Source organism: Bradyrhizobium sp. MOS001 (genome assembly GCF_004634465.1).
Taxonomy (GTDB): domain Bacteria; phylum Pseudomonadota; class Alphaproteobacteria; order Rhizobiales; family Xanthobacteraceae; genus Bradyrhizobium; species Bradyrhizobium barranii.
This window is the reverse complement of sequence record NZ_SPVJ01000025.1, coordinates 1-111,257: the sequence shown is the minus strand read 5'-3', so window position 1 is coordinate 111,257 and position 111,257 is coordinate 1. Positions and strand designations below refer to the sequence as shown.

90 protein-coding genes and 6 pseudogenes are annotated in these 111,257 nt (G+C 62.2%); 55 read left to right on the top strand and 41 right to left on the bottom strand.

Going from position 1 to position 111,257, the window contains the following annotated elements; genetic code table 11:
* Positions 1-131, top strand: a pseudogene (locus CT676_RS45385) (ABC transporter substrate-binding protein); the annotation flags it as partial.
* Between the two features lie 831 nt (positions 132-962).
* Here the strand turns inward: CT676_RS45385 and CT676_RS26560 are convergent.
* On the bottom strand, positions 963-1,211 hold the full coding sequence (locus CT676_RS26560; RefSeq protein WP_135215672.1) for a PilZ domain-containing protein: 249 nt from the start codon (positions 1,209-1,211) through the stop codon (positions 963-965).
* Between the two features lie 920 nt (positions 1,212-2,131).
* Here CT676_RS26560 and CT676_RS44325 point away from each other — a divergent pair.
* Positions 2,132-2,287, top strand: a complete 156-nt coding sequence (locus tag CT676_RS44325; RefSeq protein WP_167768172.1) for a hypothetical protein — start codon at positions 2,132-2,134, stop codon at positions 2,285-2,287.
* 832 nt (positions 2,288-3,119) lie between these two features.
* Positions 3,120-3,317 (top strand): hypothetical protein, encoded by a 198-nt coding sequence (locus tag CT676_RS26550; protein WP_135215670.1) that lies wholly within the window; start codon positions 3,120-3,122, stop codon positions 3,315-3,317.
* A 376-nt stretch (positions 3,318-3,693) separates the two neighbouring features.
* Here the strand turns inward: CT676_RS26550 and CT676_RS26540 are convergent, their stop codons facing one another.
* The 5 genes and pseudogenes from CT676_RS26540 to CT676_RS26520 form a co-directional block, all read right to left on the bottom strand.
* On the bottom strand, positions 3,694-4,098 hold the full coding sequence (locus CT676_RS26540; protein WP_135215669.1) for a hypothetical protein: 405 nt from the start codon (positions 4,096-4,098) through the stop codon (positions 3,694-3,696).
* A 107-nt stretch (positions 4,099-4,205) separates the two neighbouring features.
* Entirely contained in the window at positions 4,206-4,457 is a 252-nt protein-coding gene (locus tag CT676_RS44320) for a hypothetical protein (RefSeq protein WP_167768171.1), read from the bottom strand.
* 306 nt (positions 4,458-4,763) lie between these two features.
* Complete coding sequence (locus CT676_RS26530; RefSeq protein ID WP_167768170.1) at positions 4,764-5,159, bottom strand: hypothetical protein; 396 nt, start codon at positions 5,157-5,159, stop codon at positions 4,764-4,766.
* A 45-nt stretch (positions 5,160-5,204) separates the two neighbouring features.
* A pseudogene (locus tag CT676_RS45370) lies at positions 5,205-5,424 on the bottom strand (hypothetical protein).
* 904 nt (positions 5,425-6,328) lie between these two features.
* Positions 6,329-7,312 carry an AAA family ATPase gene (locus CT676_RS26520; protein WP_167768169.1) on the bottom strand — a complete coding sequence of 328 codons (984 nt, stop codon included), beginning with the start codon at positions 7,310-7,312 and terminating at the stop codon, positions 6,329-6,331.
* Here CT676_RS26520 and CT676_RS26515 point away from each other — a divergent pair.
* Together CT676_RS26515 and CT676_RS26510 are read left to right on the top strand one after the other, a co-directional pair.
* Positions 7,302-7,808 carry a hypothetical protein gene (locus CT676_RS26515; RefSeq protein ID WP_167768168.1) on the top strand — a complete coding sequence of 169 codons (507 nt, stop codon included), beginning with the start codon at positions 7,302-7,304 and terminating at the stop codon, positions 7,806-7,808. The genes CT676_RS26520 and CT676_RS26515 overlap by 11 nt on opposite strands.
* Positions 7,809-8,309: 501 nt before the next feature.
* Positions 8,310-8,543: a hypothetical protein gene (locus CT676_RS26510; RefSeq protein WP_135215666.1), complete on the top strand. Its 234-nt coding sequence runs from the start codon at positions 8,310-8,312 to the stop codon at positions 8,541-8,543.
* Between the two features lie 206 nt (positions 8,544-8,749).
* Here CT676_RS26510 and CT676_RS26505 read toward each other — a convergent pair whose 3' ends face one another.
* The 4 genes from CT676_RS26505 to CT676_RS26490 form a co-directional block, all read right to left on the bottom strand.
* Entirely contained in the window at positions 8,750-9,625 is an 876-nt protein-coding gene (locus tag CT676_RS26505) for a metallophosphoesterase (RefSeq protein ID WP_135215665.1), read from the bottom strand.
* On the bottom strand, positions 9,622-10,062 hold the full coding sequence (locus CT676_RS26500; protein WP_135215664.1) for a hypothetical protein: 441 nt from the start codon (positions 10,060-10,062) through the stop codon (positions 9,622-9,624). Before CT676_RS26500 ends, CT676_RS26505 begins: the two co-directional genes overlap by 4 nt.
* 4 nt (positions 10,063-10,066) lie before the next feature.
* The gene (locus CT676_RS26495; RefSeq protein WP_135215663.1) at positions 10,067-10,561 is read right to left on the bottom strand and encodes a hypothetical protein; all 495 of its coding nucleotides are present in this window, start codon (positions 10,559-10,561) and stop codon (positions 10,067-10,069) included.
* Between the two features lie 168 nt (positions 10,562-10,729).
* Positions 10,730-11,509 carry a site-specific integrase gene (locus CT676_RS26490; protein WP_135215662.1) on the bottom strand — a complete coding sequence of 260 codons (780 nt, stop codon included), beginning with the start codon at positions 11,507-11,509 and terminating at the stop codon, positions 10,730-10,732.
* 1,049 nt (positions 11,510-12,558) lie between these two features.
* Between CT676_RS26490 and CT676_RS26485 the strand changes: the two genes are divergently transcribed.
* On the top strand, positions 12,559-12,972 hold the full coding sequence (locus tag CT676_RS26485; protein WP_135215661.1) for a hypothetical protein: 414 nt from the start codon (positions 12,559-12,561) through the stop codon (positions 12,970-12,972).
* A gap of 146 nt (positions 12,973-13,118) precedes the next feature.
* On the opposite strand, the gene CT676_RS26480 is transcribed toward CT676_RS26485, so the two are convergent.
* Both CT676_RS26480 and CT676_RS26475 read right to left on the bottom strand, forming a co-directional pair.
* Positions 13,119-13,298 carry a hypothetical protein gene (locus tag CT676_RS26480; RefSeq protein WP_135215660.1) on the bottom strand — a complete coding sequence of 60 codons (180 nt, stop codon included), beginning with the start codon at positions 13,296-13,298 and terminating at the stop codon, positions 13,119-13,121.
* Positions 13,299-13,467: 169 nt separating this feature from the next.
* A complete protein-coding gene (locus CT676_RS26475; protein WP_167768167.1) occupies positions 13,468-15,264 on the bottom strand; it encodes an NAD(P)/FAD-dependent oxidoreductase in 1,797 nt (598 codons plus the stop codon).
* 281 nt (positions 15,265-15,545) lie between these two features.
* On the opposite strand from CT676_RS26475, the gene CT676_RS44315 reads away from it, so the two are divergent.
* Entirely contained in the window at positions 15,546-15,923 is a 378-nt protein-coding gene (locus tag CT676_RS44315; protein ID WP_167768166.1) for a hypothetical protein, read from the top strand.
* 828 nt (positions 15,924-16,751) lie between these two features.
* Positions 16,752-16,967: a hypothetical protein gene (locus CT676_RS26465; RefSeq protein WP_135215658.1), complete on the top strand. Its 216-nt coding sequence runs from the start codon at positions 16,752-16,754 to the stop codon at positions 16,965-16,967.
* Between the two features lie 1,447 nt (positions 16,968-18,414).
* Here the strand turns inward: CT676_RS26465 and CT676_RS26455 are convergent.
* Entirely contained in the window at positions 18,415-18,837 is a 423-nt protein-coding gene (locus tag CT676_RS26455; protein ID WP_080586612.1) for a hypothetical protein, read from the bottom strand.
* A gap of 782 nt (positions 18,838-19,619) precedes the next feature.
* On the opposite strand from CT676_RS26455, the gene CT676_RS26450 reads away from it, so the two are divergent.
* The 20 genes from CT676_RS26450 to CT676_RS26315 all read left to right on the top strand — a co-directional run bounded on the left by CT676_RS26450 (position 19,620) and on the right by CT676_RS26315 (position 51,398).
* Positions 19,620-22,190, top strand: coding sequence for an ATP-binding protein (locus tag CT676_RS26450; protein ID WP_135215657.1), 2,571 nt, complete (start codon positions 19,620-19,622; stop codon positions 22,188-22,190).
* Positions 22,191-22,905: 715 nt separating this feature from the next.
* Positions 22,906-31,908 carry a peroxidase family protein gene (locus tag CT676_RS44310; RefSeq protein WP_167768165.1) on the top strand — a complete coding sequence of 3,001 codons (9,003 nt, stop codon included), beginning with the start codon at positions 22,906-22,908 and terminating at the stop codon, positions 31,906-31,908.
* A gap of 84 nt (positions 31,909-31,992) precedes the next feature.
* On the top strand, positions 31,993-33,750 hold the full coding sequence (locus tag CT676_RS26400) for a type I secretion system permease/ATPase (RefSeq protein WP_135215656.1): 1,758 nt from the start codon (positions 31,993-31,995) through the stop codon (positions 33,748-33,750).
* Positions 33,747-36,305, top strand: coding sequence for a cadherin-like domain-containing protein (locus CT676_RS26395; RefSeq protein WP_135215655.1), 2,559 nt, complete (start codon positions 33,747-33,749; stop codon positions 36,303-36,305). The genes CT676_RS26400 and CT676_RS26395 overlap by 4 nt, the downstream gene beginning before the upstream one ends.
* Before the next feature lie 9 nt (positions 36,306-36,314).
* Positions 36,315-37,670, top strand: coding sequence for an HlyD family type I secretion periplasmic adaptor subunit (locus CT676_RS26390; RefSeq protein ID WP_135215654.1), 1,356 nt, complete (start codon positions 36,315-36,317; stop codon positions 37,668-37,670).
* Between the two features lie 308 nt (positions 37,671-37,978).
* Positions 37,979-38,641 (top strand): response regulator transcription factor, encoded by a 663-nt coding sequence (locus tag CT676_RS26385; RefSeq protein WP_028150089.1) that lies wholly within the window; start codon positions 37,979-37,981, stop codon positions 38,639-38,641.
* 845 nt (positions 38,642-39,486) lie between these two features.
* Positions 39,487-40,833, top strand: coding sequence for an extracellular solute-binding protein (locus CT676_RS26380; RefSeq protein WP_063981213.1), 1,347 nt, complete (start codon positions 39,487-39,489; stop codon positions 40,831-40,833).
* 103 nt (positions 40,834-40,936) lie between these two features.
* Complete coding sequence (locus CT676_RS26375) at positions 40,937-41,896, top strand: sugar ABC transporter permease (RefSeq protein WP_014492573.1); 960 nt, start codon at positions 40,937-40,939, stop codon at positions 41,894-41,896.
* Positions 41,893-42,846: a carbohydrate ABC transporter permease gene (locus CT676_RS26370; protein WP_135215678.1), complete on the top strand. Its 954-nt coding sequence runs from the start codon at positions 41,893-41,895 to the stop codon at positions 42,844-42,846. The genes CT676_RS26375 and CT676_RS26370 overlap by 4 nt, the downstream gene beginning before the upstream one ends.
* Positions 42,843-43,055, top strand: coding sequence for a hypothetical protein (locus CT676_RS26365; RefSeq protein ID WP_135215653.1), 213 nt, complete (start codon positions 42,843-42,845; stop codon positions 43,053-43,055). Before CT676_RS26370 ends, CT676_RS26365 begins: the two co-directional genes overlap by 4 nt.
* A 6-nt stretch (positions 43,056-43,061) precedes the next feature.
* On the top strand, positions 43,062-44,159 hold the full coding sequence (locus CT676_RS26360) for an ABC transporter ATP-binding protein (RefSeq protein WP_063981215.1): 1,098 nt from the start codon (positions 43,062-43,064) through the stop codon (positions 44,157-44,159).
* Complete coding sequence (locus tag CT676_RS26355; protein ID WP_063981216.1) at positions 44,152-45,159, top strand: ABC transporter ATP-binding protein; 1,008 nt, start codon at positions 44,152-44,154, stop codon at positions 45,157-45,159. The genes CT676_RS26360 and CT676_RS26355 overlap by 8 nt, the downstream gene beginning before the upstream one ends.
* Entirely contained in the window at positions 45,156-45,770 is a 615-nt protein-coding gene (gene dhaL, locus CT676_RS26350) for a dihydroxyacetone kinase subunit DhaL (RefSeq protein ID WP_135215652.1), read from the top strand. The genes CT676_RS26355 and dhaL overlap by 4 nt, the downstream gene beginning before the upstream one ends.
* Complete coding sequence (dhaM, locus tag CT676_RS26345; protein WP_135215651.1) at positions 45,767-46,168, top strand: dihydroxyacetone kinase phosphoryl donor subunit DhaM; 402 nt, start codon at positions 45,767-45,769, stop codon at positions 46,166-46,168. The genes dhaL and dhaM overlap by 4 nt, the downstream gene beginning before the upstream one ends.
* On the top strand, positions 46,161-46,475 hold the full coding sequence (locus tag CT676_RS26340) for an HPr family phosphocarrier protein (protein ID WP_028150081.1): 315 nt from the start codon (positions 46,161-46,163) through the stop codon (positions 46,473-46,475). Before dhaM ends, CT676_RS26340 begins: the two co-directional genes overlap by 8 nt.
* Positions 46,476-46,480: 5 nt before the next feature.
* Entirely contained in the window at positions 46,481-48,079 is a 1,599-nt protein-coding gene (ptsP, locus tag CT676_RS26335; RefSeq protein WP_135215650.1) for a phosphoenolpyruvate--protein phosphotransferase, read from the top strand.
* Positions 48,076-48,501: a hypothetical protein gene (locus tag CT676_RS26330; protein ID WP_135215649.1), complete on the top strand. Its 426-nt coding sequence runs from the start codon at positions 48,076-48,078 to the stop codon at positions 48,499-48,501. The genes ptsP and CT676_RS26330 overlap by 4 nt, the downstream gene beginning before the upstream one ends.
* A 39-nt stretch (positions 48,502-48,540) precedes the next feature.
* A complete protein-coding gene (gene dhaK, locus CT676_RS26325; protein ID WP_135215648.1) occupies positions 48,541-49,530 on the top strand; it encodes a dihydroxyacetone kinase subunit DhaK in 990 nt (329 codons plus the stop codon).
* Positions 49,531-50,322: 792 nt separating this feature from the next.
* A complete protein-coding gene (locus tag CT676_RS26320; protein WP_028150077.1) occupies positions 50,323-50,853 on the top strand; it encodes a DUF1269 domain-containing protein in 531 nt (176 codons plus the stop codon).
* A gap of 356 nt (positions 50,854-51,209) precedes the next feature.
* Complete coding sequence (locus CT676_RS26315) at positions 51,210-51,398, top strand: hypothetical protein (protein ID WP_223153873.1); 189 nt, start codon at positions 51,210-51,212, stop codon at positions 51,396-51,398.
* A gap of 592 nt (positions 51,399-51,990) precedes the next feature.
* Here CT676_RS26315 and CT676_RS26310 read toward each other — a convergent pair.
* Positions 51,991-52,182 (bottom strand): hypothetical protein, encoded by a 192-nt coding sequence (locus CT676_RS26310; RefSeq protein WP_028150075.1) that lies wholly within the window; start codon positions 52,180-52,182, stop codon positions 51,991-51,993.
* An 839-nt stretch (positions 52,183-53,021) separates the two neighbouring features.
* Here CT676_RS26310 and CT676_RS26305 point away from each other — a divergent pair.
* Together CT676_RS26305 and CT676_RS26300 are read left to right on the top strand one after the other, a co-directional pair.
* Positions 53,022-53,273: a hypothetical protein gene (locus CT676_RS26305; protein WP_135215647.1), complete on the top strand. Its 252-nt coding sequence runs from the start codon at positions 53,022-53,024 to the stop codon at positions 53,271-53,273.
* 1 nt (position 53,274) lies between these two features.
* Positions 53,275-53,487, top strand: coding sequence for a hypothetical protein (locus CT676_RS26300; protein ID WP_135215646.1), 213 nt, complete (start codon positions 53,275-53,277; stop codon positions 53,485-53,487).
* A 1,744-nt stretch (positions 53,488-55,231) separates the two neighbouring features.
* Here CT676_RS26300 and CT676_RS26295 read toward each other — a convergent pair.
* Both CT676_RS26295 and CT676_RS46290 read right to left on the bottom strand, forming a co-directional pair.
* Positions 55,232-56,863 carry a tetratricopeptide repeat protein gene (locus CT676_RS26295; protein WP_167768164.1) on the bottom strand — a complete coding sequence of 544 codons (1,632 nt, stop codon included), beginning with the start codon at positions 56,861-56,863 and terminating at the stop codon, positions 55,232-55,234.
* A gap of 45 nt (positions 56,864-56,908) precedes the next feature.
* A complete protein-coding gene (locus CT676_RS46290) occupies positions 56,909-57,928 on the bottom strand; it encodes a hypothetical protein (RefSeq protein WP_167768163.1) in 1,020 nt (339 codons plus the stop codon).
* Here CT676_RS46290 and CT676_RS26285 point away from each other — a divergent pair.
* Positions 57,920-58,759 carry a DUF1194 domain-containing protein gene (locus tag CT676_RS26285; RefSeq protein WP_135215643.1) on the top strand — a complete coding sequence of 280 codons (840 nt, stop codon included), beginning with the start codon at positions 57,920-57,922 and terminating at the stop codon, positions 58,757-58,759. The two genes, CT676_RS46290 and CT676_RS26285, sit on opposite strands and share 9 nt — an antisense overlap.
* Positions 58,760-59,187: 428 nt before the next feature.
* The gene (locus CT676_RS44300) at positions 59,188-59,364 is read left to right on the top strand and encodes a hypothetical protein (protein WP_167768162.1); all 177 of its coding nucleotides are present in this window, start codon (positions 59,188-59,190) and stop codon (positions 59,362-59,364) included.
* Positions 59,365-59,454: 90 nt separating this feature from the next.
* Here CT676_RS44300 and CT676_RS26280 read toward each other — a convergent pair whose 3' ends face one another.
* From CT676_RS26280 to CT676_RS26240, 9 genes and pseudogenes are all read right to left on the bottom strand, one after another.
* Positions 59,455-60,168 carry a class II aldolase/adducin family protein gene (locus tag CT676_RS26280; RefSeq protein ID WP_063981226.1) on the bottom strand — a complete coding sequence of 238 codons (714 nt, stop codon included), beginning with the start codon at positions 60,166-60,168 and terminating at the stop codon, positions 59,455-59,457.
* A complete protein-coding gene (locus CT676_RS26275) occupies positions 60,165-61,580 on the bottom strand; it encodes an FGGY-family carbohydrate kinase (protein ID WP_135215642.1) in 1,416 nt (471 codons plus the stop codon). The genes CT676_RS26280 and CT676_RS26275 overlap by 4 nt, the downstream gene beginning before the upstream one ends.
* Before the next feature lie 6 nt (positions 61,581-61,586).
* Positions 61,587-62,519 (bottom strand): ABC transporter permease, encoded by a 933-nt coding sequence (locus CT676_RS26270; protein ID WP_244623270.1) that lies wholly within the window; start codon positions 62,517-62,519, stop codon positions 61,587-61,589.
* Positions 62,520-62,583: 64 nt separating this feature from the next.
* Positions 62,584-63,594 (bottom strand): ABC transporter permease, encoded by a 1,011-nt coding sequence (locus tag CT676_RS26265; RefSeq protein WP_135215677.1) that lies wholly within the window; start codon positions 63,592-63,594, stop codon positions 62,584-62,586.
* Positions 63,587-65,071, bottom strand: coding sequence for a sugar ABC transporter ATP-binding protein (locus CT676_RS26260; RefSeq protein WP_135215641.1), 1,485 nt, complete (start codon positions 65,069-65,071; stop codon positions 63,587-63,589). Before CT676_RS26260 ends, CT676_RS26265 begins: the two co-directional genes overlap by 8 nt.
* A gap of 112 nt (positions 65,072-65,183) precedes the next feature.
* A complete protein-coding gene (locus tag CT676_RS26255) occupies positions 65,184-66,185 on the bottom strand; it encodes an autoinducer 2 ABC transporter substrate-binding protein (protein WP_028150067.1) in 1,002 nt (333 codons plus the stop codon).
* A gap of 286 nt (positions 66,186-66,471) precedes the next feature.
* Positions 66,472-67,072: pseudogene (locus tag CT676_RS26250) on the bottom strand (transposase); the annotation flags it as partial.
* 137 nt (positions 67,073-67,209) lie between these two features.
* On the bottom strand, positions 67,210-67,632 hold the full coding sequence (locus CT676_RS26245) for an SseB family protein (RefSeq protein ID WP_135215640.1): 423 nt from the start codon (positions 67,630-67,632) through the stop codon (positions 67,210-67,212).
* A 98-nt stretch (positions 67,633-67,730) separates the two neighbouring features.
* Positions 67,731-69,611, bottom strand: a complete 1,881-nt coding sequence (locus tag CT676_RS26240) for a sigma-54-dependent Fis family transcriptional regulator (RefSeq protein ID WP_244623269.1) — start codon at positions 69,609-69,611, stop codon at positions 67,731-67,733.
* Positions 69,612-69,944: 333 nt separating this feature from the next.
* Between CT676_RS26240 and CT676_RS26235 the strand changes: the two genes are divergently transcribed.
* From CT676_RS26235 to CT676_RS26190, 10 genes and pseudogenes are all read left to right on the top strand, one after another.
* Positions 69,945-70,988, top strand: a complete 1,044-nt coding sequence (locus tag CT676_RS26235; RefSeq protein ID WP_135215639.1) for an NAD(P)-dependent alcohol dehydrogenase — start codon at positions 69,945-69,947, stop codon at positions 70,986-70,988.
* A 57-nt stretch (positions 70,989-71,045) separates the two neighbouring features.
* On the top strand, positions 71,046-71,417 hold the full coding sequence (locus CT676_RS26230) for a hypothetical protein (protein ID WP_244623268.1): 372 nt from the start codon (positions 71,046-71,048) through the stop codon (positions 71,415-71,417).
* A gap of 20 nt (positions 71,418-71,437) precedes the next feature.
* A complete protein-coding gene (locus CT676_RS26225; RefSeq protein ID WP_063629851.1) occupies positions 71,438-71,683 on the top strand; it encodes a hypothetical protein in 246 nt (81 codons plus the stop codon).
* Between the two features lie 150 nt (positions 71,684-71,833).
* Positions 71,834-73,504: an aromatic/alkene/methane monooxygenase hydroxylase/oxygenase subunit alpha gene (locus CT676_RS26220; RefSeq protein ID WP_135215638.1), complete on the top strand. Its 1,671-nt coding sequence runs from the start codon at positions 71,834-71,836 to the stop codon at positions 73,502-73,504.
* 105 nt (positions 73,505-73,609) lie between these two features.
* On the top strand, positions 73,610-74,650 hold the full coding sequence (locus tag CT676_RS26215; protein WP_135215637.1) for a 2Fe-2S iron-sulfur cluster-binding protein: 1,041 nt from the start codon (positions 73,610-73,612) through the stop codon (positions 74,648-74,650).
* 49 nt (positions 74,651-74,699) lie between these two features.
* Positions 74,700-75,803: an aromatic/alkene monooxygenase hydroxylase subunit beta gene (locus tag CT676_RS26210; RefSeq protein ID WP_135215636.1), complete on the top strand. Its 1,104-nt coding sequence runs from the start codon at positions 74,700-74,702 to the stop codon at positions 75,801-75,803.
* Positions 75,804-75,849: 46 nt separating this feature from the next.
* On the top strand, positions 75,850-76,206 hold the full coding sequence (locus tag CT676_RS26205; protein WP_028150059.1) for an MmoB/DmpM family protein: 357 nt from the start codon (positions 75,850-75,852) through the stop codon (positions 76,204-76,206).
* A gap of 111 nt (positions 76,207-76,317) precedes the next feature.
* A pseudogene (locus CT676_RS26200) lies at positions 76,318-77,360 on the top strand (amidohydrolase family protein).
* On the top strand, positions 77,360-78,154 hold the full coding sequence (locus CT676_RS26195) for an iron-sulfur cluster assembly protein (protein ID WP_135215635.1): 795 nt from the start codon (positions 77,360-77,362) through the stop codon (positions 78,152-78,154). The pseudogene CT676_RS26200 and the gene CT676_RS26195 overlap by 1 nt, the downstream one beginning before the upstream one ends.
* Before the next feature lie 78 nt (positions 78,155-78,232).
* A complete protein-coding gene (locus CT676_RS26190) occupies positions 78,233-79,861 on the top strand; it encodes a molecular chaperone GroEL (RefSeq protein ID WP_135215634.1) in 1,629 nt (542 codons plus the stop codon).
* Positions 79,862-79,955: 94 nt separating this feature from the next.
* Here the strand turns inward: CT676_RS26190 and CT676_RS45360 are convergent, their stop codons facing one another.
* Both CT676_RS45360 and CT676_RS45355 read right to left on the bottom strand, forming a co-directional pair.
* Complete coding sequence (locus tag CT676_RS45360) at positions 79,956-80,057, bottom strand: helix-turn-helix domain-containing protein (protein WP_244623272.1); 102 nt, start codon at positions 80,055-80,057, stop codon at positions 79,956-79,958.
* A gap of 324 nt (positions 80,058-80,381) precedes the next feature.
* Positions 80,382-81,625 (bottom strand): annotated as a pseudogene (locus tag CT676_RS45355) (sigma 54-interacting transcriptional regulator); the annotation flags it as partial.
* Between the two features lie 694 nt (positions 81,626-82,319).
* Here CT676_RS45355 and CT676_RS44295 point away from each other — a divergent pair.
* Positions 82,320-82,466, top strand: coding sequence for a hypothetical protein (locus tag CT676_RS44295; RefSeq protein WP_167768157.1), 147 nt, complete (start codon positions 82,320-82,322; stop codon positions 82,464-82,466).
* Positions 82,467-82,582: 116 nt separating this feature from the next.
* On the opposite strand, the gene CT676_RS26180 is transcribed toward CT676_RS44295, so the two are convergent.
* The 7 genes from CT676_RS26180 to soxC form a co-directional block, all read right to left on the bottom strand.
* Positions 82,583-83,566 (bottom strand): HlyD family efflux transporter periplasmic adaptor subunit, encoded by a 984-nt coding sequence (locus tag CT676_RS26180; RefSeq protein ID WP_135215633.1) that lies wholly within the window; start codon positions 83,564-83,566, stop codon positions 82,583-82,585.
* Positions 83,553-85,883, bottom strand: coding sequence for an ABC transporter permease (locus tag CT676_RS26175; protein WP_135215632.1), 2,331 nt, complete (start codon positions 85,881-85,883; stop codon positions 83,553-83,555). The genes CT676_RS26180 and CT676_RS26175 overlap by 14 nt, the downstream gene beginning before the upstream one ends.
* Entirely contained in the window at positions 85,880-86,941 is a 1,062-nt protein-coding gene (locus CT676_RS26170) for an efflux RND transporter periplasmic adaptor subunit (protein WP_135215631.1), read from the bottom strand. The genes CT676_RS26175 and CT676_RS26170 overlap by 4 nt, the downstream gene beginning before the upstream one ends.
* Positions 86,942-87,112: 171 nt before the next feature.
* Positions 87,113-87,430: a hypothetical protein gene (locus CT676_RS26165; protein WP_135215630.1), complete on the bottom strand. Its 318-nt coding sequence runs from the start codon at positions 87,428-87,430 to the stop codon at positions 87,113-87,115.
* 32 nt (positions 87,431-87,462) lie between these two features.
* Positions 87,463-87,930, bottom strand: a complete 468-nt coding sequence (locus CT676_RS26160; RefSeq protein ID WP_135215629.1) for a DUF302 domain-containing protein — start codon at positions 87,928-87,930, stop codon at positions 87,463-87,465.
* Between the two features lie 9 nt (positions 87,931-87,939).
* On the bottom strand, positions 87,940-88,488 hold the full coding sequence (locus CT676_RS26155; protein ID WP_135215628.1) for a cytochrome c: 549 nt from the start codon (positions 88,486-88,488) through the stop codon (positions 87,940-87,942).
* The gene (gene soxC / locus CT676_RS26150; protein ID WP_135215627.1) at positions 88,475-89,746 is read right to left on the bottom strand and encodes a sulfite dehydrogenase; all 1,272 of its coding nucleotides are present in this window, start codon (positions 89,744-89,746) and stop codon (positions 88,475-88,477) included. The genes CT676_RS26155 and soxC overlap by 14 nt, the downstream gene beginning before the upstream one ends.
* 221 nt (positions 89,747-89,967) lie before the next feature.
* Between soxC and CT676_RS26145 the strand changes: the two genes are divergently transcribed.
* A complete protein-coding gene (locus tag CT676_RS26145) occupies positions 89,968-90,945 on the top strand; it encodes an AraC family transcriptional regulator (RefSeq protein ID WP_167768161.1) in 978 nt (325 codons plus the stop codon).
* On the opposite strand, the gene CT676_RS26140 is transcribed toward CT676_RS26145, so the two are convergent.
* On the bottom strand, positions 90,908-92,695 hold the full coding sequence (locus tag CT676_RS26140; protein WP_167768160.1) for a peptide ABC transporter substrate-binding protein: 1,788 nt from the start codon (positions 92,693-92,695) through the stop codon (positions 90,908-90,910). The two genes, CT676_RS26145 and CT676_RS26140, sit on opposite strands and share 38 nt — an antisense overlap.
* A 424-nt stretch (positions 92,696-93,119) precedes the next feature.
* Positions 93,120-93,698 (bottom strand): TetR family transcriptional regulator, encoded by a 579-nt coding sequence (locus CT676_RS26135; protein ID WP_135215625.1) that lies wholly within the window; start codon positions 93,696-93,698, stop codon positions 93,120-93,122.
* A 141-nt stretch (positions 93,699-93,839) separates the two neighbouring features.
* Between CT676_RS26135 and CT676_RS26130 the strand changes: the two genes are divergently transcribed.
* Complete coding sequence (locus CT676_RS26130) at positions 93,840-95,285, top strand: MATE family efflux transporter (RefSeq protein ID WP_135215624.1); 1,446 nt, start codon at positions 93,840-93,842, stop codon at positions 95,283-95,285.
* On the opposite strand, the gene CT676_RS26125 is transcribed toward CT676_RS26130, so the two are convergent.
* Positions 95,259-95,537 carry a hypothetical protein gene (locus tag CT676_RS26125; RefSeq protein WP_135215623.1) on the bottom strand — a complete coding sequence of 93 codons (279 nt, stop codon included), beginning with the start codon at positions 95,535-95,537 and terminating at the stop codon, positions 95,259-95,261. The two genes, CT676_RS26130 and CT676_RS26125, sit on opposite strands and share 27 nt — an antisense overlap.
* A 170-nt stretch (positions 95,538-95,707) precedes the next feature.
* Here CT676_RS26125 and CT676_RS26120 point away from each other — a divergent pair, with 170 nt between their 5' ends.
* The 10 genes from CT676_RS26120 (at position 95,708) to CT676_RS26075 (ending at position 107,206) form a co-directional block, all read left to right on the top strand.
* Positions 95,708-96,490, top strand: a complete 783-nt coding sequence (locus CT676_RS26120) for a MetQ/NlpA family ABC transporter substrate-binding protein (RefSeq protein WP_193560910.1) — start codon at positions 95,708-95,710, stop codon at positions 96,488-96,490.
* A gap of 122 nt (positions 96,491-96,612) precedes the next feature.
* Entirely contained in the window at positions 96,613-97,647 is a 1,035-nt protein-coding gene (locus CT676_RS26115; RefSeq protein ID WP_135215622.1) for a putative FMN-dependent luciferase-like monooxygenase, read from the top strand.
* Positions 97,648-97,684: 37 nt separating this feature from the next.
* Positions 97,685-98,308 (top strand): CMD domain protein, encoded by a 624-nt coding sequence (locus tag CT676_RS26110; protein WP_167768159.1) that lies wholly within the window; start codon positions 97,685-97,687, stop codon positions 98,306-98,308.
* A gap of 12 nt (positions 98,309-98,320) precedes the next feature.
* Positions 98,321-98,905 (top strand): alkylhydroperoxidase domain protein, encoded by a 585-nt coding sequence (locus CT676_RS26105; RefSeq protein ID WP_135215620.1) that lies wholly within the window; start codon positions 98,321-98,323, stop codon positions 98,903-98,905.
* Between the two features lie 55 nt (positions 98,906-98,960).
* Complete coding sequence (locus CT676_RS26100; RefSeq protein WP_063981251.1) at positions 98,961-100,118, top strand: ABC transporter substrate-binding protein; 1,158 nt, start codon at positions 98,961-98,963, stop codon at positions 100,116-100,118.
* Positions 100,119-100,174: 56 nt separating this feature from the next.
* A complete protein-coding gene (locus CT676_RS26095) occupies positions 100,175-101,998 on the top strand; it encodes an ABC transporter permease (RefSeq protein WP_135215619.1) in 1,824 nt (607 codons plus the stop codon).
* Positions 101,998-102,846, top strand: a complete 849-nt coding sequence (locus tag CT676_RS26090; RefSeq protein ID WP_167768158.1) for an ABC transporter ATP-binding protein — start codon at positions 101,998-102,000, stop codon at positions 102,844-102,846. The genes CT676_RS26095 and CT676_RS26090 overlap by 1 nt, the downstream gene beginning before the upstream one ends.
* On the top strand, positions 102,843-103,583 hold the full coding sequence (locus CT676_RS26085; RefSeq protein ID WP_063981254.1) for an ABC transporter ATP-binding protein: 741 nt from the start codon (positions 102,843-102,845) through the stop codon (positions 103,581-103,583). Before CT676_RS26090 ends, CT676_RS26085 begins: the two co-directional genes overlap by 4 nt.
* Positions 103,584-103,836: 253 nt before the next feature.
* Positions 103,837-104,910, top strand: coding sequence for a HoxN/HupN/NixA family nickel/cobalt transporter (locus tag CT676_RS26080; RefSeq protein ID WP_135215617.1), 1,074 nt, complete (start codon positions 103,837-103,839; stop codon positions 104,908-104,910).
* Positions 104,891-107,206, top strand: a complete 2,316-nt coding sequence (locus CT676_RS26075) for a TonB-dependent receptor (RefSeq protein WP_135215616.1) — start codon at positions 104,891-104,893, stop codon at positions 107,204-107,206. The genes CT676_RS26080 and CT676_RS26075 overlap by 20 nt, the downstream gene beginning before the upstream one ends.
* Before the next feature lie 6 nt (positions 107,207-107,212).
* Here CT676_RS26075 and CT676_RS26070 read toward each other — a convergent pair whose 3' ends face one another.
* From CT676_RS26070 to CT676_RS26055, 4 genes and pseudogenes are all read right to left on the bottom strand, one after another.
* The gene (locus CT676_RS26070; RefSeq protein WP_135215615.1) at positions 107,213-108,724 is read right to left on the bottom strand and encodes an ATP-binding protein; all 1,512 of its coding nucleotides are present in this window, start codon (positions 108,722-108,724) and stop codon (positions 107,213-107,215) included.
* 105 nt (positions 108,725-108,829) lie between these two features.
* A complete protein-coding gene (locus CT676_RS26065; protein WP_063981257.1) occupies positions 108,830-109,648 on the bottom strand; it encodes a YkgJ family cysteine cluster protein in 819 nt (272 codons plus the stop codon).
* A 242-nt stretch (positions 109,649-109,890) separates the two neighbouring features.
* Entirely contained in the window at positions 109,891-110,913 is a 1,023-nt protein-coding gene (locus CT676_RS26060) for a hypothetical protein (protein ID WP_244623271.1), read from the bottom strand.
* Between the two features lie 229 nt (positions 110,914-111,142).
* Positions 111,143-111,257, bottom strand: a pseudogene (locus CT676_RS26055) (IS110 family transposase); the annotation flags it as partial.

Genomic DNA, 111,257 nt, shown 5'->3' with positions numbered 1-111,257 from the left:
ACTACCTCAAAGCGGTCAAGGCGGCAGGCACGCTGGATGGTCCGACCGTCGCCGCCAGGATGCGCGATATGCCAGTGAACGATTTCATGACGAAAAACGGCCGAATCCGCGAGGACGGCCGGCTGGTTAACTTTTAAGGGAAGGATTAAGTGCTTGTTGAGCGTAATGTCGAAGGACAGAAAAATCGCAGCGTTAGCTGCAGCAACGCTGTTGTTGTCCAGCCTCTCGCTTTGCGGGTGCGCAACTTCAACTGCTGGCTCTTCACCGATGGACGCGCGGGCTGAGGCACCGGCGCGCCCGAAAGCGAGTGGCAGCTATCCGGCCGTAGAAGACGTGCCGCCGAGGCGGGGGCCTGCCATGACGGCCGACCAGCAATTGAAGCTCCAGAAAGAACTGACCGCGGCGCGAGATCGTCAGGCGTCTAGGACCAAAGGCCAGGCTGCAGGCCCTGAACTCGTGAAACCCTGACACTGCACGCAGGCCCGCGCCATCTCGGCCCGATTGAACCTTTCCGGTGACTGCCTAGACCTAGGTCTAGGATTATCATCCTCAGCGTTCATTTAACCTTTGCAGAGGAGGGGCAAATGAGTTCGCAACAGCAGCACTGAATCACGAAACTAGCCGACACGCTCCTCGGAATTCTCAAGAGGGACATAGCCAGTCTGAGGCGGCAACATAGCCAAGTGGAAAGATTGCGCGACCGGGTGAAACGAGCCGAGCTATCTGTCCAAAATTCGCGGCGCCGCGTGGAAGCCGTAGCCGCAGGATCGCAAGTTCGGCTTGCCGTCTGAGACGGTGAATACGAGGCCCGGCGGTGCACGCCGGCGGCCTTTCAAAGTGGCGCGAGAATTTGCCAGATGACCAGCAGCACCACGATCACAAGCGTGCCCGACCTAAACATCTTCTCGCAACGATTGATCGAGCGTTTAAACGGCGGCTAGCGTTCTGCAATCGCCTCCACGTCAATTCGTAAACTCAACACCGATACGACTGCCTGAACGCCAGATTATACGGCAATTTCTTTCAACACGATCCTTCGCAATCATGAGCTTGAAACGGTCTCTCATATTATGCCCCGCTGATAAGGGCAGCTCGATTGCTGCTCCGTGGTCGGTGAGGTCGACGACGCGGCAACAGATGCTCGATCCGTCGCCGAAGATGTAGGCGACTTCGTTTGTTTCGATGCGCTGTTGTCTGCGACGTTCCTGCACTGTTTCCTTCTGGATTTAGTCCTTCCTAGACGGCCCACCCGTTCTTGCCTTGGGACGCCGACGCCTTCTTGACCTTCGGCTTAGCGTCAGTGGAGATGCAGACTATCACTGCGCCGAGCAGCAAGACTTCGCGGTGTGCCCAACGAAAAACCCGCCAGCCGCGTGGGGCTGACGGGTTTCCGATTGCCCATGCGTACCGCGGTAGTCGTCACCGATCCGCGAGGGCAAATCGTATAGCCATAACGGTTGACATTAGGTTACCCGCTCACGAACTTAACGGCGTCGTGCGGGCCATAGAGCCGCTGGGATAGCCTCGGAGGCCTTCATGTTTCACGCTGCTTATCAATCGTGCCATTGCAAAGTGCGGGCACGGCCGGCCACGGAGCACACGTGCGGCCTTGCGTTGGGGGCGCCCACCAGCGGTCAGCCCGGCGACGCTCTAGGCGCACTTCGGGTGGTTGTTGAGGTGAAGCAAAGCGCGCCGGGCGACTGTCGTAAGTTCGCCTAATGTGCAATGCCCTTCTTCGGCCGCTTGGATCAGTTGCTCCGCGATGTACTTCCGGCTCTCGTGATCGCCGCCGTTCGGGAGCTCGACGCACACTTGTTCTAACACGACGTCCATGCTCGCCGCACCCGGGAGCTGAGTTCGCCCATCGATTGATTTCCTCGAAAGAAGAAGCACACCAGCTTGCCGCTTGCGATGCAAAGCTCAACATCAAAGCTCTCTGAAGGTTAAGAGCTAGCTGGTGACTGAAGGAAGAGCCGTTGAGCAGCGATTGCGCTACCCCTTTCGCGAGCACAAAAGTGCACACAGCGCGCGCGTCGCATCGGCGATTGCTGCGAACCTATAGGAACGTTGCCCGCTCTCCTGCGATTGAATTGCAGCCCGTCAATGATGACGCGGCCAAAGGAGGCTTCGCATGAACCAGAACAATCAGAACCAAGGCGGCCAGCAGAACCAGCAAGGCGATAAGGGTGGCCAGCAGGGCCAGAACCCCAACCAAAAACCGGGCCAGCAGACACAGCACCCCGGCGAACAGAAGCCTGGGCAAGGCGGACAGCAGGGCAATCGCTAAACTTCACAAGGCCCCGGGCATAGCCCCGGGGCCTCTTCATTGAAGGCCTCGGACATACCCAAGCAAGGGCTTAGATGAACGCGGGCATTCGCGCGCATGTTTCGATTATTACAGGATCCTCAGCAGTGAAACCTACGCCAAAGAGCGAGAGGAATTCCGCCTCTTGCTCAGGCGACCACGGACGCGTCGATGTGCGATCGTTCGTGATTTGCGATGGCCGCAACACCTAAATGCGCGGCGGCGCTGGCGGCCGCGGTGGGTCGGGAAAGCGAGCTGGCCGCTCTAAGCGCGACGGGACCGGCAAGCGACTGGGCTCAGGCGCGCGATTACCGCGCGTCATCCACGCTGCCAGACGAGCGTAGCTTCGCCTAAGAGCCGGAACTAACCAAGCCGCCGATGCGTTCTCTACATCTATGCTCGAAGATTGACTTTTGAGCCATTTAAAAGATTGCCGACTTTTCCCAACCGCGTAACAGATCGTCAATAGAGCGATGCAAACCTATCGCGATCATGGAAACAGACCGCTCGCTTGAGACAATTTTGCAAGACCTCCGCCGTCAGGAAAAGCCAGTGATCTTCAACCAGTATCACCGCCAATTTCTCAATCTTCTGCGGGATGCGATTGGATCGCCTGCACGAAGCTGCCCCGACACCCGCAGAACGACCCTTACCCTTCTGCGAAATGGATGGATCGAGCGGCGCTCAACAAAGATGGCGTCGAATACCGCATAACTGAACTAGGCTTGGCCGAATTGAGCCAGCCACGATAATTGCCATGTCGCACATCGGGGAACGACGGACGTGTCGACTGCTATGCAACTGATCTGGCCACGTGAGGGCGCAAGATGAACGTGCCCTGACGGATTTGCTGGCGCATCGCCGAAAGTTGCTCGCTCAGCTGCAAGCCGTGTCTGGCATCAACCCACAAAACACGGTCAAAGCGATCCAAGAAGAGCTGGCGTTGATCGAAGCCGGCCTAGAAGAGCTTAAACTTCCGCCCGGTTCGCTGCCTGAGAACGAGTGGAGCTAGCGATGCGCGTAAACAAGATCAATTGGGACAAAATCGGCCGGGTGACGGTGCCGGGTCGATACAAGTGTTTCTTCGGATATCTCACCGTCACGCCTGACGAACCTCAATGTGTGGGCACGGTATCCGGACGCGACGTTTACTTTGATCACGCAAACGGAGTATGAGCAGTCAGTTGGGGACCTGGGCGCGTTCGACATCGGCAATCCTGAACGGTATGACGGCACGCCGTCGTCGCCTGCGGCACAGCCTCGATGGGCGCCGTCTCCAAGAGGATAGCGATCGGCGCTACCTCGCGGGTCGTAAACGGAACTCGTAACGGTCAAGAACCCGAAGCATTTGACGCCGTCCATCGCGAGCTGCGACTGCGCGGCCCTCTCTATCCAGATCGTTTCGCCACTTCGGCGACGATTAAATCCCGCTCCTGTAAATAAGCCTTCTGGGTCTCGATCAGGGTGTCTAGGACGGAAAGCGCGAGAGCGAGATCACGTCCCTCGCGCTTGAGCTTGGCGATGACCTTCTCTTGCTGACTGATGTGTTGTTCGCCCTCGCGAAGTCGGCGTTCGGCGACGATCAAACGCTCGCGCAGGCGCGAAAGCGGCCGCTCCTGCCTCCGCTCCGGCTCAAAGCGGGCGAGACGGCGTGGACCACACCAAACCTCGACAGGGTCGTTCGCCACCGCGGCAGAGCCCAGCTGTAGAGCCTCTTCGGCGCTATTGCAGTCGATCTCTTGCGCGTTCAGTGTGCTACCGCAGTCGTCGAGCGTGGAGAGATAGCAGCGCATCGAAGTTTAGCAGCTGTTGTTCAGTCAGGAATTCCGACGCAGGCCTAGACGTTCCTTCTTGAGCACTCACCGGCCCGACCTTTTGGTGCGGCCTCTCAGTTCCCGAATTAACTTCCAGCGGGGATATCAAGCTTAATTTGAAGCTTTGATTGCGGCGACGCACCGGAGGGGTAGCTTTGCGCACCGGACATTGCCCCGTCCGGGTTCACCATGGCGAGGTGGTCGCGCCAAGATACTCGGCGCGGCGACTTCGTTTTGCCGTCGATAGCGCGAGCTTCGTTGTGACGAATGAACCGGACGATGATCCGCTTGACCTCATTGAGATGCGACGACAGATCACGGCTTTGCGCTCGCAGCATTCCGACAATCTCCCGGTCACTGCGATCTTGAACCGTTTCCTTGTTAAAACTGCTTTTCTCTCAGAGCCAAAAGATGCAGCGCACGTGCAACATCTGCGGTCTGAATTCACTCGGACGCTGCGAAGCGTTGAAGCAACCGTCTCGCGGGGCCGATCCGTAAAGCCCAAGTTATATAACGCATAGGCCCTTGCACTCGCCGACGCTGCGCCGATGCTGGATGCAGTCGCGAAGCCGTTCTCGTTTCGCGTATCGAGGCCTTCACGGCGAGGGGCCGTCGCCACAAGCGGCGGCCCGCCCATGAGCGGCCTAGTAAGCACGCCGCACTACTCGGGGCAGAGACGGCTGTCTCGGAGAACACCTGTGGGCAAGCGTGAGCACTGCGGCTTCGTCGGTTTCCAGCGCGATCTTCTGGGTGAGCATCACATCGCCGGCCGCCAGAGCACGTTCGGGAACGAAGCACCAGCCGGTCGCGGGCTGCCCAGATGCGTCGACCTCTACAACATTGCTCACGGTACCATAATGAACTCGATATCGTTTGCCGGTGTGAGAACCTGTGACTTCGCAATAGTTCTTGGCATCGAATTGCGCGCGCTGCTCGGGAGATAACCAATCCCGCAGAAGACGCCGCGCACGGGCTTCCGGGCCATTTTGCTCAATGAAGATCAAATAGAGCGAACGCAGAACGCAACCGCGTACTATCAACGCCTCTTCGTCTGAACAAAAACATTTTGCCGTGCCGCGAACAGTCTAACCGCCGACCAGGCGGGGGTAGAACAGCGTCTCATCGGCAGCGGATCAAACTTCCCTGCAATCTTGAGATCGCCGGCCGCCGTCCGAGTGGCGGCGGTAAATCCCTGGTCGGTCAATTTTTGAACCGGCGTTCAGCCTCGGCGAGCCCCTTAGGGTCGTCTTGCTCAAAAAAGTGCCTGCGGTCGCCTGTGTGGTCCATTACGATCTGGGCAGCCATAGAATGAACTCCGCAGTTCGTAGCCCCTGACGAGCAAGAAGCTTTCGGACCGAGTTACGTTCCTAAATTCCGGACGCCGGCGCAGCGCACGAAGCTGATCGCGAAGCGGAAGGCGGCTTATGAAGCGGTGCATGGTCCAGCGAAGGCCATCGGCGCCCGCGCGGCCAATAGGACGAGAGGCGGGGCGACGCATCCGCCGACTTGGCGGCTGCGTCCTTCAGCCGACACTGCCGCCAAGACGGGCAAGCCCGAGCGGACGATCCAGCGCGACGCGACCCGCGCCAAGGCGCTAGGCCTCGATCTCGATCGTGTTTCAAGACGTCGCGTACCAACCGTCAGGAAATGGAACGAGCGGCCAGTGCGTGTATGGAAAGACTCACACAAGAAAGCCACTACGATGGTTGCACTAGCACGGTGCGCGATTGTCACCGCTATGGCGCTCGGGGGTGAGGGGGCTCTTCGGGCAAATCTTTGATTTTAAAAAAGAAATGGCGGGAATCCTTCCCTCTCCGGCACCTGACAATCAGCGCCGATTGATGCCCGGTAACATCGCCCAAGCGATAAGGCTGAAATTGCGCGGTTTTGAGGGATTGAGCTTCGCGTTACGGTAACAAACCCTAGCAATTTCAACGATTCTGACCAGACTACGAATCTGAGGACGCTGCGTTCTGAAAAACGGCAAGAGGTCGGCGAGTTCGGTCGATACTGAACTCGAAGTGAGTGATACTCACGGAAACTCGGCATTCATATTGTTTAAGTAACGCGGCCCCGGCGAAAATCCTGCACGGAACTGAGCTGCAGTGTCTCCGCGAAAAAATGGGAGATGCCCGATCTCCTCGTATGCGATTTGATACAAAGCAGCCATCCATACGTAATTTGATCCGGTCGTAAGGCATTTGAGACGTTAGTGCCTTGTTGCTGTGACTTCACGGGTCTCGATAGTGGCGACGACGATCTTTTGCAGTGCGCGGATTGAGAAGCGCTGGCGCTGCCACGCTCCCCCCATCGCTGCTAGTTCGTCCGGTGCAAACCCCGCTACGAAGCCTGCTTCACCGCTCTCACACGCCAGTTCGCGTGCGACGTTTGACGCAAGCGCTGGTAGATGTGCCAGTGTCGCCTCTGGTACGCGTACGATACGGAAGCGGTCTTTGAGCGGCGCTGGCAAGTTATCGACGCTGTTCGCTGTGGCGGTGTAGGAGATCCAGCTCAGATCCACGGGAGCATCGAGACCGACGTCGCGGTGACGGGCGGCGGTTTCGCGATCCAGGAACACCAGAACCGCATCCCAAAGTCGGCTCATGTGTGGAGAGGAGCCGGCCTTTTCGATCTCCTCGATCACTACAGCAGGGTTCGCGGTCAAGCAGGCCGACACAGCACGCATCGGTGCGCTTGGTATGCTGTTCGACCATGCTTTTGGCGAACCCGCGAACTGACCATCGGTGGCGCCGGAGCCATCATAGCGATAGACGCTGATTGCGAGCAGTTCGAACAGGCGCCGAGCCAGGCGAGACTTTCCGCTACCAGGCGGTCCAACGAGTAGGACGGGGCGGATACGAACCGGTTCGCCCTCGCGAAGGTCGCGCAGGACGAGTTCGACAGCGCTGGCGGCATGCGGGAATTCGGATAACAGGGCCGCTCGCACGGCGGCGAGGTCCTTGGTAACCTTGAGCGGCAACTTGGCGCCGACGAGCGCCCTGTATTCGATACGCAGCGAGCCGGTGAGCTTGGTTGCCGTCCTAGCGGGATAGACCACGAAGCTTGGGGGCGGGGGACCGACGTCAACTATTGACAGCGGGATCGAATCTTCCGACTCCTCAATTGGAGCACATTCCGCACGGTCTTCCTGCAACGCGTGCAGTAAATCAGAGGTCTTTCTGGTGTTCGGCATGCAAAAATGTACACCAGAAATTACCGGACGGGTCAATGGTCTGGAGGCGGGCATGGTTAAGCGAGTGCGAGTACGAACAAGCGACGTTAAATACGCTCCCCGCGCCAAGGTCGGTCGCCCCCTTGCGAGCGAGGGTGACGTCCGATCTGACCGCCTGGCGCAGCGTGTTCATCCTGATTTGATTGAGGTTTACGACCAGCGAGCCCGCGAATACGGATTGACCCGGTCGCAGCTGATTGAGCGGGTGCTAATCGACCATGCGAACCAGATCGAGGGAGCGCAGCTCGACAATATCGGCCGGTGGCTCTCCGGCGAAGCATGGGGCGCCCACAAATACATGCGGAAAAACTTGATTCATCCGGTCAGTGGTCTACCGCTCGCGATCGCTTCACGAAAAGAAGCGGAGCACAAGGCGATGCAGGATAAAGCACCGGCGGAGGACGTCGGCCCGAAATCTACGGACAACTCAGCAGCCAAGCGGACCAAACGAAAGTAAGATGATGGTTCTCGCCGCTTTGCAGCGGCCTAAGAGGGAGCGGGGTGCTGATCACACGATTTGGGAGCCCGTAACAGAACGGCAGTAAGCGCTGACTTACTGCCGTTTGAGACTGTCGGGAGCGCAATGTAGGACAACGGTAGAACACCGGTAGAACACATTGCGATCGGTAATCGCCCAAATAATTGAACCACTTAGCAGTCGTCAAAAATGGCCTGCTGAGGTTGACTGCGGCAAGAGAAGAGGTCGCTCTGGCGTCAGTCGAGCATATTGATCTCGGGCTCTTCGAAGTTGCTGTGGACGATGCGGGCAGCGGTGCGGCCTTCACTGACAAGCAAACTTTCCAGCGCCAAGGCGGGGTGATCGTCGATCAGAGATGGTGCGGAGTTATTTCTGCGATTTCCCTATTTGTGGCTTGCAGGGGCAGGTGGGACGATAGGGATGTGAAAAACCACGATGAGACTAATGCTTACGTCCTCTTGCACAGAACGGGATTAGTAAATGAAGAATGATCCTGAGAAGTCCCCCGAGACGGCCATTGCGGCGGCCCTGCTCAATGCGTTCGTGATGCAGTTCGAGCCCGGTGTCATCCCTGCACGAGAGGTTCAGAACATGATCTTTGTAATGATGTCGTCGCTCATCCGCGACGGCTACAGCGGCGAGGACATCATGATTGTGCTGCGTCGGCTTCGCAAGCAGCTCAGCAAGGAGGGCACTGCGACCGCCGCGCATTAGCTACTGCGGTCGCTCAGATCGCCTAAGCTATGCTGGAGCCCAAAGGCGACGTGTGACTTGTGATCGTAATGTGACGTAACTGTGTGATCGGCTCTCGATACTTACGATTGCCGGTCACACGAATGCGGCCGTAAGGGCCCGGACATCCGCTCAAGAGGAGCGGCTGTCGATTTGGCTGCCGGCGTTTGACGTCTAATGTTCTGTGCCTACGCTCTGTATGTCGCTGCCGGTCGCGGCTCGAGTTCGATCACCAGCGTGGGATCAAAATCCGGATTTTCGCGCTTGTTGGGACCAAGCGCATATCCGCGCGGGTTCGCGATGACCCGCGTGATACCGATCGTGTAGTCGCGGTTCTGGTGAATGTGACCATGCAACCAGAGGGCCGGAGCATCTTCGCCCATCATCAGATGCTCCAGCGACGATGCATAAAGCCAATCGTGGGAATGGCTTCCAGGCGGGAGGCTCTGGCGCGAAGGGGCCATGTGCGTCACCGCGACCGTCTCGCCGTCGAACGGCGTTGCCAGCACACGCTCGAAATATGCGCGGCTCTCCCGGTGAAGCGCCAGAGACTGTGAGGGCGTGAAGCGATTCTTCGAACCGGAGCCTCCAAAGCGGATCTCTCTGTAGTCATTGTGATAGTCACGTTCCCAGTACCGGCCTTGGTCGGTCCAGCCTTTCTGTGACTGGCTCATGGCATCGCGCGGTGACCAGCCGACTGGCAGCACCGAAAAATCCGTCCACATGGTCGCTCCGATGAAGCGCGTGTCGTCGATCACAACCGTATCGTTCTGAAGCATCGTAATGCCGAGGTTCTCGGCCATCTTACGGCCTCGCGTCATCTGATCTTCGTAGAATGTGTTCTCTTCACCGCTGCCAGTCGGACCGCGGTAGAAGCAATGGTTGCCCGGGACGTACAGGATCGGAGCGCCAGCGAACTTCTCCGCTACCCACTCGAGCCCGCCCGTCATTGGATTATTCACGTCGCCAATCATCACTGTGACGTCGCAATCAGCTTGCGGGACATCATCCCAGCGGTTGAATTCGTCGTCGATGTGCGTGTCGGAGAGGACGCGGATCTTCACGAGATCGCCTCCGCAGCAATCATCTGATCGCGCTTCGGGCGAACGAAGCGATCAGTGCGCTCACTCGCGGAACTGTCAGTTTCGGTCATTTTGAGTCCTCTGTGACGCCCCGAAGCGGCAATTAAGCATCTGTTAATATCTAAATTGTACACCAGAAAAGATATTAATGTAACCCCAAAAAGAAAGTAGCTGGAATGAGCAGATATGAGACCGATATCAATGCCTACGTTGGCGTTACGGCGGCTTCTGCGATGGTTGGCGCCGCGGCGGTATTCGCGGCAACGAGTGGCTCGATCAACCGCGCCATCATGATTGCGCGAACCAATGCGGTTCGTCGGCTCATCGCCGACCGCATTCGCAGGACTCGCGCAAGCCACCGGCAGCTCGAGCGAGACTTGGCGTTCGCAAAGTGCGATGCTGCCCTTGCTCGCTGGCACTTGGCTAAGCTCGCGAGAAAGCTGCCGCGGGACCTCCGGAGGTGAGATTCCGGTCACTCCCTGGCACGTGCGGTTCGGCACGGCTTTCGAGAACTGGCACGCCCGCGACGGGGATCGCGAGATGCAGATGGCCGTAAATGCCGTCAAATCCGCTTGTGACGAGCTTATCCAGTTCGTTATGGGACAGGCTGACTAACCAGTCGCTGACTATCGGCCTGATGTTCGGAAGTGGTGGCTGGATGTTGGCGATCGCCGCATCGGCCGCCCAGGCCATCGCCAGATTGGCCTCGACATCGCGCGCATGGAACGCATCGTGCGAGTTGGCAAACGGATTATCAGCGCCCACGTCGTGGCCGCTCTCATATTCGTCGTCGAGTATCCCCACAGGCTCGGAGAGCGCGGGGAAGAGCGCGTGCAGGAGACCGCGCAGCGGCAGCATGACAATGTCGAACACCATTTGGACGGCTCGGGCAAGACCAGCGAGAATTGAACGCAACATGACTTCCAGCTCCTGTTGGCATGTTGCAAAACGCAAACATGCTTCGAAGGCCAGTACGGCATGGGATTCTGAAAGTGGCAAACGAGGAAGATCGCGAAAGGTCGTCGTGCTCGCGGCTGATTGGCAAAGCCGCTGCTTTTGAGGTCGGCGTCACGTCCGACGCGGCGATCAAGTGGGAGTGAGAAGCTGCGACTTGAATCGCTTCGATGGATCGTACCGACGAGAAATCGAACGGACTTTAGCCAAGCGGGCCTGATTAATAACCCATCGCCGGCGCGCTCGCCTGGCGCCGTGCCGCTTCTTGCAATAGCGGTCCGACGCCGTACGGTCCGTGGCATGGTTCACCAGAACGGCAATTTCCTTCCGTGACAGACCGGAAGCCTTCATCGAGGCGATCGCAAAGTGTCGCAGCGTGTAGGTGCACACCCGCTTGATGCCGAGCAGCCGACAGGCGGTCTGAAGCCGCGCATTCAGATTAGCCTGGAGACCTTTGCGGCTGCCGTAGATTTGCTCGAACTTACGAATATTGGAGATCCATTCGTCGATTTCGGGGAACCAGCGCGCGCCGTATGGCGACAGGTCGGCCTGGCAGGTTTCGGTGAGGCCGCGACCATTTGTATGCTTTTCCGCGTCGGCAACGAGCAGCATACCCTGGCGCTGAACGTTAAGCATTTCTCCGGGGCGCCAGCCCAGGCGACTGGCCAAAACCAGATACCCCGCGCACCACCTCGCGAATTCGTCGTCCGACGATCGGAAGTAAGCGACAATGGCGCGCAGTTCTTGAACTGGCAGATGCTTACGCGACTTGATCGATGGTGTTTTTGCGGGCTGGGGGCGATCATTCTCAAGCGCATCGAGCAGCACGCCTTCGCAACTTCCCGGCGGGAAGCTGTCGAATTCCAGCAGGCCATCCAGCTCCTGCGCCAGCGCAACTGCATAGCGGCGCACCGTGCTGTCGGCCCAACGGCAGTGTTGCCGCAAGAACCACCGGACCGCGCCGAGCAGTGGAGACGTAGCCGGAGGGCCAGGGTTTTCCCTTCTGAACTGGTTGACCAGTCGCCAAGCTTGCGAGCTGTATGCTCGCTGGGTCTCTGGCGAGATGGAAGTTTCCGGAAACATTTTAGGTCGCCTTAGCCATGTGAGTTGATATCTCGACTCACGTTTGACCATGCGCGTCGGCAAATCCCAAAAAGCCGTTGCAGATCGCGTCGGAGGGTAGCGGTAGGACAACGGTAGGACACATTGCGATCGCTAAAAGGACATATGTTTCAATGGACTACGAGGCTGCCGAAACGGATGTTTCGAGCGCATTGGGCGATAGGCCAAACCAGCCGGCAAAGTGGGGGCTGACAAGTTGCACATCGTTGATGTGCTCCGCACTTCGATGTCGGCCGGGCGTGATTGTCGTCTGCAGTTCGATCCTGATGGGGCGCAATGGCCCAGCTTGTTGGGCAAGCTTGGTTTGTGGTCCAGGGAAGTTTGAGGCGTCCCTTGCGCAATATCCAACAACTCATGTGAGTGTCGGCGCGGCCGTGATCCAGTGAGGTCCGAGGCGAGTCTTACGCCTATCTGCGTGTGCCGTCGGAACGCGGGTCAATCGCGACAAAACCTTAGAGATATGGATGGTCTGTGACACCTCACGGCAGCGACCGCCGCCTGAACTCTCAGCTTAGTTAAATCTGAAAGTCGAGGCGGCCCTCTATTGGTTTGCCGACATCACCGGCGTCGGTCGCGGACCGACCACCACCACCACCACCACCGGCCGCGGCCGGTGGTGGTCGGTGAAGCATGTAGTCAGCGCCGACGTTGGCGCGATCTGTGCCGCAAAACACTCGAAAAGGCGCTATCTGGCGATATCGGCAGGTTGAAAACAGCGTTCTACTTCCGTTTGACGAGATTTATGGGGAGAGCAAACCGGGCTCAATTGCCTTCGAAAAAAACGCAACGCTACGATACGGCCTTGATGCAGTGTGCATCATAAGAATGGAGCAATTGAAATGAAGAAGCTTAGAGTAGACGGCGTTGACGTTGACGTGGAGGCCATACAAGCGGAGCTTGATGCTATCAACCGCGGAGCCACCTCCTTCACCATCACGGACCCCGCGAAGTTGACGAATTTCGCGCGCCTCGCAGAAAAAATGTTGACCTCCTATGATATTGCCAAGAGCGATCGCCCCGGCGCCAAGCTTGTCCTCCGTCCTTCTGGTCCCGCTGCGAACAGCTACAAGTACGCTGTCATCACGACGGAAGTGACGCTCACCCGAACCCGCGCCGGCTGGTATATGACCGATGTGAAGCGCGCCAAGGTCTATCCGAAGAGCCGCCAGCGCCTGGACATCACGATCACGGATCGCGCTGCAAATAACATGGTTAAGCGCTCGCTCGCCATGTTCGGCCGTGTGGCGGCCTAGTCCGCCCGCAAACCAAACACCTCTGATAAAACTCAATGCCCCCCGCGCAGTGCATCGTTGCTGCCGCGGGGACTAGCGTTGGAAAACATTTTCTCTGCTTCCAGGGCTGTAGCCGGGGCTCGCGTCGGATAGAGTAACGGGACGGACTACGAGGGAAATAGTCCGCCGGCATTGTGAAATGCATCTAACAGCGCTTTTGACCATAGCTCCATCGCCTTCAGTTTCTCGGGGATGCGCTGCGCTTGGAAATACCATCGCTTGCCCGTGTCGCCGACGCGGTCCAAGATATCTTTGTGATCTCCAGCAATCTCGTGCGCGATGATCAACGAGGCGGCAGCTTCGATGACACCCGGAGAGTGCGAAAGCGCTTGGCCTAACCATTGCCGAGCCCTTTCTGCTGCGCGCTGACAAGGCGGCCATTGCGCTAGCGAGTGTGGAGACCCGGAAATGGCACGGGGCTCGCAATCCGCGAGCCCCGCTGTGCGCTCGGCAATTTCAGGCCTTGTGATGGACAGTCTGCAGGCCGTAGACCGGCGTCGGGATGCTCTCGTAGCGAGCCTTCAACTGCAGGGAAAGGAATTGCGAGTAATGTCGCGACTGATGCAGATTGCCGCCGTGGAACCATAGGCCGTCCTGCTGCGTCGGCTTCCACATGTTGCGCTGCTCACCTTCCCATGGGCCGGGGTCCTTTGTCGTATTCGAGCCGAGGCCCCAGACCTTGCCGACTTTGTCGGCCATTTCCGGACTCACGAGATCGGCGACAAAGCCGTTCATCGAGCTATAGCCGGTGGCATAGACGATTACGTCCGCTGGCAATTCCTTGCCGTTGTCGAGCCTGACGCCGTTGGGCGTGATTTCCTCGACCTGTCCAGCGCACAGCTTGATTTTTCCGTCAATGATAAGCTGTGAGGCGCCGACGTCGATGTAATAGCCCGAGCCGCGGCGCAGATATTTCATGAATAGCCCGGAATCGTCGTCACCGAAGTCGAGCCTGAAGCCGGCCTTCTCCAGCCCGGCATAGAAAGCGGCGTCGTCCTGACGGATCTTGTCGTAGACCGGCTTTTGAAACTGATTCAATATCCGGTAGGGCAGTGAAGCGAAGATCAGATCGGCCTTTGCCGTCGTCATTCCGCCGCGGACGGCGCGTTCGGAATAAAGATCGCCGATACTCTCCATCAGCGAATCCGAGCGCACAATGTGCGTCGTTGAGCGCTGTACCATCGTTACGTCGACGCCGGCCTCGTATAGCGCAGCGCAGATGTCATGGGCCGAATTGTTCGAGCCGATCACCACCACCTTCTTGCCTTTGTAGCCGCCGGAGCCGGGATGGCGTGAGGAATGGTGTTGCTCGCCCTTGAACGTTTCCATGCCTTTGATTTTCGGCATGTTCGGCTTGGCCGACATGCCGGTCGCGAACACAAGCTGTCTGGGCCGCAGACTAATCTCTTTGCCATCGCGTTCGACGATGACGGTCCATTCCTTCCTGGTGTCGTCCCAACTGGCGCGTTTGGCCGTGGTGTTCGACCAGTAGTTCAGCTCCATGACCTTGGTGTACATTTCCAGCCAATCGCCGATTTTGTCCTTGGGCGAGAACACAGGCCAGTTCTTGGGGAAATCGATGTAGGGCAAGTGATCGTACCAGACGGGGTCGTGCAGGCAGAGCGACTTGTAGCGGTTGCGCCAGGAATCGCCGGCGCGTGCGTTCTTTTCGGCGATGATCGTCGGCACACCGAGTTGGCGCAGCCGGGCCCCGAGCGCAATGCCTCCCTGTCCGCCGCCGATGACAAGCACGTAGGGCTGGGTCTTGAAGCCAAGTTGCTCGACTTCCTCGTCACGCAGTTCCTTCCAGGTCTTGGCGCCGGGATTGACGCCATGCCTGGCGCCGAGCGGTCGGCTGAAGCCAGCCTTTTCCTCATGGGCCTTCAGTTCGGCCATGGTTGTCAAGAGCGTCCAGATCTGACCGTTCTGCAGGCGGATGAGTCCATATCCGCGCGCGACCTCGGTCTCGAACGTGATGCAAGATTCGGTCACGCCGCCGGCCTCGGTTGGCGTTTCACCCTCGGCGATTTTCCAGTTGCGCGGCTTCACATGCGCGAGGCAATGCGCGAGCATGTCGCGGACCTGATCGCGGCCTTCCATGGTCTTGATGTTCCAGGTGAAGGTAACGAGGTCGCGCCAGTAGCATTCCGGAGCGAACATTCCTACGGCGGCGTCGAGATCGCCCGCCGCAAGCGCGGCTTCAAACTTGTCGAGGAAAACCTGGACGCGCGCGCTAAGCGTGGTGTCGAGCATCACTTCCTCCCGGATGTCGTTTGCAATTGTTCTGCGCAGGCCGCACGACCTTACTCCAACCATCGCGGGAATCCAGACTCGCGCGGCAGGGTTCCCGGTCGGCTTCAGCGCCTCTCAGCGCTCGCCTGCAACAACGGCGCTTTGCCCACCGACGATCGGGCAGACTAAGAACTCCATTTGCTGCGGTGCATGCGTCCGGAATTTGGCCCGCAGGCTCCTGTAACGGAGGGGCAGAGCATACCGATTCGCGCTAAGCTGCGGCATGATCCGGGAGATCAACGATGCGATTGTCTAGCCTTGCCACTCTGGCGCTTGTCGCGGGAGCTTCCAGCCCAACTTATGTTTCTATCGTCCTGGCGGCTTCGGAATGTTCCAGATCAATGGAATTGGCGGATTGGGGCGAGAACTCGACCGGCGACATCAGCGTCGCGTCTGGGGACAGTTGCATCTTCCCGATCACGTTGCGCGGCACGGCGAGTAGCTCGGAAATCTCGCAAAAGCCAGCACACGGCAAACTGAAGAAGCTCAACGTTGCGACTTACGAGTACAGGACGAGGGCCAGATACAAAGGAAGTGACACCTTTGCCATCAAAGCAACGGGCAAGGGGCCGAAGGCTTCTGGCACATCGGTCATCACAGTGCACGCGACGATCAAGTAGGCGGGTCGAGCATTGGCGTGACGCCGAGTTGATGCGCGTCGCGTGGGGGCAGGGAGCAATAAGCGTGCCTCAACCCGTCCGAGACGCTCCCAGAACAGCACCCGGTGGCGGATCGTGATCAGGGCCTGGTTGAGAACGTAAGCCAACAGCATCGGCGGAGGTGATTTGAAGGCAGGATCCGGATTGGCCTCAATGCGATTGCGGTCTCGCGCGGGGATGCTCCATCCGCAACTCCGCGAGCTGCTTAAGCGGGTTGGGCCCAGACGCAAACTTGGTTTTGCCGGTATTGCAGCTAAGCTGCTCTCCGCTATGCCCAAAAAGACCCAGCCTCGGAGAGTTGGTTTTCGTTTAGCCAGAGGAGTGCCTGACGAAGACTCAATGGGACCACTCGCTCCCTACCAAGAGGCGGTGGGGTTCCATCTGTTAGATAGAGCAAAAAGCCATCTTTGCTTCGGAAAAGTGCTTCTTTTGCCTCACAACATTCAAGGGACTCTACGTCAAGAGTAGGCAAGCTGCGCTGGACGATCAGCTCCATGTTTTGCAGCATGGCGCTCACGACGCAGACTTCCTCTTAGCAGCCATCAAGTTGACGGCGTGCTGATGGGCAAATTGAACACGGTCCGATTTTCTTCGATCAAAAGCCATGCGCGGCAAAAAAATAGAAGTATGAAATATCTGATGTAGAGCGTGTGCCCCAATGATTAACAAGAGTTAGCGATTCTCGCTTTGTCGCTCGACTAATCGCTAGCGAAAATTGGCGAACCTCAGTGAGACAGTGCGCAAAAAGTAGGAGCTATCGCATCCTCTGGCGGAGCAAGGAGGCGAACGATGCGAACAGTCATTGCCATTGTTGTAACGGTGTGGGCGTCCTCGCCTGTGCTCGCCCTGACGCAGGGGGAGATTGAGGCCAAGCTACGTGCCGCGGGCTATTCGCAGATTCAGGAGGTCCCGAGCGGCAAGATCAAGACCTACCGAGCAATCAAGGAGGGTACGGAGCGGTCGCTCATCGTCGACAGCACCGGCCACATCAAGGAGCTTCGGTAGCGCTCTCGCTGGGTGGCCAGTGTTCGGTCAGGGACGCTGCCGAATACTCGCGCTAGGCGGCCCGCCTACCGTTTGTATCGGTTCACCTGCCGCACGGTCCAGCGGCGGGTGCGGCCTAGCGAGGCCTACCGTTCCGGGAGGTGCGTCGTTGCTGGCCGTACGAGTATCGAGGCGCTCTGACGTGATTGCCGTTCCAATGGCGATGGCCAGTGCGATAGCAGATAGGACTAAAGCTGCTCGATTCGGGTCCATCATTAGACCTCCGCGAAACGGCTCCATAGTGCCGGGATAACGCCGATCTGGTGATTTGGTTCTTAGGTTCGCCCACAAAGGTATCCGAACAACACTCGCGCAATTACGTGTTGGTCGGATAGCGAGGCACAACGATAACGATTGATCAAAAGTCGGAAGCGATTTTGTGGCTCGAAGAGCCGATCAATCAGGCGTAACTGCCTGCAATGACTCAGAGACAAGCATCCGCAAGTATTCGCTTGAAGACCCTTTAGGACGCAGCGGAATGCGCGCTGAGCAACGCGCTTCCCATTGCCGCCACTGGCCTGGGCGCTTGGCGCGCCGCGGCGCTGCGTGCGCCAAGCAATAGCGCGTGGCTGCGGCTCCTCCGCGCCTATGGAAATCGACGAAAACCTGATCCGCCGCGACCTGACGCCGGCGCAACGGGCGAAGCTGATCTCCAAGCGAAAGGCGGCTTGACGGCTCTATAGACAGTTGTGCCAAGGACACGGCGGCAAAATCCGGCAAGTCCGAGCGGTCGATTGAGCGCGACGTAACCCGCGCCAAAGCGCTAGGCTCCAACCTTGATCGTGTCGCCGGGAGGTCGCTGGACAAGAGGCGCTTAACTGGACGCGCGGGCGTGCTGCAGACCACAGTAGCGCTTGTTCCAGATTTAACCTTCCGCGACGACATCAAGCTTAATCCGCGTCTTCGATTGCGCCCGAGCTGCGGAGCGCTAACCTCTCTGCACCGGACATTGCCCCGTCCGGGTTCACCATGGCGAGGTCGTCGCGCCAAGATATTCGGCGCGGCGGCTTTGTTTATCTACCGCAACGGTATGAGCTTCATTTGGCGAATAAGCCCGACGATGACCGGTTCGATCTCGTTGAGATACGACGACAGATCACGAACTTGCGCTCGCAACACTCTGACAATCTTCTCGTCACATCGCGATTGAACCGCTTCTCGTGAAGATTGCATTTTTATCTGAGCCGAAGGATACGGCACACGTGCAGCAGCTGCGGTCCGAATTCGCGCGGACTCTGCAAAGTATTGAAACGATCGTCACCCGGAAGCCATCTGCGAAGCGATCTGGTGTCGTTAAGCGGCCCAAGTGATACTAACGCAGGTGCGCTCTTGCACTCGCCGGGTCCGGGGCCGATGGTCGATGTAGTCGCGAAGTCGTCCTCGTTTCGCGATCCAAGATTCAGCCGACTTAAGCCGATCGTTTGCGATGGTTCTTGCGGTGTTTGCCTTGGGGGCGCCCGTGCGATCGCTCCAGTACTTTCGGCAGAGAAGCCGCCGCTGGAGGAGCTATTGGCGAGGCTTGCTCGACCTCAACCGGCTCGGCTGGGTCGGGGGGCCGTATGGCCGGCGTTGCACCCAAGGCAGCCTCCTCGAGTTTGGCAAGGAAGTCGCGTCCTTGGTTCGTGATAGTCCATGCGCCGCGTTCACGAGTGATGAGTCCTTGGCTGAACGCATCAAGATCCGGCGCAAGTTCAGCGAGACGCTTCATACGCAACGTCCATTCAGGGCCGCTCGTATAGAAAACCGCGAGATGCAGCTTGATAAGCTCAAGGTTTCCCCGGCCGTCTGGCTGCCCTGCCAAAATCTTCAATATGGAAAGCTGAAAACTCACGCGCGCCACTCGAACGCAACGACTCAATCCTTACAATCTATCGGTTCTGGCCAACGGCTCATAGATCGGCCGTCAAGCTTCTCGCGGAGATGCTTGCTCGGTAAGCCTAACCGCCAAGGTTAATCGTGCCTGGAGGGTCAAAGACAGACTTCGACAAGATAAAGGCGCTTGTAACGGAACCGATCCAGGCGGCTCCTTCCGTTACCGAAACACATCCGCCGATTCGTTAGGCCATAACTCCATCACCGCCAGCCTTTCCAGGATGGTTGGGCCATGAAGTACCGGCGCTTGCCGGTATCGCTGGCGCGGTCCAGATCGGATCTGTGATCGCCTGGCATTTCATGAGCGACGATGAGCAAGGCCGTGCTTTAAGCAAAGTAGGTTTGGTCCAAATTACCGACGCAATACTCCGACGCCGTGGCGCGATCGCGCCCGACGCATTCGAACCGTCGCTCCACAGGTCGAAGTTACATCCGAGTTGCCGTTGGTCTTGGCAGATAGATGCGCGATGCCCGCTCAAAAACAGTACCAAGATTGTCGATTTTGGCTGTACCACCGCGCGATGTCATGGCGCTCGCGAGTGGGGCGGGATTGCAGGGGCGAACATGCAACATGTGTCATTTGAATGCGGGTGCGGATGAAGCTCGCGCCGCCGCGCATGTTCAACGAGCGGTCACTCGTGGTTCTCACGATCGTGATTGGAATGACGAACGCCTATAAGCGTATCCCCATTGGGATTGAAATGCACAGCAAGCTCCGGGACGATTTGAATACGGCAGAGAATGACCATCTTGTCGCGCCTGTTGGCGCTTGTCGCAGTCGCGTTATTGCCCGCTATCTCGATTCAGGCGTACAACGAAGTTAACCTTCGACGCGCGCGCCAAGTGGACGTACAGAATCAGGCGCTCGGTCTCGCTAAGCTCGCCGCCGAACAGCAGCAACAGATCGTTCAGGGCATTCGGCAGGTCCTGATTGCGCTGTCCGAACTCCCTGCGATAAAGGCGAAAGATAGCAAGGGGTGCAATGCGGCGATGGCGGGGATGAGGTCCCGGTTTCCGGCTTTCCTCACTTTCGTCGCTACCGATCTGAGTGGCCAGCCCTTCTGCGATACGAACACGGATCGCAAGCCGGTGAATGTCTCCGGGCGTCCCTACTTTGCGGATGCGTTGAAGACGGGCGCGTTTACGGTGGGACAATTCTCGATCGGTCTGTCCGTCGATCGGAAACTCATTCAGTTTGCTCTGCCTTTCTACGGAGATAATGGTCAGCCAGGGGGCGTCATCATTGCGCCTCTCGGCCTGGACTGGTTAGCGGACTACATCGCGCGCGCGGGTGTTCCGGCGGGAGACGCGCTGGCCATCACCGATCGCAACGGCACCTTCCTTGCCCGCTACCCGGACAATGACCGATTTGTCGGTAAGAAATTGGTTCGCGCTGGTGATGGGAGGCAGTATGGCGACGGTCTCGCAGCCGACCTGGTTGATGTCGACGGCGTCGAGAGGATCGTGGGTTTCTCGGCTCTCGGGCCCGATTCTGGGGGACTTCGCGTCAGCTTCGGTCTCGACAAGGCGAACGCCTTTGCCGAGATCCAGAGCCGGACCCGACATGACATCTTCCTCATCGCCCTCAGCGCCATGATGGTGCTGGGCCTGACGCTGCTTGGCGCCCGGCAATTCATCCATCGGCCGCTCGGACTATTGGTTGACGCCGCGAACCGATGGCGCCTCGGCGACTATGCTCGCCGTGTGAACATTGGCGGCAGTTCTGAAATCGCGGGTGTAGCCGGCGCCTTCAACACCATGGCCGATGCGCTGGATCGCCGCGAGCAGGAATTGTCCGATGCAAAAGAGAAGGCCGAGGACGCCGCGGCCCGGCTTACGATGCTCTTCGAAAGCACAACCGACAGCGTCGTGATTGTCGACCACGATTGGCGGATCAGCTTCTTCAACCAGAGGGCCTGGTCTCAGATCGCTCAGGGGCGTGATCTGATTGGAATGCACCTGCAGGCGTCGCTTCTGGATGCCCCCGATACGGGAATCGTCGAGCAGCTTCGGGAAGTCATGTCGGACCGCCGTCCGGTTTCGTTCGAAGCGCACTGTCCTCGTCGTGCCGCTTGGTATGCGATCAACGCGTTTCCTTCTGGCGAAGGGATCGCGATCTTCTTTCGAGACGTCACCGAGCAAAAGCATGCCGTGGAGGCGCGCCAGCGCATCGAGGAGCAGCTTCATCAGAGTCAGAAGATGGAGTCCGTCGGACAGCTCACGGGCGGTGTTGCCCATGACTTCAACAACCTGCTTGCCGTCGTTTCGGGAAACCTTGATCTCATCGAGCGCGCGGCAAATGACGGCAAGATCCGGCGCTTCGCCGCGACTGCGCGGCGCGCCGCCGACCGGGGGGCGAAGCTCACCGCACAGCTCCTCGCTTTCTCTCGACGGCAAAAGCTCAACCCTAAACTGATCAATGCCAGCGAGCTGATCTCCAACTTCCAGGGGCTCGTCCGTCAGGCGGTCGGCGCAGAATGCGAGGTCAGGCTGAAGATCGACGAGCGATTGTGGCTCTGTCAGGTGGATCCATCCCTGCTGGAGACTGCCCTTCTCAATCTAGCGCTGAACGGTCGCGATGCGATGCCGGGCGGCGGAGTGCTCGAGATCGAGGCGCGGAACGTCGTTCTGGACGGGGAAGCCGTCGCTGAATGTCCGGCCGGATCATATGTGAGGCTGTCCGTCTCGGATACGGGGCAGGGGATGTCTCCCGAGGTACGAGACCGGATTTTCGAGCCCTTCTTCACTACCAAGGAAGTTGGCAAGGGCACTGGCCTCGGTCTCAGCATGGTGTATGGCTTCGTCCGGCAATCCGGTGGCTATATTTCAGTCGAAAGTGCCCCTAACGCCGGCACCACGATCTCACTGTACCTGCCGAGAGCCAATCAGGAGGCTCGCGACGAGGTGGAAGCCGAACAGACCCGGGCTATGCCGGGAGGCTCCGAGCGAATTCTTTTGGTCGAGGACAATGAAGATCTGTTGGAAGTCGTGTCTGCAATGCTGACGAGCTTTGGCTATCGGATTCGCCTTGCTCACAACGGTACCGAAGCCATCCGGATTCTCGACAGCGATCAGGGGTTCGATCTTCTGTTCAGCGATGTCGTCATGCCGAATGGTCCCAATGGCGTCGAGTTTGCTCGCGAAGCAAAGCGGCGGATCAGCAGGATCAAGATACTACTTACGTCGGGCTACGTGGGAGACGTGCTCGCGCGTCACGGGGCGACAGACGAGTTCCCTATTATTCACAAGCCCTTTGGCGTGTCCGAACTCGCTCAACGTCTGCATTCTCTCCTTCAGAAAGAAGATAGTTAGGCAGGCACGAAGCCAGAAGGCATCGCGCCGTCCATAGCGACAATGCGTAATCGTCTCTAGAGCCGCGGGTGGCGATACATGCGAGCAAAGCCTTCAGTGTAACGAAAGTAGAGCTTCCAGCGCGGTGACCTATTGGCGGTTTGAGGGGCTGAGGACGCTCGTGGGGCGGCCAAGCGTCATCGCGTTCAGGAGCCGGAAATTCCCATATACATCGATGCCATGTTGGCGGATCAGCACTGATCTGCGGGTTAGAGCCGATGTTAGGATCAGCGAACTTCCGGGTCCTCACGATTGACACGACGCGAAGAAGTCGTCGGCCTGGAGCGCTCTTGACGCTTGCGATGCGGTGCTCCGGCAGTCCTCGGCCCAGCATTGCATGTTCCGCACGCCATGATGCCCGATCGATGCGACGGCTTCTCCGATCGGGCGCGGCCAAGTCTCCCGAAAACATCCGGAAAACACTGCTTCACCCGCCGCGCCGAGGCGCTGGCGAAGCGAGGATGGTCGTCCGCCGATCGGACCAAGGTCCTACGACCATGGTCGGCCGAAGCGCCAGACCTCGGTCCCACGAGGTCGTTGGACCTTGTACCCTGTCCCGTTGTTCACAGAAAAATCTAACCTGAGCCCATAGGAGCCATCCGACGCGGACGGCTCGCAAAAATTTCAACAGCTCGGCCGCCGCGGCGGACCGTGCGCCACAACAGGTGAGGCCGCCATGGTTGCATACATCAGGAGCGATCTGGATTTCATTCTCGCGCAGATCAAGGTCGCGGAGAAGCACGCCGCCTATATCGTCAATCCGCTCGACCCGAACGCCGCGCCGCTCTACGGAGCCGGTCTGGCCGGCCAGGTCGGCTCCGTCCCATCCTACAACCTCAGCATCGGCCTTCGTACCGTCGACGGACAGAACAACAACCTGCTGCCCGGCCAGGAGAAGTGGGGCGCCGCGGACATGCCGTTCCCCGAACTGCTGGATCCGACCTTCAGGCCCGCGGAAAACGTACCGGGCAATTTCCTGCCGCCGGGCGCGCCCGCCGTGCCGACGTCTTACGCGCCGTCCAACAACCCGGGTTCGATGGTGTTCGATTCGAGCCTGCGCACCATCTCTAACCTGATCGTCGATCAGACGCTCGCCAACCCGGCGGCGATCATGAAGGGCCTGCAGTCCGGCGGGATCGTCGAGGCCACGTTGGCTAACGTCGCCCTCGTGCAAGATATCTACAACGCCTTCAAACCCGCGCTCGACGCCGAGTATCAGGCCCGCGTGGTGATGCAGAACGCCAAGGCGGCGGCGAACCAGCTGAGCGACGGCGACGAGTCCACCGTTCCCGGCGCGGCCGAACAGGCGGCGATCGACGCCTTCGCGGCGGCCACGGCGGCGCACAACAACGTGCTCAACGATCTGGCGGTGGCGCGCGCGGTCCGCGATGCGGGCCTCGAGCCGTTCGGGATCACAATGGACGGCGACAACGTCCAGGTCGTCAACGTCTCTCCGGACGTCGGCCTGTCGGCCCCGTTCAACTCCTGGTTCACTCTGTTCGGCCAGTTCTTCGATCACGGTCTGGATCTCGTCAACAAGGGCGGCAGCGGCACCGTGTTCGTTCCGCTCCAGCCGGACGATCCGCTGTACGTGCCGGGTAGCCCGACCAACTTCATGGTCCTGACCCGCGCCACCGTCAGCCCGGGCGCCGACGGCGTCATGGGGACGGCCGACGACGTGCGTCCCGTCAACACCACGACGCCGTTTGTCGACCAGAACCAGACCTATACGTCGCATGCCTCCCACCAGGTTTTCCTGCGCCAGTATGCGCTCGACGCCAACGGCGTCCCGCACGCTACCGGCAAGCTGATCGAGGGCGGCGGAGACCAGCCGGGCGGCATGGCCACCTGGGGCGAGGTCAAGGAACAGGCCAGGATGCTCGGCATCCTCCTGACCGACCAGGACGTCGGCGCGGTGCCGCTGCTTCGCACCGACCCGTACGGCAACTTCATTCCGAATGCCGCGGGCTTCGCCCAGGTGATCACCGGCGTCGGCGCCGACGGCATTCCGAACACTGCGGACGACATCGTCATCTCCGGCACCTCGACGGTGCCGGTCAGCGTCGCCACCGCGATCCGTATCAACGCCGCCTTCCTTGCCGATATCGCGCACGATGCCGTGCCGAACGGCATCGCCGACGGCGACATTGAAATCGGGCTGCTCAACCCCGGCAACAACCCGGCGGTCTACGACAACGAACTGCTGGACGCCCACTTCATCGCCGGCGACGGCCGCGCCAACGAGAACATCGGCCTGACCGCGGTCCACCACATCTTCCACTCCGAGCACAACCGGCTGGTCGAGCACACCAAAGAGATCGTCCTGGCCTCGAACGACCTGGCCTTCCTCAACGAATGGCTGGCCGTCGACCTCGCCGCACTGCCGACGACGCCCTCTCAGATCGCCGCCCTCGTCTGGGATGGCGAACGCCTGTTCCAGGCCGCCAAGTTCGGCACCGAGATGCAATACCAACATCTCGTCTTCGAGGACTTCGCCCGCAAGGTGCAGCCCAACATCGACTTCTTCGTCGTGCCGGACGGATACCACGCCGACATCAATCCGAGCATTGTCGCCGAATTCGCGCACGTGGTCTACCGCTTCGGCCACTCAATGCTGACCGAGACGATCGACCGGCTCGACCCGACCTTCACTAACGACCAGATCGGGCTCATCGAGGCCTTCCTCAACCCGATCGAATTCGACTCGGGCCACACCGTCGCGGACAGCGTCGCCGCCGGCAACATCATCCGCGGCATGACGCGGCAGGTCGGCAACGAGATCGATGAGTTCGTCACGAGCGCGCTGCGCAACAATCTGCTCGGGTTGCCGCTCGATCTGGCTACCATCAACCTTGCGCGAGGACGCGATGCAGGCGTGCCGTCATTGAACGTTGCGCGCCGCGACTTCTTCGAGGCCAGCAGCCACGCCGAAGAGCTGCGGCCCTACGCGAGCTGGGTCGACTTCGCGAGCCACCTCAAAAACGAGGCTTCGATCATCAACTTCGTCGCCGCCTATGGAACGCACACGCTGATCACCGGTGAGACGACGGTCGAAGGCAAGCGCGACGCGGCCATGGCGCTGATCTTCGGCACCAGCTTCGGCGACGTCGTCGTTCCGACCGACCCGGCCGAGCTCGCGGCATTCAATGCCGACCGCATAGCCTTCCTCAACGCGACCGGCATCTACGCCGGCGGCTCGCTGGGCGGCCTCGAGAACGTCGATCTCTGGATCGGCGGTCTCGCCGAGAAGGTCATGCCGTTCGGCGGCATGCTGGGCTCCACCTTCAACTTCGTGTTCGAGGTTCAGCTCGAAAAGCTGCAGGACGGCGACCGCTTCTACTACCTGCAGCGGCTCGACGGGCTGCATCTGTTGTCCGAGATGGAGAACAACACCTTCGCCAAGGTAATCGGCCTCAATGCCGACGCCGGCCATCTGCCTTCGGACGTGTTCTCCACGCCCGGCCTCATCCTCGAAGTCGACCAGACCCGGCAGTGGAATCCGGGGCTCGATTCGGCCGATCCGACCGGTGGCACGATCCTGACCCCGCTGGTCCTGCGCGACAACCCGGCGACCGATGGAGCCGAAGCGAACTACCTGCGCTATACCGGCGCCGACCACGTCCTGTTGGGCGGTACCGACCAGGCCGACACGCTGATCGCCAGCGAGGGTGACGATACCCTCTATGGCGACGCCGGCAACGACCGCATGGAGGGCGGCGCCGGCAACGACCAGTACATCGGCGGCGACGGTGACGACATCATCACCGACCAGTTCGGCGACGACATCATGCGCACCGGCCGCGGCCACGACGCGGTCAACGCCGGCCAGGGCGTCGACCTGATCGTCGCCGACGAGGGCAATGACTTCATCGTGCTCGGCGCCGACAGTCTCGATGAGGCCTTCGGCGGGGTCGGCAACGACTTCGTTCTCGGCAGCAAGACCACCGAGCAGACGCTTGGCGGCGAAGGTGACGACTGGATCGAGATCGGCGCCTGGACCGGCGCGGTCGGCGACAATTTCGACGACCAGTTCCAGCTCGATGCCGTCAAGGGCCACGACGTGTTCCACGGGGACGGCGGCTTCGACGAATTCATTGGCGAAGGCGGCGACGATATCTGGTTCGGCAGCCTTGGTCGCGGCAAGTTCGACGGCATGTCCGGCTACGACTGGACGACCTACGCCAACATGAATCTGGCGGTCGACGTCGACCTCAACCGGGTGATCCTGCCCGGTCTGCCGGTGCTTCCGGGCAACGCGGCGCTCGACAGTTTCACCCAGGTCGAAGGCGCGTCCGGATCGGCCCACAATGACGTCATCCGCGGTTCCGACGTCACCGCCGACCTCGTGCCGACCGAAGGCTTCCGCGGCAGTGCCCTGGATGCCGAGGGCATCGCCCTCATCACGGGCCTGCAGGCGCTTCTCGCCGGCGCGGGACCGGCCTCGTTCGATGCCAACGGCAGCTTCGTCGGCGGCAACATCCTGCTCGGCGGTGCCGGCAGCGACCTCATCGAAGGCCGCGGCGGCGACGATATCCTCGACGGCGACCGATGGCTGCGGGTGCGCATCGCGGTGATGTCCGACTTCGACGAGAACGGCCCGGTCGGCAACACCGTGCTCGAGTTCCACGACAGCATGACGACTCTGGTCCAGAAAGTGTTCTCGGGTCAGATCAATCCTGGCCAGCTCAAGATCGTCCGCGACATCGTCTCCGACGGCGCGGCGGCATCGGACATCGACACCGCAGTCTACTCCGACGTCCGCGCCAACTATTCGTTCTCGGCGCGCGCCGACGGCACCCTCGTGGTCTCCAACACCGGCGGCCTCGATCCGCTCGATGGCACCGACCTGCTGCGCAACATGGAGAGGTTGCAGTTTTCCGACGGCACTCTCGGTATCGTCGTAGGCACCCCGTTCAGCGACAATGGCCTCGCCCCGCAGGGCCCGCCGTCCGACAACCGTCCCGTGCTGAACGGTTCGGCGACCGACGACATCATCGTCGGCCTTGCCGGAGCCGACGTGCTCAACGGTCTCGGCGGCAACGACATCCTGGTCGGCGGTCCGGGTTCTGCGACGGGAACGATTGCCGACAACTTCAATTCGGGCGGCTATTCCGGCAACGATGGTAATGCTGCAAACTTCGCCGGAAACTGGACGGAAAACGACAACAACAGCGCCACGAGCGGCGACATCGAAATCGATGGCAATCGCCTTCGTTTCAACGAGACCGTCGATGGCGGCGAAACCATCGAACGCTCGATGAACCTGGCGGGGGCTACGGCCGCAACGCTGTCCTTCAGCTACGAGGATGACAATCTCGGCGTGGGCCAGAGTGTCATCGTCGAGGCCCGCAACAGCGGCAGCGGCACCTGGGAGGTTCTCGGCACGCTCGGCAGCACCACCGCGACAGGCAACGGCAATTTCAGCGCGACGCTGACCGCCGCCCAGATCGGCGCGAACTCGGGAATCCGCTTCCGGACAACCGGCGACGGCAACAACTGGGACAACGGTGACAATTTCTACGTCGATAACCTGACGATCACGATCGTCAGAGCCGGCATCAACGGCGGCGTTGACACCCTCAACGGCGGTCTCGGCAACGACACCTACGCGTTCGGGCTCGGCGACGGCAACGACCTCATCAACGAAGCTGTCAATGCCGCCAGCGGCGGCACCGCCGACCGCATCTCGATCCAGGCTCCGAACGCGGTCGACGCGTCCGGTCAGCCCATCATCGACCCGGTGACCCTGCTTCCGGTACCGACGATCACCGCGTTGGACGCCTTCGACAGCAGCACCGCGACCCAGACCGGCGACCTGGTCATCAATTACAGCCTACCGACCGGGCCTACGGGCTCCGTCGCCCAGTCCATCACGGTGGCAGGCCACTTCACCGGCAACAACGCGCAGACCGGCGTCGAACGCATCAACTTCAACGGCGCGACTTTCGCCGGCTATGCGCTCGGCGCGGAGGATTACTTCATCAGCCGCTCCGATCCGGCCGACCGGGCAGGCGGCGACGTCGACATGTCGCTGAATGCGGTGACCAACACTCAGGCCAACTTCGTGGTGGGCGAGCAGGGCGTCGACGACGAGATCACTGGCGGCGGCCTCAACGACCTGATCTTCGGCGGCACCGGCAACGACGACCTCGTCGGCGGGCTCGGCGACGACCTCCTGGTCGGCGGTGCGGGCAACGACGATCTCGACGCCCGGCTGAACCTCGCTGGTGACGACTTCGAAGGCGCCGTCGGCGCCGACACGATGGTCGGCGGTGCGGGCAACGACACCTACGGCATCGACGATCTGCTCGATGTCGCGATCGAGGCCCAGGACGAGGGCACCGACACCGTCGAGACCTTCCTGGCCGAGCTTTCCATCGCGAACATGGCCAACGTCGAGAACCTCACCTACCGCGGCGTCGACGCCGACCAGTTCATCGGCACCGGCAACGCCGGCAACAACGTCATCACCGGCGGCGATCTGGCCGACACGCTGAGCGGTCTGGCGGGCAACGACACCCTGAACGGCGGTCTGGGCAACGATACGCTCGACGGCGGCGACGGCAACGATACCCTCAACGGCGGCGACGACGTCGACACGCTGACAGGTGGGCTCGGGGCCGACACCCTCAACGGCGGAGCCGGGGCCGACGTCATGGCCGGCGGCGCCGACAACGACATCTACGTCGTCGACGATGCCGCCGACGTGGTGACCGAACTTGCGGCCGGCGGCACCGACACGGTGCAGTCCTCGGTCTCATACACAGTCGGGGCCGAAGTCGAGAACCTGACGCTGACCGGAGGCGACGCCATCAACGGCAATGGCAACGCGCAGGCCAACACCATCGCCGGCAACGGCGCCAACAACCAGATCTTCGGCGGTGGCGGCAACGACACCATCGATGCCGGCAACGGTACCGACCTGGTCGACGGCGGTACTGGCGACGATACGCTGAGCGGAGGCACCGGCGGCGATACCGACACCATTATCGGCGGCGCCGGCAGCGACACCATCGACGTCAGCGATGGCAACGACGTGGTGGTCTACAACGCCGCCGGGTTCGGTGCCGATACCATCACCGGCTTCGACTCGACCGCGGCCGGGGGCCAGGACCTGATCAACCTCAGCGCCCTCGGCATCACGGCCGCCAACCTGGCGACGCGTGTTGTCGAGACCCAGGTGGGCGCCAATACCGTGCTCACGGTCAGGGATGCGTCCCTGGCGACGATCGGCACCATCCAGGTCAACAACACGACGACGGCCGCGATCGACGCGTCCGACTACGTCCTTGCGCAGGCCGCGCCGGCGCCGTTCGGCACGGCGAGCGCCAACGCCGACGTCATCACCGGCAACGGCGGTGCCAACCTCATCGACGGCCTCGGCGGCAACGATACGCTGAGCGGCGGCGGTGGCGACGATGTCATCCTCGGCGGCGAGGGCGCGGATACCCTCAACGGCGACGACGGCAACGACACGTTGACCGGTGGCACCGGCAGCAACAACGGCGCTTACGTCGACAGCTTCGGAGCCGCGTCGTATTCGAACAGCAACGGCACGCTCGCGTTCACGGGAAACTGGACTGAAGGCGGCGGCGAGACGACCAGCCCGACAGCAGGCGACATCTCGATCACCGGCGGCCGCCTTCAGTTCAATCAGGGCGTCGATGGCGGCGAGACGATCGAGCGCGCCGTCAACCTCGCCGGCGCGACCGCGGCGACGGTGTCGTTCACCTACGAGGACGACAATCTCAACGGCGGCCAGACCGTCATCGTCGAGGCACGGAATGTCAACACCAACGCCTGGGAGGTCTTGACCGGCGGAACGCTGGGAGGCGGTGCCAACGGCACCTTCAACTTCAGCGCCGCCCTGACGCCCGCCCAGATCGGCTCGAACTCGGCCATCCGCTTCCGGACTACCGGCGACGGCAACAACTGGGACAATGGCGACAACTTCTACGTCGACAATTTCACGGTCAACGTCACCGCGCCGGGCCTCAACGCCGGGGCAGACACGGTCAACGGCGGTGCGGGAGACGACACCATTGTCTGGAACGCCAATGCGACGGCGGTCCCGACCGATGGCCGCGACATCGTCAATGGCGGCACCGAAGGCACCGCGGGCGACACCTTCGTCATCAATGGCAACACCTCCAGCGAGGCCTACACGATCTATACGTTGGCCGCCTGGGATGCCGTTGCCGGCAACGACATCGCGAGCTTCGGCGGGCGTACGCCGGAAATCGTCGTCACAAGAGGCGGTTCGGCCTTCGCCAACGTGATCGCGGAACTGAGCGAGATCGAGGAGATCCGCATCAACGGCATCGAACCGACTGGAGCGACGGGCGGCGCGGGAGCAGGCGATACGTTCACGGTCGTCGGCGACTTCACCGCGACCAGCCTGCGCCTCAACACCATCACGATCGATAGCGACGAGGGCGACGACACGATCGACATTTCGGCCCTCACCTCGGCCCATCGCATCGTGTTCAAGTCCAACGGCGGCAACGACACCATCATCGGCGCCCTCCAGGCCGAGGACGTGATCGAGCTTCCGGAAGGGGCGGATCCGGCGACCTACCACCTGGTCGAGAACCAGGACGGCACCAAGACCATCTCGAACGGAACCCATTCGGTCACCTTCTCGGGCATGGTGCCGCCCCAGTTCGAACCCAATGAGCCGGACGAGGACGACGAGGAAGAAACCGAAACGCCGAACGAGGATGACGAGGCGCCAACGGCGGGCGGTGACGACGAAGAAGAGACCGAGACCGCAACCGACGGCGTGGTCCGGAACGGCACGGCGCAGTCCGATACGCTGGTCGGCACACCCGGCGACGACAGCATCGTCGCCTTCGCAGGAGACGACATCGCCGTCGGCCATGCTGGCGCCGATGCGATCTCGGCCGGCGAGGGGGCCGACTTCGTCAACGGCGGTGCTGGCCGGGACGTGATCTTCGCTGGCGCGGGCGACGACCACGTGTTCGCCGGAGCCGACGCGGACATCGTCTACGGCGATGCCGGGGCGGACCGCATCTTCGGCGATCAGGGCGACGACCTGATCAACGCCGGTGCGGGCGACGACACCGTGTTCGGCGGGGCCGGCAACGACCTGATCGTGGCCGAGATTGGCGATGGCAACGACGCCTATTTCGGCGACGAAGGCGCCGGTGGGTCGGGCACCGACACGCTCGACATGTCAGCGGCGAGCACGGCCGTCACCGTCAACCTGGGTTCCGGCCCGCTCGCGAACGGCAGCGCCTCGAGCTCGCAGACCGGCAACGACACGCTGTGGGGCATCGAGAATGTCACCACCGGCTCCGGCAACGACGTCATCGTCGCCGGCACCGCCGCCAACGTGATGAAAGGAGGGCTCGGCGACGACACCTTCCGCTTCAGCTCGGTGGAAGCGGCCAAGGGCGACACCATCGTCGGCTTCGAGCCGGGAGACCGCATCGACCTCAGCGGCATCGACGCGAACTACGCCGTCGACGGCAACCAGAGCTTCACACTGGTTTCCGATGCCGCGTTCACCGCGGCCGGGCAGCTCGCGGTGAGCTACGAGACTCACAACGGTCAGGAATTCACCGTCATCCAGGGCAACGTCGACGGCAACGCCGCCGCCGACTTCAAGATCGAGATCGCGGGCCACCAGAACCTCGGCTCCAACGTCACGCTCTAGCCTCACGACCCTATGCCGGAACGGGAGACCATCTTTCCGTTCCGGCCAGATCTCCGTTCCTCGCACCTGAGGGCATCCAAACAAATGGCTAAACCGAAAGAGCTCACACCCGCGAAGCGCCGGCGCCTGGCCGAGCTGACAAGGGGCTTCCGCAGCATCGTCCTGTTTCTGTTCGTGGTCTCCGGCATGATCAACGTGCTGGCGCTCACCGGCTCCGTCTACATGATGCAGATCTACGACCGCGCGCTGACCAGCGGCAGCATCCCCACCCTGGTGATGCTCTCGGTGCTCGCGATCGGGCTCTATCTATTCCAGGGTGCCTTCGACGTCGTCCGCTCCCAGGTGCTGGTGCGGGTTGGCGCCCGGATCGACCGCAAGATCGCGCCGCTGGCGCATCGCGTCGCCATCGACATGCCGCGTTTCGGCTTCTCCACCTCCGAAGCGCTGGAGCGCGGGCGGGACGTCGACACCGTCCGTGGCTTCCTCGGCAGCCAGGGCCCCTCGGCGTTGTTCGACCTGCCCTGGATGCCGATCTATCTGGCCTTCATCTACTTCCTTCATCCGATGCTCGGCGCGTTGACCTTCGCGGGCGCGCTCGTCCTCGTCGTGCTCACCGTGGTCAGCGAAGTCATGACCCGCCGTCTCATCGTGTCCACGCGCAAGGCGGCGACGGAACGCAACGGCATCGCCGACTGCAACGCGCGCAACGCCGAGGTGCTCAAGGCGATGGGCTTCGCAGGCCGCGCCGTCGTCCGCTTCAACGAGGCCAATGCCGAGCATCTCGATCTGCAGACGAGGGCCAACGACATCACCGGCGGATTCGCCGCGGTTTCGCGTGTGCTACGCATGGTGCTGCAGTCGGCCCTGTTGGGGCTCGGCGCCTACCTCACCATCAAAGGTGAGCTTTCGGCTGGCGCCATCATCGCGGTCTCGGTCGCCTCGGCGCGCGCGCTGGCCCCCGTCGATCTCGCGATCGGCAACTGGAAGGCCTTCATCGCCGCGCGGATGGCCTACCAACGGCTGCGCGACACCGTCATCGCGCTCGCCTCCGCCGACGAGCCGATGCGGCTACCCGACCCGACCGCCCGCCTCTCCGTCGAGAAGATCACCGTGGCGGTCCCCGGGACCGGACAGGTGGTGCTGAGCGAAGTCGCCTTCGAGCTCGAGGCCGGCCAGGCGCTCGGCATCATCGGCCCCAGCGCCGGCGGCAAGACCACGCTGGTGCGCGCGCTGACCGGCATCTGGCCGGCGCTGCGCGGCAGCGTGCGGCTCGACGGCGCCGACCTGACCCAGTGGCGCGAGGACGACCTCGGCAGGCACATCGGCTATCTCCCCCAGGAGGTCGCGCTGATGGACACCACCATGGAGGAGAACATCTGTCGCCTCGAGCGCCAGCCCGACTCCCGCAAGGTGATCGAGGCTGCCAAGGCGGCCGGCGTCCACGAGATGATCGTCAGGCTGCCGGAGGGCTATCGCACCAGGTTGGGGCCGCAGGGCTGCGCGCTTTCCGCAGGTCAACGCCAGCGCATCGCGCTGGCGCGCGCGCTTTACGGCAATCCCTTCATGGTGGTGATGGACGAGCCCAACTCCAATCTCGACGGCGAGGGTGAGGCGGCGCTCACCGCGGCGATCGAGGGCATCCGCGCTCGCGGCGGCATCGCCATCGTGATCGCGCACCGCCCGAGCGCGCTGGTGGCGGTCGATCTCGTCGCCATCGTCCAGGCCGGCCGCATGGTCGCCTTCGGCAAGAAGCAGGACATCATGACTCCTGTCCTGCAGCCTTCCGCGCCAACCCCGGCCGGCACGATTCCCGTAGAAGCCCAAATGCGGAGGCCTGCATGATCAACGTCCAGGCCACCCGCAAGTCCACCGTCGAGACTGCCCCCGGCCGCGAGGACTACGAAGAGAAGCAGGATCGCAGCCGCCGCTTCGTGCCGCTGATCTTCTTGCTCATCGTCGGATCCTGCACAGCCTACCTCAAGAGCTTCCTGCCAATGAAGCTGGGGGCCAGCGAGGACCATGAAAAGGTCCGCGGCTCGGGCGAGGAGGAGAACCTGAAGGAGGACGCGCTCGCGGCGGCCGAGGAACCCGCGGAGGAGCAGCCTGAGCCGCCCCGGTCGTCGGGCTGGACCGAGGAGGGCAGGATCGTCGCGCACGCCGAGGAGGAGCGCGCCGTAGGCGGCGGTGCGACCGATTTCAGCGCCCGGGCGCGCACCGACAAGCCCGAGCTGAACAACAAGGGGTCCGGCGCGAGTCCGAAGGTCGCCAACGACAACCACCGGCCTCGCCAGGAGGACCCCGCGGCTGGCGGTGGCGGTGGTGGAGGAGGTGGCGGCGGAGGAGGTGGCGGCGGCGACAGACCGCGCGACCCGCCGGCGCCGGATCACCGCAACCGCGCGCCCCGCGTCTCGGGCGCGGTGCATCTTCCTGACGTGGTGGCCTGCCATGGGCTGGCGATATCGATGGCGGCGCTGCTGGCCGGCGCCACAGATGCGGACGGCGACAATCTGACCGTGGTCGGCATCTTCTCCTCCTCCGGCTCTCTGGTCCGCACCGAGGACGGCTGGGAATTCGACCGCGCACCGAGCATGCTCGGCGAGGTCAAGCTGACCTACGCGATCAGCGACGGCTCCCACATCGTCATGCAGACAGCCTACTTCAATGTGGTTGAGGCGCCGCCCATCGTCGGGACCGAGAGCGACGACATCCTGCTCGGCACCCAGTGCGCCGAAACCATCGCGGGACTCGGCGGAGACGACAACATCGACGCCAGAGGCGGCAACGACCGGATCTCGGGTGGGGCCGGCGACGACCACATTTTGGCGGGCGCGGGCCACGACGTGGTCTATGCGGGCGACGGCAACGACACCGTGTTCGCGGGCACGGGCAACGACGTGGTGTTCGGCGGCACCGGCGACGACCGTCTGTGGGGCGACGAAGGCGACGACACCCTGCTGGGTGAGGAGGGAGACGACCACCTCGACGGCGGCGCGGGCCGCGACATTTTGCTGGCGGGAGCCGGCGACGACACCCTTGAGGGCGGCGACGGCCACGACCATCTCGACGGCGGCGAGGGCGCCGACCGGATGTCCGGCGGGAGCGGCAACGACATCATCGCCGACGGTGGCGGAAACGACGTCGTCACCGGCGGCGCGGGCAACGATATCGTAATGGCGGCCGCCGATGCCGCGGACGACGGCTTCGCTGGCGGCGCCGGCGTAGACACGCTGGACTATTCGTCGGCTACGCGTTCGATCGGGGTGGATCTGGGCTCGGGTACCGCCTCCGGCGCCGACATCGGCAACGACGCGATCGCGGAGTTCGAGATCGTTATCGGCGGCGCGGGCGACGATACCCTCACGGCCGCTGGATCGGCTTCGGCCTCGATCGACGGCGGCGGCGGAAACGACGTCGTGGCCGGGGGCGCCGGCGACGACACGCTGACCGGCGGGACCGGCAACGACACGATCTCGGACGGCGGCGGATCTGACACGGTCGCCGGAGAGGCCGGAAACGATCTGGTTCTCGCTGTGGCCGATGCCGCGGACGACAGCCTCGACGGCGGAGCCGGGACCGACACCCTCGACTATTCCTCGGCCGTCAAGAAGATCGCCGTGAATCTCGCCTCGGGCCGAGCCTTCGGTGAGGACATCGGAGAGGACGCGATCGCAGAGTTCGAGATTGTCGTCGGCGGCGCGGGCGACGACGTCCTGACGGGGAGTGCGGGAGCCGACACTCTCGCCGGCGGGGCCGGCAACGACATCATCGCCGACGGCGGCGGAGCCGACAAGGTGGACGGCGGCAGCGGCGACGACGTCGTGCTGGCGTCGGCCGACGGCACCGACGACGCCTATGATGGCAATTCGGGTCAGGACACCCTCGACTATTCGGCGACCACCGTCACCGTCACCATCGATCTGCGCAGCGGCACCGCCATGGGACGTGAGATCGGCAAGGACCTGATCGATGGCTTCGAGGTGATCATCGCGGGCTCCGGTGACGACGTGATCATCGTCGGCGGCGGCGCGGTGGTCCTGACCGGCGGCGCCGGCGATGACTGCTTTCAGTTCCAGCGCGGTGATGACGGCGCTCAGCAGCAGGACGTGGTCAAGAAGATCACCGACTTCACAATCGGCGACAAGATCGTGGCCGCGACCTATCAGATTACGATCAAGGAAGGCTGCGACGCCGAGGAGCAAGTCGCTGACCTGTTTGAACAGATCTACCTCGACGAGAACCACGGCGGCCACAATCGCCAAGTGCGCTTCCGCTTCGAGGAACTCGCCGAGGGCAAGTACACCGCCATCGACGTCGATTACGGCAACGACGACGCAGACGGCATGACGATCGAAGTCGCCGGTCACCACCATCTGCAATTCTCGTCGATTCATTCCTGAGGTGAAGCCATGAAGCATGTCGCTGCATCTGAATTCGCCCGCTTGGAGCCTCCGGCTATCGACGCGCCCCGCGAACGGCCGTTGCGGCTGTGGCCGCGCATCGTCGCCGGCCTCGTGCTGAGCGCGCTACTGGTCGCCGGTTGCGGCGGCTGGGCCGCCTGGGCGATGTTGGAGGGCGCGGTGGTCGCCGCCGGAACGGTCAAGGTCGACCAGAACCTCAAGGAGGTGCAGCACCGCGACGGCGGCATCGTCAAGACACTGTCGGTGCGCCAGGGCGACCAGGTTCGCGAAGGCCAGGTGCTGGCGACCCTCGATGACGTCCAGATCAAGGCCGAGCATCTGATCGTGCGCGCGCAGCTGGTCGAGGCGCTCGGGCGCCGTGCCCGCCTGGTGGCCGAACGCGACAACCTGACGTCCGTCGAGTTTCCCGGCGACATGCACGCGTTATTCCCTTCGACCGCCGGATCGGTGATCCACGGCGAGGCCCGTCTGTTCGCCGGCAACAAGACCGCGCGCGACAGCCAGAAGGAACAGCTTGAGCTCAGCATCGCCCAAACCGGCGAGGAGATCAGGGGCATGGCGGCCCGCCTCGCCGCCAAGGAGGAGGAAGGTAAGCTCGTCGGTGCCGAGCGCGAGAAGCTGCAGTCGCTGTTCGAGCGCAAGATCGTCGAGTACCAGCGCGTCTATACCTCCCAGCGCGACTACGCCCGCATCATGGGCGAGCAGGGCGAGATCCAGGCGAGCATCGCCCGCGCCAAGGTGAGGACCAGCGAGATCCGCGTGCAGATCATCGCCGTGGACCAGAACGCCTCGACCGAGGCCCAGAAGGACCTGCGCACAGTGGAGGCGCGCATCGCCGAGCTTCAGGAGCGCAAGCTCGCCGTCGAGGACCGGCTGTCGCGCACCGAGATACGTTCCCCGGCGTCCGGCTACATCAACGAACTGTTTGCCTACACGGTGGGCGGCGTCATCACCCCGGCGGCCAAGATCGCCACCGTGGTGCCGGAGAACGCCGACCTCAAGTTCGAGATTCGCATCTCGCCGGCCGACATCGACCAGGTGAGGGTTGGACAGCCGGCGCGCATCCGCCTCTCCGCCTTCAACCGCGCCACCACGCCGGAGCTGAAGGGCAAGGTCGCGATGGTGTCGCCGGCCTCGGCCCGGGATCCGTCCAACGGCCAGGAGCACTACATCGCCCACGTCCGCCTGCTTCCGGCCGAGGTGGACCTGATCCAGCACAAGGGACTGAAGCTCGTTCCCGGCATGCCGGCGGAGGTCTTCGTCTCGACCCAGGAGCGCACCGCGGCCTCCTATCTGGCCAAGCCCGTCATCGACCAGATGACACGCGCCTTTCGGGAGCGCTGAGCATGACGCATTCTCCCGCCGACACACCGACGACGGCATCGACGGCCGAGGTGGCCGCCGGAGTTTTTGCGGTAACCCTTCCGGGTAAGGGTGGCGTCGAAAGCCGCGAATCGGCGGCAGTTTCGGCGGTGGTTTCCGGCCTAGCGCCGCAGCCCGGGCATCTTGCCACACCGTCGGAATTTCCCGGGACGAACTTTGCGACTTGCTGTTTTCTTTCGGGTCCGGGGGTTTTGCTTTCCTCGTCAATGTCTTGGACCGCCGTTTCCCGGAGGCGGAACTATTCATGATGCCTTTTTAGGGTGGGTTTGATGAGCGATATTTCGATCGCGATTGTCGAGGACCAGCCTTTGATGATGACGGCCCTCACGACCTTTCTTTCTACGCCGACCGATTTCAAGATCGTCGCCTTCGGCGCCACCGCCGCCGACATGATCCGGCTGGCCCGTTTCCATGTCCCCAGGCTGATGATTCTGAGCCCCTCCGTCCCCGACGAGACCTACGACGCCATCCGCACGATCCGCAACGTCCTGCCTGCGATCAAGATCGTCGCCTACACCTCCCAGCACGGCGTCGACCATGCCGTCCGGGCGCTCGACGCCGGCGCTCACGGCTACGTCCTCAAGCGCTCCTCGGCCGACGAGTTGATGGCCGCCGTCCGGGCCGTGCTGAAGGATGAGACCTATATTACCCAGGGCTTTGCGGTCCGGGTGATCGACGCGCTCCGCAACACCGACGTCCGCCACCGCGTCGCCGAGGCCATCAAGCTCAGTCAGCGGGAGGGGCAGATTGTCCGGCTGCTGCTGCGTGGCATGACCAACAAGGAAATCGCCGCGACGCTTCGCATCACCGAGAAGACGGTCAAGCACTACATGACCGAGCTGATGCAGAAGATGCAAGCCAGGAACAGGGTCGAGGTCATCATCGCCGCCCAGAGGATGTCCGAGTACCGACTCCAGTCGCTCGACGCCTGAAACAGGAAAAGGGATTCGCGCTGCCCGCCCGGCCGGTTTAGTCCTTCGCCCGAATCCTGTTCGTATCCGACTTCAATGTCGTTTTCTGTGCGCATGCCGGAGCCGACGACTCCAGCGACACGCCTTCATGCTGGCGTGGCCGACGAGCAAGCGAACCGGGCAGGGCGGCTATTTCGGGATTGGTTTGCGGTAACCTCAATACGTCCCGCGGTCGGGCATCGTGTTTTTTCGGAGTATCATGCGCCTTTTGGAATACGCGATCGGTAGCGGCCGGAACGCGATGGCGAGAATGAACGACAGGAAGCGGTGGAAGCCTTTCTCCGACGTCTTACGGCTTGTCGAAGGCCAGTTGGTTAGACTTCAGCACTCGTACCGTCTCGGAAGCGGCCGTTGGACCGCTGATGCTTTGGCGATACGCCGCAGGCGTCTGGAAGGCACGAACGAACGCGCGGTGCATATTAGCCGGGCTGCCGAACCCAACCCTGTGGGAGATTTGCTGGACGGACAGCGGTCGCCGAGGCTGCCCGTCTCGTCCAAGCGAAGAAAATCTCTCGTTGCAGATATCACCCGAACAACTTGTCGGACCTTCGGGGGCACGGCCGTCATCGCGAAACGCCATGTCAGTCCCAACCGCGCCTCAGAAGAGCGTGCTTGCAATGTTTAGTATTTAGTGTTTCGCTAAACAAATCGAGCTTGGCTGAATCCCTAAGAATCCAGGCAGGCGCGAGGAAACGTCCATTTAGTCGTTCAGCCCGTGAAGGACTGTATCGCTCTGCTCGAAGCATTCGAGCGGGTTGGAGAGTCGCGCCATGTCGATGGCCGGCCCCACTGGGAGGGAAAGCGTTATGAAACAGACAGTAAAGGCGCTTCTTACTACGTTCGGAGTTCTCGCATCCGCCCTCGGTGTCGGAGTGGGGACTACTCCTGCGCATGCGCAGGCCAAGACCATCACGCTGTGCTGGGCCGCGTGGGATCCTGCCAACGCCCTTGTCGAACTGTCGAAGGATTTCACCGCCAAGACCGGCGTCGGCATGAAGTTCGAGTTCGTGCCGTGGACCAACTATGCCGACCGCTTCCTGAACGAGCTCAATTCGCATGGCTCGCTGTGCGATCTCATCATCGGGGATTCGCAATGGATCGGGGGCGCCGCCGAGAACGGTCAGTACGTCAAGCTCAACGATTTCTTCACGAAGGAAGGAATCAGCATGGACGACTACATGCCGGCGACGGTGGTCGGCTATTCCGAGTGGCCGAAGAACAGTCCGAACTATTGGGCGCTGCCCGCCATGGGTGACGCGGTGGGCTGGACCTATCGCAAAGACTGGTTTGCGCGGCCTGAGATCCAGGCGGATTTCAAGGCCAAGTACGGCCGCGATCTCGCCGTGCCGAAGACGCTCGATGAACTGCGCGACATCGCAAAATTCTTCCAGGGCCGCGAGATCGACGGCAAGAAGGTCTATGGCGCTTCGATCTATACCGAGCGGGGCTCGGAAGGCATCACCATGGGCGTGTCGAACTACCTCTATGATTACGGCTTCCAGTATCAGGATCCGAAGAAGCCGTATTCAATGGACGGGTTCGTCAACTCGCCCGGCGCCGTGAAGGGGCTCGAGGCCTACAAGGAGCTCTACAAGTGCTGTACGCCCCCCGGCGCATCCAACTCCTACATGTCCGAAGGGCTTGATGCGTTCAAGTCGGGGCAAGTCGCGCTGCAGATGAACTTCTTCGCCTTCTTCCCGGGCCTCTACAAGGATCCGAACGTCGGTGGGGACAAGATCGGCTTCTTCAGCAATCCCGCCGGCCCCGCGACCCGGGCGACGCAGCTCGGTGGGCAGGGCATCTCGGTCGTTTCTTATTCCAAGAACCAGGCCGAGGCGCTGCAATATATCAAATGGTTCTCCGGTGGAGATGTGCAGAAGAAGTGGTGGGCGCTGGGCGGCTATTCGTGCGCCAAGTCAGTGTTGAACGATCCGGGCTTCCCAAACAGCGCGCCGTTTGCCGGCGAGTTTTTGAAGTCGATGGGAATGGTCGTCGACTTCTGGGCCGAGCCTTCCTATGCCCAACTCCTGCAAGCCGAACAGAAGCGCGTGCATGACTACGTGGTGGCGGACAAGGGCACCGCGCAGGAAGCGCTCGATGGCCTGGTAAAGGACTGGAAGGCGATCTTCAAGGAAGAAGGCAAGAAGTTCTAGGGCAAACGCCTGGAGCGCACGCCGAGCGCGCTCCAGGCTCTCTTCGGTAGAACCCGCAGGCGTCGCATAGTCGACAATCGCGACGCCAGGATTGACCAGGGCCATGAACGATTTGAGCACTTCGTCGCAGATTACCTACCGGGCCGTCCCGATCCGACCAGGCGTGATACGTCGCATCCGCGGCCTTTCGGACCAGGCGCTCGCATGGCTCTTCATCACACCGACGATCGTGCTGCTGCTGGCGATCAATATCTTCCCGCTGGTATGGACGATCTACCTGTCATTTACCAACTACCGCGCCAATCGGCCGAACGCGCCGACGCTATGGCTGGGGACCGATTGGTACCAGTCGATCCTGACCGATCCGGATATCTGGGCGGCAATGCAGGTCACGGCGCATTTCGTGGTTTGGACCGTGCTGATCGAGACTGTGCTCGGATTCGGCCTTGCGTTCCTGATCGACAAGAAATTCCGTGGCCATGGCCTGTGGACCACGATCATTCTGTTGCCGATGATGCTCTCACCAGCGGTTGTCGGCAATTTCTGGACCTTCCTCTATCAGCCGCAGATCGGGCTGTTCAACTACGTGGTCGCCTTCTTCACGGGGCGCGGCGCTTCGTCGTTCCAGATGCTGGGAGACGTGACCCTCAGTCCCTGGGCCATCGTCATCGTCGACGCCTGGATGTGGACGCCCTACGTGATGCTGATTTGCCTGGCGGGGCTGCGGTCGATCCCGGATTACATTTATGAGGCGGCGGAGGTCGACCGCGCGTCGAATTGGCGGCAGTTCTGGTCGATCACGCTGCCGATGGCTCTGCCGTTCATCATGCTCGCGGTGCTCTTTCGCGGGATCGAGAATTTCAAGATGTTCGACATGGTCAACCTCCTGACCGGAGGAGGGCCAGGCTCGACCACGGAAGTCGCTTCGATCACACTGAAGCGCGCAGCCTTTGAGAGTTGGCGAACCGGCTATTCCTCGGCCTTCGCGATCATTCTGTTCGTGACAGTGTTTGGCCTTGCCAACATCTACGTCAAGGCGCTGAACCGGGTGAAAAGCAGATGAGCGCCTCAAACGCAGCCCACTCAGTCGTCGAACCGTCGACCGGCACTCGCCGCTTTGCCGGCCTGCTCGTCGTACTCTATGCCATCATAACGATGGTTCCGCTGATATGGATCGTGCTCACCTCGTTCAAGTCGCCTGACGATGCGATCTCCTATCCGCCGAAGGTCCTCTTCAAGCCCTCCCTTGAAGGCTATTGCAATGTCTTCACAACACGCTCGCGTCAGACTCAGGAGTTTATCCAGACGCTGGGGCCGCCGCAGGGGCTTTGTGACAACATCGCGCGCAGCCGCAACATGGTTGTCGCCGGGCCGTCGAACTACGTGCCGCGCTTCATCAACTCGCTGATCATCGCCTTTGGCTCGACCGTGCTTGCCGTCGCGCTCGGTACGCTCTCGGCTTATGGTTTTTCGCGCTTCCGCGTGCCTCTCAAGGACGACCTCCTGTTCTTCATCCTGTCGACCAGAATGATGCCGCCAATCGCGGTCGCGATCCCGATCTACCTGATGTACCGGACCGTCGGGCTATCGGATACCCGTCTAGGGATGATCCTGCTCTACACTTCGGTGAACGTCTCACTCGCTGTCTGGCTACTCAAGGGCTTCATCGACGAAATCCCCCGTGAATACGAAGAAGCAGCAATGATCGATGGCTATACGCGCTTTCAGGCGTTCGTGAAGGTGGTTCTACCGCAGGCGACGACGGGGATCGCGGCGACGGCGATTTTCTGCCTGATTTTTGCGTGGAACGAATACGCCTTTGCTGTGCTTCTGACCTCTGGCAACGCTCAGACCGCGCCCCCATTCATTCCGATCATCATTGGCGAAGGCGGCCAGGATTGGCCGGCCGTAGCCGCCGGCACGACGATCTTTCTTGTGCCGATCGTCGTGTTCACGGTGCTGCTTCGCAAGCATCTTCTGCGCGGCATTACCTTTGGAGCCGTCCGCAAATGAACCTTGATGTGAACACGTCAACGCCGCACGTCAGCCTGATGAGCAGAATGTTGCGTCGCGGTCCGCTCGAGGCCATCGCGACGGCGATCATTGCCGCGGGCGTGGTCATGCTGATGCAGCCGTTTTTTCTGACGCTTTATTCCTGGTCTTTCGCGGTCACTCTCTTTGGGACGGTGATGTTCACGATCGTCTCGAAGGTCCGGGAGTAGCGCTCGATGGCACAGATCAGGGTTGAAGCGCTCAACAAATCCTTTGGAGAGTTTCACGCAGTCAAGGGCGCGAGCTTTACGGTGGATGACGGACAGTTCCTTTGTCTGCTTGGGCCGTCCGGCTGCGGCAAAACGACAACGCTGCGGATGATTGCGGGACTGGAATTGCCGACATCCGGCACGATCAGGCTCGACGGTGAGGACGTGACGATGAACCGTGCCTCCGCGCGAGATATCGCCTTCGTCTTCCAGCTATTTGCGCTCTATCCGCACATGAATGTCCGGCGCAATATCGGCTTTCCGCTCAAATGCGAGGGCATCGGAGCCGCGGAGTGCGACCGGCGCGTGGTGGAGGCCGCTCGGATCCTGCGTATCTCCCACCTCCTTGATCGGTCGGTTTCGACCCTCACCGGCGGCGACCGTCAGCGCGTCGCGCTTGGGCGGGCGATCGTCCGCAAGCCGAAGTGCTTCCTGATGGACGAGCCGCTCGGAGCGCTCGATACCGAGATGCGCGAGGCGATGATCCAGGAATTGCGCGCGCTGCATGACCGGCTTGGCGCGACCACCGTTTACGTCACGCATGATCAACTGGAGGCCATGGCAATGGCGGACCTGATTGCGGTGATGAACAACGGCGTGGTCGAGCAGATTGCGAGTCCGCGCGATATTTATGACCGGCCTGTTTCGCTCTTCGTCGCGGACTTTATCGGTTCTCCAGCGATGAATTTCTTGCCGTTTCGCGGCAGCCTGCAAGCCGGGGCGCAGGCGATCCGGCTCGGGGATCGCGACGTTGCGATACCCACCGCACGCGAGGCTCTGGTGGAGAGCGACCTTGTCCTGGGCGTCAGACCCGAGCATGTGCGTTTTTCCGATAGCGGCATGGTGCGGGGCGAGATCTATGGGTCGGAATATCTCGGCACGACGCAGATCGTGACGGTGACGACGCCTTACGGCGCTCTCAAGGCCCGCTCGCCCGCCAGCATGCCCTTTCGGATTGGGATGAATGTCGGGCTCGATTTTCGGCCCGATACGTTGTCGCTCTTCGACCAGGGGTCGGGACGGGCAATACGCACCGCATTGCACGAGGGAGGCAAGCATGGCTGAAGTCGAGATCGGGGCGGTCTCCAAGGCGTTTGGCAAGACGCAAGCCGTCGTCGATCTGTCCCTCACCATTGGAGATGGCGAATTCGTTGCGTTGCTGGGGCCGACCGGCGCCGGCAAGACGACGACGCTCCGTCTCGTTGCCGGATTAGAGGCGCCCGACAGCGGTTCGGTCCGCATCGACGGACGCGATGTGACCAGTGATGCGCCGGCGGATCGTGACGTCGCCTTCGTATTCCAGCAATATTCGTTGTACCCGCATCTGACCGTGTTCGAGAACATGGCCTTTGCGCTACGCGCGCCGACTCGGCGCCTGCCGGAGGCCGAAATTCGCGCAAAGGTCGAACAGGTTGCGCGTCTTCTCCATATCGAGGCCAAGCTCCACAGCAAGGCGACTCAGTTATCGGGCGGGCAGATGCAGCGCGTTGCGATTGGCCGCGCTCTGGTGCGCTCGCCCTCGATCTACCTGATGGACGAGCCGCTTTCTTCGCTCGATGCCAAGCTGCGCGGTGAAATGCGCCTGGAGCTTAAGCGCATCCAGATCGATCTCGGCGCGACGATCCTCTACGTCACCCACGATCAGACCGAGGCTATGACCATGGCATCGCGCATTGGCGTGATGGAGGCCGGGCGGCTGATGCAGATCGGCACGCCGCGCGAGATTTACGAGAACCCGGTCAACGCCTATGTCGCTGCCCGGCTCGGCCAGCCGATGATCAACCTGCTGCCGGCAACTCTGTTTGCCGGCGTTCCGCCCGGCGTTAAGACGATTGGCGCTCGTACCGAGCACCTGGCGATCGCACGCAGCGGCGGGGACGTGTCGGCCACCGTCACGCGGGTCGAACATCTCGGCGACCAGAGCCATGTCCATCTCGATCTCGGCGGCCAACCTGTCGTGACGTTGGCGGATCCTGAGGCGAGGTTAGACGTCGGCGACGTCGTGTCGCTACGCCTTAACAGGCCGCTGTTCTTCGATGCGGCCGGCGGGAGGGTCGCGGCATGAGTCTCGATCGGACCTCTAGGGAGAATCTGGTGCGGGCGCTTGCGGAATCGGTGATCCAGCACGCCGACGAACTGACCAGCCTCGACCAGGCGATCGGTGACGGCGATCATGGGCTGAACATGAAACGCGGCTTCGAGGCCGTGCTCGCGACGTTGCCCGGCCTTGCGGACAAGTCTCTGCCAGAAATGCTGAAGTCGATCGGAATGACGCTGGTCATGAAGGTTGGCGGAGCCTCTGGGCCGCTGGTTGGCACCTTCTTCATGGAGTTGGGCAAGGCGCTTCCAGAGCAGCCAACACGCGCGGAGTTTGTCGCGGCTACGGATATGGCAATCAACGCCGTAAAGGCGCGCGGACGCTCGGAGGCAGGACAGAAAACCTTGCTGGATGTCCTAGTGCCCGTGCAAGCGGTATTGGCTGCAGGCGGCGATGCGCGGGCGATTGCGTTAGAAGCGGTGCAGGCGGCCGATCGCACGACGCCGATGCTCGCTATTCGCGGCAGGGCTTCTTTTCTCGGCGAACGCTCCATTGGTCACATGGACCCGGGTTCGCGCTCAGCGTCCCTGTTGATCGGGGCTGCAGTCAAAGTATTGGAATTCGAGGCAAGGTCATGAACAATCCAAATGGCGGCAATGTCGGAATCGTTATCGTTTCACATTCGCCCAAGATAGCGGAAGGCGCGGCAGATATGGTGCGCCAGATGGTGGGCAATGCGGTGCCGCTCGCCTGGACCGGCGGCGATGTCGATGGAGGGCTCGGCACGAATGTTGCTGGAATCCTGGAGGCGATCGAGGCGGCGTGGTCCACGGCAGGTGTTGCTGTGCTCGTTGATCTCGGCGGTGCCGAGACAAATTCCGAGATGGCGGTGGAAATGTTGGCTGAAGATCGAAGGGCGCGCGTCGTCGTCTGCAATGCTCCGGTGGTCGAAGGAGCGGTGATTGCAGCGACGGAATCCTCGGGTGGCTCATCGCTCGCAGCCGTCAAGCGTAGCGCGGAGGAATTCTATGCATGATGCCCACGCCAGCCGGGCAGGTGAGACGTCGGTGCCGCTGACCGCCTCGGCGGTTCTCGTCAACAAGGTCGGACTTCATGCGCGGCCGTCGGTCAAGCTCACGCAGTGTGCGAAGAGGTTTGCCGCAAAGATCGAACTCGCCCTCTCTGGAGACGGGCCTTGGACGGATGCCAAGAGTCCGGTGAAGGTGATGCGTGTAAAAGCTCCGCAGGGGGCGACGCTGCATTTCCGGGTCGCCGGACCGGACGGAGAGGTGGCGCTCGCTGCCATGCTTGCGCTTGTGCATGACGGTTTTGGTGAGGCTTAACGGCAGTGGCAGAGATCCAACTTATCGGCCGTGCCGCATCGCCGGGCCTCGCGTTCGGGCCGGTCGTCGTGCTGACTGCGGCCGTGGCCGGGCGAATGGCGAGCGAGGATCCGGAGCAGGAGGCTGCAGCGCTGCGGGCGGCGATCGGGGGGGCGAGGGCGCAACTCGCCGAGCAGATCAAGACGATTCAGAGTGAGGCGGCAGACATTCTGGAGTTCCAGGCCGCCATGTTGGAAGACGATGCACTAACAGATACGGCATATGAACTTATCGCGATCGGGATCGCTGCCGACCATGCCTGGCGCCGGGCACTCGACCTGGAGATCGCCGGCTATCGCGCGGCTGAAGATGAATATTTCCGTGCCCGGGCCGTTGATATCGTTGACATCCGCGATCGCGTGCTTGCGCATCTGGGCGGTGTGGACGTTGTCGCCGGAATCGCGGGCGGTTCGATTGTTGCGGCTGAAGATATCACGCCGTCGACCTTTCTTGCGACTGACTGGTCGCAAGGCGGCGCGATCGCGCTGGCCAGTGGCTCACCTTCCTCGCATGTCGCGATGTTGGCGCGTGCGCGCGGGGCGCCGATGGTCGTTGGATTAGGTCCGTTGTCGTGGCATGGACAGCCACCAGTCTTGGCGCTGGTAGACGGCGACGCCGGAAGGGTCATCTTCGATCCGGAGCCGGAGACCATCCGGCTCTTTGAGCTGCGCATGGCGGCTGCGAAGGCCGAACTGGCTGTCACCGAGGCGACCAGCCTTGCGCCTGCCTTCGTCGCCAATGGTCGGCGGATAGCGGTTCTGCTCAATGTCGCCGGGCCTGAAGACCTTGCAAACCTTGATCCCGCAGTTTGCGACGGCATCGGCCTTGTACGCACGGAATTCCTGTTCGAGGCGGCCCACGGCCTGCCGGACGAGGAAACGCAATACAGGGTCTATCGAGACATTCTCGTCTGGGCCCAAGATAAGCCGGTGACGATCCGGACCTTGGATGCAGGCGGAGACAAGCAGGTTCCCGGTTTGACGGTCGAAGGTGAGAGCAATCCGTTTCTCGGCCTCCGCGGTATCCGCCTCTCGCTCGCGCGGCCGGAGGTGTTTCGCATGCAGCTCCGCGCGCTCTGCCGTGCGGCTGTCCATGGCACGCTGAAAGTGATGTTGCCCATGGTTGCGGTCCCGTCGGAATTGGACCGCGCGAACGAAATACTTGACGCGGAGTTCACTGCCCTCCAAGCGAAAGGAGTTGCCTGCGCTCGTCCGCCGCTCGGCATTATGGTCGAGGTTCCAGCGGCGGCGCTCTGTGCAGCAGATTTTGGCGCTGCATTCTATTCCATCGGTTCGAACGATCTAACCCAGTACACCATGGCGGCGGCGCGCGACATCGGCGCAGTCGCTGACCTCAATGATACCAGCAATCCGGCTGTGCTGGCACTGATAGCCGCGACCGTCGAGGCCGGGCTAAAGCGTGGCGTCGAGGTTTCGCTCTGTGGCGACGCCGCGGCCAACACTCACCTGACGGCGGCGCTGCTCGCGACCGGATTGACAACTCTGTCTGTGTCGCCGATTGCCGTCGCACGGCTCAAGGCCGCAATCGCAAAGGTGAGTTCATGAAGGACGATGTCGGCAAGGACACGCCCGGTGACAAGAATGTCGCAGAATACAAAATAATCCTGCGAAAGGTACTCGACAATCGGCCCTCGGGGACGCGCCTGAAGCTTGCGGCGGCGCTGGGCAAGAATCGTTCGTTCGTGAGTCAAATCACGAATCCGGCTTATCTGGTGCCGATCCCGGCGAAGCATGTCGCGGTCATCTTCGACGTCTGCCACCTGTCCAGCGCCGAGCGTGCGGCATTTCTCGATGCGTATGGCCGCGCGCACCCCGGAAGACTGCGCGCACCCCACCGCGAAGCGCGCACGCGTGTCATTACCGTGACCGTTCCTGAACTTGGTGACGACAAGAGGAATCGTGCGCTCGAGCAGCTCATCGTGGATTTAGCCGCGCAGCTCGCGCGCTTTGCGGAAAGCGTCGGTTAGCCATTGAATCGAACTTTAGACCGGACTGGGAGAACGCTCATGAAAAAGCTGATCAACAGCGCCGATACTGTACTCGAAGAAAGTCTTGACGGCCTCGCCGCAGCGCACGCGGATATCCTGCTTCTCGGCGCCGAGCGCAAATTTGTGCGCCGTCGCACGTTGAAACCGGGCAAGGTCGCGCTGATTTCGGGAGGCGGCTCGGGACATGAGCCGCTGCATGCGGGCTTTGTCGGCCTGGGCATGCTCGACGCGGCTTGTCCTGGCCAGGTCTTCACCTCGCCGACGCCAGATCAGATGATCGAGGCTGCGGAGGCCGTCGACACCGGCGCAGGTGTGCTGTTCATCGTCAAAAACTACGAAGGCGATGTGATGAATTTCACCATGGCAGCCGAGATGGCCGGCCGAGAGGTTGCGAGTGTGGTGACAAACGATGACGTGGCAGTCGAGAAGTCGACCTACACGACCGGTCGGCGTGGCGTCGCTGGAACGTTGATCGTGGAAAAAATGGTCGGCGCCGCTGCCGAGACCGGAATGCCGCTTGCCGCGCTCAAGGCGCTCGGCGATGAAGTCAACCGGCGTACGCGCTCGATGGGCGTAGCTCTATTGCCATGCACTGTGCCGGCCGCCGGACGGCCAAATTTCACGTTGGCCGACGATGAAATGGAAATGGGCGTCGGCATTCATGGCGAGCCTGGCCGGCGCAGGGTACCGTTGGCTTCCGCCGATGCGATCACCGCCGAGGTGCTCGACGCGATTCTGAAGGATCTTGCGCCGAGCAAGGGCAGTGAAGTGCTGCTTCTCATTAACGGATTTGGTGCGACGCCTCTGATCGAACTCTATCTGATGGTCAATGCTGCAAAGCGGACTCTGGATCACGCGGGGATCACGGTGACGCGCTTCCTGACCGGTTCCTACGTCACATCCCTCGACATGGCCGGTGTCTCGATCACCGTATCGGTGCTCGATCGCAAAGCCACGACATTATGGGATGCCCCGGTGCAGACCGCAGCTCTGCGTTGGGGCGTCTGATTTCCGCGCGCGGCTCATGTTTTGCTGCAATCGAAGTCCTATCGACTCCGCCCCGCTTAGGCCCGTCCATGCAGGGGAGCCGTTTCTCGTCGGCTCGATCGATCGCATAGTCGCGTCCGCGCCGCCAAGGTAGTGTGGCTGCCGAGAAAACCTGGATCGAGGGCAATGAGAAGTAAGATTCGACAAAAAGGACCCGATCGGAGGATCCACTCGTAGCGCAAAAAGGGACGTTGGGGTGTAGATGTTGGAGCTGAATAGCTCCCGCTGGCTGAATCTAGCTCAAACTTCCCAATCATGGATCGGAGCGAGAGTTTGATTGTTTCAATAGTTGGAACAGTGCGTATGCACGATGTGTGCACCGAGAGTTCACAAAAATCTAACGCACTCAATTTGGGGAGCCAACATCGTTCCAAATTCTGAGCCGGTAACGACCCTGGTTTGTCTGCGGCAGACCCGCATGACTGTCGCGTTTGAGACGTTTGCGTTGGTTCAAATCATGGGCCAGATTTGAACCCGCCATTCGACAAGCTTCTGAGTTTAGGCGAACGATCGGAGGAAATATCGCAGATCTGCGTCGTGTGGGGAGAGGCGTTAGCGGTCTCCTGACTCGCACCCTGACGCCTCATCTTGTCGGTTCTCGCGAGCCGGTCCGCCCGTGCCGGGTGTGCCCGCCGCCTTCCGTTGTGCCCGGAGCGCCGTCATCCGCTATCCGTAGCGGCTTGCCTGTCCCGCGCGACCGGGCGCATCCTCTCTCGCATGGGCAGCAATCGTTCGAGTAGAGGAGCAGAACAGATGAGCGACCTTGTCGTAATTGCATTTCCAACCGAGGCGAAGGCGGAGGAAGTTCGTCAAAAATTGCTGGCCATGCAGAAGGAGTATTTGATCGAACTCGGCGATGCCGTGATCGCGGTGAAAGACAGCAACGGAAACATCAAACTAAATCAACTGATCAATACCACGGCTGCTGGTGCGGCTACTGGCGCCTTTTGGGGCACGCTGATTGGCCTGATCTTTTTGATGCCGCTTGCTGGTGCTGCCCTTGGCGTCGCGTCCGGCACACTCAGCGGATATTTAACGGATGTCGGCATCAACGACAAATGGATGAAAGAGACCGCTGCCGCCGTTCAACCCGGAACCGCAGCGCTCTTCGTACTGGTGCGCAAAGTCACGGCAGACAAGGTTCTTGAGAGGCTAAAAGGCGAAGGCGGCACGGTGCTAAAGACTTCTCTCGACCACACTAAGGAAGCCGCCTTGCAAGCGGCGCTGGCGGAGGTCAAAGCGGCGGTACCGGCGGCTTCGCCTCCTGATTTGCCGGGCGCTTGAAACGATGGCGACCGCCTGCCGACGACCGCTCTCGGCATTACCGCAGCCCTCTCTGGCCCAGTGACGCCGCGCCGGGTACGGTCATTGGTGCAGTTCCGGGTCCTTTGTGAGGGCCAGAGGCAAGTGCCGGGACCGCGCGACCGCGCCGTATGAATATATTTGCAATTCATCATACCGCGTTAAATTTAGTGCGATCCGTTCACGTGCCTGAGCCCGAGGCACAGCGTTGACCTAGATCAAACCATTGATGGCGGTGACGTTCTTCTGAACGGAGAGGGCCGCGTGAGTGTCCGGCTGGGCTTGTTCTTTAATTCCCAGGATTTTGATCTATTTCGCCAAATGCGTGAGGGATGCAGATGTCGGACAATCCCATCGACGTGATCGAAGCCGCCATTCGCTCCGCCTTCACCAGTTACCCAAAGGAAGACGACCCGGATTGGAGAAGTCCGCACTGGATCAAGTCTGAAGAGTGCACGCACTTGGCACAGGGCATACTGCTAGAATTGCACGCAAACGGATTTGAAATCGTGAAGAGGCAGACCTGATAGATCGGCGGCGGGCCCGCGCAATTGGTCATTTGAGGTGACCAGATCTCGCGACGTGACACAGGCTCGACCCAGGCGGCCAAGGCGCGCCGCTCGACCGGCACCTTGCGGGCGTTACCATTCTTGCCCGTGCGCTTCCCAACTGCGGCAGATGTCGCAGTTGATTTCTTTCGCTCGAACCTTCGTTGCGGCATCGCCTCTGCGCCAGTGCCGCCGGCCGCACCGCCTCGACCGCCTCGATCACGCCAGAGGCGCGTGGGAAAGGGAGGGAGAGCTTAAGTGGAGCGGGGCTGATGGCAAGAGCGGTCAGACGCGAACCAACGATGCCCCTATTTGCTTTCCGGGGTCCCTCGGAGACCAGGGCCAAACGGGGGGACCGCGCGACCGCGCCCTTTGAGGATATTTGGAGTTTTTTTGATTTTCGAATTTCCTTTCGTACCATCTCGCAGACAAAGGCTGGTGCGCACTTGCGCCACATCGCGCGCCGCCTTTGTGTACGGGACCGCATAAAATTAAACCAGGAATGCGCGATGGCAAAAATCCTCGTTGGCGTTGTTGCGATGCACCGAACAACGTACGCTCGGCGAGCGGCTCAGGCTGTATGTCGAAGAGAGCTTCCATAATGCTTGAAGAAGTTATCAAGCTTCACTGGTTCGCCGGTATCTCGCCAGAACAGTCTTTTACCGAGGCTGGCCGCCACTGCGAGGCGGTGGTGGCCGCCGATTAAAGTATGGTCATCGGATGCTGTTGCGATGATCTCGCCGTCTTCGTCCACGATTTTCATGTGCTGCCTCCAATCCAGCGTGCGGCCAGGCCGCCGCGATGGTGCGCAATCTATCTAACCTTATGCGGGCCCTGGGCGTTCCAACCCATGAAGATCACGGCTTCCGTATTCGACATGCGCCACATCGCCGCCCTTTGTGTACCAACTGGCAAGGTACCAACTGGCAAGGCCCGATTGCGGAGGGCGCGCGCCAGCACTCGACGGTCCCGGACCTGGAAGCCGCCCGGCGATGACAAATGGGCAAATTGTTTGTTGTGGATCAATTCCAAGGTGCCCAGACAGTCGTACGCTGCGCTGAAAACGAGGGAGGTTCCACATGGCATCAATCTTCTCGACGCCCCATCCAGAAAAATGCCCTCAATGTGGTTCTGGGTTGGTCCATCTAGAGTGGCGTGAGCGCGTCAATGCCCAAGAAATCCATGACCTTTGGCGCTGCTTTAACTGCAAAAGCGAGTTTGTCACCGCCCCCACTCCTGATGAGAGAGAACCCTCGGTCGTCGAGATAACCAAGCCCTTCTTTACGAGCCTAATAGTCTAATCGACTGGCGTGGCTCGCGCTTTACTTGACGCCTTGACCGCCGACGCGCGCCGTTCGGCGGAGATCGTGCGGCGTGAAGCGCTTGAGACCCAATAAATCACAGAGCCGGGGCGTCTTGCTCTTGTCCTTGTTCCGGCACCAAACGCCACTCTTTGCGACGATTGGGCAAATAGGTCCTTGCCGTTACCTACTGTGAGCTTCGTCAGGCAGGATGCGAACGAGCAAGCGCATCCGGTCCTCCACTGGCCCAGGAAACAGGCTAAGGTCGCAGCCCCCATCAAGGGTCAAAAGGACAAGCTCGATGACCACAATCAAGTTCTTGGCGACTGGATTGATCGCGATCACCGTCCTTACAACGACCGCCGTGGCTCGCGAGAAATTCGCAGCCGGGCCAACGCGCATCACGGTGTACGGCAAGCCCTGTCATATATTCAATACCGGCCCCGGCGGCTGCTGGATTGTCTGGGAGGGCATTCCAATATGGTTCGGTCCGTCGGTCCGGGGCGTGCCCGGCCGCATTTGCGACAATGGCGACAATCCGAGGATATGTTGAGATGCGGACGATAGGAGGTGCGCAGCGGTATCCGAGGCAATCGCTGCGCGGTTCGGCCCTCGGCGGCGTCGGTCAGCGCGGTGGCGGCGAGAAGTACGCGCGGGTGCTTGTGCTCGCGTTTCGGCACCGTCTCGCTGAAGTGCCGGATCGCATCGCGCAACGTGATGAGCTCGGTGCCGCTGGGCAGCACGATCTGAGCGTCAAAGCGGCGTAAGCAACCATCGGATTCAGCCATGCTGACGCCAGTCCGACGGTATCCGTTCGCCGCAATCAAAGCGCGCGTATTTCTCGCGAGTCCACGCCTCATGAACGCGCGAGGCCCGGAAATTGGCCTCTGTGCTTTTGGGCAGGATATTCGCTCCATGCCACCTCGAACGCCGCGCGGGAGCCGCCTCGAACGACGGCGCCGAGCCTTTGCGGTGCTCGCGGGGCTTCGAGCCGGGATAGAAGCCGCACTGCCATTGCCAAACCTCGGACGAGTCTGGGGTTTCCGACGGCTTTTGCTATGCTGCCGACGTGATGTCGTCAAAGTGGATGTGCCAGCAATCGCTGCGGTGCGGATCGCGCCGGCGGGTGAGGACGGGCATAGGCGCATTTGAGCGGGGCCGGCAAGGTGCGGCGACCCGGATTGGCCGCGCTCGCTACTGGTCGAGCGGCCCCTTCCAATCTGTAAAGTCGTATACGGCCCACCATCGATGCAACGTCTGCCCGCACGCTTTGCAATCGAAGCGCCCGCTTGCCACGACCGGCCGCCTTATTTGGATAGCGCTGTGAAGCGTCCCGCAAAACAAGCAACTAAAAAAGACGCGCATTGGTCATCGATCCCCGGTCGAAGTGCACCCCGTGCGTTGGCCAACTGGGTCGCCATAGTAAAAAGGGCAGTTTGTATCTTGGCAGTTCAGGCCGAATATTTGTGAGTTCGCGCCAACGAGGGTCCTCGGTCGCGATGCGGCGCGGTGGGCCCAGGGTGCAGTGAGTGCACATAATTCACAAAGGACAAAAGGCCCGGCTGGGCCGGGCCCCATTGCATGCCACTCGCGTCGGTGACTTGTGAGTTCAGAGGCCAAAGGACCAACCGATTGCGAGACGCTGGCTCACTGGCGAATCAGTACCGTAATTTGTCGACACAATTGAGGCCAACGACGGTCGTCCCCGAGCATCTCAAGCTCGGCACTATGCGGCAGTCACGGCCATGGCAGCGATCCTCACGGCCTATCCCTTCGGCGGCTGCAATTCCCCAGCAAACCACCTGGCGACCTCGGGCGACGTGATCGGATCGGCTTCCTCGCAATGCAAGCATGTCGGCCGGAGTGGGCCCTTGCCATCCGGTCGCGCTATCAGGACCAGCGGCTTGCCGCAACGCGCACAATTTAAGGTTTTGGATATCCCGTCCATCGCCTCATTATGGCGCGTGGAACCGGAGAGTCCAGATATTGATGGCGATCTCCGCGACTGACACGCACACAAATTCGCGAATGCCTCATCAGGCTACCGCATCGTCCAGCCACAGTTCGAGCAGCGCGCGATCTGCGTCGCATCTCCTCGGCCGCCAAGAGCACCTGGGCGCGCGCAGGCGCGGCATGCACCTGCGGCAGGTCGGTAGCGCAAGCATGGATGACGCTTATTGCGGCTGGGTTCGCCTGGGATCGAATCAACATCGATCTAGCAATGGTTGGCCTGGGCCTAGCGGCGGCGTCTTGGCTGATCGGGTACGCGCTTCGATACGTTCTCACGGGCGGAGATGATGTCATGTCGAAATTGAAGAGAGACAGTTGAATAAAGGCCACTTCAGTTGGTAGCTTCTGGACGTCGCCTGTTGGCGGCCCTTAGAACGAGCTGACACCGGCCTCAAACGGCAAAGCGACGCGGATCACTCCATCCGGAACAGCCTCGAAGCCGCTTCTGCGCCGAAAAAGGCCAACTTGGAATGATCACATCAGGTTCACGCGCCTGAAGCTTTACTGGGCCATTGCCGAGGTGTTGCTCTTGCGAAGTCTGTCGAGGTCCTCATCAACCGCCAGAGCCATCGGCGTATTCCGCGGCGTCATCCGGTACGTCTGCAAAGAGGGTGCGGCCGCGACCAAAGCTGGCCACGCCGCCTCCGCGTCGGCGGCATGGCCGGTACGAATAAGCGACGATAGCCAGACCGCCTTGCAGACACCTATCGCAGGTGTTCGATCCATACATTCGCGGGCGAAACGCAGCGCATCCTCGTAATCCTGCACGGAATAGCGCAGCCTTGCCCCGTAGAGCGCGTAGTGTGCTGGGCGTACCGGGTTCCAGGAGATCGCCTTCTCGAAGGCTTCAATCGCTGCCTGGGTTCGACCGGCATAATGCAATGCACCGGCAAGGACGACCCAGTTGTCCGGATCGCCAGGGCCGAGCTCGATCGCCCGCTCGGCCGCGCTCACCGCTGACTCAGGGTCCTGACCTGCGTCGGTTACTAAGGACAGCACTCGCCACGAACTGGCACGCAGCGGGTCCAGCGCAATCGCGCGCCTGACGTCGGCGATCGCCTGCGGCAAGTCCTGACGACTGAGCCCAGGATCGTGATGGCCAAAAATCAGCATCTTCTTCACCAGTCCGAGTCCCGTCCACGCGGGCGCGTAGTTCGGATCAAGGCGGACCGCCAGTTCGAGTTCCTGCCGCGCTTGGCGGAGGCTCTCGGAACTTGGTGCCATGGTCAGCGCAAGCGTGCGCAGCACGCGCGCATGCACATCAAGCGAGGCCGGCGCGCGGCTCCGTAACGCCGCCCGGTCCGACTCGCGCACGGTTGCACCAAGCGAGGCGCTGATCCGAGAGATCAACGTTTCAGTAACGTCGGGCAGGTCCTGCGCAGTGGGCTCGAACCGGCCGCTCCAGACGATGCGGTTGTTGCCGGAATCGATCAATTGCACGTGGAGCTGCAGCCGGTCGCCGCGTCTCTCCGCGCTGCCATCCACAAGGTAGCGAGCGCGGGTCATCGCAGCGATCTGCGCCGGCGACAGGTTCTTGCCGCTAAGTTCGGCTGTGGCGAGGGTTGAGACGATGTGCAGGTCGGGGTTGCGCGCAAGTTCGGAGGCAATCATGTAGGCTAATCCGTTGCCGTCCGGACTGCCTTCCTGAGAGGTGTTAAGTACGCGCAGGGGTAGAACTGCAACATCGGCCACCATCCTGTTGTGTACCTTGGGAGGCCCGGAGCCGGCGCCGAGCAGTAGAAGTTGCCAGACCGCCACGATCGCGACTGCCACCATCGCAAGGGCGGCGGCCAGGCGATGGAATCTTCGCACATCGCGCGGCGCCGTGTCGGCCGCGTCAACGATCAGAAGGTAACCACGTCGTGGCATCGTTCGCACGACTTGCTGCCGGCTGTCACCGAGCGCGCGCCGGATCTCGACCACGCATTGCACGAGCGAGTCGTCGGTGACCGAAACGCCCGGCCACACTCGCGCACCGAGATCGAGTTTTGTAACCAGCTCTCCGGGACGGCGCCCCAATTCAAGCAACACTGCCAGAGCCTGAGGCCGCAGCTCAACGGCCTGGCCGTGCAGGTCAAATAACTGCGCCTGATCCAAATTGAGCGTGTATCCGTTCAGCCGCAGGCAGGTCATGCGCACACCTCCCGCCATTGATCTTAGCGGACCGGAAAGTGCGTCTCAAGGCAGCGGCAGAGCCCGATTTCGTCCTTTATCGTGCCTTTTCGTACGGTTTTCCCGCAGACCTGCACTACGTTGACAACCGGAGAGCCGCTGCCCTGAGCCCGCGGTAACCGAATAACGCGATACCGAGAAAGCTGCACCGCGCTCACAGGGCGCACAGTGTGTCCAGTGCCAGACGGTGGTCTCTTTCTTCTCGCGAGATTGCAAATGCGGAAGAGATTTTCGATAGCTATCACAGCGGGAAGGGCGCGTTGCGGCGGAGTCGACCGTCATTCGCGCGCGCGCCGGGGCAGCCGTTACTTCATTGTGTCGATACTGTGCGCGGCCTGCATCGTTCAGTTCGCAACCAATCCAGCGCGGGCTCAATGCACGGCTCGCGATGTCTTGCAAAACCAGCTGAAGCTCAAGACGCGCCCCGCCGAAGTGTCCCAGCAACTCATTCAGTCCGGCCGCGATGTGGCGACATGGAAGACCATTACCATTGGTACCTTCGCTGATCCGCTTGGACTGCGCAATAAGCTGGACGGCATGGGCTGCGGTATCGGGGGGCAGGCCGCTGAAATACTTGCTCGACCGACATTCATCCTTGGCTCTCGCAAGACAGACGTGGAGCTTGTCCTCGTATCGCCAGCCCAGCTTGGATTCACGTCCGATACTGTGACCTTGGCTGATGTTTACGCGCGTGCTCGACAGCTCGGCTTCGAACTCGCGGCAGCCGAAGTCGGCCCGCAATTGCGCATCCAATATCTTGACCAGCCTATCGGCGAATTTCTCATCATCGGAATGGAGCCAATCAAGACGTGGAGTGGCGAGCCGATTGTTCTGAATGTAGCAAATGGCGGCGCCGGATTGATCCTCATCGGCCAGGACGGCAGAGCCGCCTCCGAAATACACGTGAGATCTCGGTTCATCTTCGCGCGCTCGCATCAATCCGCACCCGGCACTGGACCGATCGATCAGGCAGCGGCGTTTCTGCCACCATGAAGAGGAACCAGCAGCGAGGCCACCATGCTTCATCGTGTCTCCATCGCAGCGGCATTGATCGCCGGAGCGATCGTCGGAGGTGAAGTCGCCAACACGGCCGCCCTCAATTCGGGGTACCGAGTGGTTGCCGGCAGCGAGCAGCCATCGGTCGATGTCGAACTCGTTCTTGCTGTTGATGTCTCCTATTCAATGGATCCTGGCGAGCTTTTGCTTCAGCGCGAGGGTTACGCGGAGGCCATCGTTTCCAACGAATTTCTCCAGGCGATCAAGGCCGGGCGGAACCGAAGGTTGGCCCTGGTCTATGTGGAATGGTCTGGACCGAGCGATCAGAAAATCATCGTGCCGTGGAGATTGATCGACAGCCGCGAATCTGCAGCTGCGGTGGCGGCGGAAATCGCGAAAGCGCCGGTTCGCATGGGCTCACGCACCTCGATCTCTGGCGCGATAAATTTCGCATTGCCGCTGTTCGATGCGGATCCGTATCGTGGACTGCGGCGTGTGATCGACGTTTCCGGCGATGGCGTGAACAACGACGGAAGCCCAGTTACCATCGCACGTGATGCGGCGCTGGCAAGGGGCATTACCATCAACGGATTGCCGATCATGCTCGAAGGAAGACTTTCGTCGCAAATGGACATCGACGACCTCGATCTCTATTACGAGGATTGTGTGATTGGCGGGGCCGGCTCATTTATGGTGACGATCAGAAGCCGTGACGGGTTCAAGGAGGCGATCCGAACAAAGCTCGTGCTCGAGGTTGCCGGCGGCGTGCCCCGGGACCGGATCGTTTCGGTGACCGAAAGGGAGCCGCGAATATCCTGCCTCATTGGTGAGGCAATATGGGCGAAACGAAGCCGGTGGTGAGCGCTTCGGTACCTTTTGGAAGGCGCACAGTTCGATCCGCGTTGAACGAGCGTAGTACGTCTGCTCACGGCCCTCAGCCGACATAATTGGCGTTATGGCTGACTTCTGCTTTACCGGAGATGTCCGACTTCATCATCAAATGCGGAAACTGCTTCCGTCGGCCGGAAAGGCAAGGATCGTGGATGCTGTCCCCCCCCACTCATCAGCAGGCGAGCTTGCCTAACACCCTCGCGGGCTGTGCACGAACGAAAAGAGCACGTATCCGGTGTGGTCGTCGCGCTGGGGGTAGCGAAGCTCGCTCCGTGCTGTTGTATTGGCGCGGCAGCTTCGGGCCTGGTGACCCGGAACGGACCTCGTCAAGCGAACGCGGCCGTTGCAGACGATCTGCACAGCGCGTACCGTCGCCGATGCCGATACAAGGAGCCCCAATGACTGATCGAGACAAGATTCTGATTGCCCTTGGCGAAAAGCCTCTGAAGGTTTTCGAAATCATGAAGCGCGTGAACATAAAGCATGAGGACGATTGCCAATCGCTCTTGTTGAAGATGCGTGACGACGGCGCCGTGAAGTTCGATATTCACAAGGGATATTGGCACGCTGTCTGACAATTTTCGATTGATCACCAGCGGCTGGTAGAGTTGCTTGCAAGTTTCCTTAGCGAAGAGAAGACTAGCCGCGTTCAACGACACTCTGAGTCAATGTGGCGCCAGTTTCGACTGAGGCATGGCGCGTGGAACATCACCGACGTCGTCAAGATCGGGCGCCTGGCCGTAGCCCATGCGTTTCATCTGTTCGTGGACCTGTGCCATTTCGGTCTCGCTGAGGCGCGGAGGTTCGCCGATCGCCAGCGCGTGGACATACATCTTCGCCAGGGTCTCCACCTCCACGGCAAGCCAAAGCGCCTTTTCAAATGTCTGCGCCGTTATGATCAAGCCATGATGGCCGAGCAAGCAGGCATTTCGTCCTTCGAGCGCATCGACGGCATAATCCGACAGCGCTTGTGTGCCGAAGCAGGCATAAGGCGAACAACGGATATCGTTGCCACCGGCTACCGCGACCATGTAGTGGAAGCAGGGAATGCCACGCTCGTGCACGGCGAGAATGGTGCTGAAGGTGGAATGCGTATGAAGCACGACGTTTATGTCGGCCCGCGCTCGCAGAATATCGCGATGAAAACGCCATTCTGAAGAAGGGCGATGGTTGCCCTGGTAATTCGCGGCAAAATCCATCGCGACAATGTCTTCTGACCGCATGCGCTCGTAGGGCAAGCTTGTCGGTGTGATTAGCATGCCGTTTGGAATCCGGTGCGAAAGATTGCCGGAAGTCCCTTGGTTGAGACCGTTTCGGTTCATCTCCTTGCAGGTATCGACGATGCCCTGGCGGAGATCGGCATGATTGCGGTCTGTCATGATGGGTGCTCCGAAAAAGAAATCCAGGATTGATAGGCGGCGGAAAGGGTGCGTTTGCACTCATCCTCGCCGAGCGGCGTGACAGCTTCAAGCACCACGCTCGAAACCGGAATCGTACGCGAAAATCTCCGCCACAGCAGCGCCGCGCCGAGCGCCGTTCCATCCCGAGATTGGCTCACGGAGACGCTCTGCGATGGCCGCAACGCGGCCAGAGCGCGCGCGAAGGGCAGGTTGGCGGCGAAGCCACCGTCGATGACGATGTGTTTCGAGCTGCCAAGCGCATCTAGACAGCGGTTTGCGCTGAATGCGGCGTAGAGGACTGCCAACCCCTGCCATTCGGCTGGCGTCTCGGGCCGCGGTCCGATAATGCGTCCGCGGTGAGCTGCACCGGGGAACAGTCCATCATCCCCAACGAAGGAGGGGAGTGCCAGGGTTCCAAGGGCCAGTAGACTCGGCAATGCGGTGAGGACGGCTGCATCAGAAGCGTCGTGGTCTCTGCTGATCAAGTCGTATTCGCGGCCTGTCGCGATCAGCGTGGAGGGTACGTTCTCACCGTCGACATCGATATTGAGCACCATGCCGCGTGTGGCGTCGAGCTTGTCTAGCGCGAGGCCGCGCTGAAAGCCGATCATCCAGGTGCCTGTTGATAGGATCGAGGTATCGGCCATGCCGGCGGCCTTGTAGCGGAACAGGTTGGCGTTGGAATCATGCACGCCGCAGAGGATTTCGGTCGAGCGCGCCAGGCCGGTACGCTTGGCTACGGCCTCCGAAATCCTCCCTAGCACCGCACCGGCGGATGCCCGCTCCGGCAGAAGACGGTCCCAGCCGCGCTTGCGCATCAGGGAGGAAGGCTGATGGTGGAAAAGGTCCCAGATATGGCTCTGAGCCGCGAGCTGTGAAATTTCACTTGCAGCACACCCGCCGAGCCGCAAGGCGAAATACTGCGCAGTCGTAAGATAGGTTTTCGCGCGGGCGAATGCGGTGGGATATGCGCTTTCCTGCCAGAGCAATTGCTTGCCGAGCCGCATCGCGCCGCTGATACCGCAAAACACTTCATCATAGGCAGGCGCAATCCGGGCGTAGGTCTGGTCGATCTCAGGCGGCGAGACCGCATCATAGTCCATCATCGGCAGCACTGGCTCGTCACCTTCGACAAGAACGGCGCCACACCCATGCGCGGTCGCGATCACCGCGCCGATGGTGTGGCGTTGCGTCACCACGGCCAAAGTGTCGAGGAACCACTCTTCCAGCCCGGCAAGATCATAGGCGAGGTATGGTCCTGCCGTGGTCGGCACATTCGGGATCGAAAGTGCTTCGAGCGGCCAGCCGTCCTCACTCGCGACCAGCAGTTTCAGATTCGTCTTGCCAATGTCGAGAACCGCGATCCGGGGAGAGGCTTCCGATCTTGTCATCGTTGTCTACCGGGGCGCTTTGCCGCCCAGATGGGGAACCGCAGCAACGGCAATCAGGATGCCCCCCCAGATCGCCAGAGTGAGGAACTGGCTGAGATTGAGAAGGTTGAACGCCGAGGAGATCACCTGAAGGATTATCAGCGCAAGCAGCAATCCGCCGACCTTGCCAAAGCCGCCAAATGGATCGACGCCACCGAGCACTGCTGCAAGAATGGTGACGAGCAGATAGCTCTCGCCATATGCCGCGTTGGCTGAATTGAAACGTGCCAGCATGACGACCGCTGCGACACCGGCGAGCAGGCTCGAGAGGACATATAGCTTGAGCAGGACGGCGCGGGTATCGACGCCGGAGTAGCGGGTTGCCTTCTCGTTCGAGCCGATCATGTAAACCCTTGCCCCGAAGGGCGTTGCGTTTAGCATGAGCGCGACCGGCAACGCACAGAGCGCCAGCACGATCAGGGCAAAAGGCACCCCGAGAACCGTTCCATTGCCGATGAAAACAATGGGCTCCGGAAATCCGGAGATGACATTGCCGCGCGTCAGGCCGATCGCGAGTCCCTTGCAGAGTGTCATGGTGCCGAGGGTTGCGAGGATCGGCGAAACGCCGAGATAGGCGATGACAAATCCGTTGACAAGGCCGACCAGTGCCGCGACGGCAAACCCTGCCGCAATCGCCAGCACCTGTACGCCGACCCAGGCAATGCCCTGAGTGCCCGGAATGTAGTGCGTCAGCAGGAAGGCAATGGTCAGTCCAGAGAGATTAGCGGTGGCGATGATGGAAAGGTTGAGGCCTCCAGATAACAAGGCCAGCATCATCGCAAGCGAAAGGATGCCGAGCTCCGGCATCTGGAAGGCCATCGATTGCAGCGTGTTGACGGAGAAAAACCGGTCGCCGATGGTAATGGCGAACACCAACCAGAGCGCGACCAACAACAGCATCAGGGTTGCGATCGTCCCGCTGCCGGCAAAACGGATCAGGCGTCCGCGAAGGGCGAGGGTGGACTCATTTCTCATGCCGCGCGCTCCGGGTCCGCCGTTCTCGCTGCGACCAGGCTGTTGCCGAGACCGAGATCAGAATGACCAACCCGACAAAAAATGGCGACCAGTAGGACGAAACGCCAAGCAAAATGATTCCATTCTGCAGGATGGCGAGCAGTGCCAACCCCAGAAACGTGCCGAGAACGGTGCCGACGCCGCCCATCAGGCTGGCGCCGCCGAGCACGACGGCCGCAACCACATCGAGCTCCTTGCCCACCAGCACCGTCGGAGCGACGGACTGTGCAAGCTGCGCCTGGACCAGTGAGGCGATACCGGCCATGACCCCCATGTAGCAATAGACCAGCATGTTGAGGCCGAAGACATGGAAGCCGAGTCGCTGCGCGGCATCGGTATTGCCCCCCATGGCGTAGATTTGACGACCGATATTGCTACGATTGAGCAGGAGCCAGGTGAAGAGAAATGAGAACCCGAGCGCGAGGATCTGCAGGTTGACGCCGTAGGACGTATCTTTGCCCCAATCGAACTCGAACCAGAATATCCCGGTCGCGAACCAGTCGGGTAACGAATAGATATATTTACCGCCCGTGAAGAAAATCAGCAGCCCATAGAAAATGTTCAACGTTGCGACGGACACGATGATTGATGGTATCCGAAGCTTCTGGATGAAGATCGCGTTGAGGGCGCCGAGCGCACCGCCAATGCCGATCGCGATCGCAAAAACGCAGATCCAGTTCGCGCCGTATGCGTTCGCCACCGTAAGCGTGACATATTGCGCCACCGATGCCGTCGCCGTGAAGGAGATGTCGATTCCGCCGGCGATCAGCACCACGAGCAGCCCGAGGGCGAGGATGCCTACGAATGCGTAGGAGGTCAGCAGGTCGAACAGATTCTGCATGGTCAGGAACTGGCCGTTCGCCGCGCCCAGGCTGACGCAGAGCACGAGGATCACGATCAACAGCCAGAACTCATGGCTGCGCCGAAACCTGCCAAATGAAGCAAACCGCGATTCAGGCATTGACTGCCTGCCGAAGCGCATCTTCGGAGGTGTCTGCGGCCATCACGTCAGCGGTCAAACGCCCTTCGCGCATCACCAGCACGCGATGGCTGTGATAAAGTACCTCGGGGATTTCGTCCGATATCATCAGCACTGCGACGCCCTCGCGGGCCAGCCGCCGGATGATCTCATAAATCCCATCCTTAGCGCGGATGTCGACACCGACCGTCGGGCTATCAAGGATAAGCACTCGTGGGTTGGTCGCCATCCATTTGGCGAGCACGATCCGCTGCTGATTACCGCCGGAGAGCGTCTTGACCGGGTTGTTGGGATCAGAGACCTTGATTCCGAGTTCGGCGACCCACCGCGCAACATGGCTTTGCCGCGCGCGTGCGGCAATCAGGCCGAACGCGCCGGCAAGACGTTCCAAAACAGTCAGCGTGACGTTCGACGTGATCGACTGGTCAAGGATGAGGCCAAGTGTAAGCCTGTCCTCAGATACGTAGGCGATGCCTCGACGGATCGCGTCTGCATTCGTGTTCAGCGCGATGCGGTGGCCGTCAAGCGCCATGGTGCCTCGATCGGGCGGGTTCATGCCGAACAGCGACAGTGCGAGCTCGGTTCGGCCCGATCCAAGCAATCCGGTAAGGCCCACGACTTCTCCGGCGCGTAACTGCAAGCTCACATCGTCGTAGTCACCATCGCGGCCAAGGCCCTGGACTTCGAGAACAACCGCACCCACGGCAAGGTCGGGCACCTGTTTCTGATACTCGAAAGCCTTCCCGGTCATCAGGTGACTGAGTTTGCTGCCGTCGATGGTCGCTGCGGCAAAGGTGCCTACCTTGGCGCCGTCCCGCAGCACCGTCACGCGTTCGGCAATCTCAAGCACCTCGTCGAGGCGATGGCTCACGAATACGACGCAGATACCGCTTCTTTTTAGGTCGCTGACGAGCTTGATCAAGGTGTTGACCTCGTGGCGGGTCAGCGACGCCGTCGGCTCATCCATGATGAGAAGTTTGGCATCCGCCGCCAAGGCCCGGCAGATCGCGACCAGCTGGCGTCCGGCAATGCTGAGTTCGGAGACTTTTGTTTCTGGATCGACCTGAATGCCGACCTTCGCCATTGTGGCCATGGCGATGGCCCGCATAGAGGACCAGTTCACCGTGTGGACGCCGCCAAGATGGTGAGCCATGGCGATGTTCTCGACGACGGTGAGGTTGGAGAATAGCGATAGATCCTGATAGATGACCTGAATGCCGCAATGGGTGGAGTAGACCGGGCTTAGTTTTGGGTACTCCTTGCCGGAAATGACGATCCGGCCTCCTGGTTCCGGCGCCTCGACGCCGGAAATGATCTTGATCAGCGTGGACTTGCCGGATCCGTTTTCGCCGACAAGGCAATGCACCTCTCCGATCTCCAGCGTCAGATCGACGTCGCGAAGCGCATGCACGCCGCCGAAACGTTTTGATATGCCGGACATCTCAAGGAAAGTCGTCAAGGCTTCGTCCTGTAATGGGACCGCTCGTCAAGCGATCGCCTCGACGAGGATCGCATTCCCGGCCGGAAAGCCGGGAATGCAGCGCGACGAGGCGGCTGGGACCGGTGTAGTTCTAGAGTCCTCCGGCGATCAGTCCGTCGATGGTTTCTTTGTTGATCCGCATGATCTTGTCGACCTTGATCTGCTTGCCGGCCACATCGACCGCAGCCTTGCCGAGGCCGGGAACATCGACGCCATCCGTGATTGGCTTGCCATCAAGCACGAGCTTGGCAACTGCAACCATGGCGTAACCTGCATCGGTGGGATTCCAAAGGAAACCTTCGCGGATGGTATCATCCGCGATGAGCGATTTCGCCTGGCTCGGCAGCACCGTGCCGACCACGGCGATCTTCTTGCCAAGGCGTTGCTGACGCACCGCATTGCCGGCCCCGATCGGCCCATTCGAGCCGAAGCCGAGAATGCCGCGCAGGTTCGGATAGGCCTTGATCACGTCAAGCGTCGTGCGCTGGCTGGTATCGATCTCGTCGGCGCCGGGGAAACGGTCGGCGACGAGCTTCATTTTCGGGAAATTCTTCTGCTGATAGGCAATCGCGGCGTCGGCCCATTTGTTGTGAAGCGGCGTCGTCAACGTCCCGACATAAACCACGTAATCGCCTTCGCCGCCCATGTCCTTGGCGAGACGCTCCATCTGCACTTCACCGAAGCGAACGGAATCGATCAATTCGACATTCCAGTCACGGCCTTCTTGTTCGGGGCCCTCATGGGTGATGACTTTGATGCCGGCCGCCTGGGCGCGCTTGAGCACCGGCTCGCACACTTTGACGTCCAGCGGCACCAAGCCGATCACGTTGACCTTTTTGGCGATCAGGTCATCGAGCAGCTTTACCTGTTGTGCCGGATCGACGTTCGCCGGTCCAACCATGGTGGCATTGATGCTGAAGTCCTTGGCGCCCTTCTGGATTCCCTTTTCAAGAGCGTTGAACCACGGAATGCCGGCGATCTTCACGACCGTGACCATTTCCTTTTGAGCCTGCGCAAAAGCAAACCCCGGAAAACCGGTACCGGCGATCGCCGCCGCACCACCAAGCATTTTGATTGTCTGGCGTCTGTCCATTGTTCCCTCCCAGGAAGCTATTTTTAGCCTCCGCTCCTTTACCCGGCACTCGCCTGGCGGAGCAGTTGGCCTTATTCTTGATTGGCGGCGAAAATTTCGCCTCCAGCCTCAGGACTTGCCTGGGGATTAGAGACCAACGCTACGAGAGGTGTCAAGCAAGCGACATGTCAGCTAGCCCCGCCTGTGGCGATGTCCGGGCATGGCCGATTTTGTTGCAAAAGTCGGCTGTAACCGACGGATGTCTTTCGGCCATTCGGTAAGGCCGACCGGCTTTGATCCGCCGACCCTAACGCGCGAGGCGCCTCAGATTTTGAGCGATTGCAGCAAGAACAAACTCGTCCTGGGCGCCCCGTGGGCCACGAAGCCGAAGCCGACCAAGCCTCAGGATGCGCTTCAAATGCGCAAACCGCATCTCGATCTTCTTGCGCTGACGTCGCGACGTCTCGAATCCCTCGGTGCCAGCGAACGACCGGGCGACGTCCCGGGCGTGCTCATGTATGTTGCGCAGGATCTTGCGCGATGGTTCTTTTGGACAGCACTGCGGTTTAAGCGGGCATGCGTCGCAGTCGAGCTTGCTCGCACGATACAAAAGCGTTTTGCCCCCGTGCACGGTGCCGCTCGTCCCGAGCCGCTTTCCGGCCGGGGCAGTGGTAGACGTCGCTGGTCGGATCATATCGAAAGTCGCTGCGCGAGAAGGTACCGTCATCTCGCTTCGACTTGTCGAACACGGGGATATGTGGTGCGATGCCCTTCGCCTCGACCAGCCAGTTCAGCATCGGAGCAGCCCCGAAAGCGGTATCCCCGGCAAGCCGCTCCGGCTTGAGACCAAAGCGCTCCTCTGTTCATTCGATCATTATCCTCGCCGCTCCGACCTCGGCCTGGCGAATTCCCATCCGTCCGGCTCGCCACGAGCCTTTGCGGGCACACTTCAGGAAATCAGGCAGATGGTCTAGTGAACTGATGTCGCTGCGCCGTTTTCGAAATAATTCCGCTTGGCCGACAGCATCTGGCAGGAAGTCTGCGTCTATCGCGCGGACTTAATCGGCATGTCAAAGATCTCGCCACTCATGAGGAGAGCGATCTCGGCGGCGGGCAGCGGCTTCTGACATTCGGACAACGGATTGAGCCAGAAATTAGAGTCAGGCAACATTTCGAACAGATTGCGCGCAGCGGCGCCAAGGCACACCTCAGGCTGCTTTATATAGTCGTAGATGCGCTTCTTTGAGGTGAAGGTGGGGTGCCATTTCATGTTCTGGAAGTCGACCGTTGCAACGTTGATCTCCTCCTGAAATTTGAGCGAGCGACGGCGTCCAGGTTTCATCGGCGCTTCCGGCGTCAGAATGTAGATCTCCGTCGCGAGCAACGCGCGATAGAATGCTGGAACGATGCTGGCGTCCCTTGCGGCAGCCTGCATCAGGGCTTCGAGACCGTTTTCCGGTTCAAACATGGCGACACTCCCAATTGAACCCGACGAGGGGTTGGACTTCAGCGCCTCCAGTTACAGCCGGATCGCGCTGTCGCCGCAGAGCCTTCGCCACGATTGTGCTAATCCTTGTTGCCGCGCAGGGCACGATAGATCGTATTGCGCGACACGCCCAGGCGGCGCGCGGTCTTGCTGATGTTGTTGCCCGTTTCCGCATACGCGGTCAGCACATGCGAGCGCTGAATCTCATGCAGATTGGCCTTGAGCCCACCACCCACCGCCTTGCCGGTCAGGCGCTCGCCGCCTGAATGTGCAAGTACGGACTCGACCGATGTCTCGTCGATCAGATCTCCCGGCTCGGCAAGCGACAATCGGGAAAGCACGTTGCGCAGTTCGCGGATGTTTCCATCCCAATCGAGTTCGGCCAAACGATCAATCGCCCCTGCGGTCAAATCCATCAAGGGATCGATCTTGTGGATCAAATAGCGCGCGATCTCGGCGAAATCGGAACGCTCGCGCAAAGGCGGTAACGTCACCTCCAGCGTGTTGAGACGAAACAGCAAATCGGATCGGAACCGGCCCTTCGCAATCGAGTCGTCGAGATTGGCATTGGTGGCAGACACCAGGAGAACGTCGACCTGACGTTTGGTGCCACCGACCGGCCGGACAGTCCAATCGTCCAGAAAGCGCAGCAGCACGGCCTGCAACGTCACCGGCATGTCGCCGATCTCGTCGAGGAAGAGCGTTCCGCCGTCCGCTTCCTTGAACAGTCCCGCCGCGCCGCCCTTTTTTGCTCCCGTGAAAGCGCCTTCGGCATAGCCGAACAGCTCCGCCTCGATCAGACTGTCAGGGAGCGCTGCGCAATTCACCGGGACGAAAGCGCCGGCCCGTCCACTGGCGGTATGAGCATGGCGGGCGAGTTGCTCCTTGCCGGTGCCGGTTTCGCCTCGGATCAGGATCGGCATCTTGCGGACCGCCGCGACTCCCACCCGTTGGACAACGGAAGCGATCGCCGGATCGGCGGAGACGAACTGGGTGGGAACGTCCTTGGGCGTCGACGGCCGAGGCCGCGAGATGGCTTGCATCATCGAGGACTGGCGCGCGTTCTCGATTGTTGCGACGAACTGGCTACCGACCTCGTCCTCGAGGCGCTGGCGTTCCTTGCGCCGGCCTTCATCGACAAAGGCGTTGAATTTCGTACGAAAGACGTCGGCGAAGCGACGACCCGGCAAGGCTGGCAGGCCATGCAGCAGGACGCTTGCGGCCCTGTTGGCTGCAAGGATCCTGCCCTCGTTGTCGACGGCCAGCAGGCCCGCGCTCAACGTATGGAGATATTCGCCGCGGCTATGGAAAGCGATCAGGATGTTTCCGCGGTGATGTTCGCGGAACAGACCATTCTCGATCTGGGTTGCCGCCATCGCGACGAGCGCCTGGGTATGCGCTTGCCTCGACATGCAATCCGATGACGCATCCAGTATTCCGGCCAGTTCGCCATCGGGCGCGAAGATTGGCGCCGCGATGCAAGTAAGATTGTGGTAGCGCGAGAAAAAGTGCTCGCCCCCGTGAACGACGATGGCCCGCTTGAGATACGCGGCGGTGCCGAGGCCGTTGGTGCCGCAAATGGCTTCAGTCCAGATAGTGCCGGGCCGAATGCTCGCTGCGTTCGAGGCATCACTGAAGCTCGAGTCCGAGATGATGTCGAGCAGCAGGCCGTTGGCATTTGCAAAGGCGATCATGAAATTGGAGCCGGCAATCTGCTGATGCAGCGTGTGCATCTCCGCGAGCGCCAGGCCGCGAATCAGTGAGCAGCGCTGCTGCTCCTGGCGCAAAACGGCGGTGCTCACGAACTCGGGCGAAGGAGGGCGCAATGTATCGAGACCAAGCGAAATGCAGCGCATCCAGCTGTCGTAGATATCGGCCGATAGCAGCTCTGCCGGCGGCGCGCCGCGCTGATCGAGCGTCATCCAAGCATTATCCATGCGTCGGCTGGCGGTCAGCATCATAGCTCCTCCGGGAGTCGCTGCTTGGCGATTTCCTCTTGGTCGTAGCCCGGTTCGGGTCGTTCTCGCGTGTGACGCGGTTCTCACGATCATAGATCAAACAATCAAAAATCCAAATTTCTGCTCACCCGCTGTTGCTGCCGTCGAACTGTTCCGTCTCGGAACAGTCGCGCGCAAAGTCTGCTCCGAGGCGGATCGGCGCGAGCACTCCCGAGATCGCAAGAACAATAGAAAGATCAGGCCGTTGTGCGCTTGGCACAGCCCTTGCTCAACCTTTCAGCAAGCTGGCGATCGCGTCAGATCGACAGAATAATAATTTTGCCGGGGAGGCGTTTAATGAAAGCGGCGGTGCTTCATGAGTTCGACGAGAAGCTGACGGCGAAGGAGTTCGTCAAGTTCGATGACGTAACTGACCCGAAGATCTCGCGCCCGATGGACGTGATCGTGCGCATCGGTGGTGCCGGCGTCTGTCGCACCGATCTGCACATCGTTGAGGGCATCTGGCGCAGCAAGGTCGACGTCAAGCTTCCATACATCATGGGCCACGAGAACGCCGGCTGGGTCGAAGCGATCGGCCCGGGTGTCGAAGGGATCAAGGTTGGCGACAGCGTAATTTGTCATCCGCTGGTGACCAGCGGGCATTGTCTCGCGTGCCGGCGCGGCGACGACATGCATGCGCTGGACAGCTCGTTTCCCGGCATCAATGCCAATGGCGGCTATGCGCAGTATCTGCTGACGGGGCAGCGCTCCCTGATCAAGCTGCCGAAGTCGCTCGCACCGAAGGATGTTGCTCCCTACACCGATGCCGGGCTGACGGCTTATCGCGCCGCGAAGAAGGCATCCCGTCATCTGTTACCCGGCGAACATGTCGTGGTGATCGGCGCCGGTGGGCTGGGCCATATCGGCGTCCAGGTTCTCGCAGCGCTCTGCGCGGCAGAAATCATCGTGGTCGATCGCGCCGAACAGTCTCTCGAACTCGCCAAGAAGTGCGGTGCACATCATGTCGTGAAGGCAGACGGCAACGAAGTCGAGGCGGTGCTGGCGCTGACCGACGGGCGCGGCGCGGAGGCCGTGATCGATTTTGTTGGCGAGGGTGACGCTATCGCCAAGGGCCTGTCGATGACAGCGAACGCCGGCTACTACTACATCGTCGGGTATGGTGGGAAGATCGATATCCCGACCATCGACATGATCACATCGGAAAAGACCATCGTCGGCAACCTGGTCGGCACATACGCCGAGCTGGTGGAGCTGATGGCGCTCGCGGATCGCGGCCTCGTCGAACTCCACACCAAGGAATACAGGCTGAGCCAGGCCAATGACGCGCTTCACGATCTGCATCATGGCCGCATTCATGGCCGCGCGGTCCTGATCCCTTAGGGCATGTGCCGCGACATGCAAAGCCTCGGTCCAGATCATCGAACGAGAGTGGTGCGAGTGACAAAGGACAGCCGATGCCGGCCACCGATCACCGCCGAGGAAGCCGCTGAATTGCAGCGCGCCCGCGATCGGATGATTGCCCGGGACAGGCTGATCGACGAGATGGTCGATAACAACGAGATGCAAATCAAGAATGAGTACGCGCGCGGCGGAGCCGAAATCGAACTCGCGTGCGCCGTGCGTAGCGCGGCGCGCGCCGACGCCGGAAGCGACGCGCATGCTGAACTGGAGCGAGCGGTCGCGCGCCTGGAGATGCTCCGGGAGGAGCATCGACGCCTGGTGGCCGAGCGTGAATGGCTCGACACGTCCCTGCTGGAGATCGACAACGGTCCTTCGTCCGGCGACCACCACCGTTGGGGGCACGCATGATGAGCAGGAGCAACGCAACCATGATTGCATCAAAGCAACAGGCACAAATGCCGTCTCCGCAACCGGACATGAGCGAGGAAGCCGGGTCGAAAGACGCCTTCTTCATTCAGCTGGCGGAGATCGCGGAGGCCATGATCGCCGCGCACGGCAGGGATTTCGCTACTGGTGCGCTGGTCCTCTCGGCGAAATTCGTTGCCGAAGGCAAACCTCTCATCAAACGAGCCAACGGAGGTGACGAGACCGTCAGCGCCGAGAAACCGGGCTGACGTGAAGCGACGAGTCAGCAGATCAATCAATCGATTTAACGGACTCAAAGTGTGTTTTGCGGCGGAGAATTTCAACAAAGCGATCCAGGGGTTTGACCCGGAACCGAAGCGAAAATGCTGAAGATAACGCAACGTTCAAAGGAGCTGGAAATGTCTGCAAGTCTGACACTGAACAAGATCACCGCGCAGAAGGGGATCAGCATCGCTGAAGCGGCCAACCGCGTCGCGGACCTTGGTTGGACGCCAAGCTACGTGCAGGAGGCGATGACTTTCCCGACCGACTACAAGATCTCGAAGACACCGCGCGACCCGATGAAGCAGGTCCTGCGGTCATATTTCCCGATGCAGGAAGAGAAAGACAACCGCGTCTATGGCGCGCTGGATGCGGCGTTGCGCGGCGACATGTTCCGCAATGTCGAGCCGCGATGGGTCGAGTGGATGAAGCTGTTCCTGGCGATCATCCCGTTCCCGGAGATCTCGGCGGCGCGTTCGATGGCGATGGTCGGGCGGTTGGCGCCCGGCGAGGAATTGCGCACCGGCTTCACCATGCAGATGGTCGACGAGTTCCGGCACTCGACGATCCAGATGAACCTCAAGAAGTGGTACATGGAGAATTACATCGATCCAGCCGGGTTCGATATCACGGAAGCCGCGTTCGGCAAATGCTATGCGACCACGATCGGCCGCCAGTTCGCCGAGGGCTTCCTGACCGGTGACGCAATCACCGCGGCCAACGTCTATCTGACGGTCGTCGCGGAAACCGCCTTCACCAATACCCTGTTCGTGGCGATGCCGTCGGAGGCGGCGCGCAATGGCGACTATGCATTGCCGACCGTGTTCCTGTCGGTCCAGTCGGACGAATCCCGTCATATCGGCAACGGTCACTCGATGCTGATGGCGATGATCAACGATCCGTCGAACCACCAGTTGCTGGAGCGCGATCTGAAATACGCCTTCTGGCAGAATCACGCGATTGTCGATGCCGCGATCGGGACGTTCATCGAGTACGGCACGACCAACCGCGACAAGAACAAGGAGTCCTACGCCGAGCTCTGGCATCGCTGGATCTACGAAGACTATTACCGGACCTACATGTTGCCGCTCGAGAAGTACGGCATCAAGATCCATCACGATGACGTCGCCGCCGCCTGGGATCGGATCGTCAAGAAGAACTATGTCCACAAGACCGCGCAGTTCTTCACGGTCGGATGGTCGGTGAACTTCTGGCGTATCGAGGCCCAGACCGAGCGTGATTTCGAGTGGTTCGAGCACAAATATCCGGGTTGGTACGCCGAATTCGGCGATTTCTGGAAATGGCACGCCAAGCTCAGCGTGCCCGGCGAGACCAACATCCTCTTCAACAGCGAGGTGGGCTATTCATACCCGCATCGTTGCTGGAGCTGTATGGTCCCTTGCCTGATCCGCGAGGACTTCGTCTGCGACGAGGTCGACGGCAAGATCTACACTTACTGCTCCGAAGGTTGCCGTTGGACCCACAAGGTGGCGTTCGCCGCGGAATACGAGGGCCGCGCGACGCCGGCAATGGGCCGCTTCAGTCGTCGCCGTGAATGGGAGGACTGCTATCACGGCTGGGACGTCGCCGACGCGATCAAGGATCTCGGTTTTGTCCGGCCCGACGGCAAGACCATGATCGCGCAACCCCATCTGCGCTTCGACTCCAAGGACATGTGGACGCTCGATCACGTGCGCGGACACACGCTTGGCAGTCCGTTGCGTGGCTTCAGAGCGCTTTCGCCGATCGAGCGCGAGGTGGCGACGGCCGAATACCGAAAGGGCTTCAAGATCAATCCCTGCCACTAAAGAGATGATGAGGGGGAGGGGCCGCTTTCGGCGGCCCCTCTTGCCGGGACCGGCAACGGTTTGCCGATCGTTCTGTACAACTGCCACGACGACAGGGCCGGGATAATGACGGACGTGCGGGTTCACAAGGTTCGTTTCGAACCAGTGGGTATCGAGATGGAAGTGGAAGAGGGCGAGACCGTCCTCGATGCCGCATTTCGTCAGGGCATATCGCTGATGCATGGCTGCAAGGAAGGTCAGTGCGGCAGCTGCAAATCAAAGCTGATCGAGGGGGACATCGAGCTTCTGAAATACTCGACCTTCGCTCTGCCGGATTACGAGAGCGAGACCGGCCACGTCCTGCTGTGCCGGACGCATGTCTACAGCGACATCGGTGTTGAATTACTCAACTATGACGAAGACCTGCTCAGCCGTTCGATCGCGGTGAAGGCATTTTCCGGCCACGTGGCAGGGATTAGCGCGCTGACGTCAGACATCAGATTGCTGGAGATCGAGATCGAGAGGCCGATGAAGTTCTGGGCCGGCCAGTACGTCGATCTGACGCTTCAGGATGGCACCATCACCCGCGCCTTTTCGATGGCGAACCCGCCCGGAGAGGGCACTAATCTCCGCTTCATCATCAAGAAATATCCGAACGGGGCATTCTCGTCCCAGCTCGATGGGAAATTGGCCGTCGGCGACGCCGTGATCGCCAAGGGGCCGTATGGCACCTGCTTCCGGCGGGAAGAACGTCCGGGGCCGATGCTGCTGATCGGCGGCGGCTCGGGCATGTCGCCGCTGTGGTCGATCCTGGCCGATCACATCGGGAGCGGCGAGCAGAGACCGGTCCGGTTTTTCTACGGAGCGCGTACCCGCGCCGACTTGTTCTACCTCGACGAGCTCGCGGCCATCGCGGCGCGGCTGAACGATTTCAAATTCGTGCCGGCACTGTCGCATGTGGAGACGGGTGACGGTTGGGACGGCGAGACCGGACTGATCCACGAGGTCGTGCTGCGCCATCTACGCGAGGAGAAGCTGAGCGGCGCCATCGACGCCTACGCGTGCGGGCCGACGCCGATGATCGACGCCGTATTGCCCGTGCTGCAAATGAACGGCGTCGAGCCGGACCACATCTTTTTCGACAAGTTTACGCCGGCGGTGCGATGACGGCGTTCAAGGTTCGTCGCAGAACAGAATGGCAGAAAGGGAGTAAGCAATGAGCGCGCAAACGAGCAGAGCAGCAGCGACCAAGCCTGCGGCAATCGTCAAATCCGGAGCCGCGGGGGCAGCGGTTTTCCCGGGCTCCGACAGCCGCAAGTACAACTACTTCGAACCGAAGGGGCGCAAGGCGACCCATTACGAAGACATGACGGTCGATGTTCAACCCGATCCCGAGCGATATCTGCTGCAGGACTGGATCATCTCGTTCCCTGACGGAACGCCGACCTATTCTAAGGACTGGACGGCGGCAAAAAGCTCGAACTGGCACAAATTCCGTGCTGTCGACCAGGAGTGGGAGCGTACCCATTACCAGCGTCAGTCGACGATCTGCGGCATGGTGCAGAACACCATCGAGAATGGCCGGAAATCGGGCGCGCCGACCCGCTTCGATCCCGCCTGGGTGAAGATATTGCAGAACCATCTCGGAGCCTACAAGCATGCCGAGTTCGGTCTCGGCACCTCGACGATGCAGGCGCAACGTTACGGCTACACGCAGATGGTCAACAATGCGATCTTGACCAACTCGTCCTACAAGCTTCGCTTCGCGCAGGACATCACTCTTTATCTGAGCGAAATCGGCCTCGACCTTCCAGGCTTCGACATTGCCGCCGGCAAGAAGCACTGGCTGGAAGATCCGATCTGGCAAGGCGTGCGCAAGTCGGTCGAATCAGTGATGGGTTCAAACGACTATCTCGAGCAATATTTTGCGACCAATGCGGTGTTCGAGCCGCTGGTCGGCGAACTCTTCCGCTCAGGCTTCCTGATGCAGGCGGCGTCTGCGCAGAACGACTTCATCACTCCGGCTGTCGTCTCCGCTGCGGAGGCCGACTATGAGCGCAATCTCGCCAACACCGTCGAGCTGTTCCACATCCTCGGCACTGATCCGACCTTCGGGGCGCAGAACCTTGCGTTGTTCAACAAATGGTTGGCCAATCATGCCGATCTCGCGCTCGATGCCGCCAATCATTTGCAGCCCATCTGGTCGCAGCCTCGGGTCAAGGTCGCGGCTTTCGCCGATGCCATGGCACGCGCGAAGAATCGTATCAGGGGTATCGCCACCGAGCTTGGCCTGACGGTTCCGGCCGGACTGGCGTCGTAATCGGCATCGCTTCACGCCCTCACACTCAATCCTTCTGGAGACCGACATGCTGCACGAGAATGACAACATCTTCAAATCGATGAAAGACATCACGTTCGAGGACACGGTGTCGCATCAATGCGGAGTGACAATGAACGATAGCGTCGAGGCGCGCGCTATCGCCGAAGTCATGAGCCGTCATGAACACATCAAGGTGACCTACATGCCGGCGATGATCCGTATCGATGGCGACGGCAAGATGGAATTCAAGATGGATGAGATTTCCGAGGAGTTGGGCCGCGTCATGACCCCGCATCTCTTCGAGATTTCAACCTCGACGCATTACGGCCGCATGGTCATGACGGATGACAACACCGTCATGCTGTTCGGCGACATGAACGAGATGATGAAATACATCGTTTAATGATCGCCAGCGAACCAGCCTGGCCGGCACCAGAGCCGGCCGGGCTCCTTTCGACGACATCAATCGCGCCTCACAACAACACGCAATATCCAGCGGAGCGGGAGTAACGCCATGTACAGGACGGCCAAGGGTGAAGAGATTTTTGTCATCGATGGGCATACGCATTTCTGGGATGGCAGCCCGGCCAACCAGAAGAACATCCATGGCAAGCAGTTCATCGACTGCTTCTACGCCTATCACTCGAATCTGAGCCCGCCGTCGGAGAAATGGGAGAAGGAGAAGTTCGAGAAGTACGACGCCAAGACGATGTTCGACGACCTGTTCGTCACCGGTTACGACGACATGGCGATCCTGCAGCCGACCTATCTCACCGACTTCTACAAGAACGGCTTCAACACCACCGAACGAAACTCGGCGATGAAGAAGAGCCACCCGGACCGCTTCATCCTGAACGGCGCCTTTGATCCGCGTGACGGTACCAAGGGCATCGAAGACCTTCATGCGCTCGCCGAGAAGCACAAGCTGAAGGGAGTCAAGCTTTACACCGCCGAATGGCGTGGCGAGTCGAAGGGCTACAAGCTCACCGACAAGGCGTCCTACCAGTATCTCGAGGCGGCGCAGAAGCTCGGGATCAAGAACATCCACGTCCACAAGGGGCCAACGATCATCCCGCTGAACCGGGACGCGTTCGATGTCGCGATATCGATGACGTCGCCACCTCGTTCCAGGATTTGAACTTCATCGTCGAGCATTGTGGCTTGCCGCGCCTTGACGACTTCTGCTGGATCGCGACCCAGGAAACCAATGTCTATGCCGGCCTCGCGGTGGCGTTGCCCTTCATCCATTCGCGGCCGGGGTACTTCGCCCACGTCATTTCCGAACTGCTATTCTGGGTCGGACCGGACAAGATCCTTTACGGTAGCGATTATGGCATCTGGACGCCGAAATGGCTGATCGACAAGTTCATGGCATTTGAAATTCCGGCCGACGTCACCAAGGAGACCGGTTCGGTGCTGTCGATGGAAACGAAAATCAAGATCCTCGGTCTCAATGCCGCGCGCATCTACGGCATCGATGTCGAAGCGCAAAAGAAGAAGATCCAGGCGGGCGGCGGTTATGCCCACTTGCCCGAAGCCGTTCACGCGCCGAGGTGATGGCCATGAAGCGTGGCGTTGAGGGGAGGGAGTGGCCGAGAAGCCATTCGTCAGATGACAGGCAGGCGCAGATATGGGCCTGCCTGCGAGACGTGATGGACCCGGAACTCGACGAGTCCGTCATCGACCTGAATTTCGTGACCAGGGCCGATGTCGACGCGAAGGATCGGGTCCACATCGAGTTCCGCTTGCCGACCTATTGGTGCGCTGCCAATTTTTCGTTCCTGATGGCGGACGACATGCGCCGGTCCATCAGCGCGTTGGACTGGGTCAAGGGCGTCAGCGTGGTCTTGGGTGAGCACATGTATGCCGACAAGATCAATGCGGGCCTCGCGCAGGGGCGCTCGTTCCAGGAAACGTTCGGCGCCGAGGCCGATGGCAGCCTCGATGATCTGCGTCAGACATTCCTCGTCAAGGCGTTCCAGCGCCGGCAGGTTGCGCTACTCAGTCACCTCATCGCGCTGGGGCAATCGCCGGCAGAGATCGTGAGCCTGACGTTGACGGAGCTCGGTTGCCTGCCGCTCGACGATGCAGGTGAGACGCTGATTCAGCGCTATCTCGAGCGACGTGCCGTCGTAGGTCCGGCAAGCGGTGGTGAACCAGCCTTTGTCGATGCGAACGGAGCGCGGCTGAAAGCCGACGGCCTTGCCGCATACCTGTCGAATCTACGGCGCGTGGGCATCAATGCTGAATTCAACGGCGCACTGTGCCGCGGCCTGCTTGCCGCGCGGTTCGACCTCGATACACCGTTCGTACCGAAATCGAGGACGATGCCGGCGTCGCCGGGCACGTAACAGGTGCCGTGATGCGGGTGCGCAGCATCGATAACAAGTCCAGACCAGACGACCTCAAGGCAAAGTCGGGGATATAGAATGCCGAAGATCATGTTGCACGATGAAGCTGCGCGGGCCGCGCTGGGCCGGGGCGTCGCCAAGCTCGCCAAGGCGGTACGCGGAACGCTGGGTCCGAGGGGCATGAACGCGATCATGGACCGACCGATCGGCACACCGATCGTATCGCGCGATGGCGTCAGCATTGCCAGCGAAATCGAACTTGAATGCCCGTTTGAGAATATGGGCGCGCAGGTGTTGCGTGAGGTTTCAGCGCGAACCAATGAGGTGGCGGGGGACGGCACCACCACGGCCACCGTGCTGGCCGATGTTCTTGTGCAGGAAGGCCTGAAATGTTTAGCAGCCGGCGCCAATCCGGTCGAGCTGGTTCAAGGGCTGGAGCTGGCGGTTAGTGAGACCATCACGGCGTTACGACGGTCGGCGCGACCGCTGCAGGGGTCTGCTGGCCTGCGGGCTGTTGCGAGCATTGCCGCCAACGACACAGGGCTTGGCGATATGGTCGGCGAAGCCTTCGAGCGCGCCGGCAATCACGGAATCGTCGCGGTGGAATTTGGCAACACGGTCGAGACGACGCTGGAAATCGTTGAAGGCATGGCCTTCGATCGCGGCTATCTTTCACATCATATGGTCACCGATGTCGAGAAAATGCAGGTGGTTCTCGACAGTCCGTTCATCGTCATGACCGATCTCAAGATCCAGACCGGGGAGCAACTGGCTGGTGTGATCTCGCTCATCGAAAAGAGCGGGCGACCTTTGCTGATCATCGCCGAGGAAGTGGCGCCATCTGTCATCATGCAATTGCTGGCGCGTCGGGAGAAATCCAATTTCAAGGTTGCCGCGATTCACCCGCCGGAGTTCGGCCATTGGCGCAAGGCGATGCTCGAGGATATCGCGATCGCGACCGGAGGGCGCGTTATCTCGGCCGATCTAGGCGGAAGGCTCGAGAAGGTGGAGCTGCACGACCTCGGGTCCGCGCGCCAAGTGCGCATTTCCGCCTCGAAGACCCTGATCACGGCGGGAGGTGGCGATCAGAAGGCCATCGCGGCGCGACGCGAGCAGGTGTTGCGCCAATACGATGCCGCTCCCGAAAATATTGAGCGGGACAAGTTCCAGGAGCGCATCGCAAAACTGTCCGGCGGCACAGCGATGATTCTTGCCGGCGGCGCGACGCCGGTCGAGCAAAAACGCCGGACCCAGTTGATCGAGGATGCGATCAACGCGACCCGCGCCGCGATCGAAGAAGGCATTGTGCCGGGCGGGGGAGTGGCTTTGCTCAGGATCGCTGCAAGGCTCGACGAATTGATCAGTCGTCTGGACGGAGGCGCCAGGCAGGGCGCCGAGCTGCTGCAACGCGCGCTCAGCCGGCCGCTTTTCTACATTGCCGCCAATGCCGGCCTGAACGGAGAGGCGGAAGTTGCGAGAATTGCCAAGGCCACGAATGGCCACGGGCTCGACGTGCGCAATGGTTCGGCGGTCGATCTTGTCGAAGCTGGCATCATCGACCCGGTCAAGGTTTGCTACAGCGCGGTTCGCAATGCGGCATCGGTGGCCGGACTGATCCTGACGACTCAGACCTTGATCGCCAAGAAGCCAGACGACTACGATCCGACCGCCGGCCCGGCCCGAGGTGGTGGTGCCGAGCTGCTTTGAACGGAACAATCATCGGTTCGAAGCGACCGGCGCTCTGTCCATAACTGGGCATGCTGCGATACTCGCAGCATAGGCGCTTCGAGGCACTATGGCATCACTCGGGCTTCTTCTGCCCCAGTGCGCGATAGATGGTGTTTCTTGAGACGCCGAGGCGCCGCGCGGTTTCGCTGACGTTTCCGGCGGTCTCGGCATACACAACGAGGATTCGCGCGCGGTGGATGTCGTGGAGCGATCCGGACTCCGTTCCAGGGTGTTGAACGATGCTCTCCGCGCTGGCTTCGTTGATAGAGCCGCCCGCAGCGGCAAGGGTGAATCGCGCCAGAACGTTGCGGAGCTCGCGGACGTTGCCAGGCCATGGACGTGCGGCGAGATGCGCAATGTCCGTCCGCGTGATCTCGCAATTCGGGTCGATCGCATTGAGCAGATGGCGAACGATGGCGTCAAAGTCGTTGCGATCCCGGAGCGGTGGCAGGTTGACCTCGAGCGTATTGAGACGATAGAGCAGGTCGGATCGGAACCGGGCTTCGGCGATGGCCTTGTCCAACCTGGCGTTGGTCGCGGAGATGAGAAAGACATCGACCTTCGATCTGACGCCGCCGACGGGGCGCACGGTCCAGTCGTCAAGCAGGCGCAGAAGCACCGCCTGCAGCGCGACGGGCATGTCGCCGATCTCGTCAAGGAACAGCGTGCCGCCGTCGGCCTCCTTGACCAGTCCAATCGCGCCGCCGCGCCGCGCCCCGGTGAATGCTCCGGCGGCATAGCCAAACAGCTCGCTCTCGATCAGGCTTTCCGGCAGGGCGGCGCAATTCACTGGAACGAACGAGCCGGTCCGCCCACTCGCCATATGGGCGTGGCGGCAAGCTGTTCCTTGCCGGTTCCGGTCTCGCCTCGGATGAGGATGGGCATCTTGCGTGCTGCCGCGGTCTCGACTTGACGGACGATGGCTCGGACCGCGGGGTCGTCCGCAACGAAGCCGGCGGCCATGCTCTGAAGAGACCGTGGTTCCGGCTTTGAATCCTTTCGGGCAGATGATGAGCCCGCGGTCTCGCGACCGTCAGATTCGGATCTCGATTTCTGGACGTCGCGATGCGTGATCAACTGGCGTCGTCGCGCATGCAGCACCACGATGGCGCCGATGCCGGAGCGTTCGTTCTCGACGAAGTTGAAGCTCGCGTTGGGAAGCAGCTCTTTCAACCTGCTCGGCCACTCATCGAAGGGAACCGTCTTCAAAAAGCGGGTTGGCGCGTCGTTGTGAATGCCGTGGCGATCATGCTGGAGTGCGTTCAGAGCACGCTCGGTGGCGTGGAGGATCATGCCACGACGATCGAGCACGATGCATTCATCGTTCGCCCATTGCGATCTCCTGCCGAGAAAGCGGCACAGCAACTCCTCGTGTTCCTGTCGGACCGATTGGGCCAGAACGCTTTCCACGTGATGGCCGACCGCGACGGCCAAAGCCAGGCTCTGCGGATTGAAGGTGCTTGCAGGACCCGAGATGTCGACCACGCCAAGCAGTTCGCCATCGGTCGGGTCATGAACCGGGACGGCAGCGCAAGTCCACCGCTGAACCTCCGAGCAGAAATGCTCTGTACCGTGAATTTGGACAGGTTTCGACTCCGCTATCGCAGCGCCAATCGCGTTGGTGCCGATGTCGGCCTCGCTCCAGCGACCTCCGTGTTCGAGATGGACTGCGCGGCCGGCGTCGATGACCCTGTTGTCGCCCTGCGTATCGATGATCAGCCCACTCGGATCGGTGAGGATCATGATTGAGTTTGCATCGCGCAGAAATGTTTTTGAGTTCTCGAGAGCGCAGCGGGCGGCATGACGGAGCGACGCGTATTTGGAGCGATGACGAAACAACTCGGCGTCCGCGACGAGCGGCGCTCGCGCACGGTCGACGGTGACGTGATGGTTCCTGGATCGCTGCCACGACGCTGCGACCGATGATCTCAAGTCGGATGACAACGCTCCGCGCTCGACGAACTTTTCCCACGCCGCCAGCACTTCTCGTTGGTCCATCCCGGCTCCTCCGACGTGAAAGGTGCTGGACCGCTCATGACGGACCCTGCGATCATTCACCTGAATGCGGGGGAGTGCCTGACGCAACTGCCGGTTCGCTCACGTAAAGTCCGACGGTAAGACCCTTCCAGGCCGCCGTGACGGCCGTCTGAATCGGATTCCATATCCGTCGCACCCGCCGTGAAGACGACCGCGCCTTCCGATCAAGCAACCCCTTCAGCGTTCCACGTCCCGAACGTCCCGGGCCTTTCTCTCAAGCCCGTTGGCCAGATCAGCCTATACATTTTGAATGGTTCTAGCAAAGGTAGCGATCGAAGTTCCGCTGGGCCGCGGCTCGATCTATTCGAAAATCCGGGCTAGGCGCGCAGTAGTGCGGCGCAGCATCAGGGAATTGGGCGGCGCGGGCTAGTATCTTCGGCCATCCACACGGGCCGCAGCTATGGACATCGGGGTGATTCACTTCCTGAAGAACGTGATGATGGCGGGCGGACTGCTCCAGATCGCGGCTTTCGGTGCGGGCGCTCTCAGCATCGACAACCGCGCGAAGAATACGGCGCCCTACCCCGAAGCCGCCGTCACCAGCTAGGCTGAATTCGAATTCCGCAAGGCTGTTGAAAAACCCCAGTGGTCTCAATGACTGTTGGGGCTTCATTTTGCAGACGGTCGGAACAGCTTGGTTCCGCGAGCTCAAATCACCGGGGTTTAGGGGCCGATCCAGACGGTCATGCCCGGCTCAAGGCCTGCTAACTCTCCCTTGTCTCCCTTGGGGTCGAGGCGCAGGCGAAGCGTGTTGCGGTCATGATCGCCAATCACCCGCTCGGCCTGCCAGGTGGCAAACACGCCGAGCGGTCGAAGTTCAGTGATGACCGCCTTCGTCGCGCCATTAGCGCCGTTCCGCATCACATTCGCTGTCTCTCCCATCGCGAGACGATCGAGATGATCCTCGCGCACGTTGAACGAGAGCCATTGCCTGCCCGCCGCCTCGACCATCAGGATCGGTTGGCCCGCGCGAACATTTTCGCCAACCTCGGCGGCGATGACGCTGACCACGCCGTCGGCCGGCGCGCGCAACACCATCTTGTCGAGGCGGCGCTCGAGCACGGTGACCGCGGAGGCCGCGGCCTGCACCTGCGCGTCGGCGATCGCGCGCTCTTCCCGGGTTGGTCCCGCCACCGCCGCATTATAATTGGCCTGGGCCTCCGCCACGCCGGCACGCGCGCTTGCAACGTCGTTCTCGGCCTGGTCAAGCGACTGTTGGGATTCGAAGCTCTGGCGCGCCAGCGTGCTGGTCCGGGTGAGCTGGGCCTGTACATAGTCGAGGCGGGCGCCGGCCTTGGCGATGGCGGCTTTCAGCGAGTCGACCTGTTCGCGGCGCACGCCGGCATAGACGTTGTTGCGGCTTGCGACGGCGGACGCGAGCGCGGCACGCGCCTGGTCCGCCTGAGCCGTCAACTCCACCGCCGAGAGCCGCGCCACGACGTCGCCGGCTTTCACAGAGGCACCCTTCTCGACCGCGATCGAGACCAACTGGCCGTTGACCTCCGGCTCGACCCTGATCTCGGTCGCGCGCACGACGCCGACGATGGCTGCCTGCGGTGCCGAGTGGCGCATGACATAGAGCAGCGCGCCCGCCGCGACCAGCGCGAGCGGAATCGCGACGAAGGCGGCAGGTCTAAGGTTGGGCATGTCCCTGTCTCCTCCTGACGGCAAATGCCGAGATCACCGCGAGCGCGAAGTAGCCGAGCGCCAGGCACCACAATGCGAGCCAGTCATGCGCAACCTCCCAGATGCCGGCGCCGAGCTGGTTGACGCGCACGAGGCCGTCGATCGCGGAGTCGGCCGGGAATAACCGGCCGAACGCAAGGGCCACGTCCGGAATCGCTTCGCGCGGCCATGCGAAGCCGGCCATGAAGAACTGCGGCAGGCTCGTCGCCAGCAGCAGGATGGTTGCGTTCTCCGGTCGCGTGAACCAGGCCCCGACAGCCTGACCCATGAAACTCGTCGCCAGCAGGAAGACACTCGCGAGCGCGAGAATCTGCGGAAGATGGCCGAGCGTGGAAAAGCCGTAGATGCGGGGCAGCACGATGACGTAGAGCGCGAGCGCAGGAAGGTAGACGGTCAGATGCGCGATGCCGCGGCCGAGCACGCCGGCAAAGGCTGCGCCTCCGCTCGCCAGCGCCGTGCCGGTCAGCATCGCGGCGCCGATCAGCAGGGTCTGCTGCAGGATCAGGATGAACGCCGCCGGAACGACGTAGCTCGCATAGCCGCCCACCGGGTTGAAGATCGGCTGCAGCAGCACGTCGGCCGGGCTCGAGCTTGCCAGCTTTGCCTTGACGAGGCTGCCATCCGACCGCGCGCCGCGCGAAACCAGCTCGGACGTCAAGGTTCCGATGGCGGTGGCGACCCCGCTGGCGCTCGATCTGAAGATGAACAGATAGGTTGCGTCCGCATAGACGGGGATGTGGGCGGTGATGCCCTTGAGCACGTCGCGTTCGGTGTCGGGTGGAATCTCGACGGCGGCAAAGGCCTGCCCGCGATCGATCGCGCTACGCGCCTCGGCGAGCGTTCGGGCGCGAACCGTCACGCTTAATGCGCCGCTCGCGTCCAGCGTCTCGACGATCTGCCGGCTGAGATTGCTGAGATCGTTGTCGACGACCGCAATCGGAAGCTTGCGAAGGATCTGGTTCAGATAGGGCTGCGGATAGTAGATGCCGTAGACCAGGGGAGCGAGAAACAGCAGAGCGAAGGCGCCCCGCGTTCCCAGCACGCGCCGCCACTCCGCCACGAAGGCGCCGCCGACGCCGCGCGGTGTGGAGATGACCTCGTGTGGCTCGGCAGGCCGCGCTGTTGCAAACCATCCCTTGCGGGTGACGTTCGCCATGCGCATCCACGCCAGGCCGGCAAAGAGCAACGCCAGGCCCGCAAGCGCCGCGAAGGGAAGGGCGGAATCCGCGACCGGCAATCCCCGCGCGGCTTGTCCCAGCAGGACGGCCATGTACCAGCGAAGCGGCAGGATCGCGCTCCATGTCTGCGCAAAAGCATTCATGCCGATGGTGGGAAAGCCGACGCCGGCATAGCCGAACGCGGGCGAGGCAATGAGGCCCGCAAGCCCGAGTCCGGTGGCGAGATCGCCGACCAGAAGCTGGAGCAGGGCGCCGAGCGACAGATAGGCGATGATCAACAGCGAGGCAGCAGCGATCATCAACGGCAAGTCGCCCTTGAAGGGAATCTCCAGCACGCCCTCTAGGAACAGCGGCTCGGCCAGCATGATCAAAATGAAGAGGCAGAACAGCGGCGCGAGCTTGCCGGCCAGCGCGACAAGCGGATCACCGCCGGCGCTTTCGAGCCAGGCCCGCGCGTCGCGGCGGCGGAATTCGGAGCCAACGGAATAGCCGGCGGCAAGGGTAATCACCACATGGATGATGGTCGGTAGCAGCGCGCGCAGCAGGAACTGCGCGTAGTTCTTCTGCGGATTGACGAGCGCCATGGTCTCCGCCTTGAGCGCTCCCAGGGACGCTGGCGCAGGTGCCGCGCGACTGGCGGGAGCGGCCACGGCTGCCGCGGCGGAAAGTGAATCGCTCAGACCCGAGGATGCGATGCCGGAGGGAGTCAAAAACTGCTGGTTGTAAAATCCGACGATCTGCGGGCGGCGCGCGGCCTTCAGGTCGCGCTCGAAATCCGGCGGGATGTAGACGGCCGAAATCGACTTGCCGGAGCGTATGTCCTGCACGGCCGTGGACAGCGTGCCGGAGCGGTCGACGATCTTCAGGCTTGGCGACGCCGCAATGTATTCCACCAGGGCGCGCGACGCGTCCGACTTGTCCTCGTCGACGACAGTCACGCCGAGCCCGCGGATGACCGGATGGCTAAAGACCGTGGTGAGAACCACGAACGCGAACAGCGGCACGCCGAAGATCAGGAGCAGCGCCACGCGATCGTGAAACAGCCAGCGGCACTCGCGCCGCGCGACCAGCAGAAATCCGGGCTTGGGCGCCGGCCTCATGGCCGTGACCGCCAATCCAGATAGGCGCTCATTCCCGGTCGCAGCTCGGGCACGGGTTGCACCGGATAGGCACGGATCGAAAACGTCCGCAGGTCGAAATCACCCGAAGCACGCGTGGCCCGCCAGCTTGCATATTCGCCCTTGGTCGCGATGAGCTTGACCTCGACTGTCACCGAGCGGTCGCCGAGGGCGGGAATGCGGACATCGAAGCGATCGCCGACCTTGAGGCCTTTGACGAGATCCTCGCGCAGATCGAAATGCACCCAGAGGTCCGCGAGATTGATCAAGGTGACGAGCGGGACGCCCGGCGAGACGTATTCGCCGGGTTCCACATTACGCTGATAGATCTGCGAGGCTACGGGCGCATAAACCACGAGCTGGTCGATGATCGACTGGACACTTTGGATATCGGCACTGGCCTTTTCGACATTGGTATTGGCAATGGCCCGCTCCTCCTTGGTGTAGCCATTGACCGCCTGCGCATAGGCCGATTTGGCCTGATCGACCGCGCGTTCGCTTTCATGCAGCGCATCGGTTGCCTGATCGAGGCGCGCTTGCGGCGCGTTGCCTTGCTCGGTCAATGTGTGCGTGCGGTCAAAGGTCTTTTGCGCCAGCACCAGCGCCGCCTGGGCGCGCTCCATTTCCGCCTTCCGAGCGGCAATGACTTCCACCCGCGTTCCGACGAGAACGTTGGCGAGCTGGGCGTCCGCGACAGCCTTGGCCGCCTTCATCTGCTCGTGCTTGGCCAGCGTTTCCGGATTGTCGATCTGGACCAGCACCGCGCCCGCAGCAACGTTCTGGCCGCGTTCGACGGGAATCTTGCCGACCCGTCCGTCCACGCGCGCCGCGATATCGAGCCGCGTTGCATCGACCTCGCCTTGAACGAGCAATGGTTCGGGTCGTAAGAGATAGAAGGCGGAAAGCGCGACGACGGCAGCCGCAACGACACCGACGATGATGGAAGGAGTACGTGTTGGGTTGCGCGTGGTTTTCGCCTGTTCGTTAGCCGGCTCGTCGGGTGTGTTTTGAATGTCCTTGTCAGAGCTCGGCGCGTCCATGCCTGACTCCCTTTCTCGTGACGGGATGGCCCACTCTATTCGGTTGCCAGGCCCCGTCGCAATCGCGAAGCGGTGCGGTACTTTCAATACTCCGCGACGTGCCGGCGGCCATCTTATTCGGATTGCTCGTCGGGCAAAACACCCGTCACCCCGTCACCCCCTTGTTGCGGCTTAGCGCGGGTCCGTCCGCCCATCGTCCGGATCGCTCTCCGGCTCCCGGATCAGCACCACCGGCTCGTCATAGCCTTTGCGGCTGCTGTAGAACACCAGCGCCATCAGGCCGACGCCGACAACCAGCGAGAACACCACGCCGAGCACCAGCGCGACATAGCCGGACGCCGGCACGCTGGTATCCGTGCTGGTCCAGCCGAGATAGCCGAGAACACTCGCGGCGACGAGCATGGCGCACAACACCGCGATGACCAGCCATCTGGCGAGCTTGCTGTCTTGCGCCTCGGGCGGCGCCGGTTGCCCGCTGGTCACGTTCATGAACCTCTCCTCGCGCGGCCGTCGCGTCGCGCTTACGGTGCGGTGGCCTTGGCCGCGATCGCATGCAGTGCGGCGGTCATCGCGCCGATGGCCGTCTTGGCCGGCTCGCCGACGCCGTGACGGCCGGCGAGATAGGCCGGATCGTTGTACGACAGCCAGGTCGCGCCTTGCTCGTCCTGCCAGACCAGCGCCTTCAGCGGCAGGTCGATGCCGGCGGTCTGCGCCTGCTGCATCAACGGCGTGCCGCCCTTGGCGTTGCCGAAGATGAGCAGATCAGTCGGCCGCAGAGTCATGCCGACGGCGGCAGCGCCCGCGGCGTGATCGACATGGGCAAACACGGTGAGGCCTTTGGCCTTCACCTCGGTCTCGAGCCGCGTCATCGTGTCCTGCGGGCCAAAATTGCTCTTGATGGTGATAAGTCCGTCTGTAGCCATTGCCTGTGTCTCCCAGAAACATGTCGCGACCAGCGCGAAGATCCCGACCAGTGAGATGAGCCTCATGATGTCAGCTCACTTCATGCGGAATAATCGCGCCGGGTCGAATTCCGGCTCCGGAATGAAGCCGTCGCGATTGGGCATCCTGATCTTCGGCAAGGACTCCTTGTCGACCTTGCCATCGGCGGGAACGATGCCGTTGAGGCTCAATATGTAGGCGGTGACGGCATAGGTCTCGTCGGTGCTGAGCGAGCCCGGCGTCGGATACGGCATCGCGCGATGAATGTAGTCGAATAGGGTCGTCGCATAGGGCCAGAAGCTGCCGACGGTCTTGACCGGCATGTTGGAGGCGAGCGTGCCCTGTCCACCGGCGAGACGATCTTTGATGCCGCCCTGGCCGTTGTCGCCATGACAGGCCGCGCAATTGTCGGCAAAGATCTGCTTGCCCTGCACCGCCGTGCCGCTGCCGTCGGGCAGGCCCTTGCCGTCGGGGCCGACGTCGATGTCCCACAGCTTGATTTCCGGCGGCGTCGCCGGACGGCCGAAATCGAACGCCAGCGCGGGCGCCGCGAGCAGGCCGGCGGCGAGGATGCCGGCGAGAAACAGCTTGTCATGCGAGGACATTGCGGACCCTCCCGGCCTCGTCGATGCTCCAGGTCTGCTGGGCGTTGTAGTGAAACAGCGCGTTGGTCCCCATCGCGGCGATGAAGGACTGCCGGTCCGGCTGAACGTTGCCCTGGTCGTCGGTCGAGCGGCTCACGATTTTTGTCGGCTTGCCGTCCCAGACCCAATCCATCTGGAAGCGCACCTGCGCCTTGGACAGCACCGGCTCGCTCAATTGCGCGGGTTTCCACGTCTTGGCGCCGTCAGTGGAGATCTCGACCTTGGCGATCTTGCCATGACCGCTCCAGGCAAGACCCGAGATGCGGTTATAGCCCGGCTGGATCTGCATCATGCCCGATGGTTGCGTGATGACGGAGTTGGTTTCCATCCGCAGCTGGAACTGCCGCGCCTTGCCGTTGGCCAGCAGCTGCGTGTAGCGCGCCGTCTCCCAGCGCGTCATCCAGGGCTCGCTGCCGAACTTGAGGCGGCGCAGCCATTTGATGTTGAGGTTGCCTTCGAAGCCCGGCATCACCAGCCGCATCGGAAAGCCGTGCGCGGGCCGCAGCGGTTCGCCGTTCTGGCCGTAGGCGACGAAAGCCTCGTTCACGATCTCGTCGGTGAGGGGAATGCTGCGATCGACGCCCGCGCCGTCGCCGCCCTCCGCCAGCATCCAGTTCGAGCCCTTGTCCTTGGCGACGAGGTCGATCAGGAATTTGAGCGGAACGCCGGTCCATTCATTGGTGCTGACGAGGCCATGCGTGTTCTGCACCGTCACGTCAGGATCGGCCTTTTTCCAATTCTCCCAGCCGTTGCCGGTGCATTCGATGAACGCCACGCGCGTCACCGACGGCATCCGCTTCAGATCCTCGACGCTGAACACCAGCGGCTTCTGGACCATGCCATGGATGAGCAGCCGGTGCTGCGCGGGATCGATATCGGGCACGCCGGAATGGCTGCGCTCGTAATGCAGGTCGGTCGGCGTGATGTTGCCGACGAGCTTCTGGTGCGGCGTCTTGGAATTGATGGCATCGCCGGGATCGACGTTGCGCTTGCCCGGCGTGGCCTCGGGGATGCGATCGAGTTTTGCAAACCGGGAGCGTTCGCTGTGCGCGCTGAGATCGGCGCCGGGCCCGCGATCGGGGACGTCGGCGAGCGTCTCGGCGCCCGCCGCCTCGGTTGCCACCGCGCCAAGGATGCCCGCCGACAGGCCTCCCACGAAGCCACGGCGCGACACATTCGCAGGCCGTGGCAACAACTCAACTGGCGTCTTGGACGTCATATGATCTCCCCTCGATGAACCTGTTTTTTGGAAATCCCTGCCGCCTTCATGCCGTGACATTACCGAACACCGTGAGGATTGCTCGTTAGGATGTGTTAAAAGCCATGAGTACTGGTCCACTCATGCGCGGGACGGCCCGCTCGTACGGTAGATGCGCTTGGCTGTTCCATGGAATGGCCGGGCGGCTCGGAGACATGTCCGGGCGGATCAAGGGGAGAGGGATGTCGGAGGCGGACGCGGCGGAATTGTTGAAGGCGATGGTGCCGCTGTTCAGGATCCGTCCAATATTCGAGGATTCCTGCAAGTTCGGCGGCAGCTGGGAGTCGCTACACGCGCCGAACGGCAAGGGATGGGCGCAATTCCACATGGTTACGCGCGGCGCTTGCGTGGTCGAGCGGCCGGGCCTGGGCCCGCGGCGGCTGGAAGCCGGAGATATCCTCTTGCTGCCGCACGGCGACAGTCACGCGGTTCGCAGCCGGACGGGCGGCGCCGTCGGGCGTGTTACGACCGACGTCCGAAATGGCGTCCGCCAGCGCGCAACGGTCGAGGCCGAGGTCGATACCGAACTGCTGTGCGGCCGTTTCCTGTTCGAAACGTCGGATGAAAACCCGCTGATTGCGGCCCTTCCCGACGAGATCATCCTGCGCACGGCGGAGGAGCCGCTGCTGGAACGGTTTCGGCGCCTGCTGATCGACATCCGCGAAGAGCTGGACGCTGGACGGGTTGGATCGGAAGTGGTCGCGGCCGACCTTGCGAGGGCGTTGTTCGTGATGATGCTCCGCGACCATCTTTCGGACGATGCCTCCGGGAACGGGACGGTGTCGCTGTTGCGCGACCGCATGACGGCCCGTGTGGTGTCGGCGATCCTCAACGATCTCGCCCGGGACTGGACGCTCGACGACATGGCGGCGGTGGCGATCGCCTCGCGCGCGACGCTGGTGCGCGCTTTTCAAAAGCGCGCGGGGGTCGCGCCCATGACGTTCCTGTCCGATCTGCGATTGACGGTCGCGCGCAAGCGGCTGGCCGGCACCTCCGATCCGATCGCGAAGATCGCCGGCGAGGTCGGTTATGCGTCCGAAGGCGCGCTGAGCAAAGCCATCATGCGCAGATACGGCATGCGACCCGGCGCTTTGAGGGAGCCGGGTCCTCGCGCGCCGGTTGTCAAACCCGATACCAGCTCCCCAGATTCCAGGTCGTGACGTCCCAGCCCGAGATGTCGGCCATGAGGCTATTGACGCCGGCGCCGACGATGTTGCGGGAGAGCAGCGGCACGAGAATATTGGCTTCGCAGAAGATCTCGTTGACCTTGATCAGGAGCGCGGCGCGCTTGACCGGATCGAGCTCCTGCTGCGCGGTCTTGTAGGCCTTGTCGGCCTCGGGATCGGACCAGCGCGAGATGTTGCGGCCGAGCCACTTGTTCTCCTTGTTGGCGATCTCCCAGGAGACGCACTGGTTCAAGAACCGCTCCGGATCGGGCTGCGGCTGCGTCGTGTTGTACATCTCCATGTCGCAATAGAGTTTCGAGTAGGTGTCGGGATTGCCGACGTCAGACGAGAAGAACACCGATGCGGTCACCGACTTCAGCTCGATGTCGATACCGGCCTTCTGGCAGGCCTGCTTGATGATGGCCTGCGTCTTCTGGCGCGGGGCGTTGATCGAGGTCTGGAAGACGTATTTGAGCTTCTTGCCGTCCTTCTCGCGGATGCCGTCCGCGCCCCGCTTCCAGCCGGCCTCGTCGAGGATTTTGTTCGCCTTGTCGACGTCGAACGCGTAGGTCAGCTTGCCCGACTTGAATTGCTGGGGCTGGTTGACGAAGCTTGCCGTAGCGATGCCGCCGCGGCCGTAGATGAATTTCTGGATCGCCTCGCGATCGATCAGGAGGTTGAACGCCTGGCGGACGACCGGATCGGACAGCGTCGGGTGCTTGGTCTTGACGCTGGAGCGCTCGCCGTCGACCTCGGTCCACGGGTCCGTCGTGTTGAGGATGATGAACTCGACGTTGCCGGACGGCGTGATGTCGACCCTGCCTTTGCCGCTGGCCTCCATACGCTTGAGGACCTCCTCCTCCACCAGCAGGTTCCAGGCATAGTCGTACTCGGCGGTCTGGAGCACCGTGCGCGCCGCGGAGACCGCGTCGCCGCCGCCCTTGACCTCGAGCGTGTCGAAATGCGGCTGGTTCTTGACGTGATAGTCGGGGTTGCGTTCGGCCCGGATCAGGTCGCCCGGCTTGAACTCGACGAATTTGTACGGGCCGGTGCCGACCGGCTTGAGATTGCCCGGCGCCTCGCGCGACTTCGCGCCGGCATAGTCGCCGAAATGGTGCCTCGGCAGGATCTGGCCGACCGAGCCGACGAAGGGGTCGGCCCAGAACGGCGTCGGGGCCTTGAACAGCACCTTGACCGTGTGGTCGTCGATCTTCTCGACGGTGATGTCCTTGTAGGATCCCGTGCTGTAGGCGGCGGTCGCGAGGTCCGCCGCATAAGCCCAGGTGAAGACAACGTCGTCGGCGGTGAAGGGCTTGCCGTCATGCCACTTCACGCCCTGCTTCAGCTTCCAGATGACGCTCATGCCGTCGGCTGCGAGGCTCCCGTTCGCCTTGGTCGGAATCTCGGCGGCGAGGCAGGGGATGAGGTTGCCGTCCTTGTCCCAGCCGGCCAGCGGCTCGAAGAAGATGCGCGAGGCGATCTGATCCTTGGTGCCGATGGCGAAATGCGGATTGAGCAGGGTGGGGGCCTGCCACAGCAGGATCTTGAGCGGGCCGCCGCCGCCGGCCTTGGTCGGCTTGTATGGCAGCGTGGCATCCGCCATCGCGACGTTGTTCCAGAGCAGGATCTGGCTCGCGACCGGCGCGGCGATCCCGGCCGCAGCCATGGTCCGGATGAACGAGCGTCGCGACAGCGTGCCTTGCTTCACCTCCGCGATGGATTTGCGAATCTCGTCTTCGTTCATCGAATGACCCCCACCTCGAAGAAAAATCGTCTTCGGCACCCCATCATGTTGCATCATGCACGAGGCGGCAATGCCGGCGAGGCCGCAAGGCCCTGCGACGAAATGGCGAACGTGGAGATGGGCAGCTTCTGCCGGGACATTGTTGCCGGCGTGAAGGGGATGCCGGCCGGATTTCGCGATAAGCCCTTGATGGCAATGAGGCTCTCATCTGGCATGCGCATTGCACGCAAAGCGTGCGTTCGCAATGACAGTGGAGTGCGGGTATGAGCGTCAGCAGCATGAGCAGCATCGGTGGAACCGAATCGCTGTCGCACTATTCACCGGCATCGGCCGCAGCTTCCGTCTATGCCTCGCAAGCAAGTTCGTCCGGTCGCAGCAGCCAGCTCGACGCGAGGAGCTGAGCAACACGCAGGCCGCCCTGAGGCTAGCGCCCCTTCGCAAGCGCCAGCGCAGCATCCACCGCGTTTTCGAGAATCTCCTCCGACAATTGCCTGTCGCTCACCGCGCGCGACAATTGCAGCGCGCCGACCATGGTGGCGTAGGCCGCGATGGCGCGGCGGCGCCGCTCCGCCGGCGTGCCCTCAGACATTTGCGCTGCCATCAGCGCGAGGATGTCGGACATCTTGCCGGTGAAGGCCTCGCGCGTCGCCTTCGGATGCCGCGCGATCTCGGAGACGAGGGCCGCGGTCGGGCAACCGGTCGCCGCGCGATCGCGATGCTTGGGCGAGAGATAGTCGCGGATCACGGTCTCGAGCGCGACGCCGTTTTCGAGATTGTCCCTGTGCCGCTGCTCGCGCCGCTCCAGCGCGTCGAGCAGCACCGCGCGCACCAGATCCTCCTTGGAGGCGAAGTGCGTGTAGAAGGCGCCGTTGGTCAGGCCCGCTTCCGCCATGATGCCGGCGAGGCCCACCGCGGCGATGCCGCTCTCGCGGAACTGCGAGGATGCGACATCGAGAATGTGCCGCCGCGTCGTGTCCCTGTGTCCCTTGTCATAGCGCGCCAATTCCGCCTCCTGCGAACCCGCCGCCCCCTATGCCACAAAATCGTGAGGTCTGTCCTATTGCATTACGTTCATACTAATACATTATGATCATAATGCAATGGGCGCCGACCGGGCGGTCCGAGGGAACCACAGGATCGAACCATGTCCGTCGAGAATGCCGCCGCGCCGGCCTTGTCCGCCGCGCCATTCGTGGCCCACACCGCGGCGCCGCTTCGCCAGGCGGCTACGCCCGCACCAAGCGCGGCTGAGCAAAGACGCGCCGCGCTCCTGACCGCGCCGATCTTGCCGACGCTGCTCAAGCTCGCGCTGCCGACCGTGACCGTCCTGGTGGCACAGACCGCCGTCAACATCGCAGAGGCTTATTACGTCGGCTATCTCGGCACCGATGCGCTCGCCGGCGCCGCGCTGGTGTTCCCGATCTTCATGCTGATGACCATGATGTCGAATGGTGGGTTCGGTTCCGGCGTTGCGTCCTCGGTGGCGCGCGCGGTCGGTGCCGGCCGCCGCGCTGACGCCGAGGCGGCGCTGTTTCATGCCGTGGTGCTCGCCATCATTGCCGGCGGCGTGTTCACGCTCGGCGTCGTCCTCGGTGGTCCGCATCTCTATCGTGCCCTCGGCGGCACCGACGGTGCGCTTAGCGCTGCCACCACCTATTCCAACTATCTGTTCGCCGGCGCCATTCCGGTGTGGATCGTCAACCTCCAGGCTGCCGCGCTGCGCGGCGCCGGCAACGTCAAAGTGCCGGCCCTGGTGACGCTGGTCGGCGCCATCGTGACCATTCCGGTCTCGCCGGCACTGATCTTCGGGTTCGGGCCGATCCCGCGACTCGGCATCGGCGGCGCCGGCATAGCCTTCGGCCTCTATTACGGCGCGGCGATGCTGTTCCTGCTGCGCTACATGTCGACGGGCGCGACTGGCTTGAAGCTGCACATCGTGCCGTTGCGCGCAAAAATCTTCGGCGACATGCTGAAGGTCGGCGTCCCCACCGCGTTCAACGCGGTGCTGACCAACCTCACCGTCATTCTCGTCACCGGCGCGGTCGGCCTGTTCGGCACCTCCGCGCTCGCCGGCTACGGCATCGCCTCGCGGCTCGACTACATCATGATCCCGCTGCTGTTCGGGATCAGCACGGCGACGTTGACCATGGTCGGCGTCAACATGGGCGCGGGCCAGACCGCGCGGGCACGAGAGATCGGCTGGATCAGCGGCGTGGTCGGCACGATCATGACCGGCACGATCGGCTTGCTGGTTGCGATCTTCCCGACGGCCTGGCTGCACCTCTTCAGCCATGACGCGGACGTCGTCAGCGAGGGCATGACCTATTTGCGCATCGTCGCGCCGGCCTATGCCGCGCTCGGCTTCGGTTTTGTCAGTTCGTTCGCGGTGCAAGGCACCGGCCGAGCGATGGGGCCGCTCGCTTCGTCCTTCGCGCGCATCCTGATCGCGGCTGGGGGCGGCTGGATCGCGGTGGCGAGCTTTGGCGCGGGCATGGCGGGTCTCGCCACCATGGTCACGGCCTCGCTCGCCGCCTATGCCGCGATCTGCGTCCTGATCATGCTGTCACCGTGGACGTGGCGCTCCGAGTAAACAGGTATCACTGGATGCCGGCAGCGCCGACAGCAGCAGCAGATTGCTCAGCCACTTGAGCGGCGACGCGTTGATCAGCTTCATCGTCAGGACGACGCCGGAATTGAACGGCACGCCCTGGAGCAAGGGATAGAGCCTTCGAGGCGGTTCCGGCTGGCGAACTTCGGGGCGGCGAGGCCGGTCATGACTAAACTCCTTGCTGATCTTGCCGCCAATCTCGCATCCGGAGTGACACTTTGCCGTGATGCCCATCACGCTTGCGCAACGCGCCCCATGACCTGCGAATTCGTTTCCTATTTTGCGCCGAATGGAGAAGGTGTTCCTCGTAACAGGCCGGCAATATGGATTTTCATTTCATTGATTTCGCCTCGCGGAGAAGCGAATACGGTTCCAATCATTTTCGCCGAGTTTTGGAGACCAAGATGTCGTTTCGCCTCCCCCTGATCCTCGCAACCGCGCTTGCCGCCTGGTCGGCCGCAGCAACCGCCGAGACCATCAAGATCGGTGTGACGCCGGGCCCGCATGCGCAGATCTTCGAGGCGGTGAAGCCGATCGCCGCCAAGCGGGGCCTCGACATCCAGCTGATCGAGTTCTCCGACTACGTCGTGCCGAATGCCGCGCTCGATGCTGGTGAGATCCAGGCCAATTCGTTCCAGAACCAGCCTTATCTCGACAACCAGAAGGCCGACCGCGGCTACAAGATCGAATCCGTCGGGCTGACCGTGAACTTCCCGATCGGTGTCTATTCGAAGAAGCACAAGGCCTTCGCCGATATCCCCGAGGGCGGCAAGGTCTCGATCCCGAACGATCCGACCAATGGCGGCCGCGTACTGCTGCTGCTGCGCGACAAGGGCGTGATCAAGCTGAAGGACGGCACGGGCTTCAAGCCGACGGTGCTCGACGTCACCGAGAATCCCAAGAAGCTGAAATTCATCGAGGTCGATGCGGCGCAGGCGCCGCGCGCGCTCGACGATGTCGATGCCGCCGCGATCAACACCAATTATGCAACCCAGGCGGGCCTTGATCCCGTCAAGGATCCGATCCTGCGCGAGGACCCGAAGGGACCCTACGTCAACCTGATCGCGGTACGTGCCGCCGACAAGGACAAGCCCTGGGTCAAGATCCTCGTGGACAGCTACCACACGCCCGAGGTGAAGGAGTTCGTCCTGACCAAGTTCAAGGGCGCGGTGTTGCCGAGCTGGTAGGCAATCTGCCTAGCCAAGGTCCAGCGCGGGGCGATCCGGCGGGCAGCCTTGCGCAATGCCCGCTTGTCTGGAGCTGCGGCAACCGACATCATCGGGGCCCATCCTCGCCCGACAGGGGTCGTATGAAACGCTTTGCAAACCTGAAACGACTGGGGTTCTTCACGCGGCTCCTCGATGAAGCCCCGCCAGCGGAGCGCTACCGCTTCGCCGCCGAGCAGATCGTGCGCGCTGAGAAAGCGGGCCTCGATTCCGCGTGGATCGCGCAGCATCATTTTCACGAACGCGAGGGCGGCCTGCCGTCGCCCTTCACTTTCCTCGGCTACGTCGCGGCGCAAACCTCGCGCATCCGTCTCGGCACCGGCATCGTCACGCTGCCGCTGGAGAACGCGGTGCGTGTGGCGGAAGATGCCGCCGTGCTCGATCTGCTCTGCAACGGCCGCTTCGAGCTCGGCGTCGGCACCGGCGGCAATCCGTCGGCCTTTGCCGCCTTCGGCCTCGACAGCGCCCAACGCAACGAGATCTTTGCCCGCAATCTGGACGTGGTCCGCACCGCCCTGGTCGGCAAGCCGCTCACCGGCGGCGATACGCTGTATCCGCAGCGGCCCCAATTGGACAAGCGGATCTGGCAGGCGACGTTCTCGGTCGCCGGTGGTGCGCGCGCGGGCAAGGCCGGCGATGGCTTGCTGCTGTCGCGCACCCAGCCCCGGACCAAGGAGGCGCCGAAGGCCACGCTCGCCGAGATCCAGAATCCGGTCATCGATGCCTATCTCGCAGCGTTGCCGCCGGGATGCGAGCCCCGGATCATGGCCTCGCGCAGCGTCTTCGTCGCCGACGACCGGACTGAAGCGATGCGCCTTGCCGACATCGGGCTGCGTCGCGCACTGCCGCAGTTCCTCAAGGGCGGTCACGCCAGGCCTGGCGAGACGCTGGAGGAGATGATCATCGCATTCGACACCCATGTCGGTGCGGCCGACGACGTCATCGCCTCGCTCCGCGCCGATGCCACGCTGGAGCGGGTGACCGACCTCGTCTTCCAGGCGCATTCGGTGGACGCGCCGCATCCTCATATCCTGCGCTCGATCGAGCTTGTCGCCGAGAAAGTCGCGCCGGCACTGGGCTGGGCCCGGACGGCGGCTGACGTGGCTCTGGCGGGCTGATCGGAGCGAACATGATCGCGTTGCACGAGGCTGAATGATGGCTACGAAAGATATCATCGACACGCTCGCCGGGATCGAACCGGGCACGGCTCTGGATGGCATTCGCGGACGCCGCCTGCAGGCGCGCGAGAATGCGCAGAAGAGCTATCTCTCACTGTTCGAGCCGATCGACGCCGCCGATTTTTCGCTTGTCGAGCGCGCCGCAGTCGCGCTCTTCGTGATCGGCCTTCACCGCGAGCCCACCATGGCTGCCTTCTACCGGGCGAAGCTCGCGGCGACCGCCGATGGTGCGCGCCTGGCCGAGGCGATCGAGGTCGAAGTTGCTCGCGGCGAGACGTCAGGCCCGTACGGTGCGTATCCGGCTGGACCGCTGTCAGCCGAGAACGCGGCCGGCCCGATCTATCGCGTGAGCGCGGAGGGCAAGCCCGTTCTTGGCGCCAGGCTCGCCGCGGCGCTGGAGCATGCGCATCTGCTGGTGTTCCGCCCGCGCGATGCCGCGTCCGCTGACATGAAGGCGCTGCTGGCCGCCGGCTGGTCCGACACCGGCATCGTCACCTTCTCTCAGCTCGTCGCGTTCCTGTCGTTCCAGGTGCGCGTCGTCACGGGCCTCCGCGTGCTCGGCGCCTCGCTGGGCACCGCAAGCGCTGCGGCCGGCGCGTAAGGAGACTGCATCATGAACGCTGCAAACAATGTCAATCCGCCCGTCGTCTTCACCCAGGACGAGCTCGGCTGGGTGTCGTGGATCGACCCGCTGCCCGAAGCCGAATTGACCGAGCGGCATTTCGCGGGCCTGGTCGATCGCTCCCGTGCCAAGTCCGAATACTTCCGCCTTCTCGTGCGTGATCCCGAGGTGCTCGAAGCCCGCACCAAGACCGACAAGGATATCTTCTACAACGTCGCCGACGGCCTGCCGCGCGCCGAGCGCGAGCTCGCGGCGGCCGCGACGTCGCGCTACAACGGCTGCATCTATTGCGCCTCTGTGCATGCGCGTTTCGCCACCACCTATTCCAAGCGCCGTGACGACGTGCAGCGGCTGCTCGACGAAGGCGTCAAGGCCGACCTCGGCGAGCGCTGGAATGCGGTGGTCAAGGCCTCGGTCGCGCTGGCCGCGACGCCGATTGCCTTCGGGCCTGAGAATATCGCGGAGCTGCGCCGCGCGGGCCTCGACGACGCCGAGATCGTCGACGTCATCAACGGCGCCTCGTTCTTCAACTGGGCGAACCGACTGATGCTGTCGCTCGGTGAGCCCTCGAAATAGGCGATCTCACCGGCACAAGAATTGCTGCTTGTTTCAACACTGGATGGAGCCGTGCATGAGCAACATCGATCGTCGTACCCTGGTCAAGGGCTCGCTCGCCGCCATGATGGCGGGAGCGGCCGGTTCGCGCGGCGCCTTTGCGCAATCCTCCGAGCCGATCCTGCTCGGCGTCAGCGGCCCCCTGACCGGGCCGAACGCGCAATATGGTACGCAGTGGAAGCAGGGCTTCGACCTCGCGCTGGACGAGATCCAGGCGGCTGGCGGCATCAACGGCCGCAAGCTCACCTACAATTTCGAGGACAGCCAGAGCGATCCGCGCCAGTCGGTGGCGATCGCGCAGAAATTCGTCTCCGATCCCCGCATCGTCCTTGAGCTCGGCGACTTCTCCAGCCCGGCCTCGATGGCGGCCTCGCCGATCTATCAGCGCGCGGGCCTGGTGCAATTCGGCTTCACCAACTCGCATCCTGACTTCACCAAGGGCGGCGACTTCATGTGGAGCACCTCGGTCAGCCAGGCCGACGAGCAGCCGCTGTTGGCGTCCTATGCCGTGAAGCGCCTTGGCCTGAAGAAGCTTGCAGTGCTGCACCTCAACACCGATTGGGGCCGCACCAGCCGCGACTATTTCGTCAATGCTGCCAAGGAATACGGCGCGGAGATCGCGGTCACCGAGGGCTATATTGCCGAGGAGCGCGACTTCCGCTCTACCCTGGTGCGCGTCCGCGACGCCAACCCAGACGGCTTGATCCTGATCTCCTACTACTCCGACGGCGCGCTGATCGCGCGTCAGGCGCGACAGGTCGGGCTCAAGCAGGTGATCTGCGCGGCAAGCTCGGTCTACTCGCCGAAATTCCTGGAGCTGGGCGGCGAGGCCGTCGAGGAGGTCCATGTCGGCACGCGCTACTTCCCGGAAGACCCGCGGCCCGAGGTGCAGAAGTTCATCGCCGGCTTCAAGAAGAAGTACAACGGGCTCGAGCCGGACGCGTTCAACGCTTACGCCTATGATGCGATGAACATGGCGGCTGCTGTGGTGAAGATCGGCGGCACCGACCGCAAGGCGGTCCGCGACGCCTTCACCAAGGTCAAGGACGTCCCGAGCGTGATCTTCGGCGCCGCGACGTTCGACGTCGCGACGCGCCGCGTCAAGGGCGCCATGAACGCCGAGCTCGTCGTGCGCAAGGGCCAGTTCGCGCTCTGGGACGGCAAGCCGACCTGAAGTGATGGCCGGAGCCGCCGCTCCGGCTGCTTTCCTCTCTACGCGGGGGCAACTGCGTGTCTTCCTGGCTCGACTACACGATCAACGGGCTGATCGTCGGCAATGTCTACGCGCTCGTTGCGGTCGGGCTTGCGTTGATTTTTGGCGTCAGCCGGCTGATCAACTTTGCCCAGGGCTCGATCTATCTCGTCGGCGCCTATATCGGTTGGGTCGCGGTGGTGCAGCTGCATACGCCGCTGCCGCTCACCATCATCGTGGTCGCGGTGGCGGCCGCGATCGTCGGACTGATCATCGAACGGTTCGGCCTGCGTCCGCTCCAGAACTCCGTGCGCATCGCGCCGTTGCTCGCGACCATCGGCATCAGCTTCGTGCTCGATCAGCTGGTGATGCTGACCTTCTCGCCGAACCCGCGCGCGCTGCCGAGCCAGCTGCCTGACGTGCGCTTCCAGGTCGGCGGCGGCACGATCGGACCTCTTGATCTCCTGATCGCCGGTGTCGGCCTCACCAGCGCGCTGCTGCTGTTCGTGTTCCTGCGCTACAGCAAGCTCGGCTGGGCGGTGCGCGCCACCGCGCAGGACCGCGATGCCGCGATGCAGATGGGCGTCGACGTCAACCGCGTCAATCAGGCCGTATTTGGCATTGCGGCTGCGCTCGGCGGCGTCTCCGGCCTGCTGGTCGGCATGTACTACAACCAGATCGACACCGCGATGAGCCTGCAGGCGACGCTGAAGGGCGTCGTTGCGGAAGTGGTCGGGGGTGCCGGCAACGTGCCGGGCGCCGTGATCGGCAGCTTGTTGCTCGGGCTGGTCGAGAGCTACGGCGTCGCCGTGTTCGGCACGAGCTACCGCAATCTGTTCGCGTTCCTGCTGCTGGTCGTCGTGCTCGTGCTGCGTCCGAACGGCCTGTTCGCCAGCGCGCGGCAGGCGCCACCCGAGCCGCTCACCGGCACCTTCATCGCGCCGAGCCGCCCGGTGCGGATTTCGCGTTGGGCGCTGCTGGTTGCCGCCGGCGTGTTCGCGATCCTGCCGTTCTTCCCGGTGTCCTTCTACGTGCTCCAGACCCTGATCAACGCCTGGCTGCTCGGCATGCTCGCGCTCAGCCTGACGCTGGTTGCGGGCACGGTGGGGCAGGTCTCGCTCGGACATGCCGCGCTGCTCGCGATCGGCGCCTACACCTCTGCGCTGCTGTCGCTGACCCTCAACGTCCCCGTCGGCCTCGCCATCATCGCCGGCGGCCTGATGAGTGCCGCGCTCGGCACGGCATTGATCTCGCCGTCGTTCCGCCTGCGCGGGCATTACGTGTCGATCGCGACGCTGGCCATCGGCGAGATCGTGTCGCTGGTGATTCTGAACTGGGAGAGCGTTACGCGTGGTCCGATCGGCATCTCCGGCATTCCGCCGCTGTCGCTGTTCGGCTACGATCTGGTCAGCCCGACCTCGATCTACTGGTTCAGCTTTGTCGTGATGGTCGTGCTGGCGCTGCTGCAGGGGCGCTTGCTCGGCTCGCATCTCGGCCGCAGTTTTCGCGCTATCCGCGACGATGACATCGCCGCGCGCGCCTATGGCCTCAGCCTGAACCGCTACAAGTCGCTGGCCTTCATCTTCGGCGGCTTCGCGGCCGGTGTCAGCGGCGGCATCGCCGCCCATCTCTATTCCTACATCAACCACGAGACCTTCAACACGCAGCAATCCATCCTGGCGCTGACCGTCGTCATCCTCGGCGGCCTCGGCAACGTCGTCGGCGCCATCGTCGGAGCGGTCGCGCTGGTCGGCTTGCCGGAGGTGTTCCGGATCGCGGCGGAGTATCGCATCCTGATCTACGGCATCGTGCTGCTGCTGCTCGTGCGGTTCAGGCCGCAGGGCCTGTTGGGAACGATATGATGGCAGAGCAGCACACACCCATGCTGTCCCTGCGCGGGCTGACGCGTCGCTTTGGCGGCCTGACCGCAGTGGATGCCATCGACCTCGATCTCGCCAGGGGTGAGCTCATCAGCATCATCGGCCCGAACGGTGCCGGCAAGACGACGCTGTTCAACCTCGTGACCGGGCTCGATCGGCCCGATGCCGGCAATGTCCGCTTCGAAGGGCAGGACATCACGGGTCTCTCGCCCGAACGGCTTGCTGCCGGAGGCATCGCGCGCACGTTCCAGCTCGGTCGCGTCTTCGGCAATCTCAGCGTCATGGACAACGTCCTGATCGGCGCGCATACGCGGCTGCGCGCGGTGAAGCCCGCGGTGCCAGTGATCGGCCCGCTGCTGGAATTGGGACTGGCGCTGTTGCGTCCGGCCAGCGTTAGGGACGAAGAGGAACGGCTGCGCGAGGAGGTGAAGGCTATTCTCGCTCGCTTCGGCGAGCGGCTGCTGCCACGGATCGACCAGCCGGCCTACAGCCTGTCCTATGCCAACCGCCGCCGCGTCGAGATCGCGCGCGCGCTTGCGCTGAAGCCGCGCCTGTTGCTGCTCGACGAGCCGACCGCCGGCATGAACCCGACCGAAACCACGGAGATGCAGGGCCTCGTCGCCGAACTGAAGGCCGAGGGGCTGACCATCCTCCTGATCGAGCACAAGCTTGAAATGGTGATGCGCCTCTCCGACCGCGTCATCGTCATGGACGAGGGCAAGAAGATAGCGGAAGGGCCGGGCGAAGTGGTGCGTGGCGATCCCAAGGTGATCGAGGCCTATCTCGGCCATGGCCTGTCGGAGACGCCGGAGCGGGAGAGCGTGGTATGACGACTGGCGCATCCGAGCCGCTGCTGGCGCTCTCGAACGTCAACACCTTCTACGGCCAGGCGCAGGTGCATTTCGACCTGTCGATCACGGTCGGCCGCGGCCATATCGTCTGCCTGCTCGGCGGCAACGCCAGCGGCAAGTCGACCACAATGAAGATCATCTTGGGCCTGGTGAAACCGCGCTCGGGTGACGTGACCTTCGACGGCGCCTCGCTGCTCGGGCTCACCACGCCGCAGATCGTCCGCCGTGGTATCGCCTCCGTGCCGGAGGCGCGGCGGTTGTTCGCGGACATGAGCGTGCGCGAAAACATCCTGATGGGCGCCTTCGTGCGCAACGACCGCGATGCGGTGGCGCAGGATCTCGACAAGATGCTGACGCTGTTTCCGAAACTTGGGCAGCGGCTGTCGCAGCGTGCCGGTTCGCTCTCCGGCGGCGAGCAGCAGATGGTCGCGATGGCGCGCGCGCTGATGAGCCGTCCCCGGATGATCGTGATGGACGAGCCGACCATGGGCCTGTCGCCGCTCTATGTCGACCGCGTGCTGGAGTTGATCCGCACCATCAACCAGGAAGGCGTGTCGGTCTTCATGGTCGAGCAGAACGCCAGCCTCGCCCTCGAGATCGCGCACGAGGCCTATGTGCTCCAGACCGGCAAAATCGTGCTCTCAGGCCCGGCGCGAGCGCTGAAGGACGACCCCCGCATCCGCGATGCCTATCTTGGTGGCTCCGAGGCCGCGTAGCTTGACCGCGGCCTGATGGTTCGCCCGGCGATGCAGAGCATCGTCCAGACGCCCGCTGCGCGGGCTCCTCCCCATGAGGGTCTGTTCGCAACGTGGCCGCGAATCCAGGCCTCATCCTGAGGAGCCCGCGCAGCGGGCGTCTCGAAGGATGGTTACAAGCATTCCTGCAAAGCGGCCCCCTGGAATTGCATTGGTTAGTGTGATCATTCTATGAAAAGATCATACCGTTGCCGCGAAGGGGCGTGCGAACGGAATGATTGTCGTGACGAAATGGTCCCTACGGGCGGTGGAGCCCGCCACCGTGTTGCTGTTCGGCGGGCTCATCGCCGCCAACGTCGCCGCATGGGCCTGGGCCTTCGCGGCGTTCGGTGACCGGCCGACGGTGATGGCGACCGCGCTGCTGGCCTGGGTGTTTGGCCTCCGCCATGCCGTCGATGCCGACCACATCGCCGCCATCGACAATGTCGTGCGCAAGCTGATGCATGCGGGCGGTGCGCCGCGCAGCGTCGGCCTCTATTTCGCCCTCGGCCATTCCACCGTGGTCGTGGCCGCGACCATGCTGCTGGCACTCGGCGTGGTGAGCCTCGGCGGCGACAGCCTGCTCAAGGATATCGGCGGCGTCATCGGCACATCGGTGTCGGCGCTGTTCCTGCTCGTGATCGCGGCCATCAATCTCGCCATCTTCGTCGGCCTGTGGCGGACGTTTCGCATCGCGCGCGCGCAGGGCATCCACGACGCCGCGCAGCTCGATGCGCTGCTGGCGAACCGTGGATTCCTGGCGCGCCTGCTCGGCCCGATGTTCCGCCTGGTGACAAAGCCGTGGCACATGCTCCCGCTCGGGTTCCTGTTCGGGCTCGGCTTCGACACCGCGACCGAGATCGGCCTGCTCAGCATCTCCGCGACCGAAGCCGCGCGCGGCGCTTCGCTCATCGATGTCATGGTCTTTCCCGCGCTGTTCGCGTCGGGCATGGCGCTGGTCGACACCGCCGACTCGGCGCTGATGGTCAGCGCCTATCGCTGGGCCTTCGTCGATCCCCTGCGAAAGCTCTGGTACAACCTCACCATCACCGGCGCCTCCGTCGCGGTGGCGCTGTTGATCGGCGGCATCGAGGCGCTCGGCCTGATCGCCGACCGGCTTGGCCTAACCGGTGGCGTGTGGACGCTGGTCGACGGCCTCAACGAGTCGCTCGCCAATGTCGGCTTCGCCGTGATCGCGCTGTTTGCGATCGCCTGGCTCGTTTCGGTCCTGCTCTATCGCCGCATGTTTGCGGGCGCCGCGTCCCGCGCGAATGTACTTCGGGGCGCCGATGCGACCGAGGCGGCCTGAGTCTGGCCGTCGTCGCGGAGCGTTGACGGCATTTTCGGCCATCATGCTTCTCGCGGATGACGGCAGCGCCTTCGCGCAGAGCAGTGGCGCCTCGCGCGAATTGCCGCCGATCGAGGTCTCGGGCGGCGAGACGAAGCCTCACAAGAGACTGCCCGCATCGCGGCGAGCCAGCAAGCCGGTCCCGGCCAATCGCGGTCACGTGGCTCAGCCGACGCAGGCTCCGGCCTCGGACGCCCGCAGCGTCGCCTCCGGCGCAAAGGGCCCGCCAGGCATGGCGAGCGAGATCACCGTTTCCGGCGATGAGGTCAACGCGCGCCCTTTCGCGCGACCTGGTGAGGCGCTCGAAGTCGTGCCCGGGTTGATCGTGACCCAGCATTCGGGCGAAGGCAAAGCCAACCAGTATTTTCTGCGCGGCTACAATCTCGACCACGGCACCGATCTCGCCATCTATGTCGATGACGTCCCCGTCAACATGCGCACCCACGCGCATGGCCAGGGCTATGCCGATCTCAACTGGCTGATCCCGGAAACCATCAGCGCGATGGATGTGCGCAAGGGGCCGTACTTCGCCGACGAGAGCGATTTCGCCTCTGTCGGCAGCGTGCGCATCGGCCTGATCGACCGTACCGAAAAGGGCCTCGCGCAGGTGACCGCCGGCAGCTTTGGCTATCGTCGTCTTCTCGGCATGGACTCAGCGAAAGTCGGTGACGGTTCGCTGCTCGTCGCCGGCGAGCTCGGCACCTACAATGGCCCCTGGGAAAATCCGGACAACGTGCGCAAGCTGAACGGTCTCGTGCGCTACAGCCGGGGCACCGCGACCGATGGCCTGACCATCACCGGCATGGCCTACGCGAACAAATGGAATTCGACCGACCAGGTGCCGCAGCGTGCGATCGCCGCCGGTTTTATCGACCGCTTCGGCTCGGAAGATCCGAGCGACGGCGGCAACACCAACCGCTTTGCGCTCTCGGGCCGCATCGCGCAGAGCGACGATGTGGGGTCGTGGAAGGCCAACGCTTATGTCGTGAAGAGCCAGCTCGACCTCTTCAACAACTTCACCTATTTCCTCCGCGATCCCGTGCTCGGCGACCAGTTCCACCAGCACGACGACCGCCTGATGGCGGGCGCCAACATCTCGCGCACGCTGAACGGGTCGTTCGCCGGACTGCCGATGCAGACCACGACTGGCATGCAATCGCGCTATGATTCGATCGATCTGGCGCTGAGCAACACGTTCCAGCGCGGCTTCCTCTCCAACATTCGGAGCGACAAGGTCGGCGAGGGCAGCGTCGGTGTTTATGCCGAAAACACCGTGCGCTGGACCGATTGGCTGAGGACCACTGTCGGCCTGCGCGGCGATTACTATGCGGCCGACGTCACCTCGCTGTTCAATGCCAACAATTCCGGCCGCACTGACGCCGCGCTCGGCAGCCCGAAATTCCGCATGGTGCTCGGCCCGTTCAACCAGACCGAATTCTTCTTCGGCGCCGGCACCGGCATGCACTCGAACGACGCGCGCGGTGCGACCACGACGGAAGATCCGAGCGATCCCGCCACGCGACTTACGCCGTCGCCGCTGCTGGTCCGCACCAGAGGCGCGGAGGTCGGCGTCCGCAGCAAGATCGTGCCCGGCCTCGACACCTCGTTCAGCCTCTTCATCCTCGACCAGGATTCCGAGATCCTGTTCTCGGGCGATGCCGGCGATACCTCGGCGACCCGCGCCAGCCGCCGCTACGGTTTCGAGTGGACTAATCATTATCGCCCGCGCTCGTGGATCGACATCGATGCCGATCTCGCCATGACGCATGCGCGCTTCCGCGGCACTGACAGCGAGCAGGCGGAGGTCTACGCCTCGCTCGCGGGTTATCCCGAGGCGCAGATCGGCAATGCGCCCGGCAACTACATTCCGAATGCGCCGGCGATGGTGGCATCGGCCGGCATCACGCTCGGCGAGAAGACCGGCTGGTTCGGGACTTTGCGCTGGCGCTATCTGGCGTCGAGCCCGCTGACCGAAGACAATGCGTTCCGCTCGTCCGCGACCAGCATCTTCAACAGCCGCCTCGGCTATCGCATCGACAATGGCTGGCGCATCCAGCTCGACGTGCTCAATCTTTTCAACACGCAGGCGAACCAGATCACTTATGCCTATGGCTCGCTGCTCAAGACCGACACGCTCTACAATCTCTGCACCAGCGGCGTCGCGCCGACGGCGGTCTGCCAGAACGGCGTGATGGATTACGTGCTGCACCCGGTCGAGCCGCTGACCTTTCGCCTGACTGTCGCCGGGACGTTCTAGGCGATCTCAAGCCGAGGCCGCGCTCGGAACCGGCTCCGCCGGCAGATCGTCGCCGTTGGGATCGCCCGGCGCGGTGGCCCAGGCCAGCTCCACCAGCGTCACGATCCGGCGCCCGCCGCCGTCGAGCTGGCAGACGATCAGGCCCTGCTCCTCCATATAGCCGAGCAGGCGCTGGGCGCGGCGCAGCGAATGCGAGCCGTAGGCACGCGCGATCGCGGCGTCGCCGGGGCAGGGCCAGCCTTCCTTCGCCGCGCGTGCGATCATCATGAACACGCCCTGCATGTCGTCGGGCAGGATAGAGGCGCGCAGCGACACGTCCTGCCAGACGTCGTCCTCGGCATGCTCGGCGCCGAGCCCGGCGCGCGCGCGTGTCAGCATGCGGCGGAATTCGTTCAGATCAGGCACCGCGGAGCCGAGGCCCTCGATGCGGCAGCGGACCACGAACTCCTGATAGAGCACGCCGACGGCGCGGAAGCCGGCATCGGGCTCGGCGAGCACGGCGCGAAGCGTACGATCGACGCGCTCGCGCCGCTCGGCGAGCTCCTCGGCGCTGATCGGCACCTCGGCCACCTCAGGCCGGATCTCCGGCGCGGCCGCCTTCGCGGCGCGGAGCTGCTCGAGCAGATCGGGCGCGGGCCGGCGCTGCGGGCGGCTGGCATCGGGCGGCGGTGCGGCCAGGATCACGGCGCGCATATCCTCGAGCGCGGCTTCCGGCATCGGCATCAGCCGCGGCGTGGAATTGCGCGCGTGGGTGTCGGTCGGGCCGATATGCAAACGCAGGGGGCGTCGCGACAGCGCCGGGCCGAGCGCCATGAACTGTCCGCGCTCGAGATCGCGAAAGGATTCGGCCTGCCGCCGCTCCATGCCGAGCAGGTCGGCGGCGCGCGCCATGTCGATGTCGAGGAAGGTCCGACCCATCAGGAAATTGGAGGCTTCCGCCGCGACATTCTTGGCGAGTTTTGCCAGGCGCTGGGTCGCGATGATGCCGGCGAGGCCACGCTTGCGGCCGCGGCACATCAGATTGGTCATCGCGCCGAGAGAGAGCTTGCGCGCCTCGTCCGAGACCTCGCCGGCGACCGCCGGCGCGAACAGCTGCGCCTCGTCGACCACCACCAGCATCGGGTACCAGTGATCGCGGTCGACGTCGAACAGGCCGCCGAGGAACGCCGCGGCACGCCGCATCTGGTTCTCGGCGTCCAGCCCTTCGAGATTGAGCACGGTGGAGACGCGATGCAGCCGCGCGCGCTCGCCGGCGACCTGAAGGCCGCGCTCGGTGTGATCCTCGGCCTCGATCACCAGATGGCCGAATTGCTCGGCCAGCGTGACGAAGTCGCCTTCGGGGTCGATGATGGCCTGCTGCACCCAGGGCGCGCTCTGTTCGAGCAGCCGCCGCAACAGATGCGACTTGCCGGAGCCCGAATTGCCCTGCACCAGGAGCCGGGTCGCCAGCAGTTCCTCGAGGTCCATGGCGGCCGCGGCGCCTGCCGTGGTCTGCCCCATCTCGATCGCAACTGTCATGTCCCCGACTCAAGTCCCCATCATTCGCGGAGTGGGGCTTATCAACCCGGCCGGGGCGCGTCGAGCGGCACCGTGCGAATCATGCGGTGTTGCCCACGGCGGAGTTCAGGCGTGATTCGATTGCCGTAAAAGTGCGGGCCGATAGGGCGCCTGCGGATCGTCGTCCTCGTTCTCGGGGATCGCACAGGAGCCGAATTCCTGCCGGATACGCTCGATCTCGGCGATGCGCTCGTGCAGCCGCTGCAGATGCTCGGGCGATGTCGCGCGCCAGAACCGGAAGGTGTCGGTGGTGAGCGGCAGGAACGCCGTTCCGAACAGCGTCGGCTCGGGAACGATGGTGCGTCCGAGCAGCAGGAACCGGTTCTCGCCGGAGACCACGAGGGTCGCGTAGCCGCGGTTACCGATCCGCCTGATCCCGTTCAGCGACCATTCGACGAGCTTGCTGAAATAAGGCTCCTCGCGCCAGCGATCGGGGCAGTGGTCGTCGACCGTCACGTTGACCGCGTCCTGGCTGAAATGCACGATGATGCCGGACGTCGCCGGAAACCACGCATCATCGAGATGACCTTGCAGCCAGGCGCAGACGAACGACCGGCACATCTGCGGGCGGCGGTCGTAGATGGTGCACCCGGTTCCCGTCTGCCAGTGTCTGCACAGCTGGTTCACCGGCTTGTCGACGGCGGCCACTTCAAGGATATCGCAGCAGGCGTTGCACGATCCGCACTGCCGGGTCAGCGGCGCCGTTTTCGGCAGGCCGGTCGCGCGAAAACCCTGGCCGTCGCGGACCAGGAGCTTTTGCTTCTCCAGCGTGCTCAGCGCGCGCTCGACCTTGAGGCGGGACAATCCGGTCGCGTCAACGATCCCCTTCATCGTCGTCGCGCCGGCCTCCACCGCGCGAGCGACCTGCAACGCCGTCTGATCCATCGTCTTCTACTTGTTCTTCAGCCCTTCGATCCGGCCATCGCGCTGCCCCGGAACCTGCGGAAATCGGCGCCCGCGTGACGGCTAGCAGTCGCATGTATGCGGGATTTACGCAAACGGACTGCTGAGCAGGATCGCCCGTATTGGGCCAAATTGTAAGCCCATGCTCAGGGGCGATCCGATCTGCATCGACAATTCGATCAGTGCAGGCCGGCGCGACCTATGACGGCAGCGCCGGCACGCTGCTACTGCGCGCTAGATCCGCCCTGCACGATCTTCTCGTTCAGCTTCAGGTCCACGGTCTCGACCGTGCGGTCGATCTCGGCATTGGGGGTGCCGAGCTGATGCGAGATCAGCTTCACCAGCAGGTCGACGCGCTCGATGAAGGGCGCGCCGCTCGCGACCGCGCGCGCGGCCGATGACGGCTTGAGCAGGCTCTCGGCGGCCTTGGCGTATTTCGCGAACGGCACCTGGTCCTGCGGATCGGCGCCGAGACGGCGGGCGATCGCGTCGACATGGTCGTAGATCGTCTGCGAGCGCGCGAGATCGCCGTGCACGGCGTCGCGGATCGACTGCGGCTCGTGCGGCGTGATGCAGCGATAGTTGCCGGTCAGCAGCATCGACCATTTCGCCAGCGGCACGAACAGCGAAGAGAACACTTTCAGCTTCACCGGCACGTCGTGACCGTCGAGCGTCACCGCGTCGATGTCGGCTTCGAGCTCGCGCAGCACCTTGTTGTGCTTCTCGTCGGCGAAGGCCGATGCCTTGAAATTCGTGGGCAGGCCGACATGAAGCACGTTGGCGGCTTCTTCCGGCGGACGGAAGGCCTGCGGGTCGGGCGAGCACAGCGTCACCAGGCCGGGCTCGAAGCGCTCCCACACCTGCGCATTGGTGTAGGCCTCCTCGAGATCCATGTCGGCGAGCGACGGGATGCGCTTCAGGTAGGGCAGCGGCGGCATGTTCATGATCGACAGGCACGGCAGCTTCGCCGCGGCGATCTTGACCATGAGAACGCGGACCGTGTGGTTGGTGTATTGCGGCTCCTGCATTGCCAGGCCGACCATGTCGTAGCGCGAGAGGTCGACATTGCCCGGCGTCACCGCGTCGAGCTTGCCGGGCAGGTCGCGCGAGAAGATCGCCCGGTGCACCGCCTCGTCGCGCAGCTTGATGCGCACCTCGGTACCGTCACGGTTGATCAGCTCAGCAGTCTTGGCGCGGCAGACCAGGGACACGTTATGGCCCGCCATCAGCAGCTTCGTGCCCAGCAGGGAACCCTAGGAAGCCCCGAGAATCAGGATGTTACGCGCCATATTCCGTCCCTTTGAAAATGTGTGTGATTTTTGAGCCCCAGCCCGTCATCCGCGGGCGAGTTGCCGGCATGTAAAGCGAAGTCCGCGGGGATGGCAACTGGGATAATGCATACAAGGCGGAAGGTGGACTGCCGGGCGGGTGCGGTGATCGGTCGCCCGGATGGAGCGCGGCCCGATCCGGCAACTGTTATGTCGGCTTGGCCTTCAGGTAGGGCTTCCTGTCGCGCATCATGGCGTTGAGGACCGTCAGCAGCTTCCTGGCGACGGCAATGAGGGCGAGTTTGGCTGGTTTGCCGGCCTGT

Coding starts and splice junctions, on each gene's coding strand:
- CT676_RS44325 (WP_167768172.1), top strand. CDS start 2,132: ATGAACCAGAACAATCAGAACCAAGGCGGCCAGCAGAACCAGCAAGGC.
- CT676_RS26540 (WP_135215669.1), bottom strand. CDS start 4,098: ATGCGCTGCTATCTCTCCACGCTCGACGACTGCGGTAGCACACTGAAC.
- CT676_RS44320 (WP_167768171.1), bottom strand. CDS start 4,457: ATGCTGCGAGCGCAAAGCCGTGATCTGTCGTCGCATCTCAATGAGGTC.
- CT676_RS26520 (WP_167768169.1), bottom strand. CDS start 7,312: ATGCCGAACACCAGAAAGACCTCTGATTTACTGCACGCGTTGCAGGAA.
- CT676_RS26510 (WP_135215666.1), top strand. CDS start 8,310: ATGAAGAATGATCCTGAGAAGTCCCCCGAGACGGCCATTGCGGCGGCC.
- CT676_RS26495 (WP_135215663.1), bottom strand. CDS start 10,561: ATGTTGCGTTCAATTCTCGCTGGTCTTGCCCGAGCCGTCCAAATGGTG.
- CT676_RS26485 (WP_135215661.1), top strand. CDS start 12,559: ATGAAGAAGCTTAGAGTAGACGGCGTTGACGTTGACGTGGAGGCCATA.
- CT676_RS26475 (WP_167768167.1), bottom strand. CDS start 15,264: ATGCTCGACACCACGCTTAGCGCGCGCGTCCAGGTTTTCCTCGACAAG.
- CT676_RS44315 (WP_167768166.1), top strand. CDS start 15,546: ATGCGATTGTCTAGCCTTGCCACTCTGGCGCTTGTCGCGGGAGCTTCC.
- CT676_RS26465 (WP_135215658.1), top strand. CDS start 16,752: ATGCGAACAGTCATTGCCATTGTTGTAACGGTGTGGGCGTCCTCGCCT.
- CT676_RS26450 (WP_135215657.1), top strand. CDS start 19,620: ATGACCATCTTGTCGCGCCTGTTGGCGCTTGTCGCAGTCGCGTTATTG.
- CT676_RS44310 (WP_167768165.1), top strand. CDS start 22,906: ATGGTTGCATACATCAGGAGCGATCTGGATTTCATTCTCGCGCAGATC.
- CT676_RS26400 (WP_135215656.1), top strand. CDS start 31,993: ATGGCTAAACCGAAAGAGCTCACACCCGCGAAGCGCCGGCGCCTGGCC.
- CT676_RS26395 (WP_135215655.1), top strand. CDS start 33,747: ATGATCAACGTCCAGGCCACCCGCAAGTCCACCGTCGAGACTGCCCCC.
- CT676_RS26390 (WP_135215654.1), top strand. CDS start 36,315: ATGAAGCATGTCGCTGCATCTGAATTCGCCCGCTTGGAGCCTCCGGCT.
- CT676_RS26385 (WP_028150089.1), top strand. CDS start 37,979: ATGAGCGATATTTCGATCGCGATTGTCGAGGACCAGCCTTTGATGATG.
- CT676_RS26380 (WP_063981213.1), top strand. CDS start 39,487: ATGAAACAGACAGTAAAGGCGCTTCTTACTACGTTCGGAGTTCTCGCA.
- CT676_RS26375 (WP_014492573.1), top strand. CDS start 40,937: ATGAACGATTTGAGCACTTCGTCGCAGATTACCTACCGGGCCGTCCCG.
- CT676_RS26370 (WP_135215678.1), top strand. CDS start 41,893: ATGAGCGCCTCAAACGCAGCCCACTCAGTCGTCGAACCGTCGACCGGC.
- CT676_RS26365 (WP_135215653.1), top strand. CDS start 42,843: ATGAACCTTGATGTGAACACGTCAACGCCGCACGTCAGCCTGATGAGC.
- CT676_RS26360 (WP_063981215.1), top strand. CDS start 43,062: ATGGCACAGATCAGGGTTGAAGCGCTCAACAAATCCTTTGGAGAGTTT.
- CT676_RS26355 (WP_063981216.1), top strand. CDS start 44,152: ATGGCTGAAGTCGAGATCGGGGCGGTCTCCAAGGCGTTTGGCAAGACG.
- dhaL (WP_135215652.1), top strand. CDS start 45,156: ATGAGTCTCGATCGGACCTCTAGGGAGAATCTGGTGCGGGCGCTTGCG.
- dhaM (WP_135215651.1), top strand. CDS start 45,767: ATGAACAATCCAAATGGCGGCAATGTCGGAATCGTTATCGTTTCACAT.
- CT676_RS26340 (WP_028150081.1), top strand. CDS start 46,161: ATGCATGATGCCCACGCCAGCCGGGCAGGTGAGACGTCGGTGCCGCTG.
- CT676_RS26330 (WP_135215649.1), top strand. CDS start 48,076: ATGAAGGACGATGTCGGCAAGGACACGCCCGGTGACAAGAATGTCGCA.
- dhaK (WP_135215648.1), top strand. CDS start 48,541: ATGAAAAAGCTGATCAACAGCGCCGATACTGTACTCGAAGAAAGTCTT.
- CT676_RS26320 (WP_028150077.1), top strand. CDS start 50,323: ATGAGCGACCTTGTCGTAATTGCATTTCCAACCGAGGCGAAGGCGGAG.
- CT676_RS26315 (WP_223153873.1), top strand. CDS start 51,210: ATGTCGGACAATCCCATCGACGTGATCGAAGCCGCCATTCGCTCCGCC.
- CT676_RS26310 (WP_028150075.1), bottom strand. CDS start 52,182: ATGAAAATCGTGGACGAAGACGGCGAGATCATCGCAACAGCATCCGAT.
- CT676_RS26305 (WP_135215647.1), top strand. CDS start 53,022: ATGACCACAATCAAGTTCTTGGCGACTGGATTGATCGCGATCACCGTC.
- CT676_RS26300 (WP_135215646.1), top strand. CDS start 53,275: ATGCGGACGATAGGAGGTGCGCAGCGGTATCCGAGGCAATCGCTGCGC.
- CT676_RS26295 (WP_167768164.1), bottom strand. CDS start 56,863: ATGACCTGCCTGCGGCTGAACGGATACACGCTCAATTTGGATCAGGCG.
- CT676_RS26285 (WP_135215643.1), top strand. CDS start 57,920: ATGCTTCATCGTGTCTCCATCGCAGCGGCATTGATCGCCGGAGCGATC.
- CT676_RS46290 (WP_167768163.1), bottom strand. CDS start 57,928: ATGAAGCATGGTGGCCTCGCTGCTGGTTCCTCTTCATGGTGGCAGAAA.
- CT676_RS44300 (WP_167768162.1), top strand. CDS start 59,188: ATGACTGATCGAGACAAGATTCTGATTGCCCTTGGCGAAAAGCCTCTG.
- CT676_RS26280 (WP_063981226.1), bottom strand. CDS start 60,168: ATGACAGACCGCAATCATGCCGATCTCCGCCAGGGCATCGTCGATACC.
- CT676_RS26275 (WP_135215642.1), bottom strand. CDS start 61,580: ATGACAAGATCGGAAGCCTCTCCCCGGATCGCGGTTCTCGACATTGGC.
- CT676_RS26270 (WP_244623270.1), bottom strand. CDS start 62,519: ATGCTGTTGTTGGTCGCGCTCTGGTTGGTGTTCGCCATTACCATCGGC.
- CT676_RS26265 (WP_135215677.1), bottom strand. CDS start 63,594: ATGCCTGAATCGCGGTTTGCTTCATTTGGCAGGTTTCGGCGCAGCCAT.
- CT676_RS26255 (WP_028150067.1), bottom strand. CDS start 66,185: ATGGACAGACGCCAGACAATCAAAATGCTTGGTGGTGCGGCGGCGATC.
- CT676_RS26245 (WP_135215640.1), bottom strand. CDS start 67,632: ATGTTTGAACCGGAAAACGGTCTCGAAGCCCTGATGCAGGCTGCCGCA.
- CT676_RS26240 (WP_244623269.1), bottom strand. CDS start 69,611: ATGATGCTGACCGCCAGCCGACGCATGGATAATGCTTGGATGACGCTC.
- CT676_RS26235 (WP_135215639.1), top strand. CDS start 69,945: ATGAAAGCGGCGGTGCTTCATGAGTTCGACGAGAAGCTGACGGCGAAG.
- CT676_RS26225 (WP_063629851.1), top strand. CDS start 71,438: ATGATTGCATCAAAGCAACAGGCACAAATGCCGTCTCCGCAACCGGAC.
- CT676_RS26220 (WP_135215638.1), top strand. CDS start 71,834: ATGTCTGCAAGTCTGACACTGAACAAGATCACCGCGCAGAAGGGGATC.
- CT676_RS26215 (WP_135215637.1), top strand. CDS start 73,610: ATGACGGACGTGCGGGTTCACAAGGTTCGTTTCGAACCAGTGGGTATC.
- CT676_RS26210 (WP_135215636.1), top strand. CDS start 74,700: ATGAGCGCGCAAACGAGCAGAGCAGCAGCGACCAAGCCTGCGGCAATC.
- CT676_RS26205 (WP_028150059.1), top strand. CDS start 75,850: ATGCTGCACGAGAATGACAACATCTTCAAATCGATGAAAGACATCACG.
- CT676_RS26195 (WP_135215635.1), top strand. CDS start 77,360: ATGGCCATGAAGCGTGGCGTTGAGGGGAGGGAGTGGCCGAGAAGCCAT.
- CT676_RS26190 (WP_135215634.1), top strand. CDS start 78,233: ATGCCGAAGATCATGTTGCACGATGAAGCTGCGCGGGCCGCGCTGGGC.
- CT676_RS44295 (WP_167768157.1), top strand. CDS start 82,320: ATGGACATCGGGGTGATTCACTTCCTGAAGAACGTGATGATGGCGGGC.
- CT676_RS26180 (WP_135215633.1), bottom strand. CDS start 83,566: ATGCCCAACCTTAGACCTGCCGCCTTCGTCGCGATTCCGCTCGCGCTG.
- CT676_RS26175 (WP_135215632.1), bottom strand. CDS start 85,883: ATGAGGCCGGCGCCCAAGCCCGGATTTCTGCTGGTCGCGCGGCGCGAG.
- CT676_RS26170 (WP_135215631.1), bottom strand. CDS start 86,941: ATGGACGCGCCGAGCTCTGACAAGGACATTCAAAACACACCCGACGAG.
- CT676_RS26165 (WP_135215630.1), bottom strand. CDS start 87,430: ATGAACGTGACCAGCGGGCAACCGGCGCCGCCCGAGGCGCAAGACAGC.
- CT676_RS26160 (WP_135215629.1), bottom strand. CDS start 87,930: ATGAGGCTCATCTCACTGGTCGGGATCTTCGCGCTGGTCGCGACATGT.
- CT676_RS26155 (WP_135215628.1), bottom strand. CDS start 88,488: ATGTCCTCGCATGACAAGCTGTTTCTCGCCGGCATCCTCGCCGCCGGC.
- soxC (WP_135215627.1), bottom strand. CDS start 89,746: ATGACGTCCAAGACGCCAGTTGAGTTGTTGCCACGGCCTGCGAATGTG.
- CT676_RS26145 (WP_167768161.1), top strand. CDS start 89,968: ATGTCGGAGGCGGACGCGGCGGAATTGTTGAAGGCGATGGTGCCGCTG.
- CT676_RS26140 (WP_167768160.1), bottom strand. CDS start 92,695: ATGAACGAAGACGAGATTCGCAAATCCATCGCGGAGGTGAAGCAAGGC.
- CT676_RS26130 (WP_135215624.1), top strand. CDS start 93,840: ATGTCCGTCGAGAATGCCGCCGCGCCGGCCTTGTCCGCCGCGCCATTC.
- CT676_RS26125 (WP_135215623.1), bottom strand. CDS start 95,537: ATGGGCATCACGGCAAAGTGTCACTCCGGATGCGAGATTGGCGGCAAG.
- CT676_RS26120 (WP_193560910.1), top strand. CDS start 95,708: ATGTCGTTTCGCCTCCCCCTGATCCTCGCAACCGCGCTTGCCGCCTGG.
- CT676_RS26115 (WP_135215622.1), top strand. CDS start 96,613: ATGAAACGCTTTGCAAACCTGAAACGACTGGGGTTCTTCACGCGGCTC.
- CT676_RS26110 (WP_167768159.1), top strand. CDS start 97,685: ATGGCTACGAAAGATATCATCGACACGCTCGCCGGGATCGAACCGGGC.
- CT676_RS26105 (WP_135215620.1), top strand. CDS start 98,321: ATGAACGCTGCAAACAATGTCAATCCGCCCGTCGTCTTCACCCAGGAC.
- CT676_RS26100 (WP_063981251.1), top strand. CDS start 98,961: ATGAGCAACATCGATCGTCGTACCCTGGTCAAGGGCTCGCTCGCCGCC.
- CT676_RS26090 (WP_167768158.1), top strand. CDS start 101,998: ATGGCAGAGCAGCACACACCCATGCTGTCCCTGCGCGGGCTGACGCGT.
- CT676_RS26085 (WP_063981254.1), top strand. CDS start 102,843: ATGACGACTGGCGCATCCGAGCCGCTGCTGGCGCTCTCGAACGTCAAC.
- CT676_RS26080 (WP_135215617.1), top strand. CDS start 103,837: ATGATTGTCGTGACGAAATGGTCCCTACGGGCGGTGGAGCCCGCCACC.
- CT676_RS26075 (WP_135215616.1), top strand. CDS start 104,891: ATGCGACCGAGGCGGCCTGAGTCTGGCCGTCGTCGCGGAGCGTTGACG.
- CT676_RS26070 (WP_135215615.1), bottom strand. CDS start 108,724: ATGACAGTTGCGATCGAGATGGGGCAGACCACGGCAGGCGCCGCGGCC.
- CT676_RS26065 (WP_063981257.1), bottom strand. CDS start 109,648: ATGGATCAGACGGCGTTGCAGGTCGCTCGCGCGGTGGAGGCCGGCGCG.